Raw genomic sequence first — 115343 nt, forward strand, 5'->3', positions numbered from 1 at the left:
GTCGTACCACCACAGCTGGAAGATGTGTTTCTATATGAGTATCGTGATGAGATAGAAGGAGAGGTATAATGCGAATTTTTCTTCTCGAGTGTAAAAAAGCCCTGACGTCACCGATTCTAATTGCATTGCTAATCATCTTTTCTGCATTCAACATCTTTGTCATCTTCAGCTCCTCTGACCATAAAGATGAATTAACAATGGTGAATGAAATCATTGATCAATATGGCAGAGAGATAACAACAGACTCACTCGTACAATTTGAAAAAGATATTCAAAACGATCTCTCAACGTTAACGTCAATTGTCGGCCAGCAATATGATAGCATCTATGATTTTCTTGGTGAATTACATTATGAAGAGCGAGAGCTTTACAGTGACGAAGAATGGGAGTTTTTCAATCAATTACAATTGAAGGAAATGTACTATAGCATGGCGGATTCAATTGACGAAAGGTACGCTAACATTCATGTAAAAGAAGCTGGAGAAGGCGATGTACAAAAGTACGGCATCAGTGATGAAGCGGCCGAAACACTTCTGAAAGAGAACGAAAAGTTTGCAGAGCGTTTTGAAGAAATGGTGGCAAATGAAGAGCATAAGGAATGGTTTTTTGCAGGCAAGCCGTACTTCATGCACAGTTTTCTTTTTAAAAAGGTCTTCTTGCATATCATTATTGAATCACTACTGTTAATCGTTTTGTCGACTGCTTTCATAACGACATATGAGTTTGAGAATCGGACACAACTCGTTACATATGCAACGCCTCGTGGAAGACGATTGATGATGGACAAGTTGGTCGCGTCATTAGCAATATCGGCGGTTATTTCAGTCTTGTTGTTCGCAATAACACTAGGAACTTATTTTACCGTATTTGACTACTCACGCGTTTGGAAAACATCGATTAACAGTGCGTTTAATTGGGAATACAATTTCCCATACGTTACTTGGTGGGATTTATCGGTTGGAGAATTTTTAATCGGTGTAACTATACTCGTTTTCATCGCTCAAATGCTATTTGCAGGGTTGACATTTGCATTATCCGTCGTGATGAAAAATAGTTACATTACCTTCTTTCTTGTTGCCATTCTTTTTGTACTTGGATGGCTATTGCCAAGCTTCATGCCGAAATCTTCAAATCTGTTATTCGTCTCTTCGTATACATTACCAACGCTATTGTTAGCTATTTCAAATTCATTCATGGGAAGTAGTGGGCTCATACTTTTTCAAAATTTCGAATGGGTAACAATTAGCTGCTGGACGATTATTACAATTGTTTTATGTATTGTATCCTATAAGCGTTTTACAAAAATAGATATTCAGTAAGGGAGGTCAAAACATTGCGTGTTTTATGGAACGAAATGAAAAAGATTTTAACGTGGAAAATGCTTGTACTGCTAATTTTCATAAATAGTGTGCTTTATTTTCTGTTGATTGAGTTCTATATTGAAAACTTCCCGAATGGAAGTGGAATCTATTCATATGAAATGGGCATAGAAATGATTGAGAAATACGGCACCACAATGGATGAAGAGGAGTTCTTTGATTTTAAGAAGGCCTATGCCAATCAAGTTGAAGAGGCTACTCAATACTTGCAATCTAGAGAGGAATTCGTTGAAGTCGGACTGGATACATATGAAGAATTCCTCGCTTATGATTGGTGGAATGCACCTCAAGAAATCGACGAACTTAGATCAGATGTATTTATTAATGAAAAAGTTGACCTCTTTTGGGAGCTACAAGAACGAGAAAGTCTCATTCGTTTTTATGAGGGACGAGAAACAATTCCACATGTACTCTCAGAGAAAAAGAGGCAACGATTTGAAGAATTGATCGCTCAAGAAAAATTCGGAGTATATCCGGAAGTCGTTATGATGAATTTTAAATCGTTCATTGCAAATGTCGCTATCGCAATTCTTTTCAGCGTTGTATTGGTCATATCCCCAACGATAGTAAAGGATCGAACGAGACAGGTCGTGGCAATTCAATACACGACGAGAAAAGGAAGGAATCTCTTCAAGACGAAATTCCTTGCAGGAAGCAATGCTACATTCATTCTAATTACAGCTCTGTTAATTGTGTATTTCAGCTTGTATTCATTGAACAACACATCGATGTATTTTGACGTTCGAGTTAACACATTTATTGCAAACGAATCTTGGTTCGACCCGACATTTTTCCAATTCATCTTATTATGTGTCGCTGGCATTTACATCATAGGGCTTGTCTTCGGGCTGCTTTCCATGGTGTTTTCAAGCCTAGTGCCGAACATGGTTTCATTGATTGGCATCCAAATTCCATTTGTCGTCGGATTCCTGTTAATAGGCTTATATCCATTGGTGCCTCACATGATTTCCATATGGAATCCTAAATGGCTTGCGTTAATAGCATATAGTGTGATGATTCTACTAACACTAGTAGGTGCGATCATGCTATGGAAACGCGAAAAGAAAATGGATATTGTACTATAAATAAACGAGAGCCTCCCACGCTGGATGCTCTCGTTTATCATTATTTTTTCTTATTGTGCCGATCTTCATAGAAAATATTGAAATTCGGATCAATCGTACCGATGTTTAGATGCCTTGCCTTATAGTCGCGTAGCAGCTCGAAGAATTTTTTGCTTAACACTAATAGGACAATTAAATTCACAAACGTTGGGATGGCAGTTGTGATATCTGCAAAATACCAAACGGCTTTTCCAGGCAAATCATAATAGACTGCGTAAATGACCATAAGTAGACCTGGAATTGGATAGAGCCACTTGTAAAAAGCAATAGTTTTATTCTTCGTTTTAACCTTTTTCTCCCCATGAAACAGGTGCCGTAAAATAATTTCGTAATACGTATACCAACCGCTCGTCGTCGTTAGTCCGAATAAGAAAATTGATAGTGTAATAATGGTTCGACCTGCTTCACCGATACCAATTTCAAAAGCAGACAATGTTAAGGCGGCACCATCTAAGCCAGATGACCATGCACCGGTAATAATGATTGTAAATGCCGTCATTGAACAGATAATAATGGTGTCAATGAATACTTCTACAGCTCCCCACATCCCTTGCTTAACGGGGTGATTCGTTTTAGCAGTCGAGTGAATCATCGGTGATGTCCCCCATCCAGCCTCATTACTATAAACTGCACGTGCAACCCCCATCCGAATCACTTGCGCAATGACCGCACCCGTAAATCCTCCAACAGCAGCCATTCCGTTAAAAGCGCTATCAAAGATTAAACTAAACACAGAACCGATTTCAGTGAAATTCTTAAGTATGATGAATAGAGAAGATGCTACGAAAAAAATGCTCATAATCGGAATGAGTCTTGACGCGATCATTCCAATCCGTTTAATCCCACCGTAAATGAGTAAATAGATGAGTGCTACGTATATAAGTGAAGAAGGAATCATGCCGATGTTGAATGTTGAACTGACCGCTTCTGAAACGGTGTAATTTTGAAGAGTGATAAAAAATGTTGTGAAAATCCCAAACCCGAAAAGAATCGCTGGGATTTTCCAGTATTTAAATCGCTTTTCTTCGCCTAACCCTTTTTCCATGTAATATGTAGGACCGCCGTATGGATTGCCTTTCTCATCGGTACTTCGGTAATGGACTGCTAAAGTTACTTCAACCGTTTTGGTCATCATACTTAAAAGTGCAGTTACCCACATCCAAAACACAGCACCTGGTCCACCGACTGCAATTGCAGTAGCGACACCACCGATATTTCCGACACCGATACTGCCTCCAATTGCAGTACTGACTGCCTGAAACGGTGTCAAAATTCCTTTCGCATCGTCCGTCTGCTCTTTCTTTGAAAAAAGTCTTCCAAAAGTAGCATTAAAAATATGAGGTAAATAACCGAATTGAAAGAACTTACTGCCGATCGTGAAATAGATTCCGACAAACAATACAGTGAAGATAAGGGGAAGTCCCCAAAGCCATCCTACAATCGTTTCTAAAATTTGATCCATCAATGTTCCCTCCTTAATTAAGCTCGTCCAAGATAAGTACATTATCTTATGAATTGAAAGATTGCACAATTACTAAAATTGAAATTAGTCAATAAATTTATTTTTCAACTTAACAATAACTTTACATATTACTTTCCTACTATCGTATATAATCTGAATTGACTACATCAATTGAGGGGGAAGTGGGATGAGGTTAACGGTTGGAAAGAAGATATGGTTCGGATTTCTATTCTTACTTGCGATTTTACTAGTTGTTGGCCTGTCAGGAATTTGGGCACTATCAAAATTAAATGCTGAATACCGCTATTTAATTGATGAACAAATAAAAAAAGTCGTTTTGCTAGAGCAAGTCTTGTCGTTACAAAATGAAGATGCAAAAAACTTGAGAGGGTATATCATCTATCAAGAAGAAACGTACGTAAATGATCGTAATGATAACATGCAAGCATTAAAGATGAAGTTGAAAGAGATGAATAAGCTTGTCCGGAATGATGAAGACCGGGCAATCCTAAAAGAAGTGACGGAGACTTCGAAAAGTTATGATCAAATTAGTGAATTAGTCATCCAAGGGGTCAAAGACGGTAATATTGAACAAGCGATGGGTCTAGCAAAAGAAGGTGTCTATTATCAAGATGCTGTAACGGTGTTATTGGAGAATTTGATTGAACAACAAAATACGCGACAAGAGCAGACCGAACAATCTTTACGTACTGTCTTGCAACAGATTAAGCTCGTCATCGTTGGTTTTATAGCTTTTGCCGTCGTGGCTAGCTTTTTAGTAGCACAAAAGGTGAGTAGAAGTATTGCACGGCCTGTAGGCAAGATGACCACATCTTTAGAGCAATTAGCGACAGGTGATTTTACAGCAGAAACCGTTGTTATTCACAACAAAGATGAGATTGGTGAAATGGCGACTGCATTTAATCACATGAAAGAGGATTTAAAAGGAATCCTCAGCGTAGTACGCGTCTCAGCATCTCAACTAGCAAAACAAGCAGAAGAATTATCTGCGAGTTCGGAAGAAAGTCTCGCTACAGCTGAAACGGTGAGTGAAATTACGGAAAAGAATCGGGTAGGAAGCCAATCGCAAGTCCGAACTGTAGACGAAACAACTACATACATAGAGAAAATGATGGATGAAATGATTCAGATGAACGGATCGAATCATCAGCTCCAAATCGCGTCAGTGCATGTTTCTGAACTTGTGTCGACCGGGAATCTTCAAATGAAGGATTTTGCAGAGCAGATGGAGAAGATGAACAGGAGCATTACGCATTCAACGAACACAATGAGTGCAATGTCTTCCTATTCCGAACAGATCAGACATGTGACGACAGTACTGACAACTATTGCGGAGCAAACAAACTTACTTGCATTGAATGCCGCTATTGAAGCAGCAAGGGCTGGTGAGCATGGTAAGGGATTTGCAGTTGTAGCAGAAGAAGTACGCCGTCTAGCTGAACAATCCAAGCAGTCAGCGAGGGAGATTGGCCAGATGATTGAAGAAATTACCCGTAGAATGGATGAGGCGGTAGTTAGTGTACAAGACGTATCAAATCATATCGGTAAAAGTCAAATTACTTCCAGTGAAACAGAGCAAGTATTTCATGCGATTGAGACTGCAACAGAGGAGATGGATCGTACACTTACAGCCGTCAGTCACAAAATTACACACGTGCGTTCAATGACGGATGAAGTACTAGAGCGTTCACAGAAAGTGCAACTTCTTGCTAACGAAACGTCGGACCAAGCCCATTCGGTAAGTGCGGCAACGGAAGAGCAACTTGCTGTAAATGAAGAAATATCGACAAATGCACAAAGTTTAGCGTTACTTGCTGATCGTTTGGAAAGTGAAGTCGGGAAATTCCAAGTCTAATCTGAAATACAATTTCCAGGAACGCTATACGCTTTTTGAAGGGAGACTAACTATGGTACAGTATCGACATTATTGGGGAATGCCGGAACAACAAATCTTCGAGGGCATATTGGCTTTACATCATGAGGTTTTTATGAACGCTGACCATTTACGTGCAAAGCTTTCGATCGTTCCAAACGCACTAGTACTTGTAGCTAGTCAAAATGAAGAGGTAGTCGGTTATAAAATAGGTTATGAATTGACTAAAGACCGTTATTATAGTTGGTATGGTGCAGTATCTGAAGAATATCGAAGACGAGGGATTGCTTCTGAACTAATGAAGAAGCAACATCAACTCATAGCGGAAGCTGGCTATACGATTTTGGAAACTAAAACAAGAAACAAATGGCGTAACATGTTAATTGCAAACATTAAACATGGCTTCGATATTGTGGCCACTTTTCAAGATGATGAAGGGATTCATCGAATTACAATGGAAAAGCGACTCGTTCATGAGGATATACAGTAATCCTGAGGGAAACTGTTGTAAATGATGAGAATCTTCTAGGCTTCCCCCCCCTTAAGATATACTTATATACTTTCATAATAAACATTGAATTTCATTATGTTTGAATTGAAAGTATACTAGTAGTGACTAAGGGGGTGGTTTTGTTGGATTATGTAGTGCTTTTTTTCATCGGTTTACTTGCGACGACAGTTGGAACGTTGGCTGGCGGTGGCGGTCTCATAAGTTTGCCTGCAATGCTTTTGTTAGGTATTCCAATCCACTCTGCCATTGGAGCAAACAAAGTATCCAATACGGTAAGTTCGTTCTCTAGTTTCTATATTCTTTTGAAACACAAAAAGATCTCGATGCGAGAATCAGTGTGGGTTATACCCATTAGTTTACTTGGTGGGGTGACAGGTGGTTTTATCGCGACAAAACTTTCAGCTGAGAACTTGTATGTTGTGGCAATTATTCTTTTAAGTTTTGCCTTCGTATCATCGTTTTTCGGCAAGGGGAGTTTTTCAGGTGAACAGACACTAACATTGAATAAAGTGAGTGTTCCGGGACTATATAGCATTGGCATTTACGATGGCGTTTTTGGACCCGGCCAAGGTACGCTACTCTTTTATTTGTTCAATTATTTGGATGTGGCTTATATCCGAGCAGTCGGATATGTCCGTCTCGCTACGTTTTCCAGTTGCTTTGGAGCAGCAATCACCTATATTGCTGCAGGGACAATCGTTTGGCCGCTCACAATTGTCTTAATGGCAGGTTCAATTTCAGGAGCTCAACTAGGCGTCCGCTTCGCTGAAAAACTAAATCCAAAGTATGTGAAACCTTTATTACGAATCGTTACCGTTCTCTTGATCCTACAAATCATTTTTGATAATAGTCGATGATTGGTTTGCATGATGAATTATGTAGAACAAAAAACCTTTAGGTCGTGATGATATGAAAGCTGTTATTCAACATGAATATGGAGATGCGAGCGTTCTTTCTTATACAGAAATGGATAGACCAAAAATTAGAGAGAACGAAGTAGTTATTAAAGTAAAATATGCAGGGGTAAATTATGCGGATATTAAGAAACGGACGGGGAATAAGGAACCCGCAAACTTTCCTTTAGTACTTGGTTTGGATGCTGCAGGTGTTATCGAGGAAGTGTTTGGTGAATCGAAATTCTCAAAGGGAGATCGGGTAATTGCTTTTCCGAAAAACGGAGCTTATGCAGAATATGTTGTAGCAAAAGAAGACCTAGTATTTAAAATACCAGAAAGTTTGTCCCTGGAAAGAGCTGCAACAATGCCTACGGTTTCAATTTTGTCTTATCTATTGATACATGAAATTGGCCAAGTACAACCAACAGATACGATTGTCATACATAGTGCCGCAGGTGGGGTCGGTACTATGCTTGTACAATTAGCAAAATTAGCAGGTGTAAAAAACATTATTTGTACGGTTGGAAGTCTAACGAAGGAAAGATATGTTAGAGGATTAGGAGCCGATATCGTATGTACATACGACGATTTTGTAGATGTAGTTCTAACTCAAACAAATGGTAAAGGGGCCAATGTAATTTTGGACTCAGTGGCTGGAGAGATTACACGCAAAAGTATGGAATGTTTAGCGCTGTATGGCACGTTAGTTCAATTTGGAAATAGTAGTGGAAGTATAGGGACATTTACAACAGCTGATGTGCATAGTAGTTGTAGAAATGTTAAAGGTTTCAGTTTAGGGACAACTAGAAAGCATAACCCAAAAAAACTTGCGCCTATAGCACAAGTAGTTTTGGAACTGTTTGCTTCAAATAAAATAACGCTGCCTATCGCTTGTACATTTAGTCTACATGAGGCGGCGGAGGCTCATAGATTAGTCGAAAGTCGTAATTATGAAGGAAAGATATTATTAAAGATGTAAAAACATAATAGAGATTGATGGATTCACAAAAAAGAAATAGTTAAAACCATGTAAAGCAAAGGGGTACTCGTATGTTCTATAGACGGAAATACTATACTGTAAAAACCGATTTCGTGGAAACCTTTAATGATCATTTTAACAAGACGAATTTGCCTAACCAACTTAAACATGGCGCAAGGCTCATTGGCCGGTGGATGAAAGATAACGAAGATGGTACAACCGAAATTTTTGCGATTTGGGAATACGATAGTTATGAGGATTATGTTGAAATTGAAAAGAACGTGCGGGCAGACAAGGAGCACGTTCAACGTGTTGTTGAGTGGTATGAAAAAAACGGTGGAAGGGAATTTGTACTTACAGAACTAATATTGGAAGTGAGAAATGAAGTGTTACTTTCTACAGTCGATTGAAACGAGTCAGTGGACGTCTTATGAGAAGCGAGCGCTAATCAATGAAACGGCTTGTCTGGATCGAACTTTAAATGAGTTGGAAATTAAGGAGACGTTGCTGCAGGCGCATGAGGAAGAAGTGGTGAAACAAGTCCGTTTCTGATTATGTACGGGTGAAACGAGCATATGATGTAGCCGTTTTACAAGGAGAGCAGGTATCCGCGCAAGAGTTGCTACGAGAACAGAAGGAATGGATTGGAGTTATTGAAGGATTTGGCGCACCCTCGTTATCAGGCTTTTGTATTGAGTGATTGTGTTGCAGAAGACATCTTGTCCGAAAAGAAAGCGATTGCTTTTTAGCAGCTGTAGAAGTAGCAACAGAGCAAGGAACTATTTTTTTCAATGACACGTTCGGGGGCAAACAAATGAACATCTACAGTTCCCAAACGTTATTTGAACAGTTTTTTAGAGGTAAAGCAATTGATCGGATATTGGATGAGGATATGAGGAATTTGAAAAATTGAAGTTGCAGCAGAAACTAATGAAGCAACAGAAGAGGATAAATCAAAGAAGGAAGTCATAAGTCCGTGTTAATATTTTCAGTGGAGATTTTTGGGAAGTTAAAATGGTATCATTGAGTAAAGTAAGAAATATTGAGTATTCCGCAAACGGGCCAGATTCTGGAGCGATGTATTGTGAAATAGGTGGGAATTTGAAGTAATTGTTATTAAGGAAAACTCAGAGTTATTTTAATAGGGGGTGTGAATAATTAAAAAAGTAGGTATTCTTCTAATTGGACTATCCTTTTTATCGTTATCTATTATTTTGGTTCTATCGGAAGTTATTGAAGCTATATATCATACCAGTCAAAGCTATGTTAATGGTTTGGATTATATTTCTAATTTTGTCTATGCTTTTATAGGTATTGTGCTACTGGTTGGTGTAATATCAATGTTTATAAAAAGGCAAGAATAAAACTTCTTTTAAAAAACAGAAATTTTCTACAACAATTGTGGAGTCTTATCCTAATCAGCAATATCGGCAATCGGGCGCAATTGTTGAACACTCAAAAGGTCAATTTCTCAATTTTTTGTTGAGAAATTGACCTTTTAATTATGTTATGTACCTGTCATCATATAAAACAACCTATAAACTGACATTACAAATTTATTGCGATTATAACCAAAAAACACTTTACATTAAATACATATAATATTTTGACAACATTAGACTTTTTATAGAATTACCATTGTATACTATGTAATAGTAGGTGATACATCTAATGATAGAGCGGTGGTTGAGCAGTAATCGTCCTATACAGATTGAGCATGATGAGCATTTTGTGCGCAGTCGAGAGAACAATGGACAACCGATTTCGGCTGTTCGGGAAGAACGTATCCAGGAAGAAGTAGAGGCGCAAATCGAAGTAAAACCATTAAAATTGCGCGGCAAGAGCGGTCGTATGCTTGCGGAAGTGAGTTTTGCTGGTACGAGTTTTTAGAAGGACTTTTGAGTGTGTACGGCATGGAGTTGGATCAAGAAGTTACACCCGAAATCGTGTTTGCCTCTGCCGGACAAGTATGCCTATCCGGTCGTTCTCGCAGCAATGTTTGTCATTGCAATGATTGGGTGGTGTTTGGGTGGTGTTTACATATAAAGATAGGTTCCTAATTAATTTGAGTCAATGGACATTTATAATTCATACCGTTGAACCTCAGTATACTTTGGGGTTTGTGATGGATGAATTGAAAACAGTGAAAAATGTTTGACCTGTAAAGGAATCGAATCAAACGTTTCTTTAGGTATGATGATGGGATCTGTTGACTTCCTTTTCTTTGCGATTGTCATGTGTGGCGTGAAATGATTTGAACTTTGAATTCCTACATCTAATCCGCTTTCAGCAATTGCATTTTGTAAATGATCCAGTTCTTCGTTAGGTGATGTTGCTAAATAGACAACTCGCGGACCAGATGGTGAACCGAAATAGGATATTCCGTTGATAAGCAATGTGAAGGGTTTGTGATGCTTAGCGATTTGCGTTAGCTGTTGTTGTAATGTGTGAAGTCTATGTTCAGGTATCGATCCGATGAACAGCAACGTAATATGCAAATCAGCTAATCCTGGTAAAACTTTATAATGATTTGCGAGTTGTAATTTGTCCCAGTAGTGATGTACCTGTTCATGTATCGTTTGTTGTGCTGGAATGCCAATGAAGTAATGTGTATTCATTCTTTAACTCCTTATGTGCTCTTTTAATGGTATTGTAGCCTATATTGTACAGGATAAAACGTCGTGTCAAGTACCCAATACACAAACCTAAGCATATAGTAATGTGGGGAACAACCAGAAGGCGAAAGGGGATTACGTGGACGAAACGACAAATCGAAAAATTCAGCAACTGAAACCGTATACAGTGAATAACTATGGAAAGAAAATGACGACCAATCAAGGGGTAAAGGTTTCGGATGATGAAAATTCATTAAAAGCCGGAGTACGTGGACCGACGTTAATCGAAGACTTCCATTTCCGTGAAAAAATGACGCATTTTGATCATGAGCGTATTCCAGAACGAGTTGTTCATGCAAGAGGCTTTGCGGCTCATGGAGAGTTTGAGTTGTATCATTCGATGAAAGAGTTTACAAGAGCAGCATTTCTTCAAGAACCAGGAACAAAAACACCAGTTTTCATCCGTTTTTCAACTGTGGCAGGAAGCAAAGGATCTGCTGAAACTGTTCGTGATGTACGAGGTTTTGCTGTAAAGTTTTACACAGAGGAAGGGAATTTTGACTTAGTCGGTAACAACATTCCTGTTTTCTTCATCCAAGATGCCATTAAATTTCCCGACTTTGTGCATGCCGTCAAACCAGAACCTCATAATGAAATACCGCAAGCCTCATCAGCGCATGATACGCTATGGGATTTCGTCGCTACGAATCAAGAAACAGCCCATATGATGATGTGGTTAATGTCAGACCGAGCAATTCCAAGGAGTTTCCGTATGATGGAAGGGTTTGGCGTCCACACGTTCAGATTCGTCAATGAAGCGGGCCAAGCGAAATTCATTAAGTTTCATATTAAACCTCGATTAGGTGTTCATTCACTTATTTGGGAAGAGGCTCAAATGATTGCAGGAGAAGATCCTGATTTTCACCGAAGGGATTTGTGGGAAACAATCGAGCATGGCAATGTCGTCGAATATGATTTAGGTGTACAAATGATTGATGAAAAAGATGAGTTCATGTTCGATTTTGATATTCTGGATGCGACAAAATTATGGCCAGAAGAAATCGTACCTGTGCGCCTCTTCGGGAAAATTACGCTGAATCAAAACGTGGAAAATGTGTTTGCGGAAACGGAGCAAGTAGCTTACCACCCAGGAAATGTTGTCCCAGGAATTGACTTTACAAATGATCCGTTATTGCAAGGAAGATTATTTTCCTACTTGGATACACAACTCCTTCGTTTGGGCGGACCGAACTTTACTGAAATACCGATCAATCGTCCGATTTGTCCGTTTCATAACAACCAACGTGACGGATTCAGCCGTCAACGAATCGACAAAGGGCAAGTCAGTTATCATAAGAATAGTTTGGCGAACAATACACCATCCACCTCCACTTGGAAAGAGGGAGGATTTGTCCATTATGCTGAAAAAGTCGAAGGACGTGTTATCCAAGCAAGAAGTGAATCTTTCAAAGATCATTTCTCACAAGCTCGATTATTTTGGAACAGTATGACGCCGGTTGAAAAGCAACATATCATGAACGCTTTCATTTTCGAAGTGAGTAAAGTGCAGTCTAAGAGTGTTAGGCAACAAGTCGTCGATATGTTCGTACATGTGGATAAGGAATTGGCAACGACACTTGCAGATGCTGTTGGAGTGAATCGACCAACGGGAGAGCAAGTGAATGTTACTGCTTCTTCACCTGCGCTCAGTCAAGAAAACACACCTAAGTATCCATATACGCTGAAAGTAGGTGTGTTAATCGGTGAAGGATTCAACGGCAGTGAAGTGAAATCAGTCGTCAATTCTTTACTGGATGCAGGTGTTACTGTCGATATTGTCGGCGAAAAGTTAGGGACATTAACAGGAGCAGATGGTATTCAAGTAGTAGTGAACCAATCTTTGGTATCCACAGCGCCTTCCCTGTTTGATTCATTATATATTGTGGGAGGCAAAGCGGATAATCAGAAGAAATTTGAGAGTCAGCTCATAAATTACATTAATGTCGCATACAGCCAATATAAACCGATTGGCGTCGCTTCAACTGGTATGCCGATTTTCAGTAAATCTGATGCAAAGCCAGGGCCAGGTATCGTCTTTGCAACAGAAAATGATTTCGCCGAGGATTATATTCAAGCAATCACGCAACAACGTTTTTGGGATCGCAATATATACATCACCTGAAAATTACCGCTCCATGCGTTTTTTGGAGCGGTTTTTGTGTATAATCAAACAAAAAGGAGTGACAGCAGATGATCCGCACAATCATATTTGACTTAGATGATACGCTCTTATGGGATGAAAAAAGTATCGCCACGGCATTTGCAAAAACGTGTCAATTTGCTGCAAAACAATATGACGTAAACCCGATGGAATTGGAGGCAGCTGTTCGTGAAGCAGCTCGCACTCTCTATGCTACTTATGAAACATATGCACATACTCAGCTCATTGGCATCAATCCATTTGAGGGGCTATGGGGTACTTTTGATGATGAAGGAGAAGCGTTTCAACGAATGAAAAAGCTCATACCATCCTATCAAAAAGATGCATGGACAAGAGGATTGCAAGTATGTGGAATACATAATGAGGAATACGGAAAAACATTAGCTGCAAGATTCATCGAAGAGCGAAAGAAAGCACCGTTTGTTTATGAAGAGACATTTTCCGTATTGGATCAGTTGAAAGGGAACTACAAACTGGTCTTGTTAACGAATGGAGCACCTTCATTGCAACAAACAAAGCTTGCAATAACGCCTGAGATCGCACCGTATTTTGATGAAATTGTCATTTCTGGTGCATTTGGAAAAGGAAAACCGGACCCGTCAATCTTTACGTACGTACTAGAAAAAACACTTACTCCTGTAGAACATGCTCTAATGATTGGTGATAACTTGATGACAGACATATTAGGTTCCTCTCGAGTCGGCATGCGTTCCGTTTGGATTAATCGAGAAAACAAGCCGAAACATGATGAAATCCGACCTGACTTTGAAATAAGTCATTTAGATGAGTTATTTACAATATTAGGAGAGTTATCGGATCTGAATGAGTAGTATGCATTGGAGTAAAAACAGTGCTTAAATAGAAACACATGCCGCAATCCACGAAGTTCTGTGCGACAAAGCCATGTTTTTTGAAAGATATATGGAAAGTGCGAAGGGACGATTTAGCGTGTCTTTACTGGTGTAAAGAAAACTGGTATACGAAGGATAACACTCAGGGGCTTTAAAATGTCCATGGAGGAAACTTACTTTTTCTACCATGAATCTAAAGTAACTGGCCGATTAAACATGAAGAAAGCTGCCGTAATTATTGAAATGATGCATCTTTGTAAAGGGGGATGCAGTTGATTGGAGTGCAGAGCGGCGACTCCTGGGGGATCAGCGCAGCGTGAAGACCCCGCAGGAAAAGCCGTCACGTAGAACAGCTTTAGACAGCATTAGCGTAGTGTTGGGAGCACGGATGCCTTAATTTCCGCAAAGAACGCAGAAATACGGCAAAGCGAACCCTATGCTGTTCGCTTGGCTGAGGGCAAGCCCCCCTGAAAGCGTCCGCTCGGAACGGAAATCAACATTTTATCAGTCCATTAATAGCTAAGAAAGTGTTTTACAGATCAATCGCACGAACTTCGTAAATATCAGCCAGTTCAGTCAGATCTTCCATTTCTTCTTGCTCCACATGATTGTCAATTGTCAGCATCATGATTGCTTCACCGCCAATAGTTGTTCGACCGACTTGCATCGTGGCGATATTAATATTCTTTTCTGCCAACAATGTACCAACTCGGCCGATTGCACCCGGTTGGTCTTTATGTTTAATGAACAATAAATGCCCTTCAGGCACGACGTCTACTACGTAATCATCGACTTTTACAATACGCGGGCCGAGTCCATTTAATAACGTACCCGCTACGCGATGAACAGAACCGGCAGTGTGCACTTCTACCGTGATTAAGTGGAGGAAACCTTTGCTCGTCGTTGTTTTATGTTCATTTACCTTTATGTCAAAACGTTCCGCAAGGTATTTTGCATTGACATCGTTGACGTGACTACCGAAATTCCGTTTTAAAATCCCTTTTACCGTATTGCGCGTTAACGCCCTGACATCATAATTCGCAAGTTCGCCTGCATACTTGATGTTCACTTCTACGATTGTTTCATCCGTTTTGCGAGAGAGGAATGTCCCTAATTTCTCTGCCAAATCGAAGAAAGGAGCAATCTTTGCAAGTACTTCCTTAGAAACGGAAGGTAAGTTGACGGGATTGCGTACAGCTTCGCCTTTGAAAAAGCTAACAACGTCATTACTTACATCTACTGCGACACTTTCTTGCGCTTCTACTGTACTCGCACCTAGGTGAGGTGTTGCAATCACTTCAGGTAGCGTGAGCAACGGGTGATCGATAAATGGTTCGGTTTCAAAAACATCTAGGGCAGCACCGGCAACTTTTTCAGAAACAATCGCATTGTAGAGTGCATCTTCATCGATGATACCGCCCCTTGCACAGTTGATGATCTGTACGCCATCTTTCATTTTCCGGAACGCTTCTTCGTTTAATAAATGACGCGTTTCTTTCAATAAAGGTGTATGAACGGTAATGAAATCTGCTGCTCTTATGACATCATCAACCGTACCAAAGTCAATCCCCATCTTTTTCGCTTTCTCTTCCGTCAAGAACGGATCGTACGCAATGACATTCATGCGCTGTCCTTTCGCACGTGCTGCAACTTCCGCACCAATTCGACCGAGACCGATCACGCCGAGTGTCTTATTTTTTAACTCGACGCCAATATATGTTTTTCGATCCCAAACGCCATTTTTTAATGCATTGAACGCTTGTGGGATTTTTCGAGCCAACGCAGTCATCATCGCAATTGTATGCTCAGCGGCAGAATTCGTGTTGCCGTCGGGTGCATTGACGACGATAATGCCATTTTCCGTCGCGGCATCCAGGTCAATGTTATCCACACCGACACCAGCTCGACCGATAATTTTTAAGTTTTTACCTGCTTCAATCACTTCGCGTGTCACTTGTGTTTGGCTTCGGACGAGCAACGCGTCAACATCTTTTATTGTCTCAAGCAGAGCTTCCTTGGATAGATCGGTTGCAATGGTTATGGCTAAGTTTTCAGCTTGTCGTAATGGATAAATGCCTTCTTCGCTAAGCGGATCAGTAATTAGAATATGGAATGTCATCAGTTTGTCGCTCCTTTTGCTACATAAATTTTTTGAGCTGCAGCCACGCCTTTTCCGATTTCTATTTGCTTACCGGATTTTACTAATCCGATTTCAATCATGGCGATGGTTTGAAGGACATCGGCAGGTGAACAATATCCCATATGCCCAACTCTGAAAATCTTGCCTTTTAGATGTTCCTGTCCACCCGCTACTGTTAAACCGAATTCGCTTTTAATCGTCTTTCTAAATAATTCGGCGTCAAAGTCTTCAGGGGAAACAGCTGTGACAGTGTCTGCAGCATCCTCATCAGTTGTCAGTAAAGGAATCGCCAATGCTTTAAAAGCAGCGCGCGTCATTTCTTTCATGAGTTTATGACGAGCATATACTTCATCGAGACCTTCAGCTTCCATCATCTTTAGTGCTTCATGTAGTCCGAAAAGCAACGAAAGGGCAGGTGTAAAAGGTGTCGTATCTTTAGCTAAATTCGATTTATATTTCACTAAATCCAAGTAGAATCCACGATTTGAATTGTTTTCAATTCGGTTCCAAGCTTTCTCGCTTACGGCAATAAAAGTGAGTCCAGCTGGTAGCATGAATGCTTTTTGTGTACCCGTTACGATCACATCAATCCCCCAATCGTCCATTTTCGTTTCCACACCGCCAACGCAAGAGACTCCGTCGACGATGATAAGTGCATCGGACACTTCTTTGACTGTCTGTGCAAGCAAATGAACAGGATTCATGACACCTGTTGAAGTTTCGCAATACGTTGCAAATACAGCTTTAATTGCTGGATTATTTTGCACGACTGCTTGCACATCTTTTACGTCAAAAGCTTTTCCCCATTCGACCGTAAGCTGATGAACGACAATTCCATATGCTTCACAAATTTTTACAAAGCGTGCTCCAAACGCTCCTGTTACAATCACAAGTACTTCATCCGCAGGATTAACTGTATTCACAACAGCTGCTTCAAGTCCTGACGTGCCACTGCCGGTTACAATGACAACATCCTGTGTTGTGCCAAATACTTTTCGTAGTCTTGGTTGAATGGTACGTAGCAATTCAGAAGTTTCACTTCCTCGATGTCCGATCATCGGTTGGCTCATTGTCCGTTGTACGCTCGGCGGAATCGGTGTTGGTCCTGGAATTCGTAAAAAGTGTTGGTCTGCTAACATGTAGATCTCCTCCTATTAATAAAAAATATAAAAAAGCCTTTCATCCCTTGCATGTACTGCAAGGGGCGAAAAGCTTTTACGCTACGCGGTGCCACCCTTTTTCGCTGTCCAAAATAGACAGCCTTCATTGTTTGCGTAACGTGCATCATACGGATGATCCTACGACATAAGTTTCAGATCACCAATTCCAGAGTGCTACTTTACGACTGAACCACTGATTCTCACCAACCATCAGCTCTCTTAAGATTCGAGTACGTAAAACATGTCTCCATCAACATTGTTCGTTTAGGTATTTAATTATTGAACATCATATCACGTGAAAAAAGAATGTCAACCAATTAATTCGTGTTTAGATCTATATTTTATATGATATTCGTAATTAGGATTAAAATAATTGGTTAAACGCGTACTAAAATAATTTTAAATCAATTATTGTTCGTGTTTTATCATTGTGAATAAAAAGCTTTCCACTCTCCTTTACACCTACATGTAAAGGGGCGAAAAGCTTACAATTTACGCGGTACCACCCTTGTTCACTGTCAAAGACAGTCTTCATTGCATGCGGTAACGAGCATGAAACGTACGTACCTACTAAAAAGTTGTTCGGTACATCTATTCAGGAGTGCTACAACAGACATGTCAACGCTGATTTTCAGCAAATCATCAGCTCTCTTTAGATGCCATCATCTATCGCGTATCTCCATCGCAATATTATCGAAAAATTTAATTACTGAATATCATATCAGTATCTAAAAAAATGTCAACCTTTTTTTGAATGAACAATAAAATGCCTTTTAACGAGTGTATAAAATCGCATTCTTATCACATCATAATACCAAATCCATGAATTCAATGGAAAAGTTCAAGAAAAGAGGGAAAACAATTGGGTATTTTAAGCGGAAATTCAAAAGAAGAACCGATGCATTATGGTGAAGTATTAGGATGTTGGGCATATGTAGGGGCAAATAAAGGACTCATTAGCGGATATCAAGGCTTCATTAACCATGCGGGAGATGACGGTCTTAAAAAACTGTTGGACGAAGCTGTGCAAATGATGAAAAAAGAAAATGAGCAAGTGGAAACACTATTGAAAGAACATGGAGTCACGCCACCTCCTACATTACCTGATCGTCCAATTGCCAACCAAGAAGAAATTCCTGCTGGCGCACGCTTCATGGATCCTGAAATTAGTGGCGCAATCTCGATAAACGTTGGGCAAGCCCTCGTATCGTGCAGCCAAGTGATTGGGCAATGCTTACGGGAAGACGTCGCGATGATGTTCAGTAAATTCCATGCTGAGCGTTTACTATTCGGCATGAAATTATTAAAGATGAATAAAGAAAAGGGTTGGATTATTCCACCACCAATTCACGTTCCTCATTAACAAAAGGAGCAGCTGGCAAACGTCAGCTGCTTCTTTTGTGCTTTATTTCAGAAAAATATGGTAAAATGATGGAGATGATTTTTAAAGGGGGAAATTACGTGTCGATTCAAACGAAAAGGGAAGTAGTTGTAGACAATTACCATGGAACAAAAATTGAAGATCCCTACAGATGGTTGGAGAATCCGAAAGATCCAGAAGTTCAGCATTGGGTAGATGAACAAAATAAACAAACACATGATTTTGTCAGTACATTTGCAGATCGTGAATTGTTAAAAACGAAATTGACGAAAGCGATGGATTATGAAAAGTATTCAGTTCCTCGAAAAGAAGGGGACTATTATTATTTTCATAAAAATGACGGCCTACAAAACCAAGCAGTCTTCTATCGGACAACAAATCTTGATTCGGATAAATTGGAAGTGGTCTTAGATCCGAATACGATGAATGAACAAGGGACTGCTGCAATTACCAACCTTTCTTTCACGAAAGATGGTAAGCGACTAGCGTATGGGGTATCGTTAAACGGCAGTGACTGGCAGGAAATCCGGGTACGGAACTTGGAAACGCTTCAAGATGAGGGGGATTTGTTGCAGTGGTGCAAGTTTTGTAGCATCGCATGGGATGAAGGAGGCACCGGATTTTATTATAACCGTTTCCCAGATCCTTCAACGATTCCAGCTGAGGATGAAAGCTATTATAACAAAGTGTATTGGCATAAAATCGGTACAGCGCAAGAAGATGATGTGCTCATCTATGAGGATTTGGACAATAAAGAGTTCTCCTTTGACCCCGTTTTTTCGGATGACTACAACTATTTGTTGTTGAATGTGTGGAAAGGGACAGAAAATAAAAGCCGGATTTATATGAAAGACGTTGCCAATGATTCTGGATTTGTGAAACTATTCGCAGAGGGTGATGCTCGCTATACATTCATTGGAAATGAAGGCAAGTTATTTTACTTTGTGACCAATTCGGATGCACCGAAAGAGCGTGTAATTGCTGTTAACGTGGAAAGTCCAAGTAAGGAAAATTGGACGGAAATTATACCTGAGCAAGAGGATGTATTGTCATTTGCGAAAATCGTCAACCACCAAATCGTTGCATGTACGTTACATAATGCACATTACAAAGTGAAGATTTATGACATGCATGGAAAGTTTGTAAATGATGTCCCTCTTCCGGATTTCATATCGTTAACAGGAATGACAGGTGAGAAGAAAGATACGAGCATGTTCATTGGTTATACGTCTTACTTATCCTCTGGCACAATTGTTGAATATGATTTTTCAGCTGCTACATCTAGAGAGATCTTTCGTCGTTCACATGATGAAAAAATGAATGATTTTGTAACAACACAAGTTTTTTATCCGTCAAAAGATGGCACCCAAATTCCGATGTTCATCACACATCGCAGTGGAATTGCGTTAGATGGGAATCATCAGGTGCTGTTGTATGGATATGGAGGTTTTAATGTAAGTCTCACGCCGGGTTTTTCACCAGCAGTGCAAGTTTTGCTGGAAGAAGGCGGTGTGTATGCTGTTGCGAACTTACGTGGTGGTGGAGAATTCGGGGAAGAGTGGTACAAGGCAGGAACATTAGAACACAAACAAAATGTCTTTGACGATTTTATCGCAGCAGGCGAGTGGCTAATTGAAAAAGGCTATACAAAGTCGGAAAAGTTGGCGATCATGGGCGGTAGTAACGGTGGGTTACTCGTCGGAGCATGTATTACGCAACGGCCAGACCTATTTGGCGCAGCAGTTTGTCAAGTTCCGGTTATTGATATGCTAAGGTACCATAAGTTCACAGTCGGTCGCTATTGGGTGACAGACTACGGCAATGCGGAAGAGAGTGCTGACGACTTTACTTTTATGATCAAGTATTCTCCACTTCATAATGTGCATTCTGGAGTTGAATATCCAGCCACCTTAATTACTACGGCGGATACGGATGATCGGGTCGTACCTCTTCATGCGAAGAAATTTGCTGCTACGTTACAAGCAGCTCAATCCGGTCCTAATCCAATTTTATTACGCGTAGAAAAAAATGCAGGACATGGATTAGGTAAACCAACAGCAAAAATTATTGAAGAACAAACCGATATTTATTCATTTTTAAAATTGGTCTTGAAATAAATAAAATCAGGCGCCCATTTGTCATTTGTACTGACGGGCCCTGATTTTTATTTTTGTCGTTCCCAATTTCGTAACGCTGGGAATGGATCAAAAGCCCATTCTGTCTTTCCGTTATATTTGTATACACCATAGTGAAGGTGCGGGGGGAACTTGCCTGAAGTACCTTCTTTGCCGTAACCCGAACTACCAACAAATCCGAGCAATGTGCCAGGCTCGACGATATCGCCTTCTTGAATGCCCTTATCAAAATACGCTAAATGGGCAAAGTAATGGTATGTGTTATGGTTATCACGGATGCCAATGCGCCAACCTCCGAACTGGTTCCATCCCATCACTTCGATGACACCGTATGATGTTGCCACGACAGGGACACCATAACTTGCAAAAATGTCTGTACCTTCATGAATTCGCCTTCCACCCCAACCGCGGCTTGACCCCCATGTACTTCGATAACTGTAATGATGAGCTTTTGGGATAGGAAAGGTGTGTTCATCCAGTTCGACTGTTCCAAAATGCTTGTACAACTTGGCAATCGTCAGTACTTGGTTAACAGTTGCTTCTTTTTTGTAATAATGCCATAACGCTGCTTTGTAATCCTCTTCACGTGGACCATACAAAGCGAGATGATTAGCCATCGTCACAAGAATATCAGCTGGGTTTTGCAAATCGGCAAGGCCGTCTTCATCTCCATCATCTCCGTTTCCACCGAAGAAAGCAATGGAATCCAGAACAGTATCTGAAGCTTCAGGATTTAACATGCCAACCCAGTACGGAGTAGGATATTGAATGGAAATCGGACCTTGCATTTTTTCTAGGTCCGGACGCACTTGTTGGATATTTCGTTCATATTGATCAATCGCGGCTAAATAATACCAAGGGACAAGCTCGCTTGAAAACTGATAATAATACTTCATCCGTTCTTCAATTGTTGCTTCCTCGGTTTGTATGTTTGCAGCCATCGTTTTCACAAAAGGAAATGCAGTGAGTAACAAAAAGCAAAACGGAATGCTCATTAAGTGAATACGCAAATGGGATTCCTCCTTTATTCACTTTATAGCTTTCCCGAAGTGACGTTTTTCATGAGGAATTTGGATTGTTAGATGGTGGAGAAATGTGAATGTTCTTCTCAAAGGAAGTGTTACGGTAGATCGTGTAGTTGTGCTATACTCAACAAGAGAATGGACCTACAGAAGGAGATGGATAGGATGGAAAAATTAACGTCAGTTGAGCAGTTTGAACAATTAAAAAATGAGGAACGCACAGTTTTCATGTTTTCAGCAGATTGGTGCCCTGATTGCCGAATCATCGAACCGCTTCTCCCTGGAATTGAAGCAGATTATCCTGAATACCAATTCATCTATGTCGATCGCGATGAATTCATAGATATTTGCCAGCAACTCGACATTTTTGGCATACCAAGCTTCGTTGCTTTCCATAGTGGAGAAGAGGCAGGTCGTTTTGTCAGCAAAGACCGCAAATCGAGAGAAGAAATTGAAGCCTTTTTAAACGAATTAGGAAACTAACGCCAATTTTTGATGTGTTAACTAATGAAAAGGTGGAAATATGGCTATTCATTTCCATCTTTTCTTTATTGTAAGAATCGCGTAAGTAGAAAATGTCTACTTGCATCAGATCGTTTTCAGCACCTACATACTCAATTGCCAGACTCACGTATCATCTCCTGTTCCCAAAGCGACCCTCCAGTATACAATAAAGACAACCCCAAGCCCGAAGCCAAGTCTTAACTCCCGCTCGAATGAATAAACCGCAACAAGCCAACCGATAACGGGACTTGTTGCGGTTCATTTCGTTCAGATTATTGCTCCGCAAATAATGTATACATTTTTTCAGGATAATCTGTGAAAATTGCTTGCACACCTACTTGTTGCATGTACTTTGCATACTGTTCATCATTCACTGTAAACGTCCTTACTGGAATTCCACTTTCGAAAACTTCTCGCATGGAAGGACGAACAGCAGCTGGAAAAAGGATATGTAAGTCATCTGCTGGGACGCTTCGTATATAGTTGACAGGGTTCACGAGTACTTCCATGAACAACGTTGCGGTTCTAATAGCTGGTGCAAGTTGTTTGCTTAATTGAATAGCACCATGGTCAAACGACGAAAGGATGACGCGAGCTGTCAACTGATATTCTTCAATTAGTTCAATTACTTGTTGAACCATTCCATCATAGGGAAAGATGTCCGACTTCAATTCAATATTTATCACGTGTTCTGTCGATTGAAAGACTTCAAGCACTTCTCGTAATGTAGGAATGGTCGTTCCTTTAAATTCGGGAGCGAACCAGCTTCCGAAATCGAATGTGCGCAATTCTTCTAAAGTGAGGTCTTTTACATAGCCCTTACCATTTGATGTTCGATTAATCTTTTCATCATGGATGACAACCAATTCATGATCTGCTGTCATATGAACGTCAAATTCCACTCCATGAATTGGTAGGGAAGCTGCTTCTTTAAATGCGGGGATTGTATTTTCGGGAAATGTCCCGGAAGCTCCTCTGTGGGCAAAAATGTCCATTGTATTTTCCTCCGACGCTACAGTCGAGTAGCAAGTGTAATATAGATAAAGATTTCAAAGCATCTAAATGGTTGTTCGTTTATGCAATTGAGAAAGGGCGGCGGTTAGTCCGCAGCCCGCTTAGTATGCATGTAGTCTGTGTTGAATCAGTTCCAATTATTGTTGTTTTCAATTTCCTTCTTGAGAAGTTCCGCACCTCTTGGACTGATGAACATGCCATTAGACAAACGTTTATTCTCAGAAGTGATATCACCAGTTACAATACACGCCTCATCGACAACATATTTTCGTAGAATAATCATATCGTCGTCTACAAAAATTTCCATCGGTGCACCTTTCTCCAATTGTAAGGTGCTTCTAAGTTCTTTTGGAATCACAATTCTTCCAAGATGATCAACTTTCCGTACGATACCTAAACTACGCATAATATCCTCCCTGACTTCGTGATAGTTATTATACCAGTATGGATGAGTATACCAGTAAAATAGAAAAAATACAAAAATATGAATATACTTTCTTATCTTTACTTACTTCTACTATTCCACATCTGGAAACTTTAAAACTATTCTATACATCGATTTCTGTTAAAATAGGAAACGTTGTAAAGAAAGGAGAACGATTGTATGTCTGTTTTATTGAAGAAATCGGTGTTTTTTGATTATGTTCAAATTATTATTGGGGCGACTTTTGTCGGCCTTGCATTTAATATATTTTTGTTGCCATCTCGTATTGCAGCGGGTGGGATTTCTGGGGTAAGTACGATATTGTACGAGCTATTCAACTATAATCCGGCTGTCGTCCAATGGATCATTAATATCCCACTAATTGTACTTGGACTTGTGCTTGCAGGAAAAGAATTTAGTGTGAAAACGATTGTTGGTACGTTTTTTGTCCCGTTTGTCATCTTTTTAACGCATGATATTAACTTGTCCGTTGACAACCCTCTACTCAGTTCTATTTATGGTGGCATCATGCTTGGTATTGGGTTAGGAATTGTGTACCGTGGGAATGGCTCGACTGGCGGCACCGCTTTAATTGCACAATTGTTGAAAAAGTATACAGGCATTTCAAGCGGTTTCTCACAATTGATTGTCGATGGAATTGTCGTTGTCACTTCAGCATTTGTATTTAATTTTGAACTCGCTTTATACGCACTCATGGCCATTTATGTTACAAGCAAGGTGATTGACTTCGTGCAATTGCAAACTTCCCCGACGAAGTTAGTGCTCATTATTACCGAACATGAAGATAAAATCCAAGCGGTCATTCAAAATGAGATCGACCGTGGTTTGACGAAAGTAAAATCAACAGGTGGGTTTTCAAACAATGACAAGACGATGATTTTCTGTGTAGTGGAACAATCAGAAGCCGTTTATTTGAAAAAGTTGTTACAAACTGCTGAACCGAGCGCTTTTGTCATATTCCTGAATGCTTCTGAAATTTTGGGGACAGGCTTTTCGAGAGCGAAAGTAAGACTGTAAGAAATAAGTATACAATTCTGTATAAAATGATATAATGGACAACAAAAGAATAATTCTTATCAAGAGAAGCTGAGGGATTTGGCCCGATGAAGCTTCAGCAACCTCTGCTTTTGCAAAAAGGTGCTACCTCCAACAAGATGTTAATCTTGAGAGATAAGAGCGGAGACCGTTAAAAATCCTCGTTCCTATCTTAGGAATGAGGATTTTTCACATGAATAGGAGGAATTTACATGCCGATTAATATACCTGAACAATTGCCAGCAAGAGAAATGTTGAAAGAAGAAAAAATATTTGTGATGGATGAAGGGAGAGCTACTTCTCAAGATATCCGTCCATTAAACATCATCATTCTCAATTTAATGCCTGAAAAAGAGAAAACTGAACTGCAACTATTGCGGTTATTAGGAAACACACCCTTACAAGTAAATGTATCTTTTTTGAACACCGCTACATATGAATCGAAAAACGTCAGTAAAACGCATTTAGATGCATTTTATACAACATTTGAGCATGTGAAAAATCGCCGCTATGACGGTCTAATTATTACGGGTGCACCAATTGAGCATCTTGCATTCGAAGACGTAACGTATTGGGATGAACTGCAACAAATCATGGATTGGTCCAACACGAATGTCACATCCGTTTTGCACATATGTTGGGGCGCTCAAGCAGCTCTTTATCACCATTATGGCATTAATAAATTTGAACTCCCCAAGAAGTTGTCGGGTGTATATGAACATACATTGACGGATCCGACGGTAGAGCTTGCGCGTGGCTTCAACGATTTGTTCACCGCTCCTCATTCTCGTTACACATCCGTATCAATTGAAGAAATTGAGCAGGACAATCGCCTTCAATTGTTGGCTATATCTGAAGAAGCGGGAGCTTTCATCATACTTTCGAAAGATGGCAAACATATTATGGTGACAGGGCATTTGGAGTATGATGCATGTACGCTTGGTGAAGAGTATGCGCGTGATATTGCAAAAGGCATTGCAATCGATGTTCCGGAAAATTATTTCCCGCACGATGATCCAACGAAGCAACCGTTGAATACATGGCGCTCGCATACGCATTTGTTGTTCTCCAACTGGCTGAACTATTATGTGTATCAAGAGACACCATTTGAATGGAAATAAAAGTAAAGCTAGCATTGGCACATGTTGCTGATGCTGGCTTTTTTGGCTTCAATGCGTTTTTCGAGTCAATAAAAACAGCATTCAAATTAAGTTAAAAGCTTTCAAATTTCTCTACAACTTGCATTCCTATTCGATTACGTATTTCTCTTCTGAATAAGTCCCTCTTTCTGCTGCAAACTAGTGTACAGAGGAGGTAAGAGAACATGGAATTAGAAGGGTTACTGGAATTGAAGTTTTGGGAAATGCTTTTGCGGACGACAACTGCTTTTATCATCTTGCTCATTCTTGCAAGGATTATGGGGAAGAAACAAATCTCACAATTGACGTTTTTCCATTATGTGACGGGTATTACGATTGGATCGATTGCTGCCGAGATATCCGTTAATTCGGAAACGCATTTTTATAATGGCAGTATATCCTTAATTTGGTGGGCTTTATTGACGGTTTTTGTGAACTTCTTAACAATCAAATCAAAGAATTTACGAAAGTTGTTAGATGATCAGCCAACAATCCTTATTTTAAAGGGGAAAATAAGTGAACAAGGCATGAAGAAAGCCCGTTTCACATTAAACGACCTAAATATGATGCTTCGAGAACAAGGCATTTTTACTGTGACCGATGTTAACTATGCGATACTTGAAACGAATGGGGAACTGAGTGTATTAAAAAAAGCGAGCCAGGAGCCAGCCACACGAAAAGATGTGAATGCTCCTAGCCCTGAACCAAAATATCTTCCGACTGAGATTATTTCTGATGGGAAGTTAATGAAAGAAAACTTAACCGAACTTCATTTGACGGAAGAATGGGTGTATCTCCAGTTGAAGAAAAAGGGTATTGGCAATGTTGAACAAGTTTTTTATGCTGAAATACTGGGCGATGGCACACTCCATGTCGATGAGCGAACCGGTCAATAAATTACGCAGTCGGCGTGACTTGTAACGTGGCAACTCCAGTAGTAATTGCAGCTTCACTAACAGCTTGTGCAACGGCACTTGCGACACGATCATCAAAAGGATCTGGAATAATATAGTCTTCGTGCAAGTCTTTCTCGTCAATTAAAGATGCAATTGCAACGGTCGCTGCCATTTTCATCTGCTCATTAATATCCGTAGCACGTACGTCCAACGCTCCACGGAAAATTCCAGGAAATGCAAGAACGTTATTTACTTGGTTAGGGAAATCAGATCTGCCTGTTGCAATAATCCGTGCACCATATTGTTTAGCGCGTGCTGGCATGATTTCAGGATTTGGATTCGCAAGTGCGAAAAGGACTGGCCCTTCATTCATGGAAGCAATCATTTTTTCTGTTAGCAAGTCTGCAACAGAGACACCGATGAAGACATCAGAACCAGCAAGAGCATCCGCCAAACTGCCTTTAACAGCAGTTGGGTTTGTCAGTGCTGCCATCTCATTTTTTATCGGATTCATGCCGTTTGTCCGACCTTCGTAAATTGTTCCTTTTGAATCACATAAAATGATGTCCTTGCACCCGATTGTCAAAAGGTGTTTGACGATTGCAATTCCTGCTGCGCCTGCACCGTTCACGACGATTTTGGCAGTTTTTAAGTCTTTACCTGTCAGTTTGAATGCATTAATCAGTCCCGCTGCAACGACAATTGCGGTTCCATGCTGATCATCATGAAAGACAGGGATTTCACATTCTTGACGTAAACGTTGTTCAATTTCAAAACAACGGGGTGCAGAAATGTCTTCTAAATTGATGCCACCGAATGTTGGGCTCATCAGTTTGACGGTTTGAATAATTTCTTCTACATCTTTTGTTGCGAGGCAAATCGGAAACGCATCCACATCGGCAAAACGTTTAAGTAGAAGCGCTTTGCCTTCCATTACAGGCAATGCAGCTTCTGGTCCGATATCTCCGAGACCTAATACGGCTGTTCCATCTGTAATGACTGCAACGAGATTCCCTTTAATCGTATAATCGTACACAGTTGTTGGTTCTTTTGCGATTTCCAAACAAGGCTCAGCAACGCCAGGGGAATAGGCTAAGCTCAAATCCTTCGTATTGTCTAGGGAGACTTTTGAAACAACTTCCATTTTCCCTTTGTGAAGTCCATGCATCGCTAATGCGGAATGATATTCTTTCGTCATCTAGTTCGCTCCGTTCTATTTGTTTTATGGGTAATTAAAATTATTAACAGCATCAAACAGTAAATGCAAGTGGTGAAAATCTGTTTAATCCAATGATTATGTGAATGATAACGCTTACACGATGATTCGATATATATTTAGTATGTGAAAAAAATATTTTATTAGTAGCACTGGAAATGCATACTATTTATATGATAAAATGAATGACAGTCATTCATATCGTTCGTAAAGGAGGATGAACAAATGGACAAACGTGAGCGAATCGTGTCTGCAGCTATTGAGGTCTTTAGTGAACAGGGGATCGAGAAGACGAAAATTTCGGATATTGTGAAGAGAGCAGGGATCGCCCAAGGAACGTTTTATTTATACTTTCCTTCCAAGTTGTCGCTGATGCCTGCAATTGCAGAAGTGATGGTCGAGAAAACAATGGAGATTGTTCAGGCTAAAGTCTCAAAATCAGCTCCTTTTCCAGTCAGACTCGATCAATTAGTCGATGCAATTTTTGAAGTGAGTGAAGAGTATCACGAAATGCAAGCGCTCATCTATTCCGGTCTCGCATCTACCGAGCATTTAAAAAAATGGGAGACGGTCTATGCACCGTTTTACGAATGGATCAGCGAGAGTTTGGAACAAGCGATAGAAGATCAAGTCATTAGAGATTCTGTTGATCCTGCACGCACTGCAAAATTAGTGATAGGTCTTGTTGAATCAGCTGCGGAACAGATTTACTTGTATGATGCAAACAAAGAGGACGAGGCTGCCGTACAAAAAAGAGAGGTCAAGCAGTTTTTACGTTTTGCTTTGTCCATACATGACTAATCGCACAGCTGGAGAGCGATTTCTTCCGTTCTCCAGCAGGGTGAAATTTTATCGTTTGTTATTAAATGAATGACAGTCAGTCATAATGTAACGGAGGAAATCGAAATGAATAAATCATGGCTTTATGTAGCATTGACCAGTTTCTTTGAATTGGTCTGGATTTTTGGATTTAACGTAGCAAGTGAATGGTGGCATTGGCTACCGATCGTGTTTTTTATTTTTGTTGATTTTCATTATTTGGCGAAGGCTTGTGAAAATTTACCGACGGGTACGGTGTATGCCATCTTTGCTGCCGTTGGAACTGTCGGGACGGCGCTAATGGATGTTTTCTTCTTTGGAGAAAGTTTAAGTGCCGGTAAAATATTTTTCATGTTTATTTTAGTTGTCGGGGTTGTCGGGTTGAAACTTGCGGATGACTTGGAAGATAAGAAAGCGAAGAAAGGGATTGTTCAGTAATGGGTTGGTTTTTTGTTTTATTAGCGGCAGCGTGTGAATTTGCTGGTGTTGTCGGTTTAAATAAATATAACGAGCAAAAAAGCTTTCAAAATGTGTTGTTATTTGGAGGAGGATTTGGCGCAGCATTTGCGTTTCTTTACATGTCATTCAACTACTTACAAGTGAGCACGGCCTATGCTGTATGGATTGGCATTGGAACAGCAGGAGCCGTACTCATTAATATGATTTTCTTTGGAGAATCTAAAAGTATCGGTCGAGTGATGAGTGTGTTATTAATTGTTATCGGTGTTGTTGGATTAAAGGCATTGTCATAAGTTTAGATGATTTCCCAATCTCGTTCGTTTGCAATTTGTGCAAGCCTTTTTTTCGGTTTTACTGCGACTGGTGAACCGACTAATTCAAGTACGGATAAATCAGAATAACTGTCTCCATACGCATAGCTGTTTGTCCAATCGATGTCCTTGGATTGAAGGGCTTCCATGATTTTTTCATTTTTGCGTTTCCCTTGAATGTGGTAAATGCTCTTTTGTCGGTCTAATTGCTGGTCTATCGTGTAAGGGACTTCAGTGCCGATGATTGCATCAAAAGGAAGTCCTTCTGTCACAGCGTGCAGTAAAGGCGTATATGCACCTGACACGAGCATTGTGAAAATCCCTTCCGTATGGTGTTGGTGGATACGGGAAACAACTTCATGATTGAAATCATTTTGCATACTGGCTTTTAATTCAGCGAAATAATGTTGTAGCTCGTTTTGGTTTAACGAGCCAAGTGCATTTACATATAACTGCATTGATCGTTCTTTCATCGTCGCCTCAGATACAATTTTTGTCTTGTAACCGATGTACAAAGGGAGGATTTGTCTGTAAAAAGTCCGATAGTTTGAATGATAGGTGGGATGGTGTTTTAAGTGTTCCATTAATACCTTAAAAGTTTCATTCGCATAAACAGTGCCGTCGAAGTCGAAAATTGCAATTCTCAAGAACATTCCCCTTTTCTTTATGCACACACAGGAGCTTTTACTTATGATGATACAGTGTTTGTAATCCAAGGGCAATTTCCGCATAATAAAGAGAGAGAGAGTGAGGAGACGAGTTATGCAAAAAAATCATCAAAAGAGAAGAGAACATTCAACCTTATTTACCGTAACGGAAAAGGCTGAACTATTACCTTTTTTATTAGAGAACATGAAACAAAATAGCCGAAATTCGGTGAAATCGATGTTGACAAGAGGGCAAGTGGAAGTAGATGGACAACCGGTGACGAAACACAATCATCCGTTATCGATTGGACAAAAAGTAGAAATCCAAAAAAATAAGGCAGCGAAAAGCGAAAGTATGCTGACGGGATTGACAATTATTTATGAAGATGAATCGATCATTGTCATCGACAAAGAGGAAGGCCTATTATCAATGGCTGCAAAAGATAAAAATGAAAAAACAGCTTTCAGTGAAGTTTCTTATTATGTAAAGAAACAAAACCCTCGTCAACGGGTTTTCATCGTCCATCGTTTAGATCGAGATACATCTGGGGTTCTTTTATTCGCAAAAAGCGAAGAAGTAAAAATGACGTTGCAAACGAATTGGGACGAGATGGCGAAAGAACGTGTTTATACTGCGCTTGTAGAAGGCAACGTTAAGAAGGAACAGGGTACGATTAAATCGTGGTTAAAAGAAACACGCACCTACAAAGTGTACTCGAATCCTACTGATAACGGTGGACAGCTCGCCATTACGCATTATAAAAAAATTAAATCAAATCGCCAGTATTCCCTATTGGAAGTGCGTTTGGATACAGGTAGGAAAAATCAGATCCGTGTACACATGGAGGAACTTGGCTATCCGGTTGTAGGAGATAAAAAATACGGATCCACTGTGAATCCACTGAAGAGACTCGGTTTGCATGCTACGTCATTAACGGTTGTCCATCCAGTCACTAAAAAAGTGATGAAGTTTGAAACGGATCTACCGACGAGTTTCCTTCGTAAAGTCCAATAAGAAAAGCGGCCCCTTAGCGGGACCGCTTTTTCTTATTGCATAGGCATGCCGGGTTGACCTTGTGCGCCTGCAAACGAGTTCATCATTTCTTGCATGTCGTGATCTGAAAGTTGAGGGATTTGGTAGTAATGGTGTTTGTTTTGGTAAATGGAAAGTTCATACGCCATTTCAATGCAATTCGCAATGGAATCAGCGAGCACTCTCCTGACAACTGGATGTGTCACTTCTATTGCGGAAGTCGTTTTGAGGGAAGCGATGTTCTTCATTGCTCCTAACATGAATCCAGAAATCATTTCATCATTTAATTCGTTGGCACTTTGCATCGGCTTTTTCGGTTGAGAGGGTTTCGTGCCATAGACGAAGTCGTTCTCTTGCTTCATGTTGTAGCTGCCTGTCGGATGGGAAGGATCCGTACCTGATTTGAAGCATTCCACCGTTATGTTGTATTCATCAAGCATAAAACGATACTGACGATCCATAATATCCAGCAACTCGGGATCTTTTACGTGTGGTCGAAAAAGTGTCGCTTGGTTTAGTGTAGCTAGGACGCTCCCTAGTACATCTTTTATCCCAATCATACCATTCGCGCCGTGATTCATTTTTGTTGAGACTGGACCGGTTTGCATATTTTCGTGCATTTCATGGAATTCATTGTGTGTCATTACATATCCTCCTTGTAAGGTTTTAAAAATCATTTGTAGTATGGCTTCAATCAAAAAGGATATGTATAAAGAAGTGGAAATCACGCATATTCTGCTCATTTTGACAATAGCATGGAGTAGTGGACAATTTGTCAATGAAAGGCAGAGGAGCATTATGCAAATTCATGTTGTACAGGCAGGTCAAAGCTTGTATGGGATTGGACAAGCTTATGGGATTGCATGGGAAGAGATAGCAAAAGCGAATGAATTGATGGAACCATCAAAAATTGTTGTCGGGCAAGCGCTAGTCATTCCTGTAACAGGAAGTTATCATTGGGTACAACCGGGACAATCCCTTTACATCATTTCAAGGTTATATGGAACGACAGTAGCAGAACTTGCGCGGATCAACGGAATAGCTCAAAACGCCATTTTGCTTGTCGGTCAACGCTTGTCGATTCCTCAAAGGACAAAGAGGGCAATTGAAGTGTTGTTGTATGTTGAACCTCGGGAGCAGAATTTGACAGAAATTACTGCTGAAGTAAAAGAACGCGTTGACGATTTGACGTATTTGGCAATGTTCAGTTATGAGGCACAACGAGATGGCTCATTAAAATCGCCACCAATCGGAGAGATACCTCAAATCGCGACGGATGCGGGCGTGCTGAATGCTATGGTCATCAGTAACTTAGAGAACTTTGCATTTAGTTCAGAATTGGCTCATGTTTTATTCACAGACATGACCGTACAAAACCGTTTGTTTGAAAATATTGTACGGACAGCTAAAAGGGTCGGGTACAAGGACATTCATTTTGATTTTGAGTTTCTAAGACCGGCGGATCGAGAATTATACAATTCGTTTTTACGAAATGCGAAAGCGCGTTTTAAACCAGCAGGCTTGACGATTTCGACCGCGCTAGCTCCGAAAACAAGCGCAAATGTTACTGGTATTTACGGGGCAATTGATTACAAAGCACACGGTGAAATTTGTGACTTCGTTACGTTAATGACGTACGAGTGGGGCTATTCGTACAGTGCGCCCCAAGCTGTTAGCCCTATCAACCAAGTTCGGCGAGTAGTGGAGTTTGCAGTGAGCCAAATTCCAAGAGAGAAAATTTTTCTAGGACAAAACTTGTATGGATATGATTGGAAGTATCCGTATCCGCCTGAAACGGGTGTTGCAGCGAGGGCATTAAGCCCTCAACAAGCGGTTAACTTAGCGATTCGCCAAAATGCAAATATCCAATATGATCCGGTTGCACAAGCGCCCTTCTTCCTCTATTGGGATAATGACGGTGTCAGACACGACGTATGGTTTGAAGATGCACGCAGTATTCAAGCGAAATTCAATTTGCTGAAAGAATTTAACTTGCGCGGCATGATGTATTGGAAGTTAGGATTAGCATTCCCGCAAAATTGGTTACTACTCAATGATAACTTTACAATCATTAAACGGTAAAAAATGTTATGCTGCATTTGTATACGAGCTGTGAATGATAGTGTGACAAAAAGTAGAAGTAAAAAGGAACCCATGGCGAACATACGCCATACGGTTCCTTTTCTTCATCGATCAGTCTTTCGAAATGTAATTGAGTACGCTTTGGAAAATTTCAACATCAGGGTTGATGAGCAGAGCAGGTAGGAATGCAAATGCCATCAGTATCGCTAGGTTGGCTCCGATAACAGTACGTACAATCTTGGTGAATTTCATATAGCATCTCCTCTTTCTCTTCTTAGTAGTTTTCCAATTTACTCATTTTCGAGATTTGGATGTACTAATAATAGTCTATGTTTAGAGTGTTGTAAATGTTTTCATTTGACTGTTAATATTGTCGTCAATATTCGCGGGCAATTTGGCATGATGGGTAAGAATGCGTCGTTTTGGGCAAGTATGCGGCGTTTTGGTGAGAAATGCGGCGTTTGAGAAAGTTATGCCGCAAATGCCGTTTTTATGAGCCGTTTTGGATAAGTATGCCGCGTTTTGGCGAAATATGCCGTGTTTGAGCAATTCATGCGGTGTTTTAAGAGATCGTTAATTCTAGTTTGTAATGAAGTTTTTCCCGCTACACAAAATGAATAAACATGAAAAAAATGTTGTACTTATTCACGTTTTCGGTAATACTAGTAAAAACGAAGAATAGATTTTGAAATACTAATTTTCAAACTATGGTAAAATGAATGTCTAGGCTTTTATGATGATTGAGAAAGGGATGAGGCGATTGACAAATATGGAAACGATTCAAGAACATCGTAATCGAGCGAATGATTACGTGCACGAAGTATATGAGCTTGTAAAAAAGAGAAATCCGGACGAAAAAGAGTTTTTGCAAGCGACTAGGGAAATATTTGATTCGCTTCGTCCGGTCTTTGCCAAACACCCGGAGTACATACGGAACGGGATCCTTGAGCGAATTACAGAGCCGGAGCGCATCATCTCGTTCAGAGTTGCTTGGGAAGACGACAAAGGAAAAGTACATGTAAACCGTGGATTCCGCGTACAATTCAACAGCGACCTCGGCCCCTATAAAGGGGGCATTCGATTTCATCCATCTGTTAACAACAGCATTATGAAATTCCTCGCGTTCGAACAAATTTTCAAAAATGCATTGACCGGTCAACCGATCGGAGCGGGAAAAGGAGGTTCCGATTTTGATCCAAAAGGGAAGTCGGAACGTGAAATCATGCGTTTTACGCAAAGCTTCATGACGGAGTTGAGTAAACATATTGGCCCTGATGTTGATGTGCCTGCTGGTGATATCGGCGTGGGAAAACGGGAAATTGGCTATATGTTCGGTCAGTATAATCGTCTGAAAGGTGGTTATGAAGCGGGCGTACTTACCGGGAAAGATCCGAATCACGGTGGTTCACTTGGTCGAAAAGAAGCGACAGGATATGGTACGGTTTATTTTGTCGACGAAATGCTAAAAGAAAACGGCTTGTCTTTTAAAGGGCGTAAAGTAGTTGTTTCTGGATCAGGAAACGTCTCCACTTATGCAATCGAAAAAGCGCAGCAACTAGGTGCAATTGTCATTGCGTGCAGTGATTCAGGTGGTTTCATTTATGACAAGAAAGGCATCAATGTAGAGACCATTAAACGATTAAAAGAAGTTGAAAACAAACGGATTTGGGAATACACAAAAGAGCATCCTGAAGCCGAATACCACGAAGATTGCTCTCGCATTTGGTCGATTCCATGTGACATTGCATTGCCGTGTGCGACACAAAATGAGATTGATGAAATTGCTGCGCACATCTTAATTGCCAACGGTCTGAAAGCAATTGGAGAAGGAGCAAACATGCCCTGCAATAATGAAGCGATTAACATCTTCATCGAAAATGGGGTCCTTTTCGCACCTGCCAAAGCTGCAAATGCTGGTGGTGTTGCGGTATCTGCAATGGAAATGTCGCAAAACAGCATGCGTCTCGGTTGGACAGCAGAAGAAGTCGATGAACGGTTGAAAACTGTCATGATCAGCATTTACAACAGTTGTAAAGATGCCGCTGAGCGTTTCGGCAAACCTGGCAACCTTGCAATGGGTGCAAACATCGCTGGCTTCTTGAAAGTAGCCGATGCCATGGTAGCGCACGGCATCCGATAACTTGAAACTATCTCAGCCATTGAGATAGTTTTTGTTTTGGTATCGTGTTGAATCGCGTCACTTTTGATCGGCCGTCGGTACAATGTTTTGGCCTCGTCTACAGTGAAGCGCTCCGCACACAAACCTGACCGTCCTATACACAAAATGGAGCATCCCACGCTCAAAGTACACCCAATTTAAAATCCCTTGAAAAGTTTTTAGTCAAATCTATTGAAATTCCAAACGACTATGTTATTATAAAAATACACATAAGTGAATAAAAATACATAAACGTGTATAAGGAGGACGATAGATATGAACAAGAAGAAAGTGGTTTTAGCTTACTCAGGTGGACTAGATACGTCGGTAGCGGTGCAATGGTTAACTGATAAAGGGTACGATGTTGTTGCTTGTTGTTTGGATGTTGGAGAGGGTAAAGACTTGAATTTTATTCAACAAAAAGCGTTGCAAGTTGGGGCGGTCAATAGTTATGTCATTGATGCGAAAGAAGAGTTCGCGCAGGAGTATGCATTGCTCGCTTTACAAGCGCGAACGTATTATGAAGATAAATATCCACTTGTTTCGGCTCTGTCTCGTCCTTTGATTTCTAAGAAACTTGTAGAAGTCGCTCACCAGGAAAACGCGACGGCTGTTGCGCATGGTTGCACAGGAAAAGGGAATGACCAAGTTCGTTTTGAAGTGGCAATTAAAGCGCTCGATCCTTCACTAGAGGTCATTGCGCCTGTTCGTGAGTGGAGTTGGTCGCGTGAGGAAGAGATTGCGTATGCAAAAGAAAAGAACATTCCGATTCCTATCAATCTTGACAGTCCGTATTCGATCGACCAAAACTTGTGGGGGCGCAGTAATGAATGTGGAATTTTGGAAGATCCATGGGCAGCTCCACCTGAAGAGGCATATGGCCTTACTTCATCCATTGAACATGCACCTGACCAACCAGATATTATCGAGATTGCATTCGAAAAAGGAGTTCCAGTCAGTATCGATGGTAAGCACTATCCATTAAGCGAGCTCATTTTAACTTTGAATGAAATCGCAGGGAAACATGGTGTCGGCAGAATTGATCATGTGGAAAACCGTCTTGTCGGCATTAAATCACGTGAAGTGTATGAATGCCCGGGTGCTATTACTTTGTTAAAGGCGCATAAAGAACTGGAAGACATTACGCTTGTGAAAGATGTCGCCCATTTCAAACCACTTGTTTCTCAGAAGTTAAGCGAGCTCATCTATAATGGGTTATGGTTTTCTCCGTTACGCAACGCATTGGAGGCATTTATTAAAGACACTCAACAATATGTCAATGGAGTTGTCCGTGTTAAACTTTTCAAAGGCCATGCAATTGTGGAAGGAAGAAAGTCGACTAATTCGCTTTATGATGAAAAGCTGGCAACCTATACGTCAGATGATCAATTCGACCAGTCAGCAGCTATCGGATTCATCCAGCTATGGGGCTTGCCGACAGAAGTGCATAGTACGGTGAATAAACAACAAACGGTTAAAAGCAGCTTATAAAACAAAAATGCATGAAGGTCAACTCGCCTCCATGCATTTTTTCATGTTTCTATTCTCTTTCAAAATTGTCTACGTCTTCTTCTATCCAAAGGAAACCTTACTCATTTCTAAAACGTCTAACTTGCAAGTTAGTTTGATGAGGGGATTTTTCTATTTAGCGAATCTCCGACATATACTCATCTACATGGAGCAGGTGACGCGTTGAAAAATAAGAAAAAGTTGGGGATATTCATCGGTATGGTCGTTACGATTTCGGGGCTTGTCTTTTGGTTATGGCCAGGGAAGTTAATGGTAGATGCGTTGAAACCAGAAGCGGACGGTTCAAAACCTTACGCCATCATACTAGGGGCAAAAGTGAATGGGAAGACACCTTCACTTTCTTTACGGTATCGATTAGAATCTGCGGTTGCGTATGCTCATGCGCATCCTCACGTGACATTCATCCTGTCAGGTGGACAAGGGCCTGATGAAGACATCAGTGAAGCAGAAGCAATGTGGAATTACATGGTGGAGCATGGAATAGACGAGGATCGATTAGTACTCGAATCCACATCGACTTCCACGTATGAGAATCTAGTGAATACCAAGAAGTTGTTGCCGGAAGGTGTTCATGAAGTAACAATCATTACGAGTGATTATCATATAGCCCGCGCTCGAATGATTGCTAAAAAACTAGATCTAGAAACAGACATCGTTGCAGCAAAAACGCCGGCATCCATAAAAGCACAACAGCAGTTCCGTGAACGATTGGCGTTGATTAAAACAAAAATAGTTGGGAAATGAGGAGAACCGCATGACACCCATTTAGGTGCTATGCGGTTCGTTTGTTTAGAAACATCTTCAGATTGCGTGGAAAGTCGGCTGTAACTTATCAAAAGTTGTAACATAGCGAAAACCAATCGACTTCAACAATTCGCGTGATTCTTGGAATTGAAAACCGATGTCATCTGGTTTATGCGCATCTGATCCAAGTGTGATCATTTCACCGCCGCATTCTTTATAGAGCTTTAGTATGTCATCACTTGGTAATCCGTTTGGCAAGCCATACCGGACACCTGACGTATTTAATTCAATTCCTTTGCCCGCAGGAATGATCAGTTGAAAGATTTCTCGTAATACATCATGGAAATTATTTTGCACGAGTTGAGGCGCATACCGTTTAATTAAATCAATATGCCCTAAAATAGAGTACTTCTCAAAGTGCTTCACACAATTTAGCAACTCGTCATAATACAGTTGCGATGCTTCCTCAACGGTGCGCCCTTCAAAGATCTCTCCGAAATGTAATCCTTTTCTTTGGACGGTATGTAATGAACAGATGATGAAATCAAATGTTTCCTTTTTTACCAACTCATTGTATTGATCCAAAATATGAGGTTGGACACCGAATTCCACGCCTTTTTTAAGTCGAATTTGATTTGCATATTTATGCTGTAGCGTATCAATGCGCTCGCCGTATTTTTTCTTATCAAAGTCAAACACAAAATTTTCATCGGGGTAATCGTAATCGATATGCTCCGTAAAACAAATTTCCGAAAGCCCTTTTGCAATTGCCCCTTTCACCATTTCTTCCATCTCCACAGTACAATCTGCAGAAAAAGAGCTATGCATATGGTAATCAAACATAAAAATTCCTCCTATCAGTTGACAAACAGTCATAATAGTCTTATAGTACTTTATAACTTTAGTTAAGTAAAGTGATGAAGTGACAAAGTGGGGTGCCGGAATTGAACACTTTTTTACAACGAAATCAACAATATACACAAGTCATTGATCTGTTAAGCAAACGATTTGCGACATACGGTTATGCACGCATGAAAACAGCTGCATTTGAAAAATACGATTTGTATTCACATGTGACGAGCTCGGTGAAACGGCAAGAAATGGTGAAAGTCATTGACACGAATGGGGAAGTACTCGTTCTTCGACCTGACGTAACAATTCCACTTACACAGGAATTGTCTCATGACCGAAACGAACTCACAAGAGAATACCGTTTCTTTTATATTCAGGAAGTGTTTAGACAGCAAGTTGGACAATCGATGAAAACGGAGCGTACACAAGCCGGAGTTGAGTATTTTAGCCAATGCTCTCCAGAAGCTGATGCCGAAGTAATTGCATTGGCTATTCAAACGATGCAGGACTTAGGATGGCAGAACATAACAATTGAACTTGGCCATGCAGCTATTTTAAACGGTTTGATTGAAGTGCTTGGGTTTGACGAGCACAATCAGAATACCTTAAAGTCGTTGATTCAAGCAAAAAATATAGTGGAACTACGACCGTTTCTTGCTTCTCTTTCGGTAGACAAGACAATGATACATGCTGTAGAACAAATTCCGACTTTCTATGGAAAACCACACGACGTGTTGCAACGTGCGAAGCAGATTCTAACTGCACCTGACATGCAACAGACGATCGCATATATCGAAGAGGTTTACAGAATATTAGTACTCTATGGCTTAGAAGACTACCTCGTCATAGACTTTGGATTAATTAATGATATGGACTATTATTCTGGGGTTCTCTTTCAAGGTTATGTTGAACGGGTTGGTAAACCGGTCTTAATGGGCGGACGCTACGATGATCTTGGCAAAGCATTCGGGGCTGAACTACCTGCTATCGGTTTCGCATGTGATATCGAATCCATTGTGAACGCACTGTATGCAAATCATGCACCACAATCTTTAGTTGACGTAACGATCTTTTATGAACACGATGAGTTAGCACAAGCGATTGAACTGGCAACTGCTTTGCGCAATCGACAATTCAAAGTCGTTTCGGTTCCTTATACGAAAGAACGGTTACAAGCAGAAAACAGTACGTTCACCATTCATATCCGGGAAGGGAAGAAGACGATTCACAAAAATGGGAGCGTGGAACAATTTACAAGCATCGAGGATTTTGTGCAAAAAGGAGTGTTTCTGTGGAACAGTTAACGGTTGCTATGGCAAAAGGACGCACTGCAACGAAGGCGATGAAGCTTTTTGAACAAGCAGGCATCTACTTTTCGAGTTTACAGGATGATAGTCGGAAATTAGTGTTGACCGATGATTCTGGTCAAGTGAAATTGATTTTTGTGAAGGCTGTAGACGTTCCGACATACGTGGAGAAGGGTGCAGCTGACATCGGGATTATCGGGAAAGATGTCCTGCTCGAAGATCCAAAAGACGTGTATGAGATGGTAGATTTGCGGATATCTGCTTGTAAACTTGTCGTTGCAGGTTTTCCAGGACCGTATCCAAACACACAACTGACAGTCGCTTCAAAATATCCACATGTAGCTAAGACGTTTTTTACGAATAAAGGGATTCGCACAGATGTCATAACGTTGAATGGATCTGTCGAACTGGCACCATTGATTGGAATGGCAGATGTCATCGTTGATATTGTAGAAACTGGAAAGACGTTAAAAGAGAATGGATTAGTTGTTCTTGAAGAAATTGCCGATAGCAGCGCAAGACTCATTGTGAATAAAGCAAGCTTTGCGATTAAAACGGCTGTAATTCAACAACTAATTGGGAGTGTGAAAGAAGGAATGGGGGTGAGCACGTGAAGATACTACGTGCTTCGGAATTTTTGACAGAGTGGCGGATTCGCAATCTACAATCTGTGGATCTTGCAATTGATCAACAGGTACTAGCAATCCTTCAAGAAGTCCGTAAAAATGGGGACGCTGCGCTAAAAGCATATACAAATCAGTTTGATGGGGTCGATATCGGATCTTTCATCGTTACCGATGAAGAAATTGATGAGGCCTATGCAAATGTGTCAGAGGCGTTTCTATCATCTCTCGTTCAAGCGAAACAGCGGATAGCTACCTACCATGCAGAACAGAAAGAACGCTCTTGGTTCATCCAACAATCAAAAGGTGTGATGCTTGGCCAACAGGTGACGCCGATTGAACGAGTTGGTGTCTATGTGCCAGGGGGGAAAGCAGCTTATCCATCTACCGTATTGATGAATGTGATTCCGGCGAAAATTGCTGGTGTTCAGCATATTGCCATTACGACGCCACCTCAAGCAGACGGCTCAGTCAACCCTGCTGTATTAGTGGCAGCACGAGAAGCAGGAGCGGATATTGTGTACAAAGTTGGTGGTGCGCAAGCAATTGCGGCGCTAGCGTACGGCACGGAGACCGTTGAGAAAGTACATAAAATTACTGGTCCCGGGAATGCGTATGTTGCGCGTGCGAAGAAATGGGTATTCGGGGATGTCGGGATTGATATGATCGCAGGTCCTAGTGAAATCTGTGTTTTGGCAGATGAAACCGCAAATCCGGTATATGTTGCTGCGGATTTATTATCCCAAGCGGAACATGATGAGCAAGCTGCGGCTATTTGTGTCACGACATGCAAAGCGTTTGCCGGCAAGTTAGCAGGTGAAGTGCAAAAACAAGTAAAGCAGATGGATCGCGTGCAAATCGCAACTAAATCGATAGAAGATGCAGGTCGTATCGTCGTCGTTGAATCAGCACAAGAAGCGATCGATGTTGTGAATGAAATCGCTTCTGAACATTTGCAAATCATGGTGCAAAACCCGATGGAAATACTTCCGTTCATTCGAAATGCAGGGGCAATTTTTCTCGGTGACTATTCTCCTGAAGCGTTAGGTGATTACGTCGCAGGACCGAATCATACGCTACCGACAAGTGGTACGGCGGTTTTTGCTTCACCGTTAGGCGTTTATGATTTCATGAAAAAGTCAAGCATCATTCATTATACAAAAGAGGCGTTTGAGGAAGTTGCCGACGATATCATTGTGTTGGCAGAAACGGAAAGGCTAAGCGGTCATGCACAATCGATACGCGTGCGGAAGGGGGAGCGGAAATGAGACGTAAAAAGATTACACGTCGAACGGCAGAAACGACGATTGACTTGGACTTTGCAATTGATGGTACAGGCAAAACCAATTTGGAGACGAGCGTCGGTTTTTTTGACCATATGCTGACTCTGTTCGCAAGTCACGGCAGATTCGACTTGACCGTGAAATGTGAAGGGGACCTTGTTGTCGATCAACACCATTCAGTAGAAGATGTAGGCATTGTCCTAGGGCAAGCTTTCCAAGCGAGTATCGGTTCAAAAGAGGGAATCGAACGTTATGCAACGGTATCGACTCCGATGGATGAAGCGTTAGCGACCGTTTCTCTCGATATTAGTGGGCGCTCATTCCTTGTTTATAACGTGGAAGGCTTAAAGGAAAAAGTGGGCGAATTTGATACGGAACTCGTCGAGGAATTTTTATTGGCGTTCACTCGGCATGCAGGAGTTACGTTGCATATTAATTTGGCATATGGTAAAAACAGCCATCATATCATCGAGTCGATTTTTAAAAGTTTCGGAAGAGCGTTGCGTTTAGCGAGTACAATTAATCCGGACATTAAAGGGATTCCTTCCACAAAAGGGACATTATAAGGGGGCGTAATGAATGATTTTATTTCCAGCGATTGATATTCGGGACGGCAAATGTGTCCGTCTAGTCCAAGGTGATTACGGTAAGGAGATGATCTATCATGATTCCCCAGCTGAAATGGCCAAGCAATGGGAACGACAAGGTGCTACCTATATACATGTCGTCGATCTCGACGGTGCGAAAACAGGGAATTCATTGAATGAAAAAGCGATCGCAGAAATCGTGCAATCTGTATCAGTTCCCATACAAGTTGGTGGCGGAATTAGAACGATGGACCAGGTTGAGGCGTATTGTGATCTAGGCGTCAGCCGAATCATCATTGGTACGGCGGCAATCGAGAATCCGACATTCGTCAAAGAGGCAGTTGCAACGTATGGAGAAAAAATCGCTGTGTCAATCGATGCAAGAAATGGATTTGTGGCGACAAATGGCTGGACTGAAACGAGCGCTGTAAAAGCTGTTGACCTTCTAAAAGAACTTGCGGTGATGGGCATTAAAACCGTTGTCTATACGGACATTTTGAAAGATGGGATGTTGCAAGGACCGAACTTTGAGGAACTGCAATTGATGCATGAAGCATCACATATCGACATTATTGCATCAGGTGGCGTATCGACGGAACAGGATATTGCAAAGTTAAGAGACATGCAACTGTACGGAGCGATTATCGGAAAAGCATTGTATGAAGGAAACATATCATTAGAAACCGTGATGGAGGCGAATAGCATATGACAAAGCGTATTATTCCGTGTATGGATGTCGACAATCGAAAAGTCGTCAAAGGGAAGAAATTTCTAGATGTACAAGAAGTGGCAGATCCTCTTACATTAGCGAAAAAGTATGTCGCGGATGGTGCAGATGAACTCGTATTCTATGATATTTCTGCTTCTACGAAAAATCGTGGAATGTTTCTGGACCTAATCGAAGAGATTGCGAAAGAAGTACCCATTCCTTTCATCGTTGGAGGAGGCATCCGAACAATTGAAGATGTAGAGAAAATCTTCTCACTAGGTGGCAATAAAGTATCCATAAACAGTGCCGCACTAACAAATCCGTCTTTAATTCAACAAGTGGCTGAGCGGTTCGGCTCGGATAAGGTCATGCTATCGATGGACGTGCGGAAAACGGGGCCAGGCAAATGGACAGTGTTTGCAAAAGGCGGCATGGAAGAGACTGCAATCGATGCAATTGAGTGGGCGATAAAAGGCGAACAACTCGGTGCAGGAGAGCTCGTTGTCAACAGCATTGATGAAGATGGTGTAAAAGACGGTTATGACATCGAGTTGAACAAAGCGATGGCTGAGGCAGTAAACATTCCAATTGTTGCAAGTGGCGGTGCAGGGAAGCTTGAACACTTTGCTGAAGTGCTTACTGAAGGTAAAGCAGACGCTGCACTTGCTGCATCCGTCTTCCACTTTGAAGAAGTCAATATTGGTGAATTAAAAGCCTATTTACAACAACAAAATCTCCTTGTCGGACAAAAAGGATGAGCGATTATGGATATCAATACACTTTCATTTAACGAAAATGGGTTACTTCCTGCGATTGTGCAAGACGATCAAACAGGAGAAGTGCTTATGCTCGCATACATGAACAAAGAAGCGATTGAACGGACGCTTGAAACAGGAGAGGCTTGGTTTTATAGTCGTTCCAGACAACAATTGTGGCACAAAGGCGCGACATCCGGCAATCGCCAACTCGTCAAACGCATTTCATTGGATTGCGATAACGATACTCTACTTTTACAAGTGGAGCCCATTGGTCCGGCCTGTCATACAGGGGAACAATCCTGTTTCTTTCAGACAATCCAAGAAGAACAGCCTTCGGTTAACAGCGTTGTCGGTGAAGTTGTCCGTGAAATTAAAGAACGACGAGACAATGCTGTAAAGGGCTCCTATACGTCGTATTTATTCCAAGAAGGCGTCGATAAAATCTTGAAAAAAATTGGTGAAGAAACGACTGAAGTGGTCATCGCAGCGAAAAATTGTGACAAAGTTGAACTGGCGAATGAGTTGGCAGACTTAACGTATCATACACTTGTTTTGATGGAGTTGTTAGAAGTGTCAGTGGAGGACGTGAAAAAAGTGCTTCGTGATCGAAGGCCGAAGAAAGAAGTGTTGCGTGTTGAGTAACTATTGGAGTGACATGGTGAAACGGACAGAGCCGTATGTGCCCGGCGAGCAACTGAATCGACCGGACATTATTAAATTGAATACAAATGAAAACCCGTATCCTCCTAGCCCGCGTGTGAAAGAAGCAATCTTACGTGAAATGGATGGACAGTTACAGAAGTATCCTTCTCCAAGTGCAACCCCACTGCGTTCCGTCATTGCAAGCCACTTCGGTGTTACAGAACAAGAAGTGTTTGTCGGTAACGGTTCGGATGAGGTGCTCGCGTTTTCATTCATGGCTTTTTTTCACCAACAGAAGAAGATTAGATTTCCAGAAGTAACGTATAGTTTTTATCCGGTCTATGCAAAGTTGTTTGCAATTCCGTATGAAACGGTACCATTGAATTACGACTTTACATTGGATGTCGATGCGTTTTTTCATTCCGAAGGCGGTATCATCCTTCCGAATCCAAATGCACCGACTAGTCTCTATGAGGACATATCGTCCATCGAACAGATTCTTCAAAAGAATCCTGACACAGTCGTAATCGTTGACGAGGCTTACATCGACTTCGGGGGAAATTCCGCGATTGAACTCACTAGCCGTTACGACAATCTTCTCGTCGTTCAGACGACTTCAAAATCCAGATCCTTAGCAGGAATGCGCGTTGGCTATGCAATCGGCAATCCGGTATTAATTGACGCTTTAATGCGCATTAAAGACTCATTTAATTCCTACACGGTAGATCGACTAGCAATGGTGGCAGCTACTGCTGCAATTGATGACGATGCATATTTCAAAAGGACAACTGAAAAAATTGTAGAGACGCGAGAGTTAACAATATCCGCGCTTCAACAAGTTGGATTCACCGTTTTGCCATCGAAGACAAACTTTGTTTTTGCAACACATGCATCTGTTCAAGCAGAGACGTTGTATAAGCAGTTAAAGGAAAATAACATCCTCGTCCGTCATTTCAATGCGCCTTTCATTGACAACTATTTACGCATTTCAATTGGTACCGATGAACAAATGGAAATGCTCCTTACAACTTTACGGAAAATACTGTAGATAAAAAATTTGTTGTCGAAGAATTGTGATAGACTGTTATACTACTAGTAAAGGGAAATTGTCCTGGAGAAGGTAGGTGTCTATCATGAATATGCCAAAATATATTGACGTTGCACTGATCATTTTTTTAAGTTATTTTGCCTTTGATCGTTTCACAACTGGACAAACAGGTATCGGCATAATGTTTTCAGTGCTTGCATTGTTGAATGTGTTCGTCCTCACAGTGAAAATTAAGCAGGATAAAAAACAAGCGAATGAACCAAAATAAGAGAAGAAACAAAAGCTGTGATTCAAGAAATCCAGCTTTTTTTCTTCGGTTTTCATGCTAAATATGTTATACTTACTGAATGCGAACTTTAGAAGTGAGGAATTGACATGAAAAAATCAATTTACGGGTTAACGTTGGAACAGCTAACAACTTGGTTAGTGGACAATGGACAAAAGAAATTCCGTGCTGCACAAGTATGGGACTGGCTTTACAAAAAGCGGGTCAGCAGTTTTGCAGACATGAAAAATATAAATAAAGACTGTCTTCAATTGTTAGAGGAGAACTTTGCGATTCAGACATTGGAGCAAGCGGTCAAACAAGTATCCGATGACGGAACGATTAAATTCCTTTTCAAAATGCAAGACGGGAATCTAATCGAAACGGTACTGATGAAATTCCCATATGGTCAATCGGTCTGCGTAACAACTCAAGTCGGTTGCAACATTGGATGTAGTTTTTGTGCAAGTGGATTATTGAAAAAGAACCGCGATTTGGATGCAGGCGAAATCGTTGGTCAAATTATGATGGTGCAAGCGCATTTGGATGAACTTGGCGAAGATGAACGCGTCAGTCATATTGTCGTTATGGGAATCGGAGAACCGTTCGATAACTATACGAACTTGATGAGCTTCCTTCGAGTTGTCAATGACCAACAAGGTCTTTCAATCGGTGCACGTCACATTACGGTTTCAACAAGTGGATTAACACCTAAAATCCGTGACTTTGCGGATGAAAACATTCAAATCAACTTGGCCGTCTCTTTGCACGCGCCGAATAATGATTTGCGAACAAGCATAATGAAAATCAACAAAGCATATCCAATCGAAAAACTGATGGATGCAATTGACTACTATTTGGAGACGACAAATCGTCGAATTACATTTGAATACATCTTGCTAAATGATGTAAATGACCACGTAGCAGAAGCTGAACAATTGGCGAAACTACTTTATAAAAAACGCCACTTGTCCTATGTCAACTTGATTCCATACAATCCAGTCGACGAACACGGACAATACCAACGCAGTACACCTGAAGCGATTAAAGCGTTTTATGAAACATTAAAGAAACGCGGCATTAACTGCGGCGTCCGTCTTGAACACGGAACAGACATCGATGCAGCATGCGGTCAGCTCCGCAGTAAGCAAATTAAAAAAGACAAAGAAAAAGCAAAATGATAAAAAAGTAGAGGAAGGAATGAATAATTCCTACTCTACTTTTTTTGCTTACAATAAAAATTACTGTTTTTTTACATTTCTTGCGTTTTAACACACATTTTCTTTCGGTAAATGACAGCAATGTCATTCACTTAGTTCATGCTGAATCATCTTGATCGTCAATGAAGCCATCTGGAAAACCGTTATACTGTCATAAACGCTGCACATTAAATGAAACACTAGTTTGTTAAAAGCATTTGGCGCGATAGTGAACTTTGATGTCAAAGAACTCCGCGCGTGTCAGATCGTTCTTCATTTCAATCCTCTAAAAGAGAAATTATCCTATAACGGCTCATAATCTCCCGGAACGCCGCATATCTCTCCGAAATGGCTCATAATCATCCCGAAAACAGCATATCTCCCCAAAACGCCGCATAACCCGCTCAGAACGCCGCATACCTCCCCAAAACGCCGCATTCCTCCCAAAAATCCACTCAAGAAATTTGCTTTACTTTATTCTCTTCATCGATTAGTTTCCCGCTTTCTGCCAACGGTGCAAAGCGTGCATTGAAGAACCGTAATGTCGGTGGCTCATACACCATCTTCAATCCGCAAATCCAATCCCGCTTTTCGTACAATGACAAAATCGAATCCACGACGACATCCATATGATTATTCGTATACACACGTCGTGGAATCGTCAACCTCACTAATTCCAAGTTCGGCTTAATATGCTCCCCAGTTTGAATATCTCGACCAGCAGACACAATGCCACGCTCCATGCTCCGTACACCTGAATCCAAATACAATGCCGCCGCAAGCGCCTGAGCAGGAAATTCTTCTTGGGCAAGGTGAGGGAGGAAAGCTTTAGCGTCCAGGAATACCGCATGACCACCAATTGGTTGAACAATTGGAATGCCTGCATCCAACAATTGTTGCCCTAAATGGCGCACTTGGCCGATCCGGTGTTCAATGTAATGATCATCGACAGCTTCACGAATCCCGATCGCCATTGCTTCCATATCACGTCCTGCCATCCCACCATAAGAAGGCATCCCTTCATAGACGACGACAAGTTCACGTGACCGAATATAGAGATCCTCATCATTCATCGCTAGGAATCCGCCGATATTGACAAGACAATCTTTCTTTCCACTCATCGTACACCCGTCCGAATAGGAAAGCATCTCCTTCAAAATGCTCGCAATCGTACGATCCCCATACCCATCTTCTCGCTCTTTAATGAAGTAAGCGTTTTCAACACAACGCGTCGCATCGAGCATGACGTCAATCGAATAGGATTGGCACAGTTCATAGACATCCTTCATATTTTGCATACTAACTGGCTGTCCGCCAGCTAGATTCACAGTGACTGCAAGACAAACATAAGGAATTTTGTTAGCACCAACTCTATCAATTAACGCTTGTAATTTTGCTAAATCAACATTCCCTTTAAACGGTAGGTTGATCGAAGGATCGTGTGCTTCGTCAATAATAATATCGACAAATGTAGCGCCATTCATTTCTTGGTGAGCACGAGTCGTCGTGAAATACATATTACCAGGAACAAAATCGCCTTCTTTGATTTTTAACTGCGATAAAATATTCTCTGCTCCACGTCCTTGATGTGTCGGTAACACATATTCATACCCATATACGTCGCGGACTGCCTGCTCTAACTGTTTCCAGCTCTTGCTACCAGCATACGCTTCGTCTCCCGTCATGAGCGCTCCCCATTGCGCATCACTCATGGCTGTTGTTCCACTATCGGTTAGTAAATCAATATACACATCTTGCGAATCAATGAGAAACGTATTAAATCCAGCACGCTTCAATGATTCTTCACGTTCCGTACGCGACAACATCGATAACGTTTCCACGCTTTTAATCTTGTACGGTTCTGCTGTTCTACGTTTGATATTCATCAACCCCTTTTTTATTTTCTCCCCCCTCATACTATAGCGAGTACCGCTTTAATGTTCAATCTATTAAAAGTAGTTCGACAATAGTAGTGTGAATACGACAAATTTTGAATGAATTATCCTTTTTGAATATGATGTAAAATTGCTGAATAAAATTAAGGCAGCCTTGGTGAATCTTTGCTCCTACCGCTACGCTTTACTCGAAAAAGCCGTTCTTCGTCACGGCTTTTACTCACGACAAAAAAACAACCCACTTAAAAGAGTAAGTAGGTTGCTTAGACGATTAAGATTCTTTCCTCTTCATCTTACGAATCGCAATCACAATAAATTGAACAATGATCGCTACACCAAAACCGAATGAAGTGATCATATATAACGATAAAACACCAATGACGTCGCCAAATCCGTCTGTATTCATAAGGAAGCTTCTAAAAAACTCTGCAAAGGCAAGTACAAGCGCTACCATGAAAACCCTGTAAGCGATTTTCATGTTGTAAAAGAGCATGACAGCTGCAATGATGCCAACGGTCAAGCTAAACACGCCGAATGCTAAATAATTTTTAAATGTCAATTCTGTTCCTAAGATCGTCCGTATACCCAAAATGAGTAGAACGAAGGAAGTCAGCCCTGTAAAAAAGCCGATTTTCCATAATTTACTGTCCATAACTTCGCACCCTCTCTCCGTACATATCATACAAGAAAACGGGGGAGGAGGGTAGGGAAATGGAAAACAGCTCGCACTTAGTAGACTAGTGCGAGCTGTCGAACAATCATTATTATTTTCGTGCAATCAATACAAGTTTACCGTGATCAAGTTCACGTTCCGCATCAGCAGCATCTTCAGCTGTCAAACCAGCTGCTTCCATCTTGTTACGTAACTCGTCACCGCGTGAAGAAAACATGTTTTTCATACTATCGAGGAAGCCTTGTTCCTGCATCCCGACAGATTCTGTATCAAGTGCGTCTGTAATATCATCAGATCGTTTTTTATCATGCGCGAAGATATAGATGTCGTCATGTGTAAAACCTTGGCGCGTCAATTCTTCAATCTCACTTTTTGCTTGTACGGCATTTTCTACAATTCTCTTAACTGTCATGTCAACATTACCTCCATATCGTATTTGTTGTATATATACCTCAATACGCTATTTTTAAACAAGGAACGTTTACAAAGTCCAGTTAGTATTCGATCGAATTGCCTTTTAATCTACGATAGGCGCTCATGAATTCTTTCGGATCCGTTTGGACGCCGTATGTGAACACGCCTTGGTTTGTATGGAGATAAAAGAGGCCAGTGCCGTTGGAAAAAGGGCGATAGGACATATCCAGAACAGTTTCCAACGAAAAGGTACGCTCTGACGTTGTTACCATCTCTACATGCAACGTCATGCTGTTTGCTTGTTGTTCCTGTTTCTGTTGAAACCATTCAATCGACCGCTCGATTGTGAAGTAGGTCAATGTTGAAATTGGGGCATTGTTCGGTTCAGTCAAGTGGATTCCTCCCGGGCAAGTCTTGTTCTTATGCTATCAGATTTTTACTCCCGTTCCAAAGAATCACCATCAGTGTAGATAACGTTTCACTTCTTTTAGCAACTTTTCTTCAAAATCGTCTTCTGCATAGTTGAATTCATTCACAATAAAACCTTCTGGATTGATCAAATAAAAGTTTGTCCCATGAATGACTTGGTCGGACGTTTTAGGTTTTTGAACGATAGTTTGAAACTGTTCTAACGCTAGGTTTTTGATGGCTTCTTGAGAGTAGCCCGTCAAAAGATGCCAATTCGAATCATCTTCCGTAAATTGTGTCACATATGCTTTGAGTTTTTCAGGCGTATCAACCATCGGGTCAACCGTAAAAGAAACGAATTGAACGTCCAACTCTTGCTCGCTAGCCATTTGTTGAAGTTCTGCCATTTCAAACGTCATTGGAGGACAGACTGTTTCACATTCAGTGAAAATAAAATTGGCAACCCAAACCTCACCTTTTAATTCATCTGTACCAAAAGATTCTCCATCTTGATCCGTAAATGAAAAGGATGCGATTTGCCTACCAGACTGTTGAGGCGAACTACAAGCTGCTAACAGTACCAGCGTTAGAAGGAGCAAGTGAATGAATTTGCGATTATTCATTAGACATCCCATCTTTCTGTTCAGTCGGTGTACGATTGATGCGTATATTCACAGTCGTTCCTATAACAGGATCGCTTGTAATTGTGAATGTGCCACCATGTAAACGAACGATTTCTTTAACAATAGATAGTCCGAGACCCGAGCCGCCCGTTGTTCGATTCCGTGCTTTATCGGTTCTGAAAAAACGTTCTCCGAGTCGTTGTAAATCCTCCGTTGCAATGGATATTCCTTCATTCGTCACTATGAATTCGACAAATTGTCCATCTTGTTTTAAGTGAACAAGTAGCTTTCCGCTCTTCGTTGAATACTTTACGGCATTATCAAGAACGTTGTAGAAAACTTGTTGAATCCGTTGTGCATCACCGATGATGACAATGTCTTCTTCAATTATTGTTTCTAAATGTAACCCTTTTTCAGCGATTCGCACGTGGAATAAATGAAGTGTATCCAATACGATTTGTGCTAATGCTATCGGTTCGCGCTTTAAAACGTATAAATCACCTTGCAAATGATTGAGCTCCACTAAATCATTTATGAGTTTGTTTAAACGACCCGTCTCTTTTTCGATCGTGCTTAAATAGCTTTCTGCTTCTTCAGGTGAAGAGTAAATTTTGTCTTTTAACGCTTGTGTATACCCACCGATATACGTCAACGGCGTCCGTAATTCATGGACAATGTTTGACGTGAATTCTTTCTTACGTTCCTCTTGTTGCTTCAAGGATTCACTCATCGAGTTAAAAGCGTTCGCCAGTTGTCCGATCTCATCTTCACGTTCTACGGCAATTCGATTCTGATAGTTGCCTTTTGACACTTCCGTTGAAAATTGCTGCAACTGACGTAACGGATTGAACAACGATCGCCAAGCGCGATTAATGATAAGAAAAAGAATGAAAAAGAACAGCGATCCGACAATGAGCAACAGGGGAATGCTTTCTCGAAAAACATCTTGAATGGCAGCGAGCGGTACATAAATATAAATGAAGCCGATTAGACCGTCCTCGCCTTTGATTGGAAAGATGGCACCAAGTATTTCACGATCCAATTCCTCCACATAGCCTTCTTTTAAGACGTAAGAACCTTTTTCAAGCTTGGCATAGTCAGAGGCATTCACTAAATCCTTTGTGTTGATTTTATACGGGAAGTATGACGTTAACGCTTCCAATTCATCCACTACAATGATTTCATATTCAGAAACAATGTTATACCATTGAATCTTTTCAATAATCTCTTCACTTAATTCGCCATAATGGTAGTGTGAAGTGGTCCGCTTCCCTTGATAGATAATGGATTCCTCAATGCTCGACAAATACAAGTTGGAATAAAGGAAGTGGAGAAAGAAAAAAGAAAAAAGGATCGTAAAAGCAATACTCGCAAGAAGTATGGCTAATATTTTTTTGCTCAAGGTGAGCCTTTTCATCATTTCACCTCAAATTTATAGCCGATGCCCCATACTGTTTCGATCAAACCACCCGATTCACCCATTTTGAGTCGGAGTGTTTTTATATGTGTATCAACTGTACGATCGGTACTTTGATGTTGGTCTCCCCATACAAGTTCCAATAATTGCTCTCTCGTATAGACGCGGCCGGCGTTTTTTGCTAACGTTTCCAGGATTCCGAATTCCTTTAACGTCAACGATAAAGGTTGATTGTTTAATTGAACCGTATGCGCCATATGATCAATGACGAGTGGACCAATCCTCAAAATATGTGAGGTGGTGTTTTGCTGATACGTTCTTCGCAAGACCGATTCGATGCGTGCAAGTAATTCACCCGGCATGAACGGTTTGACGACATAATCGTCACCACCAAGTTTCAGTCCCTCGATTTTATCCCATTCTTCCCCTTTAGCCGACAAAAATAGTAGAGGGATGTTCGTTGTCCGTTTGATCTCTTTTGCAAAAGCAAACCCATCCATATAAGGCATCATCACATCAACAATACATAAATGCGGTTGCATTTTATACACCTTCGCCAAGGCATCTACACCGTCTGTCGCTTCCTCGACTGTATAACCGTCTCGTTCTAAAAACGTGCGAATAAGTTTCCTCATTTGTGGTTCATCATCTATGATTAATATTGAATAAGGTTTCATACACGACCCTCTTTTCAGCTTCATGATTGTGGTAAATAGTAGCTGGAATATATGAAATACTTGTGAAGTGAGTGACTTCATAGTAATTTCTTATTTACTTGATACTATCATACTGAACAAAAAATGTTTGTGTAAATAAATGAATGTGGAGGTCTTTCGAATGAAGAAAAAATTGAGTGCAATCGGACTACTGGTAGGATTGCTCGTATTGGCAGCATGCGGAAAAGCCGAAGAGGCAGATCAGGGGGCATCTACAGAAGTGCTCCCATTAAACGTGGAGCTCACTGTTACGGAACAAGCTGAAATTGGTGAGACAGTTACGATGGAAGCGATTGTCACATATGGGGATGAAAAAGTAGAAGATGCCGACAAAGTTGTATTTGAAGTGTGGGAAGAAGGGAAGAAAGAAGATTCTATTATGATCGATGCTGTAAATGAAAAGAATGGTTCATACACAGCTGAAACGACGTTTGACCATGATGGCTTGTTTCATATCCAATCCCACGTTGATGCAAAACAATTGCATTCGATGCCTGTGAAAAAAGTGACAATCGGCCATGGGGCTTCTGCAGAAGAGACGCATGAGGAAGGGCACGGTGATGACCACGGTGAGGGACATGAAGAAGGACACGGCGCGCATGAACATGGGCATACGGATGGTTTTGCCCTTCATTTTGTAAATCCCGAAAACCCAACGACGACTGCTGGAACTGAACTGATGACACACTTACAAATTGACGGTAAACCACTTGAACAAGCAGATGTACGGTATGAAATTTCTAGTGAAGTACTTGGCGATAAGCATTTATGGGTAGATGCATCGGAAACGGTAGCTGGTGAATATACAGCAACTCACACTTTTGAAAAAGCGGGCTCTTACGTTGTGAAAATACATGTGAAAAACGATGATGGATTGCATGAGCATGAAGAGTACACAGTTGAAGTGAAGTAAAGTAACGATTTCTTCAGCTGAATTTCAATTGAATGATGTAGCAACTGACAAGAGTCTCAACGGCTCTTGTTTTTTAGTGGCATAATGAATGGGAATAAAAAAATGGATATAATTACGTCTTCCATATAAAATAGAACTACTAGAAAAGGAGCGGTGATTGTTTATGATGGAATATCCAGAAAAAACGTGTTCAGTGGAGCGGCTTGTAACCGTGCCAGCAGATGTTGAAAGAGTGTTAAAAGGAGAGAAAACAGCTACCCGAAGAAATGGTGTCTATGCTTATCCAGATGAGATTATGGAATTGGATGGGAAACAATTCAAAGTCGATAAATTATATCGTCAACAACTTGGCGAAATGACGGATGAACACGCAAAGCAAGAAGGGTATCCTTCGTTGGAAGACTATAAACAATCCATTCTTGCCTTGCACCCAAAGATGCCTTGGCTGCCGACAATGAAGGTGTGGGTCCACGAGTTCAGCCCAGTAGAAAAGTAAGCTAACCGATGAACTATTTTTATGGTGCACTCGTCTATGCCCATGTAGTATCCGCTGTCCTCGCAATCGGACCATTATTTCTGCTGTTGCCAATCATTAAGCGGTTACGGAGAAGTGAACTTCCATACGAAAGTGCCTATTTGTCCATTATTTATGTAACGGTTCGTTTGGTCATGCACGCTGGTCACGTTCTTGTGGGCACTGGCGTTCTACTTGTACTTCTTGGGCCTTGGCCATGGTATACATCCTGGGTCATTGCAACGCTTATCGTCTTGCTCATTTCCGGATTTTTCCTAGCGACTGGCTTTTCGAAAGTACTAAAAAGCTATTATTTATCCTCAAACAACAAGGAAGTCATTTTGACAAGGCTACAACGGACATGTTGGATCTATATCGTGCTAATGTTAGTCATGCTGTGGCTAATGGTTCAAAAACCGGTATTATGGTGATTTTATATGCATCATGTACTGGAAGGGATGTGCATAAATGGTGCACATCCTTTTTATGTGCAAAGGTGACAATTCAAACCTTTCAAGCTATAATGCATAGAAAAGAAATGGGGAAACGATTATGCAATGGACGCGCTATCATGATGCAGAGAAGTTTGCTAGCATTGCTGAACCGATTGTCATGAAACAAGAAGACGTGTTCAGCCTATTTTTAGGAGTTCTTCAGGCAATTAAACAAGGAAAATATGAAAACCCTTTTCTTGCTACTGTAGAGGAAGGCAATGCCATTTTAGCTATTGTCCAAATGACACCGCCGCACCCTTTGAACGTAGTCATCGTGAATGAAAGTCGAATGGAAGAAGTGATTGCCTTCCTAATCCATAACTTGGTCGCCAGCAATGTGGAGGTTCCGGGTGTCATTAGTTTGAAACCGTGGGCGTCCCTCTTTGCGAGTGAATGGTGTACAACAACTGGTCAGCAGCAGAAGTTGCTGATGGATCAAGGACTTTATCGATTAGATGAAGTCGATGACTCGTTACAATTGAGTCCAGGGGAATGGCGGTTTGCCACTGAAGATGATAGTCCGTTAATTGAAGAGTGGATTACACTTTTTGAAGAGGATACACATCTACCTAAAAGTCCACAATCTACAGTTAAAGAACGTGCCGCTACTTTCATTGCAGCAAGGGAAATATTTCTTTGGGTCAACGGTGGAGAAGTTGTTTCCATGATGAAGAAAGCGAGACCAACAGAAAATAGTGTCACGGTTTCCTTAGTGTTCACACCGAAAGCGGAACGGAAAAAAGGGTATGCAAGAACAATGGTCCTGGAAGGTTCCAATGAATTGTTAAAGGACTATCAATTCTGTGTTTTGTATACAGACATGTTAAATCCGACTTCGAATAAAATTTATCAAGAAATTGGCTATAAACGAATTGCTGATTCGGTCCATATTGGGTTTACAGAGTGCTAAAGTTTCAAACTGAAGCCTTTCCTGAGGGAGAGGTTTTTTATGTGAATAAAAATCTGGGTTTTTGCGTTGAAATAGGAGAAACTCCTCTAAAAATCTAGCCTATTCAACATTTTTATCGTTCTATCGTTCTATCGTTCACTTTTTTCATTCTATCAATCACTTTCACAATTCTATCGATCATTTTAGGACTTTACTCTCACAATTCATTCAAAAAAAGAAGGACGTCGCAACCCGTCCTTCCATTTTCTACAAAAGCTTAAACACAACTATTCGAAAATATCCCTAACTTCTCAATCCGTCCAACCGCTTCTTTTATCCGCTCTTCGCTCGCCAACAAACCAACGCGAACGTATCCTTCACCGTGTTTCCCGAAACCATGACCTGGTGCAACGACGACGCCTGCTTTTTCAAGTAAAATATCGGCAAACGTCTCACTTGTATAACCTTCTGGAACGAGAAGCCAAGCGAAGAAGGAAGCTTTCGGTGCATTGACTGCCCATCCGATCCGTCTGCATTCATCAATTAACATATTACGTCGTCCTTCATATAATGCGGTCAACTCTTTCACGCATGTCTGGTCTTCAGCTAACGCTGCAATGGCCGCGTGTTGAATGGCAGGGAAGATACTGATGAATAAATAATTTTGGATTTGATTAATCGCTTCGATCATTTCCGCATTGCCCACTGCGAACGCTACACGCCAGCCGGCCATATTATACGTTTTGGACAATGTATACATTTCAATGCCAACTTCTTTTGCTCCTTCAGCTTGTAAGAAACTAACCGGTTTTTGACCGTCAAATCCAATACCACCGTACGCCATATCATGGAGGACGAAAATCGCATTTTCTTTGGCAAAAGAGACAGTTTCGTTAAAAAACGGTATGGTTGCCACCGCGCTCGTCGGGTTGTTCGGGTAATTCAGATACATCATTTTTGCCTGTCTTCGCGTTTCATCTGACAAAGCGTTGAAATTCGGTAAGAAACCATTCTGTTCAAGAAGGGGCATCGTCTCATAGCGGATATTCGCCAAGCTGACGCCTGATAAATAATCCGGATATCCGGGATCTGGTAATAAGAGCAGCTCCCCTTCATTCATCATTGCGAGTGGCAATTCCACGAGCCCGATTTTGGAACCACCGATGATGGCAACTTCTGTTTCAGGATCTACTTCGACGTTATATTCCCGTTTGTAGAAATCTGCCACAGCTTGTCTAAATTGTGGAATCCCTTTAAACGGTGAATAACCATGGGTATCTGGGCGCTCGGCTGCTTGTTGTAGTGCTGTAATGATATGCGGGGGTGTCGGTTGGTCTGGATTACCTCTGCCAAGATTAATAATGTCCATACCTGCTGCTTTGGCAGCCTCTACTTTCTTTACTAATGTAGAAAAAAAATGGGGTGGCATGTTCTTCACACGGTTCGAAATCAGCATGTAACGACCTCTTTTTCGTATTTTTTGAACTTGTCTGACTGGGTGTTGCTTTCATTCTACTATATGCATGATAGGAAACTCAACATGAACATGAACTCGATAGAAAAAGCTGCTAATCCTTTAACAATCAAGGATAGCAGCTTATGATTATTTTTGATTCATGACAAAAGTTAATAATGAAATCCAATGTTCGGCGTCTTGTTTTACTGATGTATAGCTTGCTGATTTGCGTTTTAACCGTTTATCAAGATTGGAGTAAAACCGGACAATGCGATAAGGCTTTTCCTCATCATCAAGCAGTACTTTCATTTCCAACGTTGCCACTTTACGATAAATGACCTTTCGGATTAAGGTGGACTTGTTCGTAATGATTTGCTCGACGGATTGACCAAGTTCCTCAATTCTTTCGATCGTTTTTGGTGCTTCATTCACGACAGTTTGTTGCCTTGTCCCGTTTTCAAACAATTCAACAGCTAATAGTTGTTGGTATGTATACGATTTAACCGTATAAGGCATATGTAAATACGCTTTTGTAAGCGGTTTTCCATCACTTGTTTCAGGTTCCCAAAAGTAAATGCGGCGATTTTTTTCATCCACAGCTATTTTGGACAATAAATCATAGGAGACAAATGCGTGTGATTCGTTGTAATTGGGTGAAGTAGGCTTAAATGAATTTAAATAATCGAGCTGTTTCTGCTTCACTTTTTGTTCTGCTCTAATTGACAAATTCAAGAACAATACACCGAACCCAAAGAACAGCGCAAAGAAAGTGAAGCCAGGAATGATGGCATCCGTATTTAACAAGTAGACTAACAAGCCAATTCCTATTATTGGTGCAAGACACCCAAATCGTATATACCAATTGGATTGCGCGGAAGGCAAGAAGAATCCCTCTTTTCAAAAATGGTTTGTGTACACTAGCTATCATATCGAACTATTTAATCCGTGACAACATTGAGAAAGCTGCCAATTTACCGAAGTTACGATAGTTGGCAGCTAAGCAATGAAAGACCGTTGTTAAATTGTGACTCCCTCAATTTCTTCTGTCAATTCTACGAGTTGGTCAATCAAATCACCGATATACGCGATTGTATCTTTCAATGGTTGTTCAGTCGTAATATCGACACCAGCCATTTTTGACAGTTCGGCAGGCGGTTTCGTCCCACCTGCTTGTAACACTTTTAACCAATCTTCAACAGCAGGTTGTCCTTCAGATAGGATTCGCTTGGAAACTTGTGTTGAAATGGTTAAGCCTGCACTATACGTATACGGATACAAGCCCATATAGTAATGAGGTTGGCGCATCCAAGTTAACTCTGCACCTTCATTGATTTTGACATCATCGCCCCAGAACTCTTCTAATACGCCACGTTTCAAATTGTTCAAGACGTTTGCATTCACACTACCGCCTGCATCAATACGCTCGTAAACCTTTCTTTGGTACGCCGCTTCCAATAAATGCGTCACAAAGTTGTGGTAATACGTACGTGCTACAATTGATGAAATGACCCAACGCTTGAATTTCGGATCGTCTGAATTTGATAACAAATGGTTGGCAACAAGCATTTCATTCATCGTAGATGGTGCTTCTATGAAGTAAGTGGACGGTCGTGAATTAAAATAGTTTTGGTGTTGATGCGCATTGTAAAAATGTCCAGCATGTCCAAGTTCATGAGCAAGTACGAATACATCTTCCATACTACCTGTCCAAGAGATTAATATATACGGATGGGTTCCATATGGGCTTGAACAGAAAGCACCCGTTGATTTTCCAACGTTTTGTGCAAAATCCGTCCAACGTTCATCATACGAGCGGTTCACCATGTCCATATAGTCGTCACCCATGATGGCAAGGGATTCTTTAATGTATTTCTTTGATTCTTCAATTGTAATTTTAGGCTCGTAATTCGGATCTAACGGCACTTTTAAATCTGAAAAAGTCATTTCATCCAGACGATGGACTTTTTGAAGGAGCTTCGCGTATTTACGCATATGTGGTGCGAGCTCATTCATGATCAAATCAATTTGGCGGTCATACATGGATCGATCGACTTCTTGATTGAACAAAAGGGAGTCAAACACTGTATCATAACCACGTAGATCTGAAATGGTCTTTTCTTTTTGCAATTGCATATCATACGTCTTCGCTTGTGTATGTTGGTACTCTTTCAGCTTCGCATGGAACGCATCATATGCGGCTCTTCGCTTTTCAGTATCAGGTTCTTGTTCCCAGCCACCTTCAAAAGAAATATAGCTGAGTGGGAACTTCTCTCCATGCACTTCAAAATCATCAAATTTCATATCGACTAATTTTGTCGTATCGTATAATCCGTAAGGTGCGTTTAATACCGATGATAGGGCCGCTAACGTACGCTCAACTTCCGGATGTAGTTTATAAGGTTTTTGGCGAATCAATTCTTCCAAGTAATTTTTGTATTCGGCGGATTGTTCCATCGCTTTTTCCAATAGTTCAATCGGTAATTCCGAAATCTCACTTGAGAAGAAAGCCAGTTGACTACCCAATTTTGAAGCAATTGAACCGAATTTGCTTGCACGCATTTGTGCTTCATCGTTCGTTTGATCGACGCTGAGTGCCAAGTTCGTATAAGCTCCGATTGGCACCAATTTACCCATAATCGCAGCGTATCCGTCAATCGCTTCGATAACGGAAGAGTCATCCGTCATGTTGCCTTTGAAGCGTTCAGCAAAAGCAGCGACTGTAGCTTGTACATCTTTAATCGCTTCGTTATAAGCATCTTCTGTTTTAAATAAATCCTCTAGATTCCATGTTTCTTCAACTGCTACTGCTGAACGTGGTGGTAAGCTTTTAACCATTCTCATCTCTCCCTTATTACGGTATTCGAACTAATTACAGTATATAGTAGTATGCTAGAAAAGGGAAATGAATGTGAACATTCAGGCACTCAATTTTTTCGTGTAGACAACCGGGCAATTTCATCCGCAACTACAAATGCCAAGTCTTCATTGCCAAATAGCTGAAGAACGTCAAGCATTGTTTCATTGTCAATGAACAACTCGTCAACAGAATCGTCTGCTTCCACAATTTCCTTCAAACGCTCGTTTTGTTGTTGGTGAGGATAAGCTGTTTTGTAAAGCGTTTGTGCATCTAACTTGTGATTGTTGCACCATTGTACAAACAGACGAATCATCAGTGTCTCATCTTCTTGATATTTTTGAATAACACGTTCGTCAATATTTTCAAACTTCATTGTTTTCGCCTCCAAGGATAAGCTATGATTCTTAGTATATATGAAAAGGGGGATGAAATTCGTGAATCGTGTCGATGTTGTCTACGTATTGATTGTAAAAGAAGGAAAAGTGCTAATGGTGAAGAATAAGAAGTATACGAATTGGACGTTACCAGGTGGTGGTGTTGAAAAAGGTGAAACGTTGGAGCAAGCTGCCATTCGAGAAGTATGGGAGGAAACGGGATTAACCGTAACGCTCGGAAAGCTCCTTGCTGTCAATGAAACATTCAGACGACAAGAAAATAATCATGTGCTGTTTTTCACTTTTATAGGTGAAGCGACTGAAGGCGAAGTTGCAGTTCAAGACCAGGATGGCATTTTGGAAGCTGCATGGATGGAGTTAGATATTGCGAATAGAGAATTACCTTATTACGAAGGGGGAATTGAAGAACTTTTGAAGACATCAATTCCTTATTGTTATCAAGGGGTGCAGTAACCTGTGAAATTCCACCGAATGAATGGCGCAGTATGGAAGTTGTGCATATAGATTGATGTAAGACTAAAATTTATATCATCGGAGATACCACAGTTTATCGGAAGGGGGAATGAGTTGGATTATATTAAAGATTTACGAGCAATAGTAGGTAATCGCCCGCTTCTCTTAACTGGCGTAGGAGTAGGTGTGTTTAACTCGAAAGGCGAAATTCTTTTACAGAAAAATGCGGATGGACGTTGGGGAATTCCTGGGGGGTTCATGGAACTAGGTGAATCAGCTGAAGAAACAGGTAGACGGGAAGTTTTTGAAGAGACAGGAATCCACATTGGTGAGTTGAAACTAGTAACCGTCGTATCGGGATCAAAAACACATACAGTCTTAAAAAATGGACACGAGTATTATTCAGTCACCATCATTTATGCAACAACAGACATTCGTGGCGGAGAATTGCGCGCAGATGGGATCGAAACAACAGAAGTCGGATATTTTCCAATGACTAATATGCCTGAAACGCTAAATCCTAGAGTACGAGAGATGATTCTCCAATATGCGATGCGATAGTAAATTAAAGATTGAAGAGCGTATAAGTGAAAGAATGGAGCATACATGGAACCGAGTACAAAACCTTGGTACCATGTGTTTTTTATATATAGTCGATTTCTAACAATTATTCCACTTTAAACAAATTGAAACCTTAGAGAGGCTCGCGACGCATGACAACGTAAGCTGCCCGTAATGCAACGTAACTCGCTCGCAACGCAACGCTCCCGTCGTATCACAATATAACTGGCTCGCATCACAACGTAACCAGCCCGTAACACAACATAACCCGCTCGCGTCGAAACGCTCCGTTCGTAACACAACGTAATGAGCTCGCATCGCAACGTAACGTGCTCGTATCACAACGTAACCTGCTCGTATCACAACGCTCCGTTCGTAACACAACGTAATGAGTTCGCATCGCAACGTAATGAGCTCGCATCGCAACGTAACGTGCTCGTATCACAACATAACCCGCTCGCAACGCAACACTCCCACGCGATAACATCACAAAAACCTTCTCTCCAAACAAGAGGGAAGGTTTGCTCACTACACGCTATCCACATTCATGATTTGTTGCTGACAATAAATCGCACGATCCAATCGACATCAAGTGGTCCGTCTACGATTTCATAGTAAAGCTCGGAGTTTTGAATAATCATGTTTTCCGCAATGACAATTGTGAGGCTGTTCCCATCTCGATTTTGGAGCGTAATACGTAGTTCGTCGATATTGTCGTCAGGGTCAATTTCCTCGGGTTTGAGTTTCTGAATCGTATAGTTTTGCAAAAAATCAAGGAATTCATTCACTTCTTTTTCATCATCTACGACCCATGTTTCTGCTGGTGCGCCGAACATGGGAGGTTTTGAGAAGACGAGTGTATGAAATTCTGAGTGTGTTGTCTCCACGAGTTCACTAAACTTTTTCTGTTGGTACTCATTAAATGATTGGAGCATTGCATATGCTCCTCCAATTAGAAGGGCGGTCAGCAATAGGGCTCGCATTTTCATCCAATCAATCCCTCCTCGTCTGTCGTTTGTATAGTATACGCAGAGAAAATATTGCGGATTAGTACTCATGGTATATATGCGTGTCGATAATGTTTAATGCGTGCGGAGGGATGTTTAGTAGTAGTTTTAGTATGTAATGGATTTTTTTCAATACTGCATCTGCAGAGATTTTAGAAGATTAATGTTATACTATTTTTCAAAGGAATGAAAATATGAAGGGGTGAAGAGGATGAAAAAGTATGTTGAGCAAGCGATTCAAGATGGGTATGCGGATGATTTTGCTTGGTGTTATGGTTGTGGACGATTAAATGACGAGGGGCATCATTTCCGGACAGGATGGGATGGCGAGAAAACGGTTACATATTATGAGCCATCAGACAAACATACTGCGATTCCTGGATTTGTATATGGTGGTCTAATTGCATCTCTAGTGGACTGTCATGGAACAGGGTCCTGTGCGTTAGCACTTTATCGGAAAAATGGTCATGAACCAGGCGATGAAGCTGATGTACCGCGGTTTGTGACAGCTTCTTTACATGTTGATTACTTAAAGCCTACGCCACAAGGGGTTCCATTAAAAGCGGTCGGCACGGTGGAAGAGATTCATCCGAAAAAATGGAAAGTTACAGTAGAAGTGTTTGCAGAAGATGTCGTTTGTGCAAAAGGTGAAGTCGTCGGCGTTGTAATGCCCAAAACGTTTACTGCGAAATGATAACTGAATCAGTACAAATGAAAGTAGTCTTTCTTGCCAATTGTCATATTATCATGTTAGCGAGACTATGTTGGACAAATCATGTGAAAGATACTCATGCAATCCGTTGTATGAAGTTTTTGGTGGAAGGACGGGAAATGGAATGATAGGGTTTGCAATTGTCGCGGTCGTCATGTGTGTACCAATTACAGCAATCATTACAGAGCATCAACGAAAAATGTTGAAGATTAAAGCTGATATGCTGAAAGAAGAGTTGGAACTGGAGCGATTGAAGCAGCAGAATTTCATTATGGAAACAGAAAAGTTGAAGCTTGAACTTGAGCAGATGAAGCTGGATTATTCAAGTGGTAAGAATGATCTTATAAAACTTTAAACGAAGGTGTGATGGAGATGTCTGATGGGAATTCGATGCCGCCATACAATGACTTGATTGGAGATATTTTAAAGAGCCATGCAAAAGAAGGGGGAATGGAAAACCTGAAAGGACAAGGAAAGCCATTGCCAAAAGAATACTTTTCGGGTGATACGTATCAACATTTTCAACGAATAGCAAAAGATGCAGGGTATAAACCGCATTGGCTGAAGCTTCAACATGAAATAAGAGATGAATTACATGCGATTTCAAAGTTACAAGCCGAGAACATTGAGGTAGATTTACAAAATCGTGTCATAGGACTAAACCAAAAGATTGACGAGCATAACAAACATTGTCCACCACCTATGCTGAAAGGTCGTGTGACAGTTGAATCCATTGAAAGAGCGAAAGAATTTTGGAAGTGACAGAAAGGCAATGGAATCCAAATATGTGCATACGTCTAGGTTACGTCCTTGCATGCCTTTTTCTACTTTTAACGGCTTGCTCACAACCGTCAACGATGCAAGATGAACAGACGATTCCTACGTTTTCGGAAAGAGAACAAGTGGCACCAATAGCCGATATGCCGGTATCCTACATTGATGAACAATTGGAAAAGATGTCTCTTGATGAGAAAATCGGTCAATTGATCATCGTAGGTATGAAAGGAAAGACATATGATGATGAACTCGATCACCTCATCCGCCACTATCGTGTAGGTGGCATCATTGTCTTAGGGAAGAACGTATCTACACCTACTGGCATTGTCCAGTTACTAAATGAAGCGAAAGTTGCTAACAAAGACTATTCCATTCCTTTATTCCTTTCGGTTGATGAAGAAGGTGGACGTGTATCGCGATTGCCAGCAGGTATGAAAAAACTACCTGCAGCTGCTTCAATTGGACAAAAAGAGGATGAAGCACTCGCTTACAAAAGTGGGGTATACCTTGCCGAGCTGCTCCATGCATTTGGATACAATATAAATTTTGCACCTGTCCTGGATGTGAATAGTAATCCGAAAAATCCAGTCATCGGCGATCGTTCCTATTCGTCAAACCCGCAAATAGTAACACAACATGCACTTTCCGTTCGAAAGGGCATGGTTGATAATGGCGTTATTTCGATTGTGAAACATTTTCCCGGACATGGGGATACACACATTGATTCACATAAATCATTGCCCGTCATCGATAAAAATATCGACGAATTAATTGCAACGGAACTTGTACCATTCCAGCAAGCTATTGCTCAAGAAGTTGATGGCATCATGATTGCACACATCTTGTTTCCTGCACTAGATGCCACAAATCCGTCCTCGTTATCTAAGAATGTCATAACCGATTTTCTCCGTGAAGAACTAGGGTACGACGGCGTTGTGATAACTGATGATTTAACGATGGGCGCAATAACGAATGCGTACACCGTTCCTGAAGCGGGCTTGCAAGCGTTCATTGCTGGAAGTGATCTTTTACTTATTGCTGGGGACTATGCCAATCAAGTCAAAACAATTGAAACTTTAAAAGATGCCGTATTTACAGGGACTATTTCTGAAGAACGCATTGACGAAAGTGTAAGAAGGATCTTAGAGCTGAAGCATCGTTACAATTTAGAAGACGACATTGTGGGGCAGATTGACGTAAATGCTTTGAACAAACAAGCGAAAGAAGCGCTACGTTGAATGAAACTTTTGCTATCACCTTCCGTATATAAAGGTAGATAGAGGGGGTTCAGTTCATGGAAAAAACAGGTCTTAAGATATTGGTTCATGCAAGTGCATTTTTTGCACCATGCCTCGTGCCGTTTATATTGTATCTTGTCATTGATGATGTAGAAGTTAAGAGATTATCGATTCAAGCGTTATTGTTTCAATTAGTAATGGGGGCATTGATTTTTATTTCCGCTATTTTAGTCATTTTTCTGATTGGGATTCCGATGCTCATCGTATTTAGTTTGATGACCATTATTGTTCCAATTATCGGCATTGTGAAAGCAGTACAAGATGAACCGTATCAATACCCAATTGTCGGAAGATGGTTTTAAAGCAGTGTAGCAAAGGGGATGTTCATGCGAAAATTTCCGATCGTCTTATTATTGATGTTTTTCCTTGCTTCTTCAGCGCATGCATTACAATGGGCATATCCCTTTGTCGTTTGGAATGGGGATGTGTACGAGGTCAAATTGGAAGAGATGATTGAAGAAAGTGAAATCGGCAAAAGGCTAGGAGAAGTGGAGACGAAACCACATGAGATGACTGGTGATCATTACGGGAATGCTTCAAACTATTTTCCAATTGGAACGAACTATTATGAAATAAAAGGAATTTCTACATCCTCAGCAATTGCTGTAGAGAATAATGAGCAATGGGTGAAGGCTGTTTATGCACATAAAGCTCCATTTCATATTAAAAATATCCTATCTAATGTGTTTTTGATCATCACTGTTGCTGCTCTCTTAATGATGGGAATGGTCTATTATGTTTATCGCAAGAATCGTTCTACTCGTCATGTATAGTGCCGTGTGAAGCCAAGAATCTCACCTTGGTTTGACACGGCTTTTGTATTTGATCTCTACTAAAATGCACAAAATTTCTATCACTTCACTCGAAAGTTTACAGTACTGTCTTCTTTCATTTCAAAAAATACTAGCTCCTTTCTTTGTGAGCTTTACACGATGAGAGCATCCTTTTTCTTCTGAGACCACGAATTTACTCATGTTTGTCCTCGAACTTGTATATGTTGGTATAAGAGAATTTTACGTACTGACTACACTGTGAAAGGGGAGAACGATGAAAGTTAAATTCAGTCTTGTGACGCAGATTTTTATGGCATTTGTTTTAGCGATTATTTTAGGTACATTTTTTGGCAGTTCCATCAATTTCTTAAAGCCTTTTGGCGAGCTGTTTTTACGATTAATTAAATTCATCATTGCACCGCTTATTTTATCGACGTTAGTCGTTGGAGTGGCAAGTACGACAAACCCGAAACAATTGGGAAGAATCGGGTTTAAAACAGTCGTTTACTATTTTGCGACGACTGCTGTGGCAATTGTCATCGGACTTGCAGTTGCATTTGCAATTTCACCAGGAGAAGGGGTATCAGTTTCTTCTGACGGTCTTGTTGCACCTGAAGCGGCAACGAAAGAACCACAGAGCCCAATAACGACACTGTTGCATATTGTCCCTGATAATCCATTCACTTCATTGGCAAATGGGAGTATCCTGCAGATTATTTTCTTTGCTTTATTTCTCGGAATTGGGATTACGTTAGTTGGTGAAAAAGCGCAGCCCGTGTTCAAGTTTTTTGAAGGGTTTGCAGAAGTGATGTATAAAATTACTGCGATTGTCATGAAAGTTGCGCCGATTGGCATTTTAGGCTTACTTGCTCCGGTTGTCGGTCAATATGGCCCATCTGTGTTATTGCCGCTTCTAAAAGTAATTGTTGCAGTGTATGTAGCTTGTTTGTTGCATGCTGTCATTGTGTATTCGACTGCTGTGAAAACATTTGGCAAGATGAGTCCTAAAAAGTTCTTTAAAGGCATTTCACCTGCTGCATTAGTTGCATTTAGTACGGCAAGCAGCGCAGGTACCCTACCTGTTACGATTAAGAACACAAATGAAAACCTTGGTGTACCGAAAAAGATTTCGAGCTTCGTCTTGCCGTTAGGTGCAACAATAAATATGGATGGAACAGCCATCTATCAAGGGGTTGCAGTCATATTCATTGCACAGTTTTATAACTTAGAATTATCATTTCTGCAATTGTTGACGGTTGTCCTCATTACCATTTTAGCTTCCATTGGCACTGCAGGTGTTCCTGGCGCAGGGATGATTATGCTCGCGATGGTGCTCACTTCTGTCAATATGCCACTTGAAGGCATTGCGCTTATAGCAGGTATTGACCGGGTGCTGGATATGATGAGAACGTCTGTAAATGTTGTAGGAGATGCATCAGCAGCTGTTGTTGTAGCAGGTACTGAAACTGTGGAAGAAGAGCAAAGTGTAACGTCATAACGGTAATATTTTGTTTAGAATTTCCTATGGATTAGTAATTTCATTCAAAAGAGTGTAGACAAAGCCATAAATCGACTTTGTCTACACGTTGACTGGAAGAAGATTACTTCATCCGCTAAAGAAGGAACTGTACATAATGAAAAACGTGTTCATTCCATATAAACGGGGGTTGTCCTATACAACATATGGTCGCATCTACAAATAGCCGAAAGAATGAGATGCTGAAAAGGGCAACGATGATTCTAATCGGCAGTTCATTTATTGCAATTGGTGTAAATGTATTCCTGCTCCCGAACAGTTTGATGGAAGGCGGAGCACTTGGCATTAGCTTATTACTTCATTATTTACAAGACGTAGAAGTAGGAAAGACTTTCTTGGCAATTAGCGTACCGATCTTCCTCGTCGCTTGGTTTTTGTATCGCCCTTTTTTCTACAATGGATTACATGGAATGCTTTGTTCTTCCTTATTCATCGATTTGTTTCATCCGTTGACAGTACTTGGAGGTTCGATATTTGTTGACCCAATTATTGAAGCTGCTATTGGTGGCTTCATTATAGGGACGGGTGTCGGTCTGATGTTATCAATGGATGTGAGCATTGGTGGCACTGATTTACTTGCACAAATGATTGCGAATAAGATTTCCATCAATCCAGCGTTCATGATTTTTTTCTTCGACAGTTTTATTGTTGTTACAGGAAGTTATTTATTGAGCGGTATTTCCTTACTCCATTCAATCGTTACAGTCCTTTGTGTCGGTTTAGCAGCAAGCTTTATTGCATCAAGGAAAGTTCGCGTTAAAAAATTTTAATCTTTTAGCTAAAGTACTGCTGAAGCAGGAACCTGATCAGCGAAGGATTCTAAAATGATATCGTATTTGTGTAATGAAACAATGCACTCTTGCTAGTCAAATAGTCCTGATTTGGTCATAACTTTGTGAATTTGATCGATAACTTCAAATTAAACTGACAGCTCACCCACTAATTGGAACATCCTAGACCAATTAGTGCGACGCATGAAAAAACTAAGTTCTTTTACTGGAGCTTAGTTTTTTCGGTTTTGGACTGTTTAAAACCAGTAAAAGAATCGATTACGGTTGAAATGATGGATAGAAATCCAATGCCGAAAATAATCAGATACACCTGATTTGATATATCTTCAGGCGATCGGCCAAAAATTTGCGACAACATGTCTGCTAAAAACGGATGAATGACCAATGGATTTAATAGTAAAATGATGATTAGTGCAATCCAGAAGACATTAATGACTAGATTGCCGAATGCAAGCTTTCGGGTCCAATGGATGGATGAAGCTTTGTAAGAGGAAAGGACAATTTCCAATGTCAATAAAAAAAGTGTGATGGGGAACAGAGTCATTACAGGAATTGAGTCAAAGAGCATCATAGCAATGTCCACCCTTTCGTAATCTGTACAATTGTTTTACCCGGAAATTTTGCGTCATAAAACGAAAACGATAAGAAAGCAAAATTTCTGAGATATCCCCATTGTGCCTACTAATTACGCTATACTATACATATTGTGAAATTTTATTGAAAAGCGTGGGGATTCAATTGGCGTTAACGAAAGAAAAACAAGGCTTTACCAATCCAGTCTATCCAATCATGTTTGCTATCGGTGGTTGTCATTTGCTAAATGATACACTTCAAGCCGTTATTCCTGCGATGTTTCCTGTTTTGGAGGCGGAAAGAGGGCTAACGTTTACGCAGCTTGGGTTCATCTTTTTTGCCTTAAATATGGTTGCTTCCGTTCTCCAGCCAGTCGTTGGTTACTTCAGTGATAAGCGTCCGATGCCCTATGCGTTGCCGATCGGAATGACTTTTTCACTTGTCGGTATGGCAGGTTTGGCAATTGCGCCAAGTTATTGGCTTATCTTACTTTCCGTCATCATTTTAGGGTTCGGGTCAGCCGTCTTCCATCCAGAGGGATCCCGGGTTTCATTTTTAGCTGCTGGCAATAAAAGAGGACTATCTCAGTCGATCTACCAAGTAGGAGGTAATACCGGACAAGCATTAGCTCCGTTAATCAGCGCATTTGTGCTTGTTCCACTAGGGCAGAAAGGGGCTGCTGTCTTCATTATCGTTGCTGCAGTCGGAATTGTACTGTTATCTCGAATATCTGCCTGGTATAAACAACAACTTGAACTGGAGAGGCAAAACAATCGAAAAAAAGTATTACTCTCTAGCATTGGAGAATTGACTAAAAGACAGATTACAATCGCTTTGACACTGATCTTGACCATCATCTTTGCGCGTTCATTTTACGTTACAAACGTAACGAGCTTTTACATATTTTATTTGTTGGATGAATACGGATTGAAAATTGCACAAGGTCAATTATTAATCTTTTTATTTATGGCACTAGGAGCTGCAGGGACTTTTTTCGGTGGGCCAATGGCGGATCGGATTGGAAGGAAGAATGTAATCGTTCTATCGCTACTCGTTCCATTACCCCTATGCCTCCTCTTGCCGTATGTATCCCTATGGGCAGTCGGTCCTCTGTTAGCTGCAATTGGATTTTTCATCATGCTCAGTTACTCCGTGACGGTTATCTATGCGCAAGAACTTGTCCCAAGTAAAATTGGAACGATGGCCGGACTCACTGTCGGATTAGCTTTTGGTATGGGTGCGATTGGTGCTGTTGTTATGGGTAGACTAATGGATGTAATCGGGATCTTCCCGACAATGGTGATTGCTTCATTCCTTCCTTTCATTGGTCTCGTCGGACTCATGTTGCCGAAAGACCAAAAAATAACGGTCACCAAGCCAACATCATAAAATCGTTAGTTGTTAGAATGAAATAAATGAATCTAGCTCCGTTGTTAAGTCAATTATAAGTTCTCATTTCAACGAATCGTGTGAAATTAAGGCGTGTACAGCCTTGTTCACACGGTTTTTTAGATAGCTTGGCTTATGCACCTTTACAACAAAATCCAAACGGTGTACACTCATTTAGTTACTTAAGTAAATAAAGGAGTGGAAAATGTTGAATCCAATCATTCATGAGCTATTTCAAAAATATCGACTGTTAACGAAAGAAGTAAATAATGTACTGAAGAAACATGACTTGTTCGCGGCACAGTGGAGTGTCATTTATTGCATCGATTTACATACTGAAATGACGTTGACGCAAATTTGGAAGTATTTAAATGTCGAAGCCCCAACGATTACACGAACTGTGAATCGATTGGAAGAGATGGGATGGTTAGTAACTCGAGAAGGGAAGGACCGCCGTGAGAAAATTGTACGTCTTTCCGAAGAAGCGATCCAAAAGCTTCCTCATATTAAGGAGACAATTATCCAATTCGAAAGTGATTGCTTAAATCGACTGACTCTGGAAGAGGAAAATCAGCTCATCTTGTTGTTGCGTAAAATAGACGGGAAAGAGGTCCTCGTTCGTGATAAGTAAACCACCAATTTGGACGAAAGCATTTCTTAGTCTATTTTTAACAAATCTTTCAGTTTTCATCGTATTTTATGGCCTCGTATCGGCGCTACCGTTATATGCAACAGGTGCCCTTCAACGCACAGATGAAGAAGCCGGGTTGCTCATGACAATTTTCCTGCTGTCCGCAATTATTGTCCGTCCATTTACCGGAAAACTACTTGATATGGTCGGAAAAAGGAAATTGTTGTTGTGGGGTTTGTTCTTCTATTTAGTCAGTACGATCCTCTATGTTTTTATCACTCCATTTGAAGGATTACTCTTCTTGCGGTTTTTCCAAGGCATTTGGTTCAGTATTATTACAACGGCAGCTGTATCGATTACGTCGTCTATCGTTCCGCCATCAAGACGAGGGGCTGGGCTTGGCTATTTTGTTATGTCTTCGAACTTAGCAGTTGTTGTTGGTCCTTTTATCGCGCTATACATTATTCAAGCGTACTCTTTTCATATCCTCTTTGTCACAATGAGTGTGCTTATGGTACTTGGAAGTATTCTATCTTTATTTACACCTCAGACAGAAAAAAACTCAACGGGTGCGGCATTTAAACGTTTGACATGGAGTGATTTGTTTGAAAGAAAGGCACTGCCGATTGCAACTGTGGGCAGTATCGTTTCATTCGCCTATGCAAGTGTGTTGTCCTATTTATCGATCTATGCACAAGGCAAAGACTTGTTGCACCTTGCAAGCACATTTTTTGCTGTGTATGCTGCTGTTATGCTAGGTACAAGACCGTTTACCGGTAAATTATTTGATGAAAAAGGACCTAATTCGATTTTAATACCCGGGTTTCTATCGTTCGGTATTGGACTATTCATCCTTGCATTTGTCAACTCGCCAGGGGTGTTTTTACTGGCTGGAGCATTTGTCGGTTTTGGATATGGAGCATTGGTGCCAAGTTTACAAACACTTGCGATTCAATCGACATCGGAACGAAGAAGCGGGTATGCAACGGCTACGTTTTTTACTTTCTTTGATACTGGTTTGGCGATTGGTTCCTATGTGTTAGGCGTTTTGGCGATCCACTTGGGCTACCAGAAGATGTATTTACTATCCTCACTGCTTATTTTTGTTGTGCTTATTTTTTATCGAGCAGTCAATAAAAAGAGCGATTCTTTATTGTAGAAATTATAAACTCCGTAGTAGTTTCTATTGTTTATATGTTATTCAAGAAAAAAATAGGGTATAAGGGTGGTAACTTACTAATTAGGAGTCGATTACGTTTTGGATAGGACATTTTTAAGGAATCCGGTATTTTTAATTTCATCAATTGTCATCTTGCTATTAGTTGTGCTAGGAGCATCCATACCCGGGCCGTTTGGCAACGTTGCAGATCGTTTATACGCATTTACAACGACCAACTTTGGTTGGTTCTATTTGCTCACGGTATTTGTCATTATTGCATTCCTTGTTGCACTTGCGATCAGTAAATATGGAGCGATCCGTTTAGGTGGAGATTCGGAGCGACCGGAATATCCCTTCTTCACGTGGATCGGTATGTTGTTTTCTGCAGGGTTTGGCGTAGGTCTTGTCTTCTGGGGTGTAGCCGAACCGATGAGTCATTATTTCGCTTCACCCATTAACGGAGTGGAAGCACAGTCCGAAGATGCGGCCCGTGTAGCAATGGGGTATTCTTTCTTCCATTGGGGGGTATCCCAATGGGCCATCTTTGGCATTGTTGGTCTTGTGATCGCTTTTCTTCAGTTCAGAAAGAAGAGGGATGGCCTTGTGTCAACAGCTTTGGAGCCACTCGTTGGATCAAACCGAATTGTGAAAAATGGGATTGATTCTTTTGCTGTCATTGCGACTGTAATGGGAATTGCAACGTCACTCGGAATGGGTGTGTTGCAGATGAGTGGAGGACTTGAACAAGTGTTTAATATGAAAAGCACGTTCTTCGTCCAAATGATGATCATCGTAGTCCTTTTCTTTTCCTATATGCTATCTGCATCAACCGGCTTGAAGAAGGGAATTGCGTATTTAGGGAATTTCAATTTAGGCATGGCGATTGTGTTGCTTGTATTCTTTTTTATCGTGGGCCCTAAAGTATTTATTTTAGAAAGTTTTACACTTGCAATTGGCGATTACATTAATAATTTCATTAAATACAGCTTGCGTTTGCAACCGTACAAAGGTGGAAACTGGGTGCAAGATTGGACAATTTTCTATTGGGCTTGGACGATTGCCTGGTCTCCTTTTGTCGGAGCGTTCGTTGCTCGGGTGTCCAAAGGCCGTACAATGCGGGAGTTCATTGCGGGAGTTATGGTCATTCCACCCGTATTTTCGTGTATGTGGATTGCTACACTCGGTGGAACAGCATTGTATAGCGATATGAACAACGGAACAAAGATTGCAGAAGCGGTGGATGCGGATGTAACGTCAGCAATTTTTGAGACGTTCAAGCATTTGCCGTTAACAGGACTGATGTCTGTTTTAGCGATTATTTTAATCTTTACATTCTTAATCACATCTGCAGACTCTGCAACGTATATTTTAGCAAGTATGACAACGCGGGGAAGTTTATTCCCACCACTAATTGTTAAAATGACTTGGGGATTCCTCATGTCAGCGATAGCGGCGGTCCTTTTGTACGCCGGTGGATTGGAAGCTTTACAATCAGCCTCGCTCGTATCGGCATTGCCATTTACACTATTCATTATTCTAATCATGTTTTCTCTCGGGAAATTATTAAGCAAGGAACCGATTACCGTACGGCCAAGAGATATTCGAAGGTTTGAGAATATCGAGAAAGCAGTCAAAAAGAAAGCGAGTAGAAAGAAGAAAGACTTGTAATCTGTCTTGTTGCCTAAATTGGATCAGTGCCAATAGAGAATGTGAAATACCGCATGGAGCCGGAGTCTTTAAGACTTTCAGCGACATGCGGTTTTTATTGTTTTTTGAACCTACCAGTTATCGAGTTGTAATTAATTCCTCAGCGTTATTCTTTGCTTTAATAGAGAATGTACGGTTTTCAGGGTATTGAAGACAATTCAGCTGGCCACCATACACTGCAGCCCCGTCAATGCCAATAATCCGATTTTCACCATAATAGACACCATTATTGCATTTATCATTATGTAAATTCTTTGTAGGCGTGTGGCCGAAAATGACTGTCTTTTCTCCACAATATCCATTGTGAAAAACATCGCGAATCCAGACGAGTTCATGTGGGTCAGTTTCGTCTATCGGCTTAGATGGATGAACGCCTGCGTGGACAAAAATGGTATCATCCCACTCGAAATAATAATCCAATGACTGAATGAATTGAAGGTGTTCATTCAATGTAGACGATTGAAGTGTCGGTTTGACAAAGTCATCATCTTTCACGATGAATACATCTTCAGAAAATCCATAACTCTCTAGTGTTTGTTTACCGCCATTCCGATCTGTCCAATGTTTCCAAGCTTTCTCTTCGTCTGTCGTTAACGCTTTAATCATCATTTCTTCATGATTGCCGCGTAAAACAATCGCACCTTCCTTTTTTAGAGCAATTACTTTCTCAAGGACTCCTTTAGAATCAGGTCCTCTGTCAATATAGTCGCCCAATAAGATGAGTTGGTCTACTTTTGGATCATAACCTACTTCTATTAACAATTCTTCTAATAAATCTAACTCTCCATGAATGTCACTAATGACCAATGTTCTTTTCAACAATTTCATCCTCTCTGTTCATCTACCATGATTCTTTCGTACATTCATGATACCATTAACTAAATTGTCTTACAAAACAAAGGAGGATGTCTATGTGCGGTCGCTTTACATTGTTTGCTCCTTATCACGACATTATTGAGCGTTTTTCAATTGAATCGGCTTTCGAGGAAAGTGAGTACATGCCTAGTTATAATATTGCCCCTTCTCAACAAGTCGCTGCGATTATTAACGACGGCTCTAAAAATCGGCTAGGATATTTACGGTGGGGGTTAATTCCTCCATGGGCGAAAGATGAAAAGATCGGGTATAAGATGATCAACGCGCGGGCAGAAACGATTGCTGAGAAACCGAGTTTTAAACAAGCATTTACAAAGCGTCGTTGTATCATCCCCGCAGATTCATTTTACGAATGGCAACGAAAAGATGGAGAAAAAATTCCGATGCGCATCAAACTGAAGTCCAATAGTATGTTTGGCATCGCAGGTCTTTGGGAGTCTTGGCAATCTCCGGACGGGAAAACGATTTACACGTGTACCGCGATTACTACTGAACCAAATAACCTTGTGAAACCGATTCATAATCGGATGCCTGTTATTCTAAAGAAGGAAGAAGAAGCGAAATGGTTGGATCCATCTATTACGGATATTCATTTCCTGGGGAATATGTTGCAATCGTTTGATGAAGACCAAATGGAGGCATATGAAATATCACCTGCTGTCAATTCACCCAAATACAATGACCCATCCCTAATCAAACCTGTTTGTTAACGGCTATAGACACTCCATTTTTAAGGTGTACATTTCGTTTATTTTGAAACGAAATGACAGTCTACTTCGTCTACTCTGTAAATGGGGAGGTTTTAAAATGGGTGGTTGGAAGCGATTATGTATTGCGTTCTGTTTGGTAGTTGTCTTCATTATAGGTGGAAATTCATTAGAAGTGTCCGCTTGTTCATGTGTTATGCCGCCACCTCCTGAAGAAGCATTACTTGACGCAGAGGCTGTATTTAGTGGCGAAGTGATTAAAATTGTTGATAACAAAAATCTGCTGAATGGGTATGGGTTTACCGTGTACTTTGCAGTGGATGAAAGCTGGAAAGGCGTAGAGCAGTCAGAAGTAAGTGTAACGACAGGCTATCATGATGGGGATTGCGGTTTTCCTTTTGAAGTTGGTCAATCGTACCTCGTTTACGCTTCGTTAGGAGATATGAATAATAAGAGTACACTTTCGACGAGTATTTGCCAACGGACGACAAATCTTTCAAATGCGGCAGAAGATCTGAATGAATTGGGTAAAGGTCAAAAAATTGAAGGAAGCAATGCTAAAAAAGACGAACACAACGATGGACTACTTAATGGGAGTACAACGAAGATTATTCTCGCCGGTATGCTCGTTCTTGCTGCAGCATTGTATGTTGTTTGGAGAATAAAGAAGAACGCGCGCAGTTAAGAACTGCGCGCTTTTTACGTGAAAGACATCATCGTTTCGAGCGGGCTACCTGGTTGAATGTAAGGTGCAAGATCTAAGATAGGGATTGGGAAGAAAGGAAAACCGGATGCATAAGGAGAAATCTCGTATAATTGGAAGTAAATCACTAGCGTTACATCTGCAATATAGAAATCTTGGTTACTGCGTATTTCAGTGGCAGGAGGATCTAATAATTGAATGTCCCAATCTTTAATACGTTGTTGAATAATCGTATTGATTGCCTTCTCATAGCCGCTATTTGGTTTAAACAGTTCGCTCAACTCATAGTTCTTGCCGGTTTTCGTATCAAATGTCAGCGAACGGATTACTGTCAACCCATGCGCTCCGCCGGTGTCCGAGTAAACAATTAAATTTAAGCTTAGAACCCCTCGCTCATTCGTCTTAATTTCATAGTAAGCAATCAATTCCACTAAGTAATCTTCATAAAAATATTGATCCACAAGCATCTTATTTAGTGTATGAATGATCGTATGGTTGATTTTTTGTTGAACTGTATGATTGTTCATTTGGGTAACGACAGGATAGTTGACACGTATATTTGATGAGGTATGAGGCAGTTTTTTTGTCTGAATGCAAACTGGAAACTCGCGCAATATACACACTCCTTCCAAAGTCAGTTTTACACTTTATGAGAGGGCGTTTAGAAGTAGTACTGGCGACATGAATGGTGGATAAGAAAATCATAACGCTGAACGGACATAAAGGGCTTATACATATGTCTTGGATTTCGCAAATTTGAGCAATCTATGGTAGGATGTAAGTTCACAAAAGAAGAGGACGTGAAGATATAATGATCTCAATTACAATTCCGCAACCGGATGTTACAATTGAACAACGACAACAAAAAAGTAATGTAGAAGTTCCTATTAAACCAATTAACGGTTTTGTAGATCTTCATGAAATTCCACGTGATAAAGGCGGTCTTATTTTATTTTATAATAAACGGGATGAACTTTTACTTGCTGGGAAGGCTCGTAAATTACGCCAGCGTGTTAAGAAACACCTAGAAGATAACGTTTCACCATTAAAAAACCATCGTGATGAAGTTGTGAAAATCTCAGTGATCATTGTAGAAGATGCAATGGAAAGAGAAATTTACGAAACGTATATTATCAATACGATGCGTGCGAAGTACAATACGGAAAAAGTATTTTTTGAAAACAATTGAACTTAAACGTTAAACCGCCTTTCGCCAGCTTTCATATTGGCAAAAGGCGGTTTTTGTTGTTGCGTGAGTTGTTCGTGATTCTTAACACGTGTTGTACAAATAGCATATGAAGGCAAGTAGTTGTTTTTACGTAATTTGCAGTTTAGTATACAAAAGTTTCCTTCGTGCAACTTATTGTGTTATACTCGATATAGAAATGAAAAGTAAAACTCCATGAACCTTATGCCTCTCCTCAATAGAGGATTGAGTATATCCTACAGCGAAAAGGACATCTGATACAGGTGTCCTTTTTGTGTTCGCTTTGTGTGAGGTGTATTACAACGTAAAGCGCTCGTATCACAACATAAAGCCGTCGCATCACAACGTACCACGTTCGTATCACAACACTCGCGCTGTATCACAACATAAAGCGCTCGCATCACAACGCAAAGCCGTCGCATCACAACGTAGCTCGTTCGCATCGCAACACTCGCGCCGTATCACAACATAAAGCGCCCGCATCACAACGTAAAGCCGTCGCATCGCAACGTACCGCGTTCGTATCATAACACTCGCGCTGTATCACAACATAAAGCGCCCGCATCACAACGTAAAGCCGTCGCATCGCAACGTACCGCGTTCGTATCACAACACTCGCGCTGTATCATAACATAAAGCGCCCGCATCACAACTTAAAGCCGTCGCATCGCAACGTACCACGTTCGCATCCCAACACTCCCGCCGTATCACCAGCGCCATCTCCCAAAAACTACATATCCATACGCGCGAATCAAGCGCTATCAATTCTACACAATTGCTGTAAAATAAAAGGTAGAACAGTAACAGGGGGAGAGGCAGTTGAAATTTTTCCATACGGCTGATTGGCATTTAGGAAAGCTCGTACAAGGTATTTATATGACTGAAGAACAGCGACATGTGTTGCAGCAGTTTATTCAAGCAGTAAAAGAGGAGAAGCCTGATGTCGTCGTCATTGCAGGGGATTTGTATGATCGGGCGGTGCCGCCAACGGATGCAGTGAACTTACTGGATGATGTATTGAAGGAAATTGTCGTAGATTTAGAGACACCTGTTATAGCGGTTGCTGGAAATCATGATAGTCCTAGTCGGTTGGATTTTGGTAGTGAATTGATGCGAAAAAATGGTTATTACATTGAAGGGCGCATTAAACGTCCAATAAAGCCAATCGTGTTAAAAGATGCGCATGGCGAAGTACATTTCCATCTCGTTCCTTATGCTGACCCTTCAATCTGCAGGCAAATCTATGAAGATGACACGATTGTAGATTTTACGACTGCTATGCAACGAGTGATTGGTGAAATGACGTTCGATCAAGATGCCCGCCATGTATTTGTTGGACATGCGTTTGTAACGCCACATGGTGAAGAGGAAGAGAACACGAGTGATTCAGAACGTCCGTTGGCAATCGGGGGTGCGGAGTATGTATCTGCACATCTTTTTAAGCCGTTCCATTACACAGCTTTAGGGCATTTACACCAAGCGCATTATGTGTTGAATGAACAGATACGGTATGCTGGTTCACCCATGAAATATTCGATATCGGAAGAACATCATAAAAAAGGATTTTACATCGTTGAAATGGATGCGGATGGTAAAGTTTCAGTGGAGAAACGAGAGCTTTATCCATTGCACGACATGCGGACAGTGGAAGGACATATGGACGAAATCTTAACGCTTCCTCCTAGTGATGACTTTGTTTTTGTGAAATTGCGAGATGAATCACCCGTTCTGTTTCCAATGGAAAAAGTGAAGTCGATATTTCCTAATGCGATGCATATCGAACGGAAAATGATGCGCACAACGGCTGCGACTTTGCAACAACACGAACGTGGGATACAAGAAAAACCGAATGACCAGACGTTATTCCGTTATTTTTATACACAAATGAACGATGTAGAACCTGATGAAGAAACTGAACGGATTTTCGCCGAAGTACTCCAAGAAGTGAAAGGTGGGAATGACGTATGAAGCCAATTCGATTGACAATGACCGCTTTTGGACCATACAAGGGGACAGAAACAATCGATTTTAGACAACTAGAAGACCATCGATTGTTTGTCGTGTCTGGGGCGACAGGTGCAGGTAAGACAACGATTTTTGACGGGATTTGTTTTGCACTTTATGGACAAGCAAGTGGGGAAGACCGGACAGATATCCGGTCGTTGCGTAGTGACTTTGCGGATGATGCCATTCAAACAGCAGTCGAATTAGTATTTACGATTCATCGACGTACCTATCGAATCATGCGTCAAATCCCATACATCAAAAAAGGAAACAAATCCGAGACATCCGCCAAATGTGAATTGTTTGAACTGACAGCAGAAGGTGAAACACCGATTGTGGATCGCCAAATCGTTTCAGAAATTAATCGGAAAGTTGAAGAACTTCTTGGATTAACACAAATCCAATTTAGTCAAATTGTCATGCTGCCTCAAGGGGAATTTCGTAAGTTTCTAACGTCAGATACAGAAAACAAAGAAGCGATTTTACGGAAAATCTTTAAGACTGACGATTATCGAGGCATAGTGGATGTGTTGAAAAAAAGGAAAGATACGGCTACATTGCAGTTGACAAATGAAAAAGCGAAAGCTGATCACTTTATTCAACAAATCACTGCAATCGTACCAACGAGAGAATCATTGCTATTTGAAGTGCTGCGGAATGAATATATGCTAACGTCTCAAGTGCTTGCAGGGCTGGACGAAGAAATCTTGTATTATACAGAAAAAGCTGTCGAAGATGAAAAGCTATACACAGAGGCACACAATAAGCATGGAGCTTTGCTCGAAACGTATCATTCAGCAAAAAACACGAATGAACAGTTTACTTTGCTCGAACAACGAAAGACGACGCTTGAAACATTAGAACAACAACAACCACACATTCAACTGAAAGAGAAACAACTTGCCGATGCAGACCGTGCGGCAATCATTCACGAAATCGAATCCTATTATATACAACAAGAGCAAGAAGTTTTGGCTAAGCGGCAAGAATTTGAAAAAACTACTGAACAAGTAGATGTTGCAATGGCACAATTAGCGGAAATCGAAAGAGTGTACAGTGAGGTTGAGCGTCAAGAACCTGAACGGAATGAGGCTTCTGAAAAGCTTATTCAACTGCGTCATCACTTGCCAGCCGTCACGCAATTAGCGGCAAAACAAGCACATGTCCACCAATTGCTTGGACATTTACGTGAGCTTCATTCAGATCATCATTATATTGCGGAAAAGGCCGCTACTTATCAAGAACAGCAAACACTTTTGAAAAAGCAAATTGCCGATGTTGAAGAAGCGATTGTGCCTTTCGATATGCTTGTCGAGCAACTGAACAAGTATGTAACAGACGTCAAAATTGTTGAAAAGCATGAACAATTACAAGCAGAATTAGCAAGTTGTACACAGACTGCAATGAATGCTTCAAGTGCTTTTCGTAAAGCGAAAGAAGAGTTTGAAGGGTTACAAAACAATTGGTTGAGCAATCAAGCTGCGCATCTAGCTCATGCTTTGCAAGAGGGGCAACCTTGTCCTGTATGTGGCAGTGTGGACCATCCTGAAAAACATGCACAGAGAGAAGGAGAAGCAGTTTCGCGAGAACAGCTCGAGAACAAGCGGGCACACTTAACAGAAGTAGAACGATCATTACGTGTGGCAGAGGCTAGACTGGAAACAATAAAAGAACAATCCACCGCACTGGAACAGGAAATGGCGGAAGAAAAAATTACTGACTCTGCAGAAGTAGTGAAAAGGAAGCAAGAGGAAATAGCTACAAAAGTACAAGTGTTAAAAGAGAAAAAAAGTGCCTGTACGCTCATGAAAGTACAGTTGTCTTCCTTTGAGAAGGAAGTGGCAGATTGGACAACAAAATTACATGCTATCGAAAAGCAATTAGCTGAACGGAACTTGGAGTATGAACGAGAATCCGCTTTGTTGCAACATGAAATAACGTCTATACCTGAAGAGGTCAGAAGCTTGCCTGCATTGGAAGCGGAAATTCAAAAAGCAGCCATTCATAAAGAAAAATTGGAAGCTTCGTGGATAGCTATTCAGAAGAAAAAGGAAGAAGCGAAAGAAAAACTTGCTACGTCAAAAAATGCTCAACAGTACGTTGAAAGAGCGGTCCATGAGTATGTACAAAAGAAGCAGCAAGCTGAAGCACGTTATAAAGACGCTTTACACCAATCGGATTTTAATTCTGAAGAGGCATACCGAAACGCAAAGTTGACGGAAGCGGAAAAGCGCATGTACAAAGAGGAAGTAAAACGGTTTAATGAGGACCTTCATGCAACAAAAACTGCAATTGTGGAGCTGGAAACGAGTCTCAAAGGCAAAGAGAAAATGGACACGTCCATACTGGCCGAACAAGTAGACCGCTTAAAAGATGCTTACGAACATGCATTGACAGAGTGGAAGGGTTCAATAGAATATGGAAAAGCGCTCAATCAATTAAGAAGCAACTTGCATAACACGTCTGAAGGGATTGAAGAATTAGAGCGTAAAGTGAGTAAACTGACAAGTCTCCATGATGTGATCAGGGGGCAAAATCACTTGAAACTCTCCTTTGAACGGTTTATTCAAATCGATTATTTGGAGCGAATCATCCAGTCCGCAAATAGTAGACTGCATAACCTGTCAAATGGCCAATTTGAGTTGATGCGTAGCGAAAGACAAGAAATACGAGGGAAACAAAGTGGCCTAGGGTTGGATGTATATGACGCATATACAGGGCAAAATCGAGACGTAAAGACAATGTCAGGGGGAGAAAAATTCAATGCCTCGCTTAGTCTTGCGTTAGGAATGGCGGATGTTATACAAAGTTTCCAAGGTGGAGTATCAATCGAAACGATGTTCATCGACGAGGGATTTGGAACGTTAGACGAAGAATCGCTTCACAAGGCAGTGGATACGTTGATCGATTTACAAAAATCAGGTCGGATGATCGGTGTCATCTCCCATGTTGAGGAATTGAAGAAGGCGTTGCCGGCAATACTAGAGGTTCGTAAATCGAACGAAGGACATAGTGAAACAAAATTTATATTAAAATGATGCGCTGATAGTCAGGTGATAAGTTTTTTAGTCATAAATCAGACGCGTAAGACGAATCGTAGTTTACTCCGTCTTACGCGTCTGTTTCTTTTTTATACGGTAGGTCTCTTAATGGTTTATTTTGGTTAAAATTAAGTAGATGAATAAATAAACGGTATAGTGTATAGCGGTGAACGGAAAAGGCATCCAAAAGTCCATTTGTTAGTCATCGTTCGTTTGGATTTTTTATAAACTTGTATTTTATGAATTGATTATATATTCAAATAATAATTTGCTGTTGCAATTAGTGGTTTGTCCACGTATGATAAATGCCAGCGATATATTGCATATGCATCAAGATAAACTTACAAGAAGAAAGGATTCTATCATTCTATGCAAAATAAACTGTCTTTTTCATCTTTTCTTTTAATTGGCGTCATGTTATTTGCTCTGTTCTTTGGAGCAGGTAACTTAATCTTTCCGGCACAATTAGGACAATACGCAGGAACGAACCTTTGGCCGGCGGTTATTGGGTTTCTTATTACCGGTGTGGGTTTACCGTTCTTAGGTATTCTAGCTATGGGCTTTTCAGGTAGCCGCAACTTGCAGGATTTGGCGAGCAGGGTGCATCCTGTATACGCTGTGTTATTCACATCGTTGCTCTACTTGACGATTGGACCGTTTTTTGCGGCACCTCGTACAGGAGCGGTCGCGTTTGATATTGGAATTGCAACATTCATTCCTGAAAGTGCACAAGGAACGGCTCTTTTCATTTTTACACTTGTATTTTTTGGTGTCACCTTGTGGCTTTCATTAAATCCGGCTAAAATTGTTGATCGGGTCGGGAAAGTGATGTCTCCTGCAATCATAGTATTACTGCTTGTTTTATTAGTGATGGCATTTGTGAATCCGATTGGTTCATTCCAATCTCCAGAAGATGCGTATGCTTCCGGAGCATTCATGAAAGGTTTTACAGAAGGCTATAATACAATGGATGCCCTGGCTTCACTTGTATTTGGAATCATCGTCATAAATGCAATCCGAGCGCTGGGCGTGACGGACAAAGTACAGATTTTATCAGCAACAGCTAAAACGGGTGTTATTGCTGCTGGGTTCCTTGGCTTGTTGTATGTTGGTATCGCTTATTTAGGCGCGACAACGACTGAGAAGTTTGGATTGTTTGATACGGGTGGTCCTGTATTAAGTGGCGCAGCTGCCCATTACTTCGGTACGTTTGGTTCAATCATGTTGGCAATTATCATTATCTTGGCTTGTTTAACGACAAGTATCGGTTTAATGACAGCTTGTGGAGAGTATTTCACAACGATCATTCCTTCAGTCAGTTATAAGATGTTTGTCACGATTTTCACGACATTCTGTTTCATCGTTGCGAATTTCGGATTGTCAAACATTATAACGTATTCGATTCCAGTATTAATGTTCCTTTATCCACTAGCAGTCGTTCTTATGCTATTGACGTTCACGTCACCGTTATTTAAGCATGCTCGACTTGTGTATATCAGTGCAACAGTTGTTGCTCTTGCAATTAGTACAATTGATGGTGTGAAGACATTGTACGGGACGCTTGAATATACAGAAGAGCAATGGCCGAACTGGTTAACGTCAATTGTATCGTTTTATACAAATGTTTTACCTTATTATGGCGAAGGGCTAGGTTGGTTGTTGCCGGTACTGGCAGTCATGGTTGTAACAGGGATTATCGCAAGAGTCATGAAGTTAACGTAAGGAAAAGTAAACAGGTTGAAATGAACAGAGGCTGGGACAAAACTCTAAATAGACCGTTCCTCTGCGCTCCAAAAGGCACGCTTTCCGCGGGGCGCGCTTGAGCCTCCTCGTCTGCGTCGCTTCGCTTTGCTCCCTGTGGGGTCTCAACATTCGCGCTAAATCCCGCAGGAGTCGGCCTTTTTCCGCTCCGATCCACTTATGAAGATAAAAAAGAAACATTGTAAAAGCAGAAAAAATGCATGCCGGCGAATTTGCCTTCATGCATTTTTTATGTTTTGTCCCAGCCTCTTTATTATTTTTTCATCTTTACAGCTTCGAATTCAGGAAGTGCTCGATTGATTTTGTATTGTGGCATACTCCCTAAAATCTTCAATTACTCTGTTTCCAATGAGCGAAATTCATCTATCGCTCTGAGCCAATTCTCGCGCATGACAGATGAAACCAAATCCGCCTTTCCTTCTTTCAAGAGCTCAATGATCTTTGAATGCTCATCAATCGATTTTTCCGTTAAGATGATGGAGTTCAAGAAGAAGAGCCGTCGCACATGTGTCTGCAACGAAGAGATGATTTGATGTATATATGGATTGCATGCAATGTCGACAATTATCTGATGAAACTCCTCGTCAATTTTTAAGGCAGAATAATAGTCTTTTGATCGAACAGCTTGCGCAAATCGTTCATTTGTTTGGACAAGTTCTCGTAACGATTCTTCCTGTAAATGGGGGATTGCTAATTCTGCTGCTAGAGCCTGTAATACAGCTAATGGAGGCAGAAGATCATTAATGGAGTCTTTATTCACTTCCGTAACTTGTGTTGCTTTCCCAGGATACATTTTAACGAAACCTTGTACTTCCAATAATTGAAGCGATTCGCGAATGGGTGTCCTACTTACACCGAGTGCGTCTGCCAATTCTACATCATTCAGCTTTTCACCAGGTTGTAAGGTCCCATCAATAATCCATTGTTGAAGTTGGTTGAATGCGCTTTCTTTTGCTGTTTTACGTGTGGTTTTTTGATGTTCCGAAGGTATCGGCATATACAGTCACCTTCCTGCTGCAATTTGTAGTTTAAGTATACAGGAAATAACTGTTTATGGAAAGTGGAGATATGCAATATATTGCGTTTAGATCTTTCGTTTATAAATTGACGATATGTCATGCTCTTCTTCGGAGGCACCATAAGCAAGATCTTCGTGTGAAAAAGTAAATCCTCTTGATTCATAAAAAGGGATGCCATACTTGTTCCCTTTGGCCACTGCAACTTTCTGTTCACTTGCACCATACAGATGCTTTTGAAGTTTTGTATAGAAATTCAACAGCCTTGTCCCCACACCTAAGCCTCTCTCCTTAGGATCTACATAGAAGACGTATATTTCTCCTGTAGTTTCATCAATCATTCCTCCACCAATTGCACCAACGATTTTCCCACGACTTTCAGCAATGACGTAGCCATGCCAGCTTCTGTCGGTTGTTGTAATTTCCTGTTTAATCCGTTCGACATTGTAATATTTCAATATGAGACGTTCAATATAAGCGCTTGAATAAAGTTCCTCATAAGTGAACCATTGACACATTGAAAGCAAGTGGGATAAGTGTTTTGCTTCATGTATTTCTGCCTTTCTTATTGAAAGTTCCGTCAAATTAAAGCGCCTCCTCTTGTAATAATTGGCTAGGATTTGTAATGCGAATGGATATATTTTGTAACGTCGCTGTAATATAAGGCTGATAATCTATGGATAGACTAAAAAGTAAGGAGTAGAAAACTTGAAAAAACATATTGTGACGTTCATTTTTACAGTAGTTTTATTGATCGGTGGAACGACCGAAAGTTTTGCCGCTTCTTCATCGTACACAGTCAAAAAAGGTGACACCCTTTACAGCATCGCCAAAGCTTACAACATTTCGATAACAGACCTAAAAGCGTGGAACGGATTAACATCAAACATGATTTATCCAAAGCAAGCTCTAAAACTCACAAATGGTGGAACACAAGCTGCAAGTAAAACACCATCGAGATCCAATGAAAGTAATGTGGTAAAAGAATTAACGGTATCAGCAAGTGCATATACTGCCAATTGTAACGGTTGTTCTGGAATTACTGCAACTGGCATTAATCTAAAACGCAATCCAGATGCGAAAGTCATCGCGGTCGATCCATCAATAATTCCATTAGGGACAAAAGTTTACGTGGAAGGATATGGGTATGCGGTAGCAGGAGATATCGGCGGCGCGATTAAAGGAAATAAAATTGACGTCTTTTTCCCAACAAAAAGCGAAGCGTTCAAGTGGGGACGTAAAGACGTGAAAATAAAGATTCTAAAATAAGAACTGTTTAGCCAATCCCTTTAATGACAGAGGGGTTGGCTTTTACTATTTTTTTAACTTATCAACTATTCGTGGTAAACTAGTAGGAAACGGGTAAGTGGGGGAATGGCAATGGATAAACGCAGAATGATTATCGGTCTACTTATATTGCTTGTTGTACCAATATACATATGGATTGCTTACTTTGAAATTCCAGACAAGGCTAAAGTCGGTGAGGAGAAGCTTCAGCAAGATCCTTTAACGCATGATTACGAAAAAATGCTGTCTTTTCGAACTACCTATATGGGAGATGCATCAAATACGAATGCATTCTTTGAAGCTTTGCCGTTGAACGAACATAAAGGGACGATTGAAATGGATTCGAATCGCTTTTATCTCCTCGTTCATTATCCGATAGCTACTTCCGATCTGGATGGTATTGCTGAACAGGCGGTAATTTATAATACAACTGCTGCATTTGTGTTAATTGGTAACCTTCAAGAAATAGAATTGAAATTCCAAGATCAATCATTTAAGGTGACTCGGGATCGAGTGGAGAAGTGGTTTGGAGACGATTTTACAACGTTGAGCGAACCGTCGAACTTCAAAGAGAAGGTGCAACAACGATTAGATGATTCATCACTGAATGAGTGGCTAGCCGCTTATACGGAAGGAGAATGACAATGGATATTTATATTGTAACAGGTGCTTCAAAAGGGCTTGGGTTTGAATTGTGCCAGCAGTTAACAGAACGAGGACATGAAGTAATTGGCGTTGCTCGTACGAAAACATCGGGGATTAAGCAGTTCATTGAGGCAGATTTAAGCCAAACCGACAACTTAGAAGACACGATTCATCGAATTATTGAAGAATATGAACAGAAAGCGACCTCATTTACCTTGATTAATAACGCTGGAACTGTAGAGCCGATTGGTCTAATTGGAACGGTAACTGCTAGGCAGATGGAGCAAGCTATCGCGTTGAATTTGACAGCTCCGATGGTATTGTCAAATGCTTTCATTTCAAAGTTGAAGAGCTTCCGTGGTCAAAAGCGTATTGTTTCTATCTCGTCTGGAGCGGGAAGGAATGCGTATGAAGGTTGGGGTGTTTATTGTACGACTAAAGCAGGATTAGACCATTTCACAAGAGTCGCTGCAATCGAACAGCAATCTGCAACCTATCCTGTCGATGTGATGTCCATTGCTCCAGGTATTATCGACACCGGGATGCAAGAAACAATTCGTTCGAGTGATGCCTCGGATTTTCCATTGCTTGACCGCTTTGTTGATTATAAGGAACAAGGTAAGTTGAGTAGTGCAGAAGAGGTCGCGGGTAAATTGATTGCTTTGCTAGATCGCAAGGACTTCCGTTCTTTTTGTCCGATTGCGGATATTCGAGAAATCTAACGTAACCGAATCAGTATGTACTAAAACCGCGTGGAGACAAAATCTACATTGTCCCTACGCGGTTACTTAATTTTCCATTAGAATTACTTCATCAAATTCCCTGACTTTTTCTATGGCAATCAAGAATGGTGGGTTATTTCGTTGATTCAACAATTCGTATCGAATAACATGGACGTCCGCCTGCCGTAACGTTTTTACGTACTGGAGTAACGCATCTCGCTCTTGTGGTCCGCCTTCGTGTCCGTCATAGACAGATACAGTGATGATTCCACCTTTTTTTAACAGTGCAAGGAGTTTATGAATCGCTTCAATAGTGGATTCGGGTTTTGTAATGATGGTTGGATCGTCACTGTAAGGGAGGTACCCTAAGTTGAACATCGCTCCGCCGATAGGCTTTTGCACGTATCGGTCCACATGTGCATGGCTATCTAACACCAAATCCACTCGATTAGCCAAGCCAGCCAATCTTTCTTTCGTTGCGCATAGAGCGGCTTGTTGGATGTCGAATGCAAATACCTTTCCTTCTTCACCAATTAACTCCGCTAAGAAAACGGTATCGTTTCCATTACCGGCCGTTGCATCGACAACGGTTTCTCCTGCAACTACGGTTTCGGCTAGCAACCTTTTCGCGAAGGGTAAAACTCTATGTAATCGGATTTGACGCATGTATATGAACCTCTTTCTGTTTTTTTACTGATCAAATGAGCAACTTCATTGTAACATGCGGCAATGAGATGGCATCATCTGAATTGTGAAACTTATTCTGATTATCTTGTGAATGCGGGAAAAAAGGCATACACTCAAAATATTGACTGTAAATGGATTTTCCTCACTGTCTATTCTGAGACATATTGAAGAATCCCGAAGTCATAACGAAGATGATCGGAATGGAGGCGATTGCCATTGCCTAAAAAAGTTTGGCTGCTCGTCATAGGGATGTTAGTGAATGTTATTGGTAACTCATTTCTATGGCCGTTAAATACAATTTATATGCATGAATACCTTGATAAGTCATTGGCGGTTGCCGGTCTTGTCCTCATGGCGAATGCCGGGGCAGGCGTTGTCGGAAATCTGCTCGGTGGTTTTTTATTTGACAAAATAGGCGGATTTAAATCCATTATGGCAGGAATTGTACTGTCCATCATAGCTCTTGTTTATCTTGTCTATGATCATAGTTGGTATCCATACATCATCTTTTTGACGATTTTAGGATTTAGTGGCGGCATTATTTTTCCAAGTATGTTTGCCATGGTCGGTTCTGTTTGGCCGGAAGGTGGAAGAAAAGCATTCAATGCCATTTACCTTGCTCAAAATGTAGGTGTCGCCATTGGACCTGCACTAGCGGGATTAGTAGCATCTGTTCATATCGATTATATATTTTTTGCGAATCTGGTATTTTATATCGTGTTTTTAGCGATTGCGTATTTCGGCTATAAAAACCTTGATATTGCACCGGACCGTCATACGGATGTTATTCGGGAAGCGGGTCGAATCAAACATAAAGCGCCCTTTTACGCTTTGCTCATCCTTGTGTCAGGGTATTTGATTACATGGCTTGTGTATTCACAATGGGCCACAACGATTTCAACACATGCGTTGTCTCTTGGCATTTCACTAAGGGAATATAGTTTCATTTGGACGATAAACGGATTGCTGATTGTTTTAGGTCAGCCGCTGATTAAACCCCTTATTAAGCGGTTGGAGCACCAGTTGAAAATGCAAATGTTCATTGGCACAAGCATTTTTACCCTCTCTTTTATTGTTGTCAGTTTTGCGGAGACGTTTGAAATGTTCATCGTGTCAATGGTTATTCTGACATTTGGTGAAATGATTGTATGGCCAACGATTCCAACGCTTGCTAGCCAATTTGCCCCGAAAGGCAGAGACGGTTTTTATCAAGGAATTGTTAACTCGGCAGCCACAATTGGGCGGATGATTGGTCCGTGGGCAGGTGGAGTTCTTGTTGTAATGTATGACATGAAAATTATGCTACTCATACTGACGAGCTTCATGGCGTTTACCTTGCTGACAACCGTGTTGTATGATCGTCCATTGCGAAATTTCGAGCAGAAAGAGTAGCTAGAATAGGAGTTATCAAACCGGGAAATCGATATTGATTTCCCGGTTTTCAGTTTAGAAGATTGCGTCTTACGAAATAGTTTGATTAAATGAAGAGAGAACCATTTACTGAATTGAAGGGGGAACGCGAAATGAAACCGATCTATTCGACAGCGATGGAAGCGATTTCACAAATTGAAGACGGGGCAACATTAATGGTGGGGGGATTTGGTCTCGTCGGAATCCCTGAACAGCTCATCTTGGCGCTTGTTGAAAAAGGAGTAAAGGATTTAACAATCATTTCGAATAACTGTGGCGTAGATGACTGGGGATTAGGTCTTTTATTAAAAGAAAAACAGATTAAGAAAATGATAGGGTCTTATGTTGGTGAGAATAAAGAATTTGAACGCCAAGTGTTAGCTGGAGAAATTGAAGTAGAGCTGACGCCACAAGGAACGTTAGCGGAGAAAATCCGAGCAGGTGGTGCAGGAATTCCAGCATTTTACACGCCAGCAGGGGTTGGAACGACTGTAGCTGAAGGCAAAGAGATTCGTACATTCAACGGCAAGGAATATGTTCTCGAAGAAGCGTTAGTGGCAGACTTCTCTCTCGTTCGAGCGGCTAAAGCGGATAAAATCGGAAATCTCATTTATAACAAAACGGCTCAAAACTTTAATCCGATGATGGCAGCGGCAGGTCGTGTGACGATAGCAGAAGTGGAAGAACTTGTAGAAATCGGAGAACTTGATCCTGCAATGATCCATACACCAAGCATTTATGTACAAGGTCTGTTGCAGGCTAAACAAGAAAAGCGGATTGAGAGATTGACAACTCGATAAGGAAGGGGAATGTTCACGATGACGAAAATCAATTTCAGGGAACGGATTGCAAGACGTGCAGAAAAGGAAATTAAAGATGGCGATTATGTCAATCTTGGAATTGGGATGCCGACACTCGTTGCTAATTACATTTCAGACAACAAGACGGTTGTTCTGCAATCAGAGAACGGGTTACTTGGGATTGGTCCGTATCCGACGGAAGAAGAAGTCGATCCAGATTTAATTAATGCGGGGAAAGAAACCGTGACAACGATTCCGGGTTCCTCCTTTTTCAATAGTGCAGAGTCATTTGCAATGATTCGTGGAGGCCATGTAGACGTGGCAATTCTCGGAGGTATGGAAGTTTCTGAACAAGGTGACTTGGCGAATTGGATGATTCCAGGCAAGATGATTAAAGGCATGGGCGGTGCGATGGATCTTGTGCATGGCGCAAAGAAGATCATTGTCATCATGGATCATACCGCAAAGGATGGATCCCCGAAGATTAAGAAGGCGTGTACACTTCCTCTAACAGGAAAAGGTGTCGTGCATAAGATTATTACCGAGCGCGCGTTAATAGAAGTGACACCGGACGGCTTGGAATTGAAGGAAGTATTTGAAGGCTTTACGGTTCAAGATGTTATTGATTCTACCGAAGCGGAATTGATTGTCAAAGAATTAGCGTAATCCCTTGAAATGATTAGTTGTAATTCGGAACTTTATCGGGTACACTACAATAAAATGATATGAAATAGCGTTGGCGTTGAAGAGGAATAGTAATCGGCTTTAGTCATTCAAGAGAGCAGGCGGAAGGTGCAAGCCTGTATGACGGATCGATGAACTCGCCTATGAGCCTGTATCGGTGAAAGATCAGTAGCTGGTGCCGTTTTCCGCGTTAAGGAATCAAGTTGGGCGACCTCGTCGTCAATTTGGGTGGCACCGCGGGAGTAACAATACCTCTCGTCCCTTATTTTGTTAAGGGACGGGAGTTTTTTTTATTCCCAAAATGCCGTGCGCAAATCGTGTCAATGGGAAGGAATGAATGGTATGAGTTATCAACATGTAAAGATTGAGAAGAAGTGGCAGGACTATTGGAAAGACCATAAAACGTATAAATTGGTCGATGATGAAACAAAACCGAAGTTTTATGCACTTGATATGTTCCCTTATCCTTCCGGTGCGGGATTGCACGTCGGTCATCCACTCGGGTATATTGCAACGGATATTTTAAGTTCATTTAAGCGAAAGCAAGGCTACAATGTGTTGCATCCAATGGGTTGGGATGCGTTTGGTTTGCCAGCTGAGCAGTATGCAATTGATACAGGGAATGATCCTGCTGAATTTACAGCGAAAAACATTGCAACATTCAAACGCCAAATGAATGATCTTGGCTTTTCCTATGATTGGGACCGTGAAGTGAACACGACGGATCCAAAATATTACAAATGGACACAGTGGATCTTCATCCAATTGTACAAAAAAGGATTGGCGTACATTGACGAAGTGCCTGTTAACTGGTGTCCAGCGTTAGGAACAGTCCTAGCAAACGAAGAAGTGATTGACGGTGTTTCTGAACGTGGCGGCCACCCGGTTGAACGTCGTCCGATGCGCCAATGGGTATTGCGTATAACGGAATATGCAGATCGCTTGCTAGAAGATTTGGATGACCTAGATTGGTCAGAAAGCTTGAAAGACATGCAGAGGAATTGGATTGGTCGTTCGGAAGGTGCACAATTGACGTTTGCAATTGACGGAACAGATTTGTCATTTGAAGCATTTACAACGCGTCCCGATACGATTTTCGGTGCTACGTATGCAGTCTTAGCGCCAGAGCATAAGCTTGTTGATAAAATTACGACGGCTGAACAGAAGGAAGCGGTCGCAGCGTATTTGAATAAAGTGAAGACAAAAAGTGATTTAGAACGAACAGATTTAGCAAAAGAGAAGACGGGTGTATTCACGGGCGCGTATGCGATTAATCCTGCGAGCGGTGAAAAAATGCCAATCTGGATTGCAGATTATGTCCTTGCTTCATACGGCACAGGTGCGATCATGGCGGTACCTGCGCATGACGAGAGGGACTATGAATTCGCAACTGAGTTCAACTTACCGATTGTTGAAGTTGTGGCGGGTGGCGACGTTTCCAAAGAACCGTATACAGGCGATGGGAAGCATATTAACTCTGAATTCCTTGACGGTCTGGATAAAGAAGAAGCAATTGCAAAAGCGATTGCTTGGTTTGAAGAGCAAGGCAAAGGCGAAAAGAAAATCACATACCGTCTACGTGATTGGTTATTCTCGAGACAACGTTATTGGGGTGAACCGATTCCAATCATCCATTGGGAAGATGGTACAATGACACCTGTTGACGAGTCTGAATTGCCATTGATGTTACCGAAAACGGACAATATCAAACCTAGCGGAACAGGCGAATCACCACTTGCTAATATCGAAGAGTGGGTAAATGTCGTTGATCCGAAGACAGGAATGAAAGGTCGTCGTGAAACAAATACGATGCCGCAATGGGCAGGAAGCTGCTGGTACTACTTACGTTATATCGATCCGGATAACGAGGAAATGCTAATCGATCCGAAGCTTGCTGGACGTTGGCTACCGGTTGATATTTACGTCGGCGGTGCAGAACACGCGGTACTTCATTTGTTGTATGCACGTTTTTGGCATAAAGTGCTTTACGATATCGGTGTTGTGCCAACGAAAGAGCCATTCCAAAAACTATTCAACCAAGGAATGATTTTAGGAGAAGGGCATGTGAAAATGTCCAAATCACTCGGCAATGTCATTAACCCTGATGATATCGTTCATTCACACGGCGCGGACACACTACGTTTATACGAAATGTTCATGGGACCACTTGATGCATCCAAAGAATGGTCGACAAATGGTCTTGAAGGTTCACGCAGATTCCTTGATCGGATCTGGCGTTTGTTCGTGAATGAAGATGGCACACTTAGCTCGAAAATTGGTGGCGAACCAGGTGGATCACTTGAAAAAATCTATCACCAAACCGTCAAGAAAGTAACGGAAGACTTTGAAGGAATGCGCAATAACACAGCGATTTCTCAAATGATGGTGTTTATTAATGAAGGCTATAAAGCTGATTCAATTCCGAAAGAATTTGTTGAAGGCTTCCTCATTATGATTTCGCCAATCACTCCGCATCTTGCAGAAGAACTTTGGGAGAAGTTAGGCCATACGGAATCCATTGCGTATGTCGCTTGGCCGACATACGATGAGTCAAAACTGACAGACGATACTGTGGAAATTGCCGTTCAAATCAACGGTAAAGTCCGTGCGAAAATTGAGGTTGCAAAAGATATCTCAAAAGAAGACCTTGAAAAAGTAGCATTGGAAGACGAGCAAGTGAAACAATGGATTGAAGGGAAAGAGCTGAAGAAAGTCATTGCGATTCCTGGAAGATTAGTGAACATTGTTGCGGTAGGATGAAATTGAATCCGTGGGAAAGGTGTATACCTTTTCCGCGGATTTTTTTGCATGTGGAAGTTTGTTGGAGTAGTGCTAGAGAGAGTGTGATCGCAAAGTTTTGGAGCAGGATTAGGTGTTGAAGTGTTGTGGAATTGCTTACTAGCTGCTGATTGTGTAGGATTGTCCATTTTTACAATCGATAATTTTCTATTAAATGGATGAGTGGTGATAAAACGGTGATGAGCGGTGATAATTGGGCGACAAGCGGTGATAAACTGGCGTTGAGCGGTGATAACGGTCAGACAAGCGGTGATAAAACACGTATAAGCGGTGATAACGCAGATTAAGATCGAGGATGAGCGTTTGATTTCACTTGGAAATGGAGTATCGGTGGTAAAGTTGCTTGAATCGGTGGTAAACGGTCTAGAGACGGTGGTAAATGGGGGAGAACCGGTGGTAACGAGCCGAGAATCGGTGGTAAACTCACCTGAATCGGTGGTAACGTGAAATGCCCGCTCCTTAGATTGCTTCTTCCACTGAAAAATGGCGAATCGGTGATAAACTGGTCCGAATCGGTGATAACTACTCGAGAATCGGTGATAAACGTTCGAGAAACGGTGATAACCACCTTCGAACCGGTGATAACGCAAAATACCGTTCCGGTGAGTGATTGATTTCACTGAAAAATAACGAATCGGTGGTAAACAGTCTGGAAACGGTGGTAAATGGGTGAGAACCGGTGGTAACATGCCGAGAATCGGTGATAACCACCTTCGAAACGGTGATAACGCAAAATACCGTTCCGGTGAGTAATTGATTCCACTGAAAAATGATGAATCGGTGGTAAAGAGCCGAGAATCGGTGGTAAACGGTCTAGAGACGGTGGTAAATGGATGAGAAACGGTGGTAACGTGCCGAGAAACGGTGGTAAACTCATCTGAATCGGTGGTAACGTGAAATGCCCGCTCCTTAGATTGCTTCTTCCACTGAAAAATGGCGAATCGGTGATAAACTGGTCCGAATCGGTGATAACTGCCTGAGAATCGGTGATAAACGCTCGAGAACCGGTGATAACGGTCCTAGAATCGGTGATAACCACCTTCGAATCGGTGATAACGATTTCCTCGAATAAAATGATGCCGATTTATACGTCTAAGCAACTCATAAAAATTTATTTATCAATTAACCATAAGTCGCATATAATAGAAGGCAACTTTCATGCTAGAAAGCCGTTCAATACATAACAACAAAAAAACACCAGGGCGCTTATTCCCTGGTGTTGACGTATGTGCACTTACTGTTTTTCGGCAAATGCGCCTGCATTCATTCCGGCAATTCTTCCTGTGACAAGTGCTGATGTAATATTATAGCCGCCCGTGTAGCCGTGAATATCTAAAATTTCTCCACAGAAGTAAAGCCCGGCTTTTTTACGGGACGCCATCGTTTTTGGTTCAATCTCTTTTGTGGAAACTCCTCCACCGGTTACAAACGCTTTTTCGATGGGTTGTGTGCCGTTGACGGTCATTGGAAATTCTTTTAGTAAGCTAGCAAGTTTCCGTATTTTTTCATTGGAAAGACCTGCTCCTACGTCTGAATGATCAATGCCTGCTTGATCGAAAAGGAAGAGGAGCCATCGTTCAGGCACAATGCCTTTTAAGCTGTTTTTGATTGCTTTTTTCGGATCTTCCTTTAACATCGCGTGAATCGTCTGGAATGTCGCTTCTTTATTCAAAGAAGGAAGAGAGTCGATTCGCATGTCAACGGGTTGTTTGCCGTTTTTCATCTGTTCTTTTACGACAAACTGACTGCAACGTAAAATGGCTGGACCGCTTAATCCGAAGTGGGTGAAAAGCATGTCCATCTGGTGGGTAACAAGTGTTTTGCCTTTTGCATTTAACACGGAAACCGCAACGTTACGGAGTGCGAGTCCTTGTAACTCGTTCGTTTCAATGAATGGTTCATTGGAAAGTAGTGGAACTTCCGTTGGGTAAAGTGTCGTGACGGTATGTCCTGCTTTTTCAGCCCATGGATAGCCATCTCCTGTACTGCCGGTTTGGGGCACTGCTTTTCCGCCTACAGCCACAACGACTGCGTTTGCTCGGATTTCTTCGCCGGATTCAAGACGGACGCCCAATATCCGCTCATCATCCATTAAAAGTTTTTTCACGCGAGTAGACAGTTGCACATCAACATGAAGGCGGTCCATTTCTTGTAAGAGGGCATTTACAACATCTTTTGCTTTATTCGAAACAGGAAACATCCGTCCGTGATCTTCTTCCTTTAACGGTACGCCAAGTCCTTCGAAAAATGCAATGATGTCTTCATTGTTAAAAACAGAGAACGGACCGTATAGAAAGCGGCCATTTCCTGGTATATTTTTCACAATTTCTTCGAGTGGAAGACGGTTCGTCACGTTGCAACGCCCACCACCTGAAATTGATAATTTATTGCCGAGTTTTTTTCCTTTGTCGAGCAACAGCACTTTATTGCCATGCTCTGCCGCAGCGATGGACGCCATCAAGCCTGATGGACCCCCGCCGACGATAATGACGTCATACATAGTTGGAACCACACTTTCGGTTTTTTCTTCATTATACATGATGTGTCAATTCAACACGTACATACCTACAGTATAAGTGTCTGTGAGCAATGTCTTTCGTAATGAATCGTTTTTCTTATATAAAATTAGGGTAAACACTTGTATTCTGTTAGTCCTAGTTAATCATTGTGTATTGAGCGAGCTGGAGGTAAACTGTTAAGTAGCTTCAATGGAAAAGTTCTATAGATTGGAAGGATCTTACATGTCATCAAATCTTGTCAAAGGTACGGCCATTTTAACGATTGGTCTTTTTTTATCAAAAGCATTGGGCTTATTATACGTCATCCCTTTTTATGCAATTGTTGGAGAAGAAAATATCGGCTTATACCAATATGCTTACATACCTTATAATTTGGCGTTAGCAGTTGCTATCTCAGGTGCACCGCTTGCCATTTCAAAGTTTGTTTCGAAATATAATGCAGTCGGAGATTATGCAACCGGGCGGAAGTTAATGAAATCAGGGATGCTCGTCATGGCCATGACTGGCATTTTGTCGTTTTTAGTATTGTTCTTTTTGGCAGAACCGATTGCGCATTTAGTTATCACAAATGATGAAAAAGACTTTTCAATTGCCGAAGTTACATCTGTCATTCGTTGGGTAAGTTACGCGTTGCTTGTCGTGCCGCTGATGAGTATTGTCCGTGGGTATTTACAAGGAAATCAAAAGTTTGAACCGACATCCGTTTCGCAGCTTATTGAACAAATCGTCAGAATCATTGTCGTACTTCTTGGTGCGTTTATCGTCGTAAATGTTTTAGATCTTTCCCCACGGATAGCTGTTAAATTTGCAGTTTTTGCAGCCTTCATTGGTGCTTTGGCTGGTCTGGTAGTTTTATACAAATACTGGTTAAAATACAAGCCGGAATTTAACCAGCTATATGAAAGTAGTCCACCAGCAAGCGATGTTACGTTCATTGATATGTATAAAGAGGTCATTGGTTATACAATCCCATTTGTGCTTGTCGGCGTCGTCAATCCACTCTACCAATTTGTCGATATGATTACATTCAACTCGACAATGGAGTCGATTGGCCGAGAAGAAGTTGCGAAGACGTATTTTACGATGCTCAACTTTTTAACACATAAAATTGTTATGATTCCTGTTATGGTCGCGACTGGGTTCTCGATGGCATTGATTCCGGTTATTACAAGATTTTACACAAAAAATGACCAAAAAGGTATTACGCGATCGCTCGATCAAACTTATCAAATTATGCTGTTTCTCACTGCTCCAATGGTTCTTGGGCTCATCGTTCTTTCAAATCAAGTTTATACATTTTTCTATAGTGATAACCCGGTTGGCGCAGATGTCCTTGCAACATATGCTCCGGTTGCGATTCTATTCGGACTGTTCACTGTTACTGCAGCCATCCTACAGGGGATTGATAAGCATAAGTGGATAGTATTCACTTCGCTCGCTGGATTGCTCGTAAAAATGATTTTGAATATCCCGCTCATCAAGCTTTTCGAAGTGAACGGTGCAATCGCTGCAACAGCAATTGGGTACACAGTTGCAGTGGGGATTAATATTTATGTGATATCGAGAGTTCTGCACTATCAATTCAAAATGGTGTTTAGAAGGCTAATACTGATCGGGATTTTCAATGTAATCATGTTTATAGCTGTTCACTTTACGTTGAAGGGACTACTTGCATTCAGTCCCGTAGATGGTAAAATGCAGGCCTTACTTTATGTATTAATTTGTGCTTTCGTTGGTGTTGTCATCTATGGTGCATTGTCGCTGAAGTCGGGACTTGCACAAAAGTTATTTGGCGATCGTTTGACGAGAATCACAAGAAAGCTTGGTTTAGGAGGATAATAAATGCGTTTAGATAAATTAGTATCAAATATGGGATTTGGATCTCGTAAAGAAGTGAAAGGTTTACTGAAGAAAGGTGCCATCCAAGTGAATGGTGTCCCTGTTAAAGATCCGGCGCTACATGTTCATCCTGAACAAGATGAGGTATCCATATTAGGTGAGCGTATCATTTACCGGGAATTCATTTACTTGATGATGCACAAACCACAAGGGGTCATTTCTGCCACGGAAGACAATCGGGACCGGACAGTTATCGATTTATTGGATGATGAATACCGACATTTTGAACCGTTCCCAGTTGGGCGGCTTGACAGAGATACGGAAGGGTTATTGTTGCTGACGAACAACGGGAAGTTGGCACATGAGTTGTTATCCCCTAAAAAGGAAGTGCCGAAGACGTATTACGCACATATTGAAGGGGTTGTCGGCCAAGAGGATATTGAACGTTTCGCAGAAGGCGTTACATTGGAAGATGGTTACTTCACGAAGCCTGGGATGCTGAAAATCCTAAAGTCGGCTCCTATCTCAGAAATTGAATTGACGATTACTGAAGGGAAATTCCATCAAGTGAAGCGAATGTTTGAGGCGGTCGGAAAGAAAGTGATTTATCTCAAGCGAATGACAATGGGTGAGTTGACGTTGGATGAATCACTTGCATTAGGAGAGTATCGTGAGCTTACGGATGATGAATTAGCCTTGTTGCTATAAAAATGACAGGTGTAGTACTAGTAATGTCTGTAAAACTTTTGATTCGCTAAACGGCAAAAAAGCAAGGGTGTTAGAACTCTTGCTTTTTTGCTTTCGTCTTATTAGCTTTAATGAGCAAATAAATATCCTTAACATTTAGTATGAGTAACCCAACTAAAAGCAACCAAACAAAATTCATGTGCAAACTGAAATTTTCTGCTATAAATTCTCGCTGTCTAAACGTGAAAAAGTAAATAATTATTGTTAATAGCAGGTCGCAAACTGTAGTCACGATTTTATTCACCATATCCGTAGTGAAGTCAGGGGTCATTAATATCCTCCTGTCGGATTTATTTAGTATAAAAAACTGTTTTATCACTACTATAGAAGTAGTGCGTGCTCGGCCTTCCAGCGCTTGTCGAGCCTGAGCAAGCGCCCTTCGCTTTTTTGTAATCCAGCTGCGGGCGCTAGAGGCTCGGGGTCATAAGTCAAAGCTGCTTTGTGGCAAAGGGCGCCACGCCGCATCTTCGCCTTATGCCTGTCGCCTCTGTGCGAGCGCCCTTCGCTTTTTAGATAATCCAGCTGCGGGCGCTAGGCTCTCGAGTCGCTTCAGGCCGATCAAAAAGGCAAAGAGCGCCTTTCCGATCGGCCTTCCATCGCTTGTCGAGCCTGAGCAAGCGCCCTTCGCTTTTTAGATAATCCAGCTGCGGGCGCTAGGCTCTCGAGTCGCTTCAGGCCGATCAAAAAGGCAAAGAGCGCCTTTCCGATCGGCCTTCCATCGCTTGTCGAGCCTATGCAAGCGCCCTCCGCTTTTTGTGATTGTCAGGATGTTAATTTCACTTTTTTCTTTGTTGTAGTCCATTTACCGCGAGCTGGGCTTGTGATGAGATCGTTATATTCGAGGACATTCAAGTCCCTTTGTGCTGTGCGGTTGGTGATGCCGAATTCCTCGACAACGTTTTCTGTAGTGACGACTCCTCGATCAAGGATATATAAATAAACGTCCTTGATGCGAGTGAGCATACGATCAGTAGCTGGATTCAACTGGGAAACCACTCCTTCATCTTCATTTTCCAAAACAATGGGCATGAGACTGTTGAATGTTACCTTTATGAGTTGAAATCGCCTCCGACAATGCACTCCCTTCATCAGAACGTTGCGTCAGATGCAATGTTCTGACAATATAAGTATACATCATTTTTGTTAATCGTACATGAATTTTTTGTGAATACTTTGTATGAAAAGTTTTGTCCTTTATTTTCTAAGCGGAACGTGTAAAAATAGGTTATTAAGAAAGAAGGTGCTTGCATTGACGAAGTGGGACGAAAAAGCATTGAATCACCAAGATCATCTGATACATGATTTGAAAACCTTACTCGCCATTCCATCGGTTTTGGATGAAGAACAAGCAACGAGTGATGCACCGTTCGGACCAGAACCGAAGCGTGCTTTAGAGTGGCTGTTGGAAGAAGGTCGGCGAGCAGGCTTTACCGTAAAAAATATTGATAACATGGCAGGTCATATTGAAATGGGAGAAGGGGATGAGTTACTCGGTATCCTCTGTCACGTAGATGTCGTCCCAGCAGGTGAGAATTGGACCTATGAACCGTTTGCAGGAACCGTTGCAGATGGTAAGTTGTTCGGTCGAGGGGCAATCGATGACAAAGGACCGACGATGGCAGCTTGGCATGCGATGAAACTCGTGAAAGAAGCAGGCATACCACTCGGTAAACGGGTGAGGCTCATTATCGGAACCGATGAAGAAAGTGGTTTTAGATGTGTTGACCGGTACTTTGAGAAAGAGGAAATGCCGACAATCGGTTTTGCACCTGATGCTGATTTCCCTATTATTCACGCAGAAAAAGGAATTGCGAGCCTCGAGTTTACACAAAACGTGGAAAACGCAGATGGACAACTTCTGGCATTTACATCTGGTGATCGGACAAATATGGTACCTGATCTTGCACATGCGAAGATTAAAGCGGATTTGTCTGCCATTGAGGGTAAAATTGAAAGCTACATGAATCTTCAGGATTTCGCTTTTTCACTAGTTGAACATAACGGAATCATTGATATAACCGTCCATGGGAAATCTGCTCATGCAATGGAACCTGACAACGGTGTGAATGCAGCAGTGTTGTTAGCTGCGTTTTTGAATAAAATCTTTACAGAAGGTCCGTCCAAAGACTTTACCCAATTCATGGTGGATGCGTTTGGCAATGAAACAAGAGGTCGTTATTTAGGATTGGCTTTCAATGATGAAATATCAGGCGATACGACGTTGAACGCAGGAATTGTATCGTTTACACCTGAAGAAGGCGCTAAGATTGAAGTGAGTATGCGCTATTCAGTGACCTATCCTTTCGATGAGAAAATTAAGACTTGCATCGATCGCTTAAAGGACTCTACATTCCGTTTAGACGTGCAATCAAATTCAACACCGCACCATGTAGATGCAAATGATCCATTTATCCAAACACTACAAGCGATCTATACCGAACATACCGGTAAAGAAGCCGAGCTGTTAGCAATTGGTGGAGGGACGTATGCACGTGTGCTTGAAAAAGGTGTCGCATTCGGAATGCTTTTCCCTGGAAGAGAGGATGTCGCACATCAAGCAGATGAATATGTATATATTGAGGACTTAATCAAAGCGACAGCCATTTACGCAGCGGCGATCAGCCGTCTAGCATCAAAAGAAGAGGATGGGGAATAGCATGACGACGTATTTTATTGATGGGCAGTTCTTGAGCAAGGAAGACGTGAACATTTCTATAGATGACCGAGGGTATTACTTTGGTGATGGCGTCTATGAAGTGATAAAAGTGTATAATGGATCGTTGTTTACAGCAGCTGAACATATTGCACGTCTGTTCCAAAGTGCACAAAAAATAAAAATGACAATCCCTTATTCAGAGCAACAGTTGATTGATGTGGCGAAAGAGTTAGTAAAGGCGAATGAAATTAGCACTGGCCATATCTATTTACAAGTGACCCGTGGAGCAGCCCCACGTGTTCACCAGTTCCCTGATTTTAGTGTGCCTGTTGTCGTAACAGGTTATGGTCTTGTGAATCCAAGACCGACGACGAACTTGGAAAAGGGGGTTGCGGCCAAATTAGTGGAAGATGTTCGATGGTTACGTTGTGATATTAAAAGTTTAAATTTACTTGGAAATGTATTGGCGAAACAAGAAGCGTACGAAGAAGGTTGTGCAGAAGCAATTTTTGTTCGTGACGGAATTATTACAGAAGGATCGTCTTCAAACCTATTCGGTATGAAAGATGGTATTGTCTATACACACCCTGCGACGAACCTTATTTTAAATGGCATTACCCGACAAGTTGTTTTGCAGTTATGTGAAGAAAACGGAATACCTGTAGTTGAAAAGCCGTTTACTCCACAAGAAGCATTTGAGATGGATGAATTAATCATTACGTCTACAACTGCGGAAGTGACACCTGTTATTCAGTTGGATGATAAGGAAATAGGAACCGGGATGCCAGGTCCAATTACGAAAAAATTGCAAGCTGCATTTGCATTACGCATTCCTGCTTTTGTAACAGGAAACTAATGAAGATTACCGGCTGATCGGAGTGATTGAATTTGGCGCAGCTCGTTAAACTGCTTGATTATGTTTCTCGCTATGAAAATGATCTATCTCGTTATCCGACGCAGTATATCCGTTTGAAAACTACCCATTGGGAGCGCATGAAACTGCGTTGGTTGAATGAAGAGGATTTAACGATGTGGCAACAAGAAGCAGTAATGGAGCCTGAACAACAACCGGAAGAAGGGAAATGGTTTTCCCCCTTCTTCCGGCTCCTGAAAAGGAAAGATCAACAGGACGAGGAAATTGAAGTTGACATTGAAACAGAAGAACAAGATGAAAAAGAGTTGTTTGACTTTAATCCTTCCATCATTTATAAACCTGAGAACCTTGAACAATTAAAAAAACTCTATATGGACCAATTGTTCCATTTCCAATTAAAATGGGCGAGCTCTACGATGTTAGAGCACTCACGATTAGATGCAAAGTTCCTGCGTGACTCTCTATTAAAGAGTTTCACACAACAACTCCCTGATAGTTATTTGCTGTTTTACTACCCAGTCTTGAAAGTGAAAAAAGCACCTGTCGAACTGGATATTTTATTGATCACTCCGCTTGAATGTTTGTGCATAACTGTACTAGAAGGTGAAGATGCATCTGCATTCATCGGGACTGGAGACCGTTTTTGGACGAAAAAAATAGGTGATCGAGAAACAAAACTCGTTAACCCTTTAATCGGACTAAATCGTATGGAGAAAATTGTCTCAAGCATTTTCGCAGAGCAGAACATACAATTTCCTGTGAAGAAATTCATCGTTTCGAAGAATGGCTATATTGATTACCCAGCAATTCCTTTTGACACTAAAATTATCGATAGACGCTCGCATGCAGACTGGTTCGGTGCATTACAGAGGTCAACGATTCCGATGAAGTTTAATCAATTCAAAGCGGCACAAGTATTATTGGATACAACACAAACAACTGCTTCAAGTAGATTGTTTGACGAGCAAGAAGAACAGATGGATATTAATGAATAGAAATGAGTGCTAACAACTATGCGACTTAGAAATAAACCATGGGCGAAAGATTTCATGGGTGAACACCCGGATGTCTTGATCCTTGAAGAAGAAGGAAAGAACATTAATTGGAAAGAAATCTTCGGCAATGAACAACCGATTCATGTTGAAGTAGGAACGGGTAAAGGCCAGTTTGTTATCGGCATGGCGCTTGCTAACCCGGATATTAACTATATTGGGGTCGAGCACTTTGATAACGTCATTGTATCAGCGTTAGAGAAAGTGATAGAGGCTGACAAACCGTCGAACTTACGACTTATTAGAGGAAATGGTGCAAACCTCGAACAATTATTTGGAGCGGGTGAATTGGACAGGGTCTATTTAAATTTCCCTGATCCTTGGCCAAAAACTCGCCATGCCAAAAGAAGGTTGACGCACGAGTCATTTTTGGCACGCTATGAAAACGTGTTGAAAGCCAAAGGGGAAATCCACTTTAAGACTGACAACCGTAAGCTGTTTGAGTATTCTCTTGTTTCAATGTCAACATACGGGATGCAACTGCTTGATGTATCACTTGATTTGCATGCTGAAATGCCGGAGGATAATATTATGACCGAATACGAGGAGAAGTTCTCAGCGAAAGGGCAACCGATCTATCGTTTAGAGGCGGTCTATAACAACTGAAATAGGGAATGAGAAAGGGGCGTATGATGATGGATTCATATGTATTTCATGATATGAAACTTGTTTGGCTCGATGGGGGAGTCAACTATCTCGATGGAGGCACAATGTTTGGTGTTGTACCGAAAGCGTTGTGGTCACGAAAATATGCAGTAGATGAACAAAACTTAATTGAATTACGGACCGATCCAATTTACATTGCCTATGAAGGCAAGCATATCTTAATAGATACAGGCATTGGAAAAGGGAAACTATCCGATAAAATGAAACGCAATCTAGGTGTTCGTGCGGAGACCAAAGTAGAAGAAAGTTTAGCCGAGCTTGGTTTGAAGCCGAATGATATCGACATCATTCTCATGTCTCATTTACATAATGACCATGCAGCCGGTTTAACAGGTTGGGAAAATGGTGAACTTGTGTCCATCTTTCCGAATGCTGATATCTTTGTCTCACAAGTGGAGTGGGATGAAATGCGGAATCCAAACATTCGCTCACGAAACACGTACTGGAAAGAGAATTGGGAGCCGATTCAACAACAAGTGAAAACATTTGAAGGACAAGTGACGGTTTTACCAGGTGTTGAGATGATTCATACGGGTGGTCATAGTGACGGCCATAGTATTATCAAACTAACGCAAAACGGAGAAACGATTGTCCATATGGCTGATATCATGCCTACACATGCGCACAGCAATCCGTTGTGGGTATTAGCTTACGATGATTACCCAATGACATCGATTTTTGCAAAAGAAAAAATCATGAAAGAAGCATTAGCAAACGGCTATAAATTTATCTTTTATCATGACGCTGTGTATCGGCTTGTTCAGTGGGATGAAAGCGGTAAAGAAATCGTTGCGTCACTTGAACGAACGAAGTAAACATAAAAAGTAGAGAGGGTGAATGCTCCTCTCTACTTTTTTCATACAACCATTCATTTTTGAATTAACTCGACGACAGTGCCTGTTTGCGCGTTTGCGGCGAATTCGTATTGTTCAAGCTCTCCATTCTTTATACGTGAAATGCCGCCACGGTAGACTTCCATCGTTAAGACATTGTTCGTGAAAGGTTCAGGCTTCATAACAATCCACGAGCCATCAATAGGACCTTCCTTTTTAAAAGCCTCTTTTACAGCATGTAAGACATCCTCTGCCGGTGTGTTCGGGTTCATCTTCTGAAACGCTTGATTGACAATTATTCCAGCTGCAACACCTGTTAATATGCCTGCCGCGAAATCTTTTATTTTCATGTGTGAAACCCCCTCAACTAATCTTCTTCAAGTGTACCATAATTCCTTTTTATTTTTAACTTTCGTGAAATCTGAATGGGAGAACGCGTAGAAAAATTAATTCGCCAACCTAAATATTCTTAATGGAAAGTTTCTGACTACTGCTCTATACTAGACATAGTACATATCAAATTGGGGGCTTATTACTATGAACAATGAAACGCTGACAATGTTTAAAACTTTGACGGAGTTACCAGCAGCACCTGGAAATGAGCATATGCTCCGTGCCTATATGCGAGAGGAACTTGGGAAGTATTCAGATGAAATTATCCAGGACAATTTAGGTGGCATCTTTGGTGTACGCAAAGGAGCAGAGGACAGTCCGAGAATTATGGTTGCAGGTCATATGGATGAAGTCGGATTCATGGTAACGGCCATAACGGACAACGGAATGCTTCGTTTTCAACCATTAGGAGGATGGTGGAATCAAGTATTACTTGCACAACGCGTACAAGTAATTACGGATGCAGGTCCAGTCGTAGGTGTTATCGGCTCAATCCCTCCACATCTGTTAAGCGATGAAGTCCGCAATAAACCAATGGACATTAAAAACATGTTAATTGATATTGGTGCTGATGATAAAGAAGATGCAAAGAAAATCGGTATCCGCCCCGGTCAACAAATTGTTCCGATTTGCCCATTCACACCAATGGCAAATGACAAAAAGATTATGGCGAAAGCTTGGGATAACCGATACGGCTGCGGATTAGCCATTGAACTATTGAAAGAAGTGCATGGAGCAGAGTTGCCAAACACACTTTATTCCGGAGCGAATGTAATGGAAGAAGTTGGACTACGAGGAGCGCAAACTGCAGCACGGATGATCAATCCAGATCTATTCTTCGCGTTAGATGCAAGTCCTGCAAATGACGCATCTGGCAATAAATCCGAATTTGGGCAACTAGGTAAAGGTACATTACTCCGGATTTTAGACCGCTCAATGGTAACGCATCGGGGGATGAGAGAGTTCATTCTCGATACGGCTGAAACGCATAATATCCCTTATCAATACTTCATCTCGCAAGGTGGTACAGATGCAGGACAAGTTCATGTTTCCAATGAAGGTGTGCCAAGCGCGGTTATCGGAATATGCTCTCGCTATATCCATACGGCTGCATCCATTATCCATACAGACGATTATGCAGCGGCAAAAGAACTGCTTGTGAAATTGGTCAAAGCATGTGATAAGTCAACTGTGGAAACAATCAAAAAGAACGTGTAACGAATGGGACCATCCTTTCTGTGTGATGAAGGATGGTCTTTATTCATCTACGAGGAGTGGTCAAATGAAGTTTGTCATTGGGTCAAAGAATCCAGCAAAAGTAAAGGCGGTAAAAGCTATCATCACTGAACATTTCCCGTCAAGCAATTTTGTTACTGCAGATGTACCCTCAGAAGTCAGCAATCAACCGATTGGAGATGAGGAGACGAGAAGAGGCGCAGTGAACAGAGCAAAAAATGCCTCAGCTACAAAACAAGGGGCAATCGGAATTGGACTTGAAGGTGGCGTTCGTACGTTGGAGGATGAACTTTATCTTTGTAATTGGGGAGCACTCGTTTTGCCTACAGGTCAAACGTTTACAGCGGGAGGCGCGCAAATCCTTTTGCCAAGAGAGATTGCATCAGAGATTTTGGCAGGTAAAGAATTGGGTGAAGTCGTAGATGCGTATTTTCATGCAAAAGGAATTTCACACAGTGAAGGGGCAGTTGGCATGTTTACCGCAAATGTCGTCACAAGGTACACAATGTTTGAACATGTCATGCGCTTGATTATTGGGCAATATAAATATGGAAGAGCATCTCACTAAAACTCGATATTTGCATATGTTGCTTAGAAACTTTAAAATGGTAATGATAGTTAGTAAAATTAACATGTAATGATGGGAGGATCTTGAATGTTCCGCTTTTGGAAATTATTATTCCTACTAAGTATAGCAATTGGTGTATTAGCTGCATGCGGGAAAAATGTCGACGAAATGGCGGATGATGGATTACTTGCTGCCAAAGAGGCCTTCCAGTTGCATGATAAACAAAGAAATGATGAAATTCAAGGCGTCTCTCTATATAAACCTACAGGATTTACAATTGAAGAGTCATCTGATGCGCAAAACATCGTCATGAAAAAAGGGGATGAAACGTTCATACTGTTCATTAATCCCAATGAAACGAGACAAAGTCGTCTATTTTACGACCTTCTCGACACATCAGAAGAGAATGAGCGTTTTGAAGCGATTTTTACGGATGAAGGGTACTTCGGTTTCGCTTCGATCGTCCAATTAGCAGAAGACCAAGTCGAGCTGATTGCAAGTGTCGGTGGTGTTAAAATGACGACCATTTCTAAGTTGAAAGATATCGAAACGAACATGGCGCGCATGATGGAAATTGTCCGGTCTATTGAACAAGACGCATAATTAAAGCGGTCACCGTTGATACATTCGACGAGCGGCCGTTTATTTTTGACAGAAAGGATGAGGTGAATGAAATCTGCTCAACTGGTACAAATCTTAAAAGAAAAATTGCCATCACACGAATTTAAATGGAACTTTGATCGGAAAAACGACAAAGTCCGCTTAGAGCATACTCTGTTAAATAAAGGAATGGATATTTCGCTTCCTGAAATTCTGGCTAAATATGAAACGGATGGTGAGGCATCTATCCGTGAAGTAGTTTATACAATCAATGAAACATTTACGGCAATGGAAAAGGAGTTAGCAGAAGGATTCCTACAAAACACAGTCATTTATCCAGTTATTCGATCGACTTCTTTTCCGTTAACATCAAAAGCGGGCGATCCATTTATTTATAAAGATCACACAGCTGAAACAAGAATTTTCTATGCACTCGATCTTGGGACGACTTATCGATTAATCGATGAAACGATGATTGCTTCATTAGGTGTGAGTGAGCAAGAAATTATAGAATCTGCACTTTTTAAAGTGCGCTCACTACCGACAGAGGTGAAACGAGATGAAGTCGCAGGAAATGTATTTTATTTTGTTAACAACAAAGATGGGTATGATGCGAGTCGGATTTTGAATGTTGCTTTTTTGAGAGAGATGGAACAAAAAATCGATGGTCACATGACCGTTTCCGTACCTCATCAAGACGTCCTAATTATCGGAGATATTCGAAACGACACGGGTTATGATATCCTTGCTCAAATGACGATGCAATTTTTCACAGTCGGAACGGTCCCGATTACATCCTTGTCATTTATATATGAAAATGGCAAAATGGAACCGATCTTTATAATGGCGAAAAACAGGGTAACACGAAAGGAAGAAAACAAATGAATATATTTTACAATCAAACAGGTGTCGGCGATGTCCTCATGATACAATTGACAACAAATCGGCCGGCAGAAGTTGAAACTGAAAAAGTAAATGACGTAGCACTCATAAAGGATGCTGAAACGAAAGAAGTAGTTGCTCTTAACGTGTTCAATGCTTCCGAATTCCTGAAAGTTGAAGTGGACGGGCAAGTTGAATTGACAGAGGAAGTTGTTAAGCAAGTCCAAGATGCGTTGGACAAGAACGGAGTAAGTTTGGAGCTAGAAGTGGATCTCTCACCAAAATTCGTAATTGGGTATGTCAAACAGAAAGAAAAACACCCGAATGCAGATAAGTTAAGCATCTGTACTGTAGATGTCGGATCAGAAAAACTGCAAATTGTTTGTGGAGCCCCAAATGTAGATGCTGGTCAAAAAGTTGTTGTTGCAAAAGTGGGTGCTGTTATGCCATCGGGTATGATTATTAAAGATGCGGAGTTAAGAGGAGTTCCTTCCTCTGGTATGATTTGTTCAGCTAAAGAACTTAATTTACCAAATGCACCTGAAGAAAAAGGGATATTAGTCCTTCCAGCAGACTCAGAAACAGGGAATGCTTTTACATTTTAATTGTTCCGTGCGTACTGCCTCACGCAGTACGTTTTTCTTATTTTAGGCATCTAATTGATTTAACGAGCAAAAACCTGTTAAAATAAACTGATCGTCGTGAAAAGAGTGATAGTATTGATATGGATTAAAAAATTGATGAACCGTGTGTTTGAAACGGAAAATGAGCATGAATCTCGTATGGAAGATCATGAGAATCAGAATGAGAGAGAACTAGAGACAACAGAACAAACAAGCAATGAACGTCCTGCCTTCCGCTTTCCAATCATTACGGATGCAGAAATTTATGGTTGGGGACCTGATGATCAAAATGAAGAACGAGAGAAAAAATCCAAGGAAGAGCTCGTAACTCAGTTGGATGACGATGATTTCGAGCCCGTACCGTTGTATAAAAATGAAAGATGGCCAGGAGAACGGAAACAAGGGGTCATCCATCGAGCAAATGCACCTGCTAAATACAAGACTGAAAAAAAGCAACCGCAAACTGTTGAACACCCTAAACCTAAGCCTTCCTCTGGAGAAGAGGCGGTGCGAACATCCATCATCCAAAAACGGAGTAATCGTCCTTTCACGCCAACTGAGGTGCCCTCTCCAGTGTATGGCTACATGAAACCTTCTGACAGGGTTGCAAAGACGGATACCTCTTATCAAGGTGATTTGCCAAAAAATGATTCAAATGCATATAACTCGCCTGTAACGAGGGAGTCGGAAAAGGACGTTAGGTATGACGCAATCCGCCATGATGAGTTGAATCAAGAACGAATAGACGAATTGCCAGCTAACATGGATGTTGAAAACGAGCTTCAGCCAGCTTATGATGATTCCATTGTAGATGGTCATGAAGAACAAATAAGTGAAACAGCATCAAGTGTAGAGCACGAACAAACCGCTCTTGTTCATGAATCGTCAATTCCGGAAGAAGAGCTTGTTGAACCTGAACCATTTGACGCGCTTTCTGAAACTAATTATGAAGACGGACAAACGTCGTATGAGGTGGAACGCGAGGACTTGGAAAGTACGAGTTCAGTAGTAGGAAAAGAGTTTATCGCAACTGATGAAGAGGCTCCAACAATCGAAAGTTCTATCGAATTAAGGACTTCAAACGATTCTTCACATATGCATACTTCATCAGAGCGGAAAAAAGAGAAGACTGTTCCGTTTAATGTTTTGATGTTGAAGAATGACAAAATGAAATACGAAAGTCAACAGCAAATGAAAGAAACAGTTAGTAAGAATCTAAATGGATGGCAAGTATCAAGCGAACAAGACGAGGATTTGGAAGTAGAAAGCCTAAATGGGATTGATGAACAACCAAGTTCAATGCACGCAGAGGAAGAACAACCTTTTTACGCTTTTCCACCGAAAGATTTCCTTGTCCATCCTGAAGCGCATATTGAGGATACGGAATGGTTACAGACGCAATCTGTGAAATTGGAAGAAGCGCTTTCCTACTTTGCGATTCAAGCAACTGTCATTGAGGCTGTACAAGGTCCGACGGTAACGAGGTTTGAATTGACAGTCGGACATGGTACAAAAGTGAGTAAAGTGAGGAACTTGACGGATGATTTAAAACTGGCACTCGCTGCAGAAGATATTCGAATCCAAGCGCCGATACCTGGAACAAGTTCAATCGGTATTGAAATTCCGAATCGCAAACCGCGTGCAGTAAGAATATCTGAAGTCATTGAAACGAAACGATTCCAAGAATCCGATTCTCCATTGGAAGCAGTACTTGGTTTAAGCCTGACGGGAGAACCGGTAACACTTGATTTGCGCAAAATGCCACATGGAATGATCGCCGGAGCTACCGGATCAGGGAAATCGGTTTGTATTAACTCGATTCTTATTAGTCTTTTGTATAAATCTTCGCCAACAGATTTAAAAATGTTGCTCATAGACCCTAAAATGGTTGAGTTGGCACCTTATAATGGCATTCCACATTTGTTAAGTCCGGTCATCACGGATGTTAAGGCGGCAACTGCAGCATTGAAATGGGCAGTCGGTGAAATGGAACGTCGCTATGAGTTATTTGCTCATGCGGGTGCAAGGAATATTGAACGTTACAACGAAATGGCGGAAAAAGATCGTAAGTTTTCGTTGAAATTACCTTATTTACTCATTGTCATTGATGAGCTAGCTGACTTGATGATGATGGCTCCTGCAGATGTAGAAGTGTCGATTAGCCGCATTACGCAAAAAGCAAGGGCATGCGGTATTCATTTAATTATCGCAACCCAAAGACCTTCAGTAGATGTCATTACAGGAACGATTAAAGCGAACGTACCGACGCGAATTGCATTTTCGGTCTCTTCTCAAATCGATTCGAGAACAATTATTGATACACCAGGTGCGGAAAGACTTCTAGGTAAAGGAGATATGCTATACTTGGGGAACGGTCAATCATCTGCTGTTAGGCTACAAGGTACATTTGTCACGGATGGCGAAATTGAACGTATAATAGAACACGTTCAAAACGAAGCGGAACCTGATTATTTATTTGGTCAAGAAGATTTATTGGCAAACGCAGTTGAAGAAGAAGAGTCCGATCCGTTGTTTGCGGATGCATGTCTGTTCATTATTGAACAGCAAAGTGCTTCTACTTCGTTGTTGCAGCGGAATTTCAGCATTGGTTACAATCGAGCTGCGAAATTAATGGATCGGATGGAAAAGTTAGGTTTTATATCCGAACAACGGGGTAGTAAAGCTAGAGAAGTTTTTGTAACTGAAAGCAGTTTTGATAACTACTTGAACGGAACTGAAAGAACATAATTTAAATGATTACTAGAATCCATTAGAGAATGGGAATAGAGCTTATAAGGAATGAATATTGGCGTATAATGAAGGAGAGGTTCCTACAGATGTCCTTCAAGATATGACCGGTTTTCAGAATGTGGGAGCAGAAATGATCCCGGGAGGTTGCAATATGACATTGTTTCATTTTACAGGCATTAAAGGTTCAGGGATGAGTTCGCTCGCACAGATCCTACACGATTCCAATTTTAACGTACAAGGTTCTGACGTTGAAAAGTACTTCTTTACAGAAGATCCGTTGCATGAAAGAAACATTACGATTTATCCATTTGATGAAAAGAATATTACGGAAGGGATGACGGTAATCGCTGGAAATGCATTTCCCGATAGTCATCCAGAAATAGCAAAAGCAAAAGAATTAGGCGTGGATGTAGTCCGCTACCATGAGTTTTTAGGGCAATATATGAAAGCATTCGTCTCTGTTGCCATTACAGGCAGCCATGGCAAGACCTCTACTACAGGTTTGTTGGCACACGTGCTTTCGGGCGATTCTCCTACATCCTATTTAATTGGAGATGGCACAGGGAGTGGTGTGCAAGATAGTAAATATTTCGTTTTTGAAGCTTGTGAATACAAACGTCATTTCCTTGCGTATGATCCCGATTATGCCATCATGACCAATATTGACTTTGATCACCCTGATTACTTCAAGGATTTGGAGGATGTCATGGAAGCGTTCGGTCAAATGGCTGTACAGGTGAAGAAAGCAATCATTGCATGCGGGGATGATTTGCATCTTCAACAAATCCAAGCGAATGTACCCGTGGTATACTATGGGTTTGATGAAGGAAATGATTTTGCCGCTAAAAACATTACGAAATCGGCCAACGGATCGAATTTCGACGTGTATGTGAGAAATGAATTTTACCACAATTTCACAATTCCTTTGCCAGGTGATCATGCCATTTTAAATGCACTAGGTGTCATTTCACTTTGCCATTACGAAGGAATTCCAGTATCGACGATCGAAATGCGATTAGCATCATTTGCTGGAGTAAAAAGGCGGTTTTCAATTAAAGAGGCTCAAGGCAAAGTCATTGTAGATGATTACGCTCATCATCCGACTGAAATTAAAGCAACGATCCAGTCAGCCCGTCAAAAATATCCTGACAAGGAAGTCATTGCGATCTTCCAACCGCATACGTTTACGCGGACAGCAGCTCTGCTTTCTCAATTTGCGGAAAGCTTGGAAGCGGCTGACCATGTGTATTTGTGCGATATATTCAGTTCAGCTCGAGAAGTGGCAGGTAATTTGACGATTAATGATTTAATCGCTAAAATCCAACAAGCAAAACATCTTGAACTTGATCATATTGACGTTTTAGATGCTCACGGGAATGCAGTATACCTATTCATGGGTGCTGGTGATATCCAAAAGTATATGAATGTCTTTACAGACCATACTGAAAAGGAAGAAACAGCTTGATCCATAAGGGGTCTGCTGTTTTTTCTTCTGACATTCAAAAAACACATCTAATCCCCTAACGATACGATAAAAAAGGAAATTTCCTATTTTATTTCGGAAAAATAAAGGGGATTGAAGAAAGATGTCGAAAAAGGTAATAGAGGCAGGCGTTTAGTTCGTTCGTCGACAGGGTACAAATGATGTATAGATGTAGCAAGGAAGGAGGAAACGCCATGGAAGTATTATTGTATATTGCAGCGATTATTGCAGCTATTGCATTTTTGATTTTATGTATTAGCCTAGCGATGACATTAGGTTCATTGAAAACTACTTTGCGGAGTGTTTCTGAAACGATGGACAATGTTTCAAATCAACTTGAAGGGATTACGACTGAAACGACTGAACTTCTTCATAAGACGAATGCCCTTGCAGTTGACATTCAGCAGAAATCAGAAAAACTGAACACTGTCGTGGACGCTGTGAAAGGGGTTGGAGACTCTGTTAGCAATCTAAACAGCTCTGTGCGTAGAGTATCTAATTCCATCACTGTGGAAGCAGAACGAAACAGTGACAAAATAGCCCAAGTTGTGCAATGGAGCAATGTCGCATTCGGTATTATCGGGAAAGTGAAGGATATGAAAGCTGAAAAGTCTACAGGATGGACAGTTTATCAACCTGATCCGAACCAGAAGAGATTACCGAATCCGAACAGACACTAACGCCTCAAAACTAAACCTATAGGAGGAATTACGATGTCAGAAAACAAGAAACCGAATTATAAGGATGTACAGTATGATCACGCATACTATGGGAAAAACGAGTACGAAAACACATTTGGTGAGCCTTCTCATCTACCCGTGAACTATCCATATAGCTATAATACCGATGATTTTTATGATGAGCATACTTCTGGAACTGGTAGCTTCTTGCTAGGTGCTCTAGTAGGTGGTGTCATTGGTGCAGCAGCTGCATTGTTCCTCGCACCAAAATCTGGTCGAGAAATGCGTGATGACTTTTCCGAGCAAGCCGTTCAGTTAAAAAACAAAAGTATTGAGTTGAGTGCAGTTGCAAAGGACAAGGCAACTGAATTTTCATCTGTCGCAAAAGAAAAGACAGATGGCCTTACAAAGTCCATACAAGAACAATCAGGGCAGCTTGTCGATAAAGTGAAGTCAATGAAAAATAAAACGACCGTTCCAATGGA

116 protein-coding genes, 1 riboswitch and 3 other annotated features (2 of these 120 only partly in view) are annotated in these 115343 nt (G+C 41.2%); of the genes, 83 read left to right on the forward strand and 33 right to left on the reverse strand.

Annotated elements, in window-relative coordinates; all coding sequences use genetic code 11:
* The 3 genes in view from NRI27_RS01305 to NRI27_RS01315 are tightly spaced (at most 14 nt apart) and all read left to right on the forward strand, a layout consistent with a single transcriptional unit that may run on beyond the window.
* Nucleotides 1–69, forward strand: partial view of an ABC transporter ATP-binding protein gene (locus tag NRI27_RS01305; protein ID WP_371389237.1) — the end only. The gene continues 807 nt to the left of window position 1, outside the view; the window shows 69 of its 876 coding nt (coding positions 808–876); the start codon falls outside the window, past its left edge; it ends in the stop codon at nt 67–69.
* A complete protein-coding gene (locus NRI27_RS01310; protein WP_371389238.1) occupies nt 69–1319 on the forward strand; it encodes an ABC-2 transporter permease in 1251 nt (416 codons plus the stop codon). Before NRI27_RS01305 ends, NRI27_RS01310 begins: the two co-directional genes overlap by 1 nt.
* 14 nt (nt 1320–1333) lie before the next feature.
* Entirely contained in the window at nt 1334–2464 is a 1131-nt protein-coding gene (locus NRI27_RS01315) for a hypothetical protein (protein ID WP_371389239.1), read from the forward strand.
* 40 nt (nt 2465–2504) lie between these two features.
* Here NRI27_RS01315 and NRI27_RS01320 read toward each other — a convergent pair whose 3' ends face one another.
* Nucleotides 2505–3965, reverse strand: coding sequence for an alanine/glycine:cation symporter family protein (locus tag NRI27_RS01320; RefSeq protein WP_317942593.1), 1461 nt, complete (start codon nt 3963–3965; stop codon nt 2505–2507).
* A gap of 187 nt (nt 3966–4152) precedes the next feature.
* Between NRI27_RS01320 and NRI27_RS01325 the strand changes: the two genes are divergently transcribed.
* The 7 genes from NRI27_RS01325 (at nt 4153) to NRI27_RS01355 (ending at nt 10135) form a co-directional block, all read left to right on the forward strand.
* Entirely contained in the window at nt 4153–5841 is a 1689-nt protein-coding gene (locus tag NRI27_RS01325) for a methyl-accepting chemotaxis protein (RefSeq protein WP_371389240.1), read from the forward strand.
* A gap of 52 nt (nt 5842–5893) precedes the next feature.
* Complete coding sequence (locus NRI27_RS01330) at nt 5894–6349, forward strand: GNAT family N-acetyltransferase (protein WP_371389241.1); 456 nt, start codon at nt 5894–5896, stop codon at nt 6347–6349.
* Between the two features lie 143 nt (nt 6350–6492).
* On the forward strand, nt 6493–7227 hold the full coding sequence (locus tag NRI27_RS01335) for a sulfite exporter TauE/SafE family protein (protein WP_371389242.1): 735 nt from the start codon (nt 6493–6495) through the stop codon (nt 7225–7227).
* A 52-nt stretch (nt 7228–7279) separates the two neighbouring features.
* Nucleotides 7280–8245, forward strand: coding sequence for a quinone oxidoreductase family protein (locus NRI27_RS01340; protein WP_371389243.1), 966 nt, complete (start codon nt 7280–7282; stop codon nt 8243–8245).
* 71 nt (nt 8246–8316) lie between these two features.
* Nucleotides 8317–8655: an NIPSNAP family protein gene (locus tag NRI27_RS01345; protein ID WP_371389244.1), complete on the forward strand. Its 339-nt coding sequence runs from the start codon at nt 8317–8319 to the stop codon at nt 8653–8655.
* Nucleotides 8627–8797, forward strand: a complete 171-nt coding sequence (locus tag NRI27_RS01350; protein WP_371389245.1) for a hypothetical protein — start codon at nt 8627–8629, stop codon at nt 8795–8797. The genes NRI27_RS01345 and NRI27_RS01350 overlap by 29 nt, the downstream gene beginning before the upstream one ends.
* Nucleotides 8798–9916: 1119 nt before the next feature.
* Nucleotides 9917–10135, forward strand: coding sequence for a hypothetical protein (locus tag NRI27_RS01355; RefSeq protein ID WP_371389246.1), 219 nt, complete (start codon nt 9917–9919; stop codon nt 10133–10135).
* Between the two features lie 191 nt (nt 10136–10326).
* Here the strand turns inward: NRI27_RS01355 and thpR are convergent, their stop codons facing one another.
* Entirely contained in the window at nt 10327–10863 is a 537-nt protein-coding gene (thpR, locus tag NRI27_RS01360; protein ID WP_371389247.1) for an RNA 2',3'-cyclic phosphodiesterase, read from the reverse strand.
* Between the two features lie 136 nt (nt 10864–10999).
* Between thpR and NRI27_RS01365 the strand changes: the two genes are divergently transcribed.
* Both NRI27_RS01365 and NRI27_RS01370 read left to right on the forward strand, forming a co-directional pair.
* Entirely contained in the window at nt 11000–13042 is a 2043-nt protein-coding gene (locus NRI27_RS01365) for a catalase (protein ID WP_317942629.1), read from the forward strand.
* 68 nt (nt 13043–13110) lie between these two features.
* Complete coding sequence (locus NRI27_RS01370; protein WP_371389248.1) at nt 13111–13911, forward strand: HAD family hydrolase; 801 nt, start codon at nt 13111–13113, stop codon at nt 13909–13911.
* Nucleotides 13912–14464: 553 nt separating this feature from the next.
* Here NRI27_RS01370 and serA read toward each other — a convergent pair.
* Both serA and NRI27_RS01380 read right to left on the reverse strand, forming a co-directional pair.
* Entirely contained in the window at nt 14465–16051 is a 1587-nt protein-coding gene (gene serA, locus NRI27_RS01375) for a phosphoglycerate dehydrogenase (protein ID WP_371389249.1), read from the reverse strand.
* The gene (locus NRI27_RS01380) at nt 16051–17211 is read right to left on the reverse strand and encodes a pyridoxal-phosphate-dependent aminotransferase family protein (protein ID WP_371389250.1); all 1161 of its coding nucleotides are present in this window, start codon (nt 17209–17211) and stop codon (nt 16051–16053) included. Before NRI27_RS01380 ends, serA begins: the two co-directional genes overlap by 1 nt.
* A gap of 58 nt (nt 17212–17269) precedes the next feature.
* Nucleotides 17270–17495, reverse strand: a binding site (T-box leader).
* Nucleotides 17496–17701: 206 nt separating this feature from the next.
* Nucleotides 17702–17927: a binding site (T-box leader), on the reverse strand.
* A gap of 167 nt (nt 17928–18094) precedes the next feature.
* Here NRI27_RS01380 and NRI27_RS01385 point away from each other — a divergent pair.
* Both NRI27_RS01385 and NRI27_RS01390 read left to right on the forward strand, forming a co-directional pair.
* Complete coding sequence (locus NRI27_RS01385) at nt 18095–18595, forward strand: DUF3231 family protein (protein WP_317942633.1); 501 nt, start codon at nt 18095–18097, stop codon at nt 18593–18595.
* A gap of 98 nt (nt 18596–18693) precedes the next feature.
* Entirely contained in the window at nt 18694–20730 is a 2037-nt protein-coding gene (locus tag NRI27_RS01390; RefSeq protein ID WP_371389251.1) for a prolyl oligopeptidase family serine peptidase, read from the forward strand.
* A gap of 47 nt (nt 20731–20777) precedes the next feature.
* Here the strand turns inward: NRI27_RS01390 and NRI27_RS01395 are convergent, their stop codons facing one another.
* Nucleotides 20778–21752 carry a M23 family metallopeptidase gene (locus NRI27_RS01395; protein WP_371389661.1) on the reverse strand — a complete coding sequence of 325 codons (975 nt, stop codon included), beginning with the start codon at nt 21750–21752 and terminating at the stop codon, nt 20778–20780.
* 183 nt (nt 21753–21935) lie between these two features.
* Here NRI27_RS01395 and NRI27_RS01400 point away from each other — a divergent pair, with 183 nt between their 5' ends.
* Nucleotides 21936–22253, forward strand: coding sequence for a thioredoxin family protein (locus NRI27_RS01400; protein ID WP_371389252.1), 318 nt, complete (start codon nt 21936–21938; stop codon nt 22251–22253).
* Between the two features lie 293 nt (nt 22254–22546).
* On the opposite strand, the gene NRI27_RS01405 is transcribed toward NRI27_RS01400, so the two are convergent.
* Both NRI27_RS01405 and NRI27_RS01410 read right to left on the reverse strand, forming a co-directional pair.
* Nucleotides 22547–23269, reverse strand: a complete 723-nt coding sequence (locus NRI27_RS01405) for a glycerophosphodiester phosphodiesterase (protein WP_317942637.1) — start codon at nt 23267–23269, stop codon at nt 22547–22549.
* Nucleotides 23270–23415: 146 nt separating this feature from the next.
* Nucleotides 23416–23694, reverse strand: coding sequence for an AbrB/MazE/SpoVT family DNA-binding domain-containing protein (locus tag NRI27_RS01410; RefSeq protein WP_317942638.1), 279 nt, complete (start codon nt 23692–23694; stop codon nt 23416–23418).
* 198 nt (nt 23695–23892) lie between these two features.
* Here NRI27_RS01410 and NRI27_RS01415 point away from each other — a divergent pair, with 198 nt between their 5' ends.
* The 3 genes from NRI27_RS01415 to NRI27_RS01425 all read left to right on the forward strand — a co-directional run bounded on the left by NRI27_RS01415 (nt 23893) and on the right by NRI27_RS01425 (nt 26803).
* Entirely contained in the window at nt 23893–24750 is an 858-nt protein-coding gene (locus NRI27_RS01415) for a YitT family protein (protein ID WP_371389253.1), read from the forward strand.
* Between the two features lie 53 nt (nt 24751–24803).
* A riboswitch (SAM riboswitch) is annotated at nt 24804–24910 on the forward strand.
* A gap of 70 nt (nt 24911–24980) precedes the next feature.
* Entirely contained in the window at nt 24981–25889 is a 909-nt protein-coding gene (metA, locus tag NRI27_RS01420; protein ID WP_317942640.1) for a homoserine O-acetyltransferase MetA, read from the forward strand.
* Between the two features lie 203 nt (nt 25890–26092).
* Complete coding sequence (locus tag NRI27_RS01425; protein ID WP_371389254.1) at nt 26093–26803, forward strand: YetF domain-containing protein; 711 nt, start codon at nt 26093–26095, stop codon at nt 26801–26803.
* 1 nt (nt 26804) lies between these two features.
* On the opposite strand, the gene NRI27_RS01430 is transcribed toward NRI27_RS01425, so the two are convergent.
* Nucleotides 26805–28001 carry an NAD(P)-dependent malic enzyme gene (locus NRI27_RS01430; RefSeq protein ID WP_371389255.1) on the reverse strand — a complete coding sequence of 399 codons (1197 nt, stop codon included), beginning with the start codon at nt 27999–28001 and terminating at the stop codon, nt 26805–26807.
* Between the two features lie 243 nt (nt 28002–28244).
* On the opposite strand from NRI27_RS01430, the gene NRI27_RS01435 reads away from it, so the two are divergent.
* From NRI27_RS01435 to NRI27_RS01445, 3 genes are all read left to right on the forward strand, one after another.
* Nucleotides 28245–28820, forward strand: a complete 576-nt coding sequence (locus tag NRI27_RS01435; RefSeq protein ID WP_371389256.1) for a TetR/AcrR family transcriptional regulator — start codon at nt 28245–28247, stop codon at nt 28818–28820.
* Between the two features lie 105 nt (nt 28821–28925).
* A complete protein-coding gene (locus NRI27_RS01440; RefSeq protein ID WP_317942646.1) occupies nt 28926–29276 on the forward strand; it encodes a DMT family transporter in 351 nt (116 codons plus the stop codon).
* On the forward strand, nt 29276–29590 hold the full coding sequence (locus tag NRI27_RS01445; RefSeq protein ID WP_317942648.1) for a DMT family transporter: 315 nt from the start codon (nt 29276–29278) through the stop codon (nt 29588–29590). The genes NRI27_RS01440 and NRI27_RS01445 overlap by 1 nt, the downstream gene beginning before the upstream one ends.
* Nucleotides 29591–29592: 2 nt before the next feature.
* Here the strand turns inward: NRI27_RS01445 and NRI27_RS01450 are convergent, their stop codons facing one another.
* Nucleotides 29593–30261 (reverse strand): HAD family hydrolase, encoded by a 669-nt coding sequence (locus tag NRI27_RS01450; RefSeq protein WP_317942650.1) that lies wholly within the window; start codon nt 30259–30261, stop codon nt 29593–29595.
* 109 nt (nt 30262–30370) lie between these two features.
* On the opposite strand from NRI27_RS01450, the gene NRI27_RS01455 reads away from it, so the two are divergent.
* Complete coding sequence (locus tag NRI27_RS01455) at nt 30371–31270, forward strand: RluA family pseudouridine synthase (protein ID WP_317942652.1); 900 nt, start codon at nt 30371–30373, stop codon at nt 31268–31270.
* A gap of 32 nt (nt 31271–31302) precedes the next feature.
* Here NRI27_RS01455 and NRI27_RS01460 read toward each other — a convergent pair whose 3' ends face one another.
* A complete protein-coding gene (locus NRI27_RS01460; protein ID WP_317942654.1) occupies nt 31303–31932 on the reverse strand; it encodes a spore coat protein in 630 nt (209 codons plus the stop codon).
* Nucleotides 31933–32086: 154 nt separating this feature from the next.
* Between NRI27_RS01460 and NRI27_RS01465 the strand changes: the two genes are divergently transcribed.
* The gene (locus tag NRI27_RS01465) at nt 32087–33370 is read left to right on the forward strand and encodes a glycoside hydrolase family 18 protein (protein WP_371389257.1); all 1284 of its coding nucleotides are present in this window, start codon (nt 32087–32089) and stop codon (nt 33368–33370) included.
* Between the two features lie 111 nt (nt 33371–33481).
* On the opposite strand, the gene NRI27_RS01470 is transcribed toward NRI27_RS01465, so the two are convergent.
* On the reverse strand, nt 33482–33622 hold the full coding sequence (locus tag NRI27_RS01470) for a hypothetical protein (RefSeq protein ID WP_317942656.1): 141 nt from the start codon (nt 33620–33622) through the stop codon (nt 33482–33484).
* 517 nt (nt 33623–34139) lie between these two features.
* Between NRI27_RS01470 and gdhA the strand changes: the two genes are divergently transcribed.
* The 3 genes from gdhA to NRI27_RS01485 all read left to right on the forward strand — a co-directional run bounded on the left by gdhA (nt 34140) and on the right by NRI27_RS01485 (nt 37802).
* The gene (gene gdhA, locus NRI27_RS01475; RefSeq protein ID WP_371389662.1) at nt 34140–35510 is read left to right on the forward strand and encodes an NADP-specific glutamate dehydrogenase; all 1371 of its coding nucleotides are present in this window, start codon (nt 34140–34142) and stop codon (nt 35508–35510) included.
* Between the two features lie 294 nt (nt 35511–35804).
* On the forward strand, nt 35805–37019 hold the full coding sequence (locus NRI27_RS01480) for an argininosuccinate synthase (RefSeq protein ID WP_371389258.1): 1215 nt from the start codon (nt 35805–35807) through the stop codon (nt 37017–37019).
* 201 nt (nt 37020–37220) lie between these two features.
* On the forward strand, nt 37221–37802 hold the full coding sequence (locus NRI27_RS01485; protein WP_371389259.1) for a YdcF family protein: 582 nt from the start codon (nt 37221–37223) through the stop codon (nt 37800–37802).
* A 57-nt stretch (nt 37803–37859) separates the two neighbouring features.
* Here the strand turns inward: NRI27_RS01485 and NRI27_RS01490 are convergent, their stop codons facing one another.
* On the reverse strand, nt 37860–38645 hold the full coding sequence (locus tag NRI27_RS01490; RefSeq protein WP_371389260.1) for a histidinol-phosphatase HisJ family protein: 786 nt from the start codon (nt 38643–38645) through the stop codon (nt 37860–37862).
* Between the two features lie 101 nt (nt 38646–38746).
* On the opposite strand from NRI27_RS01490, the gene hisZ reads away from it, so the two are divergent.
* The 10 genes from hisZ to rlmN all read left to right on the forward strand — a co-directional run bounded on the left by hisZ (nt 38747) and on the right by rlmN (nt 47057).
* Nucleotides 38747–39958, forward strand: coding sequence for an ATP phosphoribosyltransferase regulatory subunit (hisZ, locus tag NRI27_RS01495; RefSeq protein WP_371389261.1), 1212 nt, complete (start codon nt 38747–38749; stop codon nt 39956–39958).
* The gene (gene hisG / locus NRI27_RS01500) at nt 39946–40575 is read left to right on the forward strand and encodes an ATP phosphoribosyltransferase (protein ID WP_317942664.1); all 630 of its coding nucleotides are present in this window, start codon (nt 39946–39948) and stop codon (nt 40573–40575) included. The genes hisZ and hisG overlap by 13 nt, the downstream gene beginning before the upstream one ends.
* Nucleotides 40572–41852 (forward strand): histidinol dehydrogenase, encoded by a 1281-nt coding sequence (gene hisD / locus NRI27_RS01505; RefSeq protein ID WP_371389262.1) that lies wholly within the window; start codon nt 40572–40574, stop codon nt 41850–41852. Before hisG ends, hisD begins: the two co-directional genes overlap by 4 nt.
* Nucleotides 41849–42433, forward strand: a complete 585-nt coding sequence (gene hisB / locus NRI27_RS01510; RefSeq protein WP_371389263.1) for an imidazoleglycerol-phosphate dehydratase HisB — start codon at nt 41849–41851, stop codon at nt 42431–42433. Before hisD ends, hisB begins: the two co-directional genes overlap by 4 nt.
* A gap of 13 nt (nt 42434–42446) precedes the next feature.
* The gene (hisA, locus tag NRI27_RS01515) at nt 42447–43163 is read left to right on the forward strand and encodes a 1-(5-phosphoribosyl)-5-[(5-phosphoribosylamino)methylideneamino]imidazole-4-carboxamide isomerase (protein ID WP_371389264.1); all 717 of its coding nucleotides are present in this window, start codon (nt 42447–42449) and stop codon (nt 43161–43163) included.
* Nucleotides 43160–43921 carry an imidazole glycerol phosphate synthase subunit HisF gene (gene hisF, locus NRI27_RS01520; RefSeq protein WP_371389265.1) on the forward strand — a complete coding sequence of 254 codons (762 nt, stop codon included), beginning with the start codon at nt 43160–43162 and terminating at the stop codon, nt 43919–43921. Before hisA ends, hisF begins: the two co-directional genes overlap by 4 nt.
* A 6-nt stretch (nt 43922–43927) precedes the next feature.
* A complete protein-coding gene (gene hisIE, locus NRI27_RS01525) occupies nt 43928–44563 on the forward strand; it encodes a bifunctional phosphoribosyl-AMP cyclohydrolase/phosphoribosyl-ATP diphosphatase HisIE (protein WP_371389266.1) in 636 nt (211 codons plus the stop codon).
* Nucleotides 44556–45611: a histidinol-phosphate transaminase gene (gene hisC, locus NRI27_RS01530; protein ID WP_371389267.1), complete on the forward strand. Its 1056-nt coding sequence runs from the start codon at nt 44556–44558 to the stop codon at nt 45609–45611. The genes hisIE and hisC overlap by 8 nt, the downstream gene beginning before the upstream one ends.
* A 76-nt stretch (nt 45612–45687) precedes the next feature.
* Nucleotides 45688–45879 carry a hypothetical protein gene (locus NRI27_RS01535; protein ID WP_317942680.1) on the forward strand — a complete coding sequence of 64 codons (192 nt, stop codon included), beginning with the start codon at nt 45688–45690 and terminating at the stop codon, nt 45877–45879.
* Between the two features lie 107 nt (nt 45880–45986).
* Nucleotides 45987–47057 carry a dual-specificity RNA methyltransferase RlmN gene (gene rlmN / locus NRI27_RS01540; RefSeq protein ID WP_371389268.1) on the forward strand — a complete coding sequence of 357 codons (1071 nt, stop codon included), beginning with the start codon at nt 45987–45989 and terminating at the stop codon, nt 47055–47057.
* A gap of 473 nt (nt 47058–47530) precedes the next feature.
* Here rlmN and NRI27_RS01545 read toward each other — a convergent pair whose 3' ends face one another.
* The 7 genes from NRI27_RS01545 to NRI27_RS01575 form a co-directional block, all read right to left on the reverse strand.
* Entirely contained in the window at nt 47531–48961 is a 1431-nt protein-coding gene (locus tag NRI27_RS01545) for a tyrosine phenol-lyase (protein ID WP_371389269.1), read from the reverse strand.
* Nucleotides 48962–49241: 280 nt separating this feature from the next.
* Nucleotides 49242–49622 (reverse strand): hypothetical protein, encoded by a 381-nt coding sequence (locus NRI27_RS01550; protein WP_371389270.1) that lies wholly within the window; start codon nt 49620–49622, stop codon nt 49242–49244.
* Between the two features lie 112 nt (nt 49623–49734).
* Nucleotides 49735–50055 (reverse strand): YflT domain-containing protein, encoded by a 321-nt coding sequence (locus NRI27_RS01555; RefSeq protein WP_317942686.1) that lies wholly within the window; start codon nt 50053–50055, stop codon nt 49735–49737.
* Between the two features lie 82 nt (nt 50056–50137).
* Nucleotides 50138–50449, reverse strand: coding sequence for a hypothetical protein (locus NRI27_RS01560; RefSeq protein WP_317942687.1), 312 nt, complete (start codon nt 50447–50449; stop codon nt 50138–50140).
* A 69-nt stretch (nt 50450–50518) separates the two neighbouring features.
* Complete coding sequence (locus NRI27_RS01565) at nt 50519–51088, reverse strand: SCO family protein (RefSeq protein ID WP_371389271.1); 570 nt, start codon at nt 51086–51088, stop codon at nt 50519–50521.
* On the reverse strand, nt 51081–52505 hold the full coding sequence (locus NRI27_RS01570; RefSeq protein WP_371389272.1) for a sensor histidine kinase: 1425 nt from the start codon (nt 52503–52505) through the stop codon (nt 51081–51083). Before NRI27_RS01570 ends, NRI27_RS01565 begins: the two co-directional genes overlap by 8 nt.
* The gene (locus tag NRI27_RS01575) at nt 52505–53182 is read right to left on the reverse strand and encodes a response regulator transcription factor (protein ID WP_371389273.1); all 678 of its coding nucleotides are present in this window, start codon (nt 53180–53182) and stop codon (nt 52505–52507) included. Before NRI27_RS01575 ends, NRI27_RS01570 begins: the two co-directional genes overlap by 1 nt.
* Nucleotides 53183–53342: 160 nt before the next feature.
* Between NRI27_RS01575 and NRI27_RS01580 the strand changes: the two genes are divergently transcribed.
* The 4 genes from NRI27_RS01580 (at nt 53343) to NRI27_RS01595 (ending at nt 56052) form a co-directional block, all read left to right on the forward strand.
* Complete coding sequence (locus tag NRI27_RS01580) at nt 53343–54134, forward strand: FixH family protein (protein ID WP_371389274.1); 792 nt, start codon at nt 53343–53345, stop codon at nt 54132–54134.
* A 163-nt stretch (nt 54135–54297) separates the two neighbouring features.
* Nucleotides 54298–54630 carry an ASCH domain-containing protein gene (locus NRI27_RS01585; RefSeq protein ID WP_371389275.1) on the forward strand — a complete coding sequence of 111 codons (333 nt, stop codon included), beginning with the start codon at nt 54298–54300 and terminating at the stop codon, nt 54628–54630.
* Between the two features lie 8 nt (nt 54631–54638).
* Nucleotides 54639–55079, forward strand: coding sequence for a hypothetical protein (locus NRI27_RS01590; protein ID WP_371389276.1), 441 nt, complete (start codon nt 54639–54641; stop codon nt 55077–55079).
* A gap of 121 nt (nt 55080–55200) precedes the next feature.
* Nucleotides 55201–56052, forward strand: coding sequence for a GNAT family N-acetyltransferase (locus tag NRI27_RS01595; protein ID WP_371389277.1), 852 nt, complete (start codon nt 55201–55203; stop codon nt 56050–56052).
* Between the two features lie 256 nt (nt 56053–56308).
* Here the strand turns inward: NRI27_RS01595 and NRI27_RS01600 are convergent, their stop codons facing one another.
* The 4 genes from NRI27_RS01600 to NRI27_RS01615 form a co-directional block, all read right to left on the reverse strand.
* On the reverse strand, nt 56309–57487 hold the full coding sequence (locus tag NRI27_RS01600) for a pyridoxal phosphate-dependent aminotransferase (RefSeq protein WP_371389278.1): 1179 nt from the start codon (nt 57485–57487) through the stop codon (nt 56309–56311).
* 147 nt (nt 57488–57634) lie between these two features.
* Nucleotides 57635–58369 (reverse strand): hypothetical protein, encoded by a 735-nt coding sequence (locus NRI27_RS01605; RefSeq protein WP_371389279.1) that lies wholly within the window; start codon nt 58367–58369, stop codon nt 57635–57637.
* A 135-nt stretch (nt 58370–58504) separates the two neighbouring features.
* Nucleotides 58505–60322: an oligoendopeptidase F gene (gene pepF, locus NRI27_RS01610; RefSeq protein WP_371389280.1), complete on the reverse strand. Its 1818-nt coding sequence runs from the start codon at nt 60320–60322 to the stop codon at nt 58505–58507.
* 89 nt (nt 60323–60411) lie between these two features.
* Nucleotides 60412–60717: a hypothetical protein gene (locus NRI27_RS01615; RefSeq protein ID WP_371389281.1), complete on the reverse strand. Its 306-nt coding sequence runs from the start codon at nt 60715–60717 to the stop codon at nt 60412–60414.
* 61 nt (nt 60718–60778) lie between these two features.
* Here NRI27_RS01615 and NRI27_RS01620 point away from each other — a divergent pair, with 61 nt between their 5' ends.
* Both NRI27_RS01620 and NRI27_RS01625 read left to right on the forward strand, forming a co-directional pair.
* Nucleotides 60779–61192, forward strand: a complete 414-nt coding sequence (locus NRI27_RS01620) for an NUDIX hydrolase (protein WP_371389282.1) — start codon at nt 60779–60781, stop codon at nt 61190–61192.
* 114 nt (nt 61193–61306) lie between these two features.
* The gene (locus NRI27_RS01625) at nt 61307–61753 is read left to right on the forward strand and encodes an NUDIX hydrolase (protein WP_371389283.1); all 447 of its coding nucleotides are present in this window, start codon (nt 61307–61309) and stop codon (nt 61751–61753) included.
* A gap of 545 nt (nt 61754–62298) precedes the next feature.
* On the opposite strand, the gene NRI27_RS01630 is transcribed toward NRI27_RS01625, so the two are convergent.
* Nucleotides 62299–62742 (reverse strand): hypothetical protein, encoded by a 444-nt coding sequence (locus NRI27_RS01630; RefSeq protein ID WP_371389284.1) that lies wholly within the window; start codon nt 62740–62742, stop codon nt 62299–62301.
* Nucleotides 62743–62971: 229 nt separating this feature from the next.
* Between NRI27_RS01630 and NRI27_RS01635 the strand changes: the two genes are divergently transcribed.
* From NRI27_RS01635 to NRI27_RS01670, 8 genes are all read left to right on the forward strand, one after another.
* Nucleotides 62972–63454 (forward strand): PaaI family thioesterase, encoded by a 483-nt coding sequence (locus NRI27_RS01635; protein WP_371389285.1) that lies wholly within the window; start codon nt 62972–62974, stop codon nt 63452–63454.
* Nucleotides 63455–63596: 142 nt separating this feature from the next.
* A complete protein-coding gene (locus NRI27_RS01640; RefSeq protein ID WP_371389286.1) occupies nt 63597–63827 on the forward strand; it encodes a hypothetical protein in 231 nt (76 codons plus the stop codon).
* 17 nt (nt 63828–63844) lie between these two features.
* The gene (locus tag NRI27_RS01645; protein ID WP_371389287.1) at nt 63845–64234 is read left to right on the forward strand and encodes a DnaJ family domain-containing protein; all 390 of its coding nucleotides are present in this window, start codon (nt 63845–63847) and stop codon (nt 64232–64234) included.
* Entirely contained in the window at nt 64231–65487 is a 1257-nt protein-coding gene (nagZ, locus tag NRI27_RS01650; protein WP_371389663.1) for a beta-N-acetylhexosaminidase, read from the forward strand. Before NRI27_RS01645 ends, nagZ begins: the two co-directional genes overlap by 4 nt.
* Before the next feature lie 56 nt (nt 65488–65543).
* Entirely contained in the window at nt 65544–65849 is a 306-nt protein-coding gene (locus tag NRI27_RS01655; protein WP_371389288.1) for a magnetosome magnetite crystal formation protein family, read from the forward strand.
* A gap of 24 nt (nt 65850–65873) precedes the next feature.
* Nucleotides 65874–66320: a hypothetical protein gene (locus NRI27_RS01660; protein ID WP_371389289.1), complete on the forward strand. Its 447-nt coding sequence runs from the start codon at nt 65874–65876 to the stop codon at nt 66318–66320.
* Between the two features lie 274 nt (nt 66321–66594).
* A complete protein-coding gene (locus tag NRI27_RS01665; RefSeq protein ID WP_371389290.1) occupies nt 66595–67818 on the forward strand; it encodes a dicarboxylate/amino acid:cation symporter in 1224 nt (407 codons plus the stop codon).
* A 236-nt stretch (nt 67819–68054) separates the two neighbouring features.
* Nucleotides 68055–68627 (forward strand): YitT family protein, encoded by a 573-nt coding sequence (locus NRI27_RS01670; RefSeq protein ID WP_371389291.1) that lies wholly within the window; start codon nt 68055–68057, stop codon nt 68625–68627.
* 223 nt (nt 68628–68850) lie between these two features.
* On the opposite strand, the gene NRI27_RS01675 is transcribed toward NRI27_RS01670, so the two are convergent.
* The gene (locus NRI27_RS01675) at nt 68851–69219 is read right to left on the reverse strand and encodes a hypothetical protein (RefSeq protein ID WP_371389292.1); all 369 of its coding nucleotides are present in this window, start codon (nt 69217–69219) and stop codon (nt 68851–68853) included.
* A 218-nt stretch (nt 69220–69437) separates the two neighbouring features.
* Between NRI27_RS01675 and NRI27_RS01680 the strand changes: the two genes are divergently transcribed.
* From NRI27_RS01680 to NRI27_RS01695, 4 genes are all read left to right on the forward strand, one after another.
* Entirely contained in the window at nt 69438–70610 is a 1173-nt protein-coding gene (locus NRI27_RS01680; protein ID WP_371389664.1) for an MFS transporter, read from the forward strand.
* Nucleotides 70611–70815: 205 nt separating this feature from the next.
* Nucleotides 70816–71241 (forward strand): MarR family winged helix-turn-helix transcriptional regulator, encoded by a 426-nt coding sequence (locus NRI27_RS01685; protein ID WP_371389293.1) that lies wholly within the window; start codon nt 70816–70818, stop codon nt 71239–71241.
* On the forward strand, nt 71231–72400 hold the full coding sequence (locus NRI27_RS01690) for an MFS transporter (RefSeq protein ID WP_371389294.1): 1170 nt from the start codon (nt 71231–71233) through the stop codon (nt 72398–72400). Before NRI27_RS01685 ends, NRI27_RS01690 begins: the two co-directional genes overlap by 11 nt.
* A gap of 99 nt (nt 72401–72499) precedes the next feature.
* On the forward strand, nt 72500–74068 hold the full coding sequence (locus tag NRI27_RS01695) for a BCCT family transporter (protein ID WP_371389295.1): 1569 nt from the start codon (nt 72500–72502) through the stop codon (nt 74066–74068).
* Between the two features lie 117 nt (nt 74069–74185).
* On the opposite strand, the gene NRI27_RS01700 is transcribed toward NRI27_RS01695, so the two are convergent.
* Nucleotides 74186–74926, reverse strand: a complete 741-nt coding sequence (locus NRI27_RS01700) for a metallophosphoesterase family protein (protein ID WP_317942728.1) — start codon at nt 74924–74926, stop codon at nt 74186–74188.
* A gap of 92 nt (nt 74927–75018) precedes the next feature.
* Here NRI27_RS01700 and NRI27_RS01705 point away from each other — a divergent pair, with 92 nt between their 5' ends.
* Nucleotides 75019–75693: an SOS response-associated peptidase gene (locus NRI27_RS01705; protein ID WP_317942730.1), complete on the forward strand. Its 675-nt coding sequence runs from the start codon at nt 75019–75021 to the stop codon at nt 75691–75693.
* Between the two features lie 97 nt (nt 75694–75790).
* Nucleotides 75791–76375, forward strand: a complete 585-nt coding sequence (locus NRI27_RS01710) for a hypothetical protein (RefSeq protein ID WP_371389296.1) — start codon at nt 75791–75793, stop codon at nt 76373–76375.
* A gap of 14 nt (nt 76376–76389) precedes the next feature.
* On the opposite strand, the gene NRI27_RS01715 is transcribed toward NRI27_RS01710, so the two are convergent.
* Complete coding sequence (locus NRI27_RS01715) at nt 76390–77007, reverse strand: DUF3298 and DUF4163 domain-containing protein (RefSeq protein ID WP_317942734.1); 618 nt, start codon at nt 77005–77007, stop codon at nt 76390–76392.
* 197 nt (nt 77008–77204) lie between these two features.
* On the opposite strand from NRI27_RS01715, the gene NRI27_RS01720 reads away from it, so the two are divergent.
* The 4 genes from NRI27_RS01720 (at nt 77205) to brnQ (ending at nt 84367) form a co-directional block, all read left to right on the forward strand.
* On the forward strand, nt 77205–77582 hold the full coding sequence (locus NRI27_RS01720) for a nucleotide excision repair endonuclease (RefSeq protein ID WP_317942735.1): 378 nt from the start codon (nt 77205–77207) through the stop codon (nt 77580–77582).
* An 837-nt stretch (nt 77583–78419) separates the two neighbouring features.
* On the forward strand, nt 78420–79568 hold the full coding sequence (locus tag NRI27_RS01725; RefSeq protein ID WP_371389297.1) for an exonuclease SbcCD subunit D: 1149 nt from the start codon (nt 78420–78422) through the stop codon (nt 79566–79568).
* Nucleotides 79565–82642 carry an AAA family ATPase gene (locus NRI27_RS01730; protein ID WP_371389298.1) on the forward strand — a complete coding sequence of 1026 codons (3078 nt, stop codon included), beginning with the start codon at nt 79565–79567 and terminating at the stop codon, nt 82640–82642. The genes NRI27_RS01725 and NRI27_RS01730 overlap by 4 nt, the downstream gene beginning before the upstream one ends.
* A 372-nt stretch (nt 82643–83014) precedes the next feature.
* Nucleotides 83015–84367 (forward strand): branched-chain amino acid transport system II carrier protein, encoded by a 1353-nt coding sequence (brnQ, locus tag NRI27_RS01735; RefSeq protein WP_371389299.1) that lies wholly within the window; start codon nt 83015–83017, stop codon nt 84365–84367.
* Between the two features lie 373 nt (nt 84368–84740).
* Here brnQ and NRI27_RS01740 read toward each other — a convergent pair whose 3' ends face one another.
* Nucleotides 84741–85403, reverse strand: coding sequence for a GntR family transcriptional regulator (locus tag NRI27_RS01740; RefSeq protein WP_317942742.1), 663 nt, complete (start codon nt 85401–85403; stop codon nt 84741–84743).
* A gap of 87 nt (nt 85404–85490) precedes the next feature.
* Nucleotides 85491–86006 (reverse strand): GNAT family N-acetyltransferase, encoded by a 516-nt coding sequence (locus tag NRI27_RS01745; protein WP_371389300.1) that lies wholly within the window; start codon nt 86004–86006, stop codon nt 85491–85493.
* A 124-nt stretch (nt 86007–86130) separates the two neighbouring features.
* Here NRI27_RS01745 and NRI27_RS01750 point away from each other — a divergent pair, with 124 nt between their 5' ends.
* From NRI27_RS01750 to NRI27_RS01760, 3 genes are all read left to right on the forward strand, one after another.
* A complete protein-coding gene (locus NRI27_RS01750; RefSeq protein ID WP_371389301.1) occupies nt 86131–86691 on the forward strand; it encodes a 3D domain-containing protein in 561 nt (186 codons plus the stop codon).
* Between the two features lie 111 nt (nt 86692–86802).
* On the forward strand, nt 86803–87351 hold the full coding sequence (locus NRI27_RS01755; protein ID WP_371389302.1) for a DUF4825 domain-containing protein: 549 nt from the start codon (nt 86803–86805) through the stop codon (nt 87349–87351).
* 2 nt (nt 87352–87353) lie between these two features.
* Nucleotides 87354–88076, forward strand: coding sequence for an SDR family NAD(P)-dependent oxidoreductase (locus NRI27_RS01760; RefSeq protein WP_371389303.1), 723 nt, complete (start codon nt 87354–87356; stop codon nt 88074–88076).
* A 66-nt stretch (nt 88077–88142) separates the two neighbouring features.
* Here the strand turns inward: NRI27_RS01760 and mnmM are convergent, their stop codons facing one another.
* A complete protein-coding gene (mnmM, locus tag NRI27_RS01765; RefSeq protein ID WP_371389665.1) occupies nt 88143–88733 on the reverse strand; it encodes a tRNA 5-(aminomethyl)-2-thiouridylate-methyltransferase MnmM in 591 nt (196 codons plus the stop codon).
* A gap of 246 nt (nt 88734–88979) precedes the next feature.
* Between mnmM and NRI27_RS01770 the strand changes: the two genes are divergently transcribed.
* From NRI27_RS01770 to leuS, 4 genes are all read left to right on the forward strand, one after another.
* Nucleotides 88980–90155, forward strand: coding sequence for an MDR family MFS transporter (locus NRI27_RS01770; RefSeq protein WP_371389304.1), 1176 nt, complete (start codon nt 88980–88982; stop codon nt 90153–90155).
* A 131-nt stretch (nt 90156–90286) separates the two neighbouring features.
* The gene (locus NRI27_RS01775; protein ID WP_317942754.1) at nt 90287–90973 is read left to right on the forward strand and encodes a CoA transferase subunit A; all 687 of its coding nucleotides are present in this window, start codon (nt 90287–90289) and stop codon (nt 90971–90973) included.
* Nucleotides 90974–90991: 18 nt separating this feature from the next.
* A complete protein-coding gene (locus NRI27_RS01780; protein WP_317942756.1) occupies nt 90992–91639 on the forward strand; it encodes a CoA transferase subunit B in 648 nt (215 codons plus the stop codon).
* A 67-nt stretch (nt 91640–91706) separates the two neighbouring features.
* Nucleotides 91707–91923 (forward strand) — a binding site (T-box leader).
* A 76-nt stretch (nt 91924–91999) separates the two neighbouring features.
* Nucleotides 92000–94417, forward strand: a complete 2418-nt coding sequence (gene leuS, locus NRI27_RS01785; protein ID WP_371389305.1) for a leucine--tRNA ligase — start codon at nt 92000–92002, stop codon at nt 94415–94417.
* 1273 nt (nt 94418–95690) lie between these two features.
* Here leuS and NRI27_RS01790 read toward each other — a convergent pair.
* Nucleotides 95691–96956 (reverse strand): BaiN/RdsA family NAD(P)/FAD-dependent oxidoreductase, encoded by a 1266-nt coding sequence (locus tag NRI27_RS01790; RefSeq protein WP_371389306.1) that lies wholly within the window; start codon nt 96954–96956, stop codon nt 95691–95693.
* A 241-nt stretch (nt 96957–97197) separates the two neighbouring features.
* On the opposite strand from NRI27_RS01790, the gene NRI27_RS01795 reads away from it, so the two are divergent.
* Both NRI27_RS01795 and NRI27_RS01800 read left to right on the forward strand, forming a co-directional pair.
* Nucleotides 97198–98814 carry a putative polysaccharide biosynthesis protein gene (locus NRI27_RS01795; protein ID WP_371389307.1) on the forward strand — a complete coding sequence of 539 codons (1617 nt, stop codon included), beginning with the start codon at nt 97198–97200 and terminating at the stop codon, nt 98812–98814.
* A gap of 3 nt (nt 98815–98817) precedes the next feature.
* Nucleotides 98818–99522 carry a pseudouridine synthase gene (locus tag NRI27_RS01800; protein WP_371389308.1) on the forward strand — a complete coding sequence of 235 codons (705 nt, stop codon included), beginning with the start codon at nt 98818–98820 and terminating at the stop codon, nt 99520–99522.
* Between the two features lie 801 nt (nt 99523–100323).
* Here NRI27_RS01800 and NRI27_RS01805 read toward each other — a convergent pair.
* Nucleotides 100324–100545: a DeoR family transcriptional regulator gene (locus NRI27_RS01805; protein WP_317943012.1), complete on the reverse strand. Its 222-nt coding sequence runs from the start codon at nt 100543–100545 to the stop codon at nt 100324–100326.
* A gap of 265 nt (nt 100546–100810) precedes the next feature.
* On the opposite strand from NRI27_RS01805, the gene pepV reads away from it, so the two are divergent.
* The 5 genes from pepV to NRI27_RS01830 are packed head-to-tail and all read left to right on the forward strand — an operon-like array spanning nt 100811 to nt 105624.
* Nucleotides 100811–102217, forward strand: coding sequence for a dipeptidase PepV (gene pepV / locus NRI27_RS01810; RefSeq protein ID WP_371389309.1), 1407 nt, complete (start codon nt 100811–100813; stop codon nt 102215–102217).
* A 1-nt stretch (nt 102218) separates the two neighbouring features.
* A complete protein-coding gene (gene dat / locus NRI27_RS01815) occupies nt 102219–103073 on the forward strand; it encodes a D-amino-acid transaminase (RefSeq protein ID WP_371389310.1) in 855 nt (284 codons plus the stop codon).
* Between the two features lie 32 nt (nt 103074–103105).
* On the forward strand, nt 103106–104086 hold the full coding sequence (locus tag NRI27_RS01820) for a nuclease-related domain-containing protein (protein WP_371389311.1): 981 nt from the start codon (nt 103106–103108) through the stop codon (nt 104084–104086).
* Nucleotides 104087–104104: 18 nt separating this feature from the next.
* Nucleotides 104105–104749: a tRNA (guanosine(46)-N7)-methyltransferase TrmB gene (trmB, locus tag NRI27_RS01825; RefSeq protein ID WP_371389312.1), complete on the forward strand. Its 645-nt coding sequence runs from the start codon at nt 104105–104107 to the stop codon at nt 104747–104749.
* A gap of 29 nt (nt 104750–104778) precedes the next feature.
* Complete coding sequence (locus NRI27_RS01830; RefSeq protein WP_371389313.1) at nt 104779–105624, forward strand: YtnP family quorum-quenching lactonase; 846 nt, start codon at nt 104779–104781, stop codon at nt 105622–105624.
* Nucleotides 105625–105677: 53 nt separating this feature from the next.
* Here the strand turns inward: NRI27_RS01830 and NRI27_RS01835 are convergent, their stop codons facing one another.
* A complete protein-coding gene (locus NRI27_RS01835) occupies nt 105678–105992 on the reverse strand; it encodes a hypothetical protein (protein WP_371389314.1) in 315 nt (104 codons plus the stop codon).
* A 187-nt stretch (nt 105993–106179) separates the two neighbouring features.
* Here NRI27_RS01835 and NRI27_RS01840 point away from each other — a divergent pair, with 187 nt between their 5' ends.
* From NRI27_RS01840 to NRI27_RS01880, 9 genes are all read left to right on the forward strand, one after another.
* On the forward strand, nt 106180–107253 hold the full coding sequence (locus NRI27_RS01840) for a M42 family metallopeptidase (RefSeq protein WP_371389315.1): 1074 nt from the start codon (nt 106180–106182) through the stop codon (nt 107251–107253).
* A gap of 64 nt (nt 107254–107317) precedes the next feature.
* Complete coding sequence (locus NRI27_RS01845; protein ID WP_371389316.1) at nt 107318–107839, forward strand: DUF84 family protein; 522 nt, start codon at nt 107318–107320, stop codon at nt 107837–107839.
* 87 nt (nt 107840–107926) lie between these two features.
* Nucleotides 107927–108442: a hypothetical protein gene (locus NRI27_RS01850; protein ID WP_317942771.1), complete on the forward strand. Its 516-nt coding sequence runs from the start codon at nt 107927–107929 to the stop codon at nt 108440–108442.
* Between the two features lie 66 nt (nt 108443–108508).
* Nucleotides 108509–109324, forward strand: a complete 816-nt coding sequence (locus NRI27_RS01855) for a DUF1444 family protein (RefSeq protein ID WP_371389317.1) — start codon at nt 108509–108511, stop codon at nt 109322–109324.
* Nucleotides 109321–109926 carry a YtpR family tRNA-binding protein gene (ytpR, locus tag NRI27_RS01860; protein WP_371389318.1) on the forward strand — a complete coding sequence of 202 codons (606 nt, stop codon included), beginning with the start codon at nt 109321–109323 and terminating at the stop codon, nt 109924–109926. Before NRI27_RS01855 ends, ytpR begins: the two co-directional genes overlap by 4 nt.
* 114 nt (nt 109927–110040) lie before the next feature.
* Nucleotides 110041–112692 carry a DNA translocase FtsK gene (locus NRI27_RS01865; RefSeq protein ID WP_371389319.1) on the forward strand — a complete coding sequence of 884 codons (2652 nt, stop codon included), beginning with the start codon at nt 110041–110043 and terminating at the stop codon, nt 112690–112692.
* A gap of 154 nt (nt 112693–112846) precedes the next feature.
* On the forward strand, nt 112847–114160 hold the full coding sequence (gene murC, locus NRI27_RS01870; RefSeq protein WP_371389320.1) for a UDP-N-acetylmuramate--L-alanine ligase: 1314 nt from the start codon (nt 112847–112849) through the stop codon (nt 114158–114160).
* 212 nt (nt 114161–114372) lie between these two features.
* Entirely contained in the window at nt 114373–114858 is a 486-nt protein-coding gene (locus NRI27_RS01875) for a DUF948 domain-containing protein (protein WP_317942777.1), read from the forward strand.
* A gap of 33 nt (nt 114859–114891) precedes the next feature.
* Nucleotides 114892–115343 carry the 5' portion of a YtxH domain-containing protein gene (locus NRI27_RS01880; protein ID WP_371389321.1) on the forward strand. The gene runs 187 nt beyond the window's last position, so the window shows 452 of its 639 coding nt (coding positions 1–452); the start codon lies at nt 114892–114894; the stop codon falls past the right edge of the window.

Source organism: Sporosarcina sp. OR05, from assembly GCF_041414805.1.
Lineage (GTDB): Bacteria > Bacillota > Bacilli > Bacillales_A > Planococcaceae > Sporosarcina > Sporosarcina saromensis.

Excerpts from the sequence above, each read along its gene's own strand:
- NRI27_RS01795 (WP_371389307.1), top strand. The coding sequence starts at position 97,198 with ATGTCATCAAATCTTGTCAAAGGTACGGCCATTTTAACGATTGGTCTT.
- NRI27_RS01800 (WP_371389308.1), top strand. The coding sequence starts at position 98,818 with ATGCGTTTAGATAAATTAGTATCAAATATGGGATTTGGATCTCGTAAA.
- hisA (WP_371389264.1), top strand. The coding sequence starts at position 42,447 with ATGATTTTATTTCCAGCGATTGATATTCGGGACGGCAAATGTGTCCGT.
- NRI27_RS01615 (WP_371389281.1), bottom strand. The coding sequence starts at position 60,717 with ATGAAGTTTGAAAATATTGACGAACGTGTTATTCAAAAATATCAAGAA.
- NRI27_RS01710 (WP_371389296.1), top strand. The coding sequence starts at position 75,791 with ATGGGTGGTTGGAAGCGATTATGTATTGCGTTCTGTTTGGTAGTTGTC.
- metA (WP_317942640.1), top strand. The coding sequence starts at position 24,981 with ATGCCGATTAATATACCTGAACAATTGCCAGCAAGAGAAATGTTGAAA.
- NRI27_RS01570 (WP_371389272.1), bottom strand. The coding sequence starts at position 52,505 with ATGAAAAGGCTCACCTTGAGCAAAAAAATATTAGCCATACTTCTTGCG.
- NRI27_RS01400 (WP_371389252.1), top strand. The coding sequence starts at position 21,936 with ATGGAAAAATTAACGTCAGTTGAGCAGTTTGAACAATTAAAAAATGAG.
- ytpR (WP_371389318.1), top strand. The coding sequence starts at position 109,321 with ATGAATATATTTTACAATCAAACAGGTGTCGGCGATGTCCTCATGATA.
- NRI27_RS01575 (WP_371389273.1), bottom strand. The coding sequence starts at position 53,182 with ATGAAACCTTATTCAATATTAATCATAGATGATGAACCACAAATGAGG.
- NRI27_RS01830 (WP_371389313.1), top strand. The coding sequence starts at position 104,779 with ATGGATTCATATGTATTTCATGATATGAAACTTGTTTGGCTCGATGGG.
- NRI27_RS01760 (WP_371389303.1), top strand. The coding sequence starts at position 87,354 with ATGGATATTTATATTGTAACAGGTGCTTCAAAAGGGCTTGGGTTTGAA.
- NRI27_RS01545 (WP_371389269.1), bottom strand. The coding sequence starts at position 48,961 with ATGAATATCAAACGTAGAACAGCAGAACCGTACAAGATTAAAAGCGTG.
- NRI27_RS01790 (WP_371389306.1), bottom strand. The coding sequence starts at position 96,956 with ATGTATGACGTCATTATCGTCGGCGGGGGTCCATCAGGCTTGATGGCG.
- NRI27_RS01850 (WP_317942771.1), top strand. The coding sequence starts at position 107,927 with ATGTTCCGCTTTTGGAAATTATTATTCCTACTAAGTATAGCAATTGGT.
- NRI27_RS01730 (WP_371389298.1), top strand. The coding sequence starts at position 79,565 with ATGAAGCCAATTCGATTGACAATGACCGCTTTTGGACCATACAAGGGG.
- NRI27_RS01755 (WP_371389302.1), top strand. The coding sequence starts at position 86,803 with ATGGATAAACGCAGAATGATTATCGGTCTACTTATATTGCTTGTTGTA.
- NRI27_RS01330 (WP_371389241.1), top strand. The coding sequence starts at position 5,894 with ATGGTACAGTATCGACATTATTGGGGAATGCCGGAACAACAAATCTTC.
- NRI27_RS01465 (WP_371389257.1), top strand. The coding sequence starts at position 32,087 with ATGCAAATTCATGTTGTACAGGCAGGTCAAAGCTTGTATGGGATTGGA.
- NRI27_RS01310 (WP_371389238.1), top strand. The coding sequence starts at position 69 with ATGCGAATTTTTCTTCTCGAGTGTAAAAAAGCCCTGACGTCACCGATT.
- NRI27_RS01480 (WP_371389258.1), top strand. The coding sequence starts at position 35,805 with ATGAACAAGAAGAAAGTGGTTTTAGCTTACTCAGGTGGACTAGATACG.
- NRI27_RS01340 (WP_371389243.1), top strand. The coding sequence starts at position 7,280 with ATGAAAGCTGTTATTCAACATGAATATGGAGATGCGAGCGTTCTTTCT.
- NRI27_RS01350 (WP_371389245.1), top strand. The coding sequence starts at position 8,627 with ATGAAGTGTTACTTTCTACAGTCGATTGAAACGAGTCAGTGGACGTCT.
- NRI27_RS01470 (WP_317942656.1), bottom strand. The coding sequence starts at position 33,622 with ATGAAATTCACCAAGATTGTACGTACTGTTATCGGAGCCAACCTAGCG.
- thpR (WP_371389247.1), bottom strand. The coding sequence starts at position 10,863 with ATGAATACACATTACTTCATTGGCATTCCAGCACAACAAACGATACAT.
- NRI27_RS01835 (WP_371389314.1), bottom strand. The coding sequence starts at position 105,992 with ATGAAAATAAAAGATTTCGCGGCAGGCATATTAACAGGTGTTGCAGCT.
- NRI27_RS01445 (WP_317942648.1), top strand. The coding sequence starts at position 29,276 with ATGGGTTGGTTTTTTGTTTTATTAGCGGCAGCGTGTGAATTTGCTGGT.
- NRI27_RS01580 (WP_371389274.1), top strand. The coding sequence starts at position 53,343 with ATGAAGAAAAAATTGAGTGCAATCGGACTACTGGTAGGATTGCTCGTA.
- NRI27_RS01875 (WP_317942777.1), top strand. The coding sequence starts at position 114,373 with ATGGAAGTATTATTGTATATTGCAGCGATTATTGCAGCTATTGCATTT.
- NRI27_RS01845 (WP_371389316.1), top strand. The coding sequence starts at position 107,318 with ATGAAGTTTGTCATTGGGTCAAAGAATCCAGCAAAAGTAAAGGCGGTA.
- brnQ (WP_371389299.1), top strand. The coding sequence starts at position 83,015 with ATGCAAAATAAACTGTCTTTTTCATCTTTTCTTTTAATTGGCGTCATG.
- NRI27_RS01425 (WP_371389254.1), top strand. The coding sequence starts at position 26,093 with ATGGAATTAGAAGGGTTACTGGAATTGAAGTTTTGGGAAATGCTTTTG.
- NRI27_RS01380 (WP_371389250.1), bottom strand. The coding sequence starts at position 17,211 with ATGTTAGCAGACCAACACTTTTTACGAATTCCAGGACCAACACCGATT.
- NRI27_RS01855 (WP_371389317.1), top strand. The coding sequence starts at position 108,509 with ATGAAATCTGCTCAACTGGTACAAATCTTAAAAGAAAAATTGCCATCA.
- NRI27_RS01355 (WP_371389246.1), top strand. The coding sequence starts at position 9,917 with ATGATAGAGCGGTGGTTGAGCAGTAATCGTCCTATACAGATTGAGCAT.
- serA (WP_371389249.1), bottom strand. The coding sequence starts at position 16,051 with ATGACATTCCATATTCTAATTACTGATCCGCTTAGCGAAGAAGGCATT.
- NRI27_RS01325 (WP_371389240.1), top strand. The coding sequence starts at position 4,153 with ATGAGGTTAACGGTTGGAAAGAAGATATGGTTCGGATTTCTATTCTTA.
- NRI27_RS01680 (WP_371389664.1), top strand. The coding sequence starts at position 69,438 with ATGTTTGCTATCGGTGGTTGTCATTTGCTAAATGATACACTTCAAGCC.
- gdhA (WP_371389662.1), top strand. The coding sequence starts at position 34,140 with ATGGAAACGATTCAAGAACATCGTAATCGAGCGAATGATTACGTGCAC.
- NRI27_RS01490 (WP_371389260.1), bottom strand. The coding sequence starts at position 38,645 with ATGTTTGATTACCATATGCATAGCTCTTTTTCTGCAGATTGTACTGTG.
- rlmN (WP_371389268.1), top strand. The coding sequence starts at position 45,987 with ATGAAAAAATCAATTTACGGGTTAACGTTGGAACAGCTAACAACTTGG.
- NRI27_RS01645 (WP_371389287.1), top strand. The coding sequence starts at position 63,845 with ATGTCTGATGGGAATTCGATGCCGCCATACAATGACTTGATTGGAGAT.
- NRI27_RS01460 (WP_317942654.1), bottom strand. The coding sequence starts at position 31,932 with ATGACACACAATGAATTCCATGAAATGCACGAAAATATGCAAACCGGT.
- NRI27_RS01585 (WP_371389275.1), top strand. The coding sequence starts at position 54,298 with ATGATGGAATATCCAGAAAAAACGTGTTCAGTGGAGCGGCTTGTAACC.
- hisF (WP_371389265.1), top strand. The coding sequence starts at position 43,160 with ATGACAAAGCGTATTATTCCGTGTATGGATGTCGACAATCGAAAAGTC.
- NRI27_RS01415 (WP_371389253.1), top strand. The coding sequence starts at position 23,893 with ATGTCTGTTTTATTGAAGAAATCGGTGTTTTTTGATTATGTTCAAATT.
- pepF (WP_371389280.1), bottom strand. The coding sequence starts at position 60,322 with ATGGTTAAAAGCTTACCACCACGTTCAGCAGTAGCAGTTGAAGAAACA.
- NRI27_RS01780 (WP_317942756.1), top strand. The coding sequence starts at position 90,992 with ATGACGAAAATCAATTTCAGGGAACGGATTGCAAGACGTGCAGAAAAG.
- NRI27_RS01555 (WP_317942686.1), bottom strand. The coding sequence starts at position 50,055 with ATGACAGTTAAGAGAATTGTAGAAAATGCCGTACAAGCAAAAAGTGAG.
- NRI27_RS01600 (WP_371389278.1), bottom strand. The coding sequence starts at position 57,487 with ATGCTGATTTCGAACCGTGTGAAGAACATGCCACCCCATTTTTTTTCT.
- dat (WP_371389310.1), top strand. The coding sequence starts at position 102,219 with ATGACGACGTATTTTATTGATGGGCAGTTCTTGAGCAAGGAAGACGTG.
- NRI27_RS01440 (WP_317942646.1), top strand. The coding sequence starts at position 28,926 with ATGAATAAATCATGGCTTTATGTAGCATTGACCAGTTTCTTTGAATTG.
- NRI27_RS01670 (WP_371389291.1), top strand. The coding sequence starts at position 68,055 with ATGATTCTAATCGGCAGTTCATTTATTGCAATTGGTGTAAATGTATTC.
- NRI27_RS01435 (WP_371389256.1), top strand. The coding sequence starts at position 28,245 with ATGGACAAACGTGAGCGAATCGTGTCTGCAGCTATTGAGGTCTTTAGT.
- NRI27_RS01450 (WP_317942650.1), bottom strand. The coding sequence starts at position 30,261 with ATGTTCTTGAGAATTGCAATTTTCGACTTCGACGGCACTGTTTATGCG.
- NRI27_RS01635 (WP_371389285.1), top strand. The coding sequence starts at position 62,972 with ATGAAAAAGTATGTTGAGCAAGCGATTCAAGATGGGTATGCGGATGAT.
- trmB (WP_371389312.1), top strand. The coding sequence starts at position 104,105 with ATGCGACTTAGAAATAAACCATGGGCGAAAGATTTCATGGGTGAACAC.
- NRI27_RS01550 (WP_371389270.1), bottom strand. The coding sequence starts at position 49,622 with ATGGACAGTAAATTATGGAAAATCGGCTTTTTTACAGGGCTGACTTCC.
- leuS (WP_371389305.1), top strand. The coding sequence starts at position 92,000 with ATGAGTTATCAACATGTAAAGATTGAGAAGAAGTGGCAGGACTATTGG.
- NRI27_RS01595 (WP_371389277.1), top strand. The coding sequence starts at position 55,201 with ATGCAATGGACGCGCTATCATGATGCAGAGAAGTTTGCTAGCATTGCT.
- NRI27_RS01655 (WP_371389288.1), top strand. The coding sequence starts at position 65,544 with ATGGAAAAAACAGGTCTTAAGATATTGGTTCATGCAAGTGCATTTTTT.
- hisIE (WP_371389266.1), top strand. The coding sequence starts at position 43,928 with ATGGATATCAATACACTTTCATTTAACGAAAATGGGTTACTTCCTGCG.
- NRI27_RS01370 (WP_371389248.1), top strand. The coding sequence starts at position 13,111 with ATGATCCGCACAATCATATTTGACTTAGATGATACGCTCTTATGGGAT.
- murC (WP_371389320.1), top strand. The coding sequence starts at position 112,847 with ATGACATTGTTTCATTTTACAGGCATTAAAGGTTCAGGGATGAGTTCG.
- NRI27_RS01345 (WP_371389244.1), top strand. The coding sequence starts at position 8,317 with ATGTTCTATAGACGGAAATACTATACTGTAAAAACCGATTTCGTGGAA.
- NRI27_RS01705 (WP_317942730.1), top strand. The coding sequence starts at position 75,019 with ATGTGCGGTCGCTTTACATTGTTTGCTCCTTATCACGACATTATTGAG.
- NRI27_RS01590 (WP_371389276.1), top strand. The coding sequence starts at position 54,639 with ATGAACTATTTTTATGGTGCACTCGTCTATGCCCATGTAGTATCCGCT.
- NRI27_RS01640 (WP_371389286.1), top strand. The coding sequence starts at position 63,597 with ATGATAGGGTTTGCAATTGTCGCGGTCGTCATGTGTGTACCAATTACA.
- NRI27_RS01630 (WP_371389284.1), bottom strand. The coding sequence starts at position 62,742 with ATGAAAATGCGAGCCCTATTGCTGACCGCCCTTCTAATTGGAGGAGCA.
- NRI27_RS01455 (WP_317942652.1), top strand. The coding sequence starts at position 30,371 with ATGCAAAAAAATCATCAAAAGAGAAGAGAACATTCAACCTTATTTACC.
- NRI27_RS01740 (WP_317942742.1), bottom strand. The coding sequence starts at position 85,403 with ATGCCGATACCTTCGGAACATCAAAAAACCACACGTAAAACAGCAAAA.
- NRI27_RS01660 (WP_371389289.1), top strand. The coding sequence starts at position 65,874 with ATGCGAAAATTTCCGATCGTCTTATTATTGATGTTTTTCCTTGCTTCT.
- NRI27_RS01665 (WP_371389290.1), top strand. The coding sequence starts at position 66,595 with ATGAAAGTTAAATTCAGTCTTGTGACGCAGATTTTTATGGCATTTGTT.
- NRI27_RS01410 (WP_317942638.1), bottom strand. The coding sequence starts at position 23,694 with ATGCGTAGTTTAGGTATCGTACGGAAAGTTGATCATCTTGGAAGAATT.
- NRI27_RS01430 (WP_371389255.1), bottom strand. The coding sequence starts at position 28,001 with ATGACGAAAGAATATCATTCCGCATTAGCGATGCATGGACTTCACAAA.
- NRI27_RS01405 (WP_317942637.1), bottom strand. The coding sequence starts at position 23,269 with ATGGACATTTTTGCCCACAGAGGAGCTTCCGGGACATTTCCCGAAAAT.
- NRI27_RS01320 (WP_317942593.1), bottom strand. The coding sequence starts at position 3,965 with ATGGATCAAATTTTAGAAACGATTGTAGGATGGCTTTGGGGACTTCCC.
- NRI27_RS01840 (WP_371389315.1), top strand. The coding sequence starts at position 106,180 with ATGAACAATGAAACGCTGACAATGTTTAAAACTTTGACGGAGTTACCA.
- NRI27_RS01775 (WP_317942754.1), top strand. The coding sequence starts at position 90,287 with ATGAAACCGATCTATTCGACAGCGATGGAAGCGATTTCACAAATTGAA.
- hisB (WP_371389263.1), top strand. The coding sequence starts at position 41,849 with ATGAGACGTAAAAAGATTACACGTCGAACGGCAGAAACGACGATTGAC.
- NRI27_RS01675 (WP_371389292.1), bottom strand. The coding sequence starts at position 69,219 with ATGATGCTCTTTGACTCAATTCCTGTAATGACTCTGTTCCCCATCACA.
- NRI27_RS01565 (WP_371389271.1), bottom strand. The coding sequence starts at position 51,088 with ATGAATAATCGCAAATTCATTCACTTGCTCCTTCTAACGCTGGTACTG.
- NRI27_RS01720 (WP_317942735.1), top strand. The coding sequence starts at position 77,205 with ATGATCTCAATTACAATTCCGCAACCGGATGTTACAATTGAACAACGA.
- NRI27_RS01685 (WP_371389293.1), top strand. The coding sequence starts at position 70,816 with ATGTTGAATCCAATCATTCATGAGCTATTTCAAAAATATCGACTGTTA.